Origin of the sequence: Cupriavidus necator (assembly GCF_016127575.1) — a bacterium.
GTDB lineage: Bacteria > Pseudomonadota > Gammaproteobacteria > Burkholderiales > Burkholderiaceae > Cupriavidus > Cupriavidus necator_D.
Genome location: NZ_CP066019.1, coordinates 1,639,240 through 1,754,582, shown reverse-complemented (window position 1 = coordinate 1,754,582; position 115,343 = coordinate 1,639,240). Strand labels below are relative to the sequence as shown.

Below are 115,343 nucleotides of genomic sequence, written 5' to 3'. Positions count from 1 at the left end.
CGTCAAAGCGCGCGACTTCTTCGAGCAGCATCGGCGCACCCATGCTGTTCGCGTGCAAGCCTAGAACGCTAACGCCTTGAAGGACGGCGGCGATCTCTTCCTTGGTGGCGCCCAGCTCGAGCGCGCGGCGGATATGGCGCCGCGTTCCAGGACCGTACATGTGCGTGCAGGATACATCGACGGCAATGGAGATGAACTCCCAGACCTTTGGCTCGATCAGCCCCTTGGTCATCGGATGCATGGCCATGTCGAGGAATTTCTCGGTCCAGATGGGGTCCAGCTCCGTAAAGCTGTTCCACTCCGGATTCCAATAGCCGCTCGCGCGCAAGCTGTCGCTGATGGGTGTGGCTGGCGGGGTGCTTGTACCCGTGTACTTGTCGTCGTGCATGGCGGTCAGTTCAAGGAGGGCTTGTAGTTGATGGCACGCAGTGCCTGACCTGTCCGCTCGTTCTCCCGCTTGAGCGTTTTCTCCAGATCGGCGGAGGTCTGTGTGGGACTCCCTGCGTTCATTCCAAGTGCCGCAAGCTGGCTCTTCACCGAAGGGGATGAGACGGCCTTGATTAGCTCCTGCTGCAGCTTGCTGCGGATGGCAGCTGGCACGTCGGGCGTGGACCAGACGCTGGTGCCCATGATCTGGCTGAGATTTGGGTAGCCCGCTTCCGCCATTGTCGGCACAGCGGGCAGGAACGGCGAACGCTCGGCCGATGTCACCGCCAGCGCCCGGACCTTGCCGGGTTTCACGAGCGCAAGCGCGGTGCCCATGCCGTCAAACATGAACTGAATCTGGCCGCCCATCAGGTCGGTGAGCGCGGGGGGCGAGCCTTTGTAGCCGACGTGCTCCATGTCCAGCCCGGCCGCCTTGTTGAACTGCATGCCTTTGATGTGAGAAAGCGTACCCGGGCTGTAGGACGCATAGGAGACCTTCCCCGGATGTGCCTTCACGTAGGCCACCATCTCGCTGACATTGGTGACCGGCAGACGCGGGTCGGCGACCAGCACCAGCGGCACGCTGGCCACTTCAGCGACCGGTGCCAGATCCTTGAACGGATCGAAGCGGAATTTGTAGCTGTACGGGTTCTCCGTCACAAGCGAGTTGGGAGACAGCACGAATGTGTAGCCATCGCGTGGCGCGGCGAGCATTGCCTCCGTGGCAATGATGCCGCCTGCGCCGGGCTTGTTCTCAACCACCACGGATTGTTTGAGGTTCTGGCGCATGCTTTCCGCAATCGTGCGCGCGATCATGTCGGATGCGCCTCCCGCCGGAGCTGGGACGAGGATGCGAATGGGGCGGTTGGGCCAATCCCCTTCCGCCAGCGCGCCGGACAGGGGCAGGGCGGACAACAGCGTTGCAAGGCAGGTACCGCGTGTGAGTCGGATGATGTTCGAGATCATTTGGCTCTTTGCCTATGTGTTGTTACCGCGTCGTACGCGGTGGCTGTGCGAATGACCGGTGCGTCTGACATGAGCAGGGGCGCTAAGACTTGCTCCTCATGACTGACGCCGGCAGGAGCGAACAAGACAAGACAGATCGATCCAGTTGCTGCAATTCAGGCGCTGGGGTGCACACATCAACTGGACCGATTTGTTGTCTGCGCCGTAGTCGACTCAGGCTACGCGGCGCAGCGGCACGTTCTTGACACCAGGCTTGCGGTTAGGGGTCATGCCATTGCCGGCCAGGGTTTCGTCGACATCGTCGTACCAGGTGCCAATACGGTAGATCTCCCGCGCTTCCTTGCCATCGGCGATCTCGCGGCCCAACTCCTTGGCGATTCGCACAAGCTGCTGAACCTGCTGCACCGAGGTGAAGCGCTTGCCATGCTGATCAATGAGAGTGTCCTCGATGCCGCAGCGCACATGCATCCCCATCGCCAACGCCATCGTGTTCCACGGGAGTACGTTCTTGAACAACGACTCGGCGGTAACGGTGCAGCCATCCGGTGCACGCTGGATGAAGTCGAACAGGTTGTACGGATGCGGACCATGGTGGCCGCCACCGATGCCGATGCAGGTCAGGTTCAGCGGGCCCTTGTAGACCCCCTTGCGCACCATGCGGTCCAGCGTTTCGAGCGCATGCATGCCAACCAACTGAAAATGCGGCTGGATGCCGGCATTCTGCAGGCGGCGCAAGTGTTCTTCCGCCCAGGTCGGGCCTGCCGGAACGATCATTTCACGATAGGCATCGTACGTAGCCGGATTGGCGAGGGACGTGCCTTCGTAGAATTCCGGATAGATCAACTCCATGATGTTCATCTGGATGGTGTTGAGCGCTACCGTCACCTGGTCCGGTTTCGGGTCGAGTTCGGCCAGTGCGTGTCGGGTGTCGTCCGACAGCCACTTTGCAGCCTGGCCATCGTCTTCCGGCGCAAACGAGATCGAGCCGCCGACCTGAATGATCATGTCCGGCACCGCCTTGCGAACGCCGGCGATCAGTTCGTTGAACATGGACAAGCGCTTGGAACCCTTGCCATCCGGCTCGCGCACGTGCAGGTGTAGCACGCTGGCGCCGGCCTCATAGCAATCCACGGCCTTCTGGATTTGCGCTTCCATGGTCACCGGGATGTCTTCGGGGAAATCTTCCGGCATCCACTCCGGACCGTAGGGGGCCACCGTGATCACCACCTTGTCCATATTCTCCGGGTGCAGCGAATCATCCAGAAATTGCATTTCGTTCTCCGTGATAGGGGATTTAGCTATCGGCGCCGCAACGAATTGTTGAGGTCGAACCGGACGCTGCCAGGGGGTTCCGTTCATCGTTGATTTACGGGATTAGTCTATTAATCCCGGGGCGGTCGTTTTCTCTCATTTCATGACATTGATGTCTCCTTTCGTGACAGAATGCTGGGTGCCCGGGTTTCCCCTGAACGAACGGATCCGGGTTACTCCCCGGGTGAATGAGAGAAGATGGGCACATTGATTCGCACTGGCGTGCTAAAGAACTATTTCAAGGTTGCGCAGCACTTGGGTCTGGAACCGCAGCCGTTGTTAAGGAAATTGCGGTTGAGCAGCGAGATGCTTGCGGACCCGGACCATTGGATTCCCGGGAGTGGTGCCGTTACCTTGCTGGAAGAGTCAGCGCGGATCACGCAATGTCCGACATTCGGGCTGCGTATGGCCGATTTGTGGCAACTGTCCGATCTCGGTGTCGTCAGCGTTTTGCTCACGCACCAAAGGACCCTGCGCGACGCTGTCGGAACGTTGATTCAGTTTCGGCACCTGATGAATGAGCTCCTGGTCATCCGGATCGAGGAGGTCGGCAAGAAGGTCATCGTGCGGGAGGACGTCGTCGCGGATGATGTCGGCCCGTCCATACAGTCAGTTGAACTGGCACTGGGCACACTGTCACGCATGTGCAGCACGCTTCTGGGCACTTCCTGGTACCCTCTTAGCGTCAATTTCACCCATGACGCCCCATCTGATCTGCGGCTGCACCGCCGCATCTTCGGGGGGAAGCTGGAGTTCGCAAGCTCGTTCAACGGTCTGGTTTGCCGAGCTGCCGACCTGGAGATTCCCAACCCTATTGCCGACCCCGTCATGGCACGCCATGCCCAACGCTTGCTTGAAGGGTTGCCGGGGGCTAACGAGCCGTCGGTTGTACTCGAGGTGCGCAAGGCGATCTACCTGATGCTTCCGATAGGGCGCGCTACCATCGAGCAAGTTGCTCAAGGCCTGGGAATAAACGTGCGCACGCTGCAACGCCAGCTCGAAAGCGCCGGAGAGGTCTTCTCCGACATGGTCAATGGCGTAAGGCGCGATCTCGTCATCCACTACATGGACAACGGAAGCCTCTCGCTGGGACGCATTGCCGAGTCGCTCGGGTACTCCGCTTATGGCTCGTTTTTCCGTTGGTTCACTGCGCAGTTCGGGATGACGCCGACGCGGTGGCGCGACACTAAACCAGCAGACCGGGGAAGGCGCGGCAATTAGCCGTTGTTAGAGACCGCAAAATCGGGGGCAATGACGAAGTCTGCCGCGGAAACGCTGATGAGCCACCTAGAATGCGCGCATGGATTCCGATCCTCGGTCCGAGCATCCGATCTCCGAAGAAGCTGTTTGAACTTCGTTGTGGGCAGGGGGCGGTGACTGAGTGGTTCTGAGTGTGGGGCACGGCTGCGGCAAAGGGACGGCCGGCTTTCCTCCGCCAGAGCCAGTCCCTGCCTACATCACGCGCCCGAACCACCACAACGACAGCAGCCCCGCACACGTGGCCAGCAACGCCCCCAGCGCGGCGAAGAACGCAGTAATTTCAACCTGTTCGCGCTTGCCAAACGTCAGCCGCATATTGAGCGCCCGGTACACCCTCTTCAGTTGCGCGGCATCCGCAAGCGGGAAATACTCTGCCCCTGTCGCATTGGCGACTTCCTTCAACACCTTCTCATCCAGCCTGACGCGTGCCGACCAGCCATCGACCGAGAGCACCACACCGTCGGTCGTGCCAACCCCGACGGTATAAACGCGCACGCCGTGCGCCGCGGCAAGCTGCGCCGCCTGCGTCGCGGCCGGGCCGGTGTTGCTTTCACCGTCGGAAAACAGGACGATCGCCCCGGAGGGATAAGAGCCGGGCGTCACGGCTTCGCCGCTGTGGGATGCGTCCGGCTTTTGCAGCGGCGTGGTGTCGCCGTTCATGAGGCGCTCGGCGTCACCAGCCGTCTGCGGCAGCAGCGTCGTCAGCGCGATGAGCAGGCCATTGCCCAGCGCGGTGCCGCCTTGCGGCTTGAGGCGGTCGATCGCCGTGGCCGCGGCATCCTTGCTGCGGCTGGGCGCCTGTGCCACGGCGGCGGTGCCGGCCATCGCGACTACTCCCGCGCTGACGCCCGCGGGCAGTGTGTCGAGTAGAACCTTGGCCGCTTGCTGGGCGGCGCGGATGCGGCTGGGCTGGATATCCTGCGCGCGCATGCTGCCGGACAGATCGATGACCACGACCACGGTCTCGATGTGCGAGGGCAGCATCATCACTGCCTGGGGTCGGGCGATGGCGAAGGTCAGCGCGGCCAGGGCCAGCAGGAGCAGCATGGGCGGCACGTGGCGGCGCAAGGTCGCACCGCCCCTGATGGCAACGCCGACGGATTTCAGGGTGGGATAGTGCACCGTGGCGTGGCGCCGGCGCCTGTCGAGCCATACGTAGCCAGCGGACAGCACGAGGGCGAGCGCGAGCAGCCACAGCATGCCTGGCCACAGGAAGCTGAAGACGGGTAGCCGGCTTATGGCATCGGTCATGCTGCCTCCTTGGGTCCGTTCTCCTGCTTTGCTGTTGCGGCGGCACCTTGACGGTGGCGGCGCCGGCGGGTGAAGTGCAGCAGGGCCAGGTCCAGGCGGGCGTAGGTCGACAGCGTCAGGCACGCCACGCCGGCCTGGGTGAAGGCCAGGCGCAATTCGTCCTCGCGCGCCTGGGCGGCGGCGGCGAAGCGTTTGCGGAAGGCCGGGTCGTGCGTGTCGACGAACATCTGCTCGGCGGTTTCGGCATCCTGCAGCACGACCAGGCCCAGGTCGGGCAAGGCCATCTCCAGCGGGTCGACCAGCCGCACGGCGACGACCTCATGGCGCCGGGCCAGCATTTGGAGCGATGCCTGCCAGCCCGGGGCGCTGATGAAGTCGGAGACCACGAACAGCACCGATCGATGTTTCGCGACTGCCCGTGCGCGCTCCAGCAGGTCGCGCAAGCGGGTGTCGCCCGGCGACGCGGCCGGTGTGCCATGCATGCGGTCGAGCAGGTGCAGCAGGTGCCGGCGCCCCGAGCGCGCCGGCACCACCGACGCGCCCGCGTCTGTGGCCCCGCCGTAGAGCAGGGCGCCGACCCGGTTGCCATAGCGCGTCAGCAGCAGCGCCATGACGGTGGTGAAGTCGCTCAGCAGGTCACGCTTGCTTACGCTGCCGGAACCGAAACCGACCGATCCGCTCAGGTCCAGCAGGAACCAGACGGAGACCTCCCGGTCTTCCTGGTACTCACGCACGTGCGGTGTTTGCAGCCGTGCTGTCACGTTCCAGTCGATGTGCCGCACGTCGTCGCCGGGGCGGTATTCGCGCAGGTCGGCAAGATCCAGCCCAAAGCCGCGGAACAGCGTGCGGTAGTCGCCCTGCAGCAGGCCATCGAGGCGGCGCACCACGGTCCATTCCAGGCGGCGCAGCAAGGCCTCGGTCTGCCTTGCGTCGACGCTGGCCAGCGCCGTGCCGGCGGGCATGCTGCCGGGTGCGGCCTCCGGGCCGCTCCGGCGCCGCCTATTGCGCAGGCGCCCGAACATGGGATTCCAATGGGCGCTCCGGGACCGGCAGCGCCTGCAGGATGCGGGTGACGAGCTGGTCGGCAGTCACGCCGTCGGACATGGCCTCGTACGAGAGCACCAGGCGGTGGCGCAAGACATCCGGCACGAGATCGACCACGTCTTCGGGCAGCGCATAGTGCCGGCGGCGCAGGAACGCCAGGGCGCGCGCGCCTTCGATCAGGCCGATGGTGGCGCGGGGGCTGGCACCGAACGCTATGTATCGATCCAGGTCCTCCAGCCCGTAGCCTCCAGGCTTGCGGGTGGCCGCCACCACGCGCACTGCATACTGGAGCAGGCTCGGATCCACATAGATCCTGCCGCATTCGTCCTGCAGGCTTGTCAGGCGCTCCGGCGTCGCGATGGGGCTCACGCTGATGCTGGGGCCGGTGACACGGTTGACGATGACGGCCTCCTCCTCCTCGCTGGGATAGCCCACCAGGACCTTCATCAGGAAACGGTCGACCTGCGCCTCAGGCAAGGGGTAGGTGCCTTCCGTTTCTATCGGGTTCTGCGTGGCCATGACGAGGAAGGGCGTGGGCACCAGATGGGACTCGCCGGCGATGGTGACCTGCTTCTCCTCCATCACTTCCAGCAAGGCGCTCTGCACCTTGGCCGGCGCGCGGTTGATCTCGTCGGCCAGCAGCAGGTTGGCGAAGACCGGGCCCCGCACGGTGGAGAACTCGCCCGTGCCCTGGTTATACATGCGCGTGCCAATCAGGTCGGCCGGCAGCAGGTCAGGCGTGAACTGGATGCGCTTGAAGGAGCCGCTCATGGTCCTGGCCAGCGTCTTGACGGTCAGCGTCTTGGCCAGGCCCGGCACGCCTTCCACCAGCAGGTGGCCACCCGCAAGGATCGCCACCAGCACCCGTTCGAGGAAGTGGTCCTGCCCCACCACCACGCGCTTCACCTCATACAGCAGGCGTTCCATCAATTCGGCGCTGTCCACTGCGCCCCGGGTTTGGTCGTTCATAGGCCCCCGCGATTAGAAAGGAGAGGATCCGATGGAAGCGCCGGCGCTTTCGATCGTGACAGCAAAGCCGATGCCGAGGAAAGTGCCGCTCTGGTTGGGGTTGAGGATGGCGGTGACGATCCCTACCACCTCGCCATCCAGATTCACCAGCGGTCCGCCGGAGTTGCCCGGATTGGCGGCGGCGTCGAACTGGATGAGCTTGTCCAGGTCCCGCTTGCCGTCCGGCAAGACGAACCTGCGGTCGAGCCCCGACACCACGCCGGCAGACACCGACGGGCCGATGCCGAACGGAAAGCCGACCGCGACGACTTCAGTGCCGGGCGCGAGGTTCCGGCTGGAACCGAGCGTCGCCGGCGGCAGGTCGTCGGGGATGGAACTGGGCCGGATCACGGCTAGGTCTTTCTCCGGGAACGCCTGCACAACCGAGGCCTCGGCCGTGTGGCCGTCGTGGAACCTGACCTCCAGGCGCAGGGCGTCGGCGACGACGTGGTAGCTGGTGAGAATGGTGCCGCTTTCGGTCACGACCACCCCCGAACCGATGTGGCGGGCTGTGCGCTTGCCGCCGGACTCGCCCTTGCTGCCCGGTGGGTCGCCTTTTGCGAGTTCATCGCCCGAAGGCGGCGGGGATAGCGGAGCCGATTCGGGGGGTGCCTTGCGGCGTGTGGCAGGGGGATCACGCTTGGCGTGTGGGGCGGATGCCGCTTTCTTCGGCTTGTCCGCAGCCTTTTCGGCTGGCGCATAGCTGCGAACTTCCACCACCGACTCGCGAACCGCCTCTGCCGCCCTGGCTGTGCGCGAAGGCAGGCGCTTGGTTTCCAGCGTGTGCAGCACGGCGGAGTCGATGTCGGCTTGCTTGAGGACGCGCGGCGTCGGCTGCAACAGCCAGGCAGAGCCAACGACCGCCGCGAGCACCAGCGCCACCGCTGCCGAGACCCATCCGTAGATCGTTACCCGTCTCATTGCCGCTCCCGAGGTCCCGTCCCGCCGTGAAAAATACAGTACCATCGTCTTACCCACGCGCCAAGGAGCAGGTGCATGCAGTTTCTCTGGCCGCAAATGCTCTGGCTGTTGCTTGCGCTGCCCCTGCTGGCAGCCGCTTACCTGTACCTGATTGCGCGGCGCAAGAAAATCGCGCTGTTGTATGCCAGCCTTGCGCTGCCGCGCGCCGCCCTGGGTCCCGGCCAACGGCTGCGGCGTCACATTCCGCCACTGCTCTTCCTGCTCGCGCTGGGCGTGGCCCTGCTGGCTTGCGCCCGTCCTACGGCGACGATCACGCTGCCGTCCGACACCATCACCCTGGTGCTGGCCATGGACACCTCCCGCAGCATGGCGGCGACCGACGTTGCACCAACCCGGATCGGCGCATCCAAGCAGGCTGCCCGGGATCTCATCGTCGGGCTGCCGGCCAGCGTGCGCCTGGGCATGGTCTCTTTTGCCGCCACCGCGACCGTGGTGCTGCCCCCCACCGACAACCGGCAGGACATGCTCGACGCAATCGATCGCTTCCAGCTCCAGCTCGGCACGGCGACCGGCAGCGGGCTGATCCAGGCGCTGGCAGTGTTGTTCCCCGACGATGGCATCGACCTGGAAGCCATCCTTTTCAGCGGCGAGTCGCTCGCACCCGGTCCCGGCGGCAGATCGCTGACAGAGGCCGCCGCGGCGGACGCCGTCCGCAAGCGCGAACAGGAACGGCCGGCGGCGCAGCCCGGCTCGTATCGGCACGGTGCGGTAATCCTGCTCAGCGATGGCCGCCGCACCACCGGCCCGGACCCGCTGGACGCTGCGCGCATGGCCGCCCAGCGCGGCGTGCGCGTCTATACGGTGGGCTTCGGTACGCCGCAGGGCGGAGCCGCGGCAGAGTCGGGCCTGTCTTACTACATGCAGCTCGATGAACCCGCCTTGCGGGCGGTAGCGGCGATAACGAACGGCGAGTACTTCCAGGCTGGCTCGGCTGCGGACCTGAGCCAGGTGTATCGCCAGCTCAGCGCGCGCTTCGCGCTCGAGCGCAAGGAAACCGAGATCAGCGCATTGTTCTCGGCAGCAGCGGTCCTGCTGCTGGGGGTGGCGTGCGGGCTCTCGATGCTGTGGTTCCGGCGGTGACCTGAAGCACGGTTGATGAAGCTGCCGGGTTCATTCCCTGAGCCATCCATGGGCGCAGCGGGTGTATTTCCGGCCTGGATCTCACCCGGGAACCGAGACGCCACACGCTAATGGCCGCATGATCCATGCCGTCTTGCGCATGGACTGCGCCAGCTTTCCGCCCCCGGCGGCGCCACAAGGAGCTGGATGGGCGCCCAGACAGTGACGGAAACAAATGTGCCGCATCTACACGAGCCGCACAAGCAGAAGGATAGCCAGTGAACGGATCAATGGAACGGGCCTGCCACTGCGTCAGTCGAAATCCCCCCGATCGGCTGCGAAGCGAACCAGCGCCAGGAAATGGCAAAGTGGCTGCACCGTTCCCAGTGGGAATCGTCCGACTTCTAGCGGCCTTCTTCGACAAGTCCATGCACTTCAACGGTGGCAGAATGGCTTGTGCCCGCTCTCCCGTCACAGCTTTGACGGAGAGGCACGCCACGCGAGGTTGACGACATTGTGCTGACCCTTACAGATGTCTCCAAGACATACAACGGCGCCCGACCGCGCACGGTTCTCCGCGGAGTCAGTCTTGCGCTGGACGCCGGCGAATTTGTCGCCGTCATGGGCGAATCGGGCGTGGGCAAGTCAACGCTGCTCCACCTGATCGCCGGTCTGGATCGGCCCGACAGTGGCCGCATCCAGTTCGACGGACAGGATCTGGGCAAGCTGGACGACGATGCCGCAACCTTGCTCAGGCGTCGCAAGCTGGGGTTCGTGTTCCAGGCCTTCCACGTGCTGCCGAATTTGAGCGCGGCGCAGAACGTGGCGCTGCCGCTGCTGTTGAACGGCCTCGAGCAAAAAGGGGCGTCGGCGCGCGTTGCCGAGATGCTCGCCGCGGTTGGGCTTGAGGGGCGCGAGGACAGTCTGCCGCGCGAGCTTTCCGGCGGGGAGTTGCAGCGGGTGGCGATTGCGCGTGCCCTGGTACACCGTCCAATGCTGCTGCTGGCGGATGAGCCGACTGGCAACCTTGATCACGAGACGGCCGCGCGGGTGCTGAGCCTGCTGCGCAAACTGGTCAACGCAAACGGCACGGCCGCGATTATCGTCACGCATTCGGCAGTGGCTGCGGCGACGGCGGATCGCGTCTTGCAATTGACGCCAGGCGGATTGACGCCGCTGGGGCCACAGCCGCCGATGAGCGCGGCCGCCTAAGCCATGCGAACGCCGCGCTCACTCGGCCTTGCACTACTCCTGGGCGAATTGCGCGCCCATCCCGGACGCGCCATCATCGGCATCCTTGCCGTGGCCATCGGTGTGGCAATGGGCTATGGCGTGCATCTGGTCAACCACGCTGCGTTGGCAGAGTTTTCCCAGGCGGTGCGCTCCTTGATGGGGAATGCCGATCTGGAGATCCGCGGGCCGCGCATGGGCTTCGACGAATCGCTCTATCCGCGCATCGCGGGCCTGCCGGAGGTGGCGTCGGCCAGCCCCGTGGTGGAAGTCAATGCGCTGGTGCCGGGGCGCACCGGTGCGCTGACGCTGTTTGGCATCGATGTGTTCCGGGCGGCGCCTGTAACACCCAATCTGATCGGGCGGCCCGCCGAGGAGCGCGCGGGCAAGCTCGACGTTCTCGATCCCGACGCCGTGTTCCTGTCGCCGGCGGCGCTGAGCTGGCTCGATCTCAAGCCCGGGGACCCGCTCACCGTACAAGTCGGGCTGACCGCGCTTACGCTGCGTATTGCCGGCACGCTGCCGGCGGCGGGCGAGGGCATGCGCCTGGGCGTGATGGATATCGGTGCCGCGCAGTGGCGCCTCGACCGGCTTGGCCTGCTGCAGCGGATCGACGTCAAGCTCAGGCCGGGAGTGGACACCGACAACTTTGCGCAAGCGCTGGCCGCGCTGCTGCCGCCAGGGGTGGTGGCGGGTTCGCCGCAGGACAACGCGCGCCGGACTTCCAACCTGTCGCGCGCCTATCGGGTGAACCTGAACGTGCTTGCTCTGGTGGCGCTGTTCACAGGCGCCTTCCTGGTGTTCACGATGCAGGCAGTCTCGGTGCTGCGGCGGCGCTCGCAGCTTGCACTGTTGCGCGCCCTTGGGGTGACGCGCGCTGGTCTGCTGCGGCTGCTGCTGGCGGAAGGCGCGGTGCAAGGCGCGCTCGGCGCGATGCTCGGCCTGGCGCTTGGCTTCTTCCTCGCCGCCACGGTGCTCGGGTACGCGGGCGGAGATTTGGGCGGCGGCTACTTTGCAGGTGTAAAGCCCAAGGTCCGGTTCGACGCGCTGGCAGCGCTGATCTTCTTCACACTCGGCCTGTCGGCGGCGGTGCTCGGCAGTCTCGCACCGGCATGGGAGGCCGCACGCGCGCGGCCGGCGCAGGCGCTCAAGGCGGGCGATGAGGAGACACCGCTCAAGCGGCTACGCTCGCCGTGGACCGGGCTTGCTGCGATGGCAGCCGGGCTTGTGCTGACGCCACTGCGGCCGGTGGCGGATCTGCCGGTCTTCGGTTATGCGGCGATCGCCCTGTTGTTGGTGGGCGCCATCCTGCTGATGCCACGGCTGGCGCATCTCGTGTTCGGCTTGCTGCCCTCTTGGCGACGGGCTGTGCCGCAGCTTGCCCTGACCCAGCTCGCCGGCGCACCGGGCCGCGCGGCCATCGCGCTGGCCGGCATAGTCGCCAGCTTTAGCCTGATGGCGGCGATGGCGATCATGGTGTCAAGCTTTCGCATCTCGGTGGACGATTGGTTGCACAATGTCCTGCCGGCCGACCTTTATCTGCGTGCTTCGTCAAGCGGCGACAGCGCGTATTTCTCGCTTGACGACCAGGCGGCCATCGCCAGCGTCCGTGGCGTTGCGCGTGCCGAGTTTCTACGTTCGAGCCAGATCCTGCTTGATCCCGAGCGCCCCCCCGTCACGGTCATTGCCCGGCCGATCGATCCGCACAATCCGGGCGCACGGTTGCCGCTGACGGCAGCGCCCGTCGCGGCGCAGCCGGGGGATCCGCCGGCGGTATGGGTCAGCGAGGCGATGGTCGACCTCTATGGCTTCCGCCCGGGGCAACGTATCACGCTGCCGCTGCAGGGCCGGCCCGTCGCCTTCCTGGTGGGCGGCGTGTGGCGCGATTACGCACGCCAGCATGGTACGGTCGTGATCAGCCAGAACGATTATCGACGGCTCACGGACGAGCGGCGTGTCACTGACGTTGCCCTGTGGCTGGAGCAGGGCACCGGCCCGGCGCAGGTCAAGGAGAGGCTGCGCCACCGCGTCGCCGGCGGTGAACACATTACCTTCGCCGAGCCTGGCGAGATACGCGCCGTCACCTTGAGAATCTTCGACCGGAGCTTCGCCGTGACCTACCTGCTGGAGGGCATAGCGGTCGTGATCGGCCTGTTCGGCATCGGCGCCAGCTTCAGCGCGCAGGCCCTGGCGCGTGCGCGCGAATTCGGCATGCTGCGGCATCTCGGCTTCATGCGTTGGCAGATCGGCGCGATGCTGGCACTGGAGGGCGCGTTACTCGCTCTGCTTGGCGTGGTAGCCGGTCTTGCGCTGGGATGGATCATCGCCCTGATCCTGGTTCACGTTGTCAACCCGCAGTCGTTCCACTGGACCATGAGTTTGCATTTGCCCTGGGCATTCCTCGCCCAGTTGGCGAGCGCGGTGGTGGCGGCGGCCTCGCTGGCTGCGCTGGCGAGCGGGCGGCAGGCGATGTCGCGTAGCGCAGTGCGCGCGGTTCAGGAGGATTGGTGAAGAGGCGCTCATTCCTGCTGTTGTTGCCGGGTTCCGGCGTGGCGGCCGCGGCGCTGGGCGCAGCGCCCGCTTATCCGCCGGTCGCCGCGGGACGAACCCTGTCCTTCCCGCGCGACCACGGCGCGCACCCCGACTATCGCACCGAATGGTGGTATGCCACCGGCTGGCTGCAGACGCGGGCAGGAGCGCCGCTCGGCTTCCAGGTTACGTTCTTCCGCTCGCGCCCGCCGTTCGACCAGGCCAACCCAAGCCGCTTCGCGCCGCAGCAACTGCTGTTCGCCAATGTCGCACTGAGCGATCCCGTGGCCGGCAAGCTCCAGCACGACCAACGCGCGGCGCGCAGCGGCTTCGGCCTTGCGCTTGCCGATACTGCCGATACCGATGTGTACATCGACAGCTGGTCGCTGCGCCGAGAGGCGACGGGGCACTACCGAGCCAGATTTCCCGCGCGGGATTTCACGCTCGATCTGACAATGGAACCAACCCAACGGTTGCTGCTACAGGGCGAACGGGGATACAGCCGCAAGGGACCGCTGGCGGCCCAGGCGAGCTATTACTACAGCCAGCCGGGGCTCAAGGTGAGCGGCACCCTGGAACGGCGCAGCCTGCAGGAAACCGTGCACGGTACCGCCTGGCTGGATCACGAATGGTCGTCGACCTTGCTGGCCGACGAGGCCGTCGGCTGGGACTGGCTCGGCCTCAACCTGGATGACGGCAGCGCGTTGATGGCCTTCCAGATCCGGGACAAGCCGGGGCGCAAGTTCTGGGGAGGCGGCACGCTGCGCGGCAGCGACGGTCGCGTCCAGGTACTGGCTCCCGACGAGGTCAACTTCATGCCGGCACGCCGTTGGCGCTCGCCTCGTACCGGCACGAGCTATCCGGTTGCCATGCGGTTGAACGCAGGCGGTCTCACGCTCGAACTGCTACCGCTGATGGATGATCAGGAACTCGATAGCCGCGCGAGTACCGGCGCGGTCTATTGGGAGGGCGCGGTGACGGCGTTGCGGGGAGGCAAGGTGGTCGGACGGGGCTACCTCGAACTGACCGGGTATTTCCAGCGCCTCAATCTTTGACTTGAGGCCCGGCCCGGGTAATTGGGAGCGGCCGGTCGGAGTGCCCGCCCGCCGCTTCGCTCGGCGATCCACACGATTTCCCTCAATCGCAAGATTCTCGCCATACCCCCTCTTTGGTGGGACCTTCTCCAGAGGAAAGCCGATTGCCCTGCTATTTCCGTCACGCTATGATGATTTTCAAACAGCGCGCCGCGTGCTCCCTACTCGTTGGTGATTGCGGGCAGCGTAAAGAAAGGTGCCGCCGGGCAATGGAGGGGTCAATTGGTGAAGGACGACTACAAGCACTGGAGACGCCGGTGGCTGCGGTGGCACTCGCGGTCTCTGCTGGCAAGCGCACTAGTATTGCAGCGAAGTGAGTGTGATGCCTACCTTAACCAGATGCTGAGGGCATACCTTGCCTACGGCGACTTCACCGAAAACGAAGTTGATTTCATTTTTCGGCGAGTCTCCCACGGCGTACGGAAGCTCGGGTCAAACCTGGATGCATCAGTCTTTGCTCGGCGTGCCCAGGAGCGAATCCGAGCCCATGGGCTTAGACTGATGACGGACGCATCCGAGGTCTTCGGCTAGGACCTGGCGGGAAAGGGAGTGACTGCTCGTCGACGTTGGCCGGATGGGACGCGCCAACGCGAGTATAGTCACGGAAGGCGCTCGCGCGGGCTTGGGTGTTGGAGAGTTCCCGCACGAGCGCTAGCGCAGCGCGCACCGCACGCTGCCTACAGGAGCTCCCCATCGCTTTGTGCCGCATTGCGCTCCAGCATGACTTCGCAGGCCCGCTCCTCCGTCCGTTTGTTTGGCGAGTTCCAGCTCGACGGCGCTGGCGCGCCCCTGTTTAACGCAAACTCCCCCCGCTTGCAGGCGCTGCTCGCCTGCCTTGTCCTGCATCGCGACGCACCGCAGACGCGGCAGCAGCTCGCCGTACTGTTCTGGCCTGATTCCTCGCAGGCGCAGGCGCGCAATGCCCTGCGTCAACTGCTGTTTCAGCTGCGCAAGACCTGGCCGGAGGCAGATCAGTTTGTCCATGCCGATGCGCAAACGGTGCGATGGCTGCCCGATTCGCCGCTTGACCTCGATGTAGCGCAGTTCCAGTCCGCGCTTGCGGCTGCGGCCAGGGCCTCGAGGCACGGCGACGCAGGCGCTGAAGAAGAACTGCTGACGCATGCCGCGGATCTCTATCGCGGTGACCTGCTGGCCAACTGCTATGACGAGTGGATCCACCCCGAGCGCGAAAAGTTGCGCGAACAGTGCATCGCGGCGCTCGCGCGCCTCGGTCAACTGAGTGAGGACCGGCGCGACTATGCAAAGGCGTTGAAGTACACACAGCAGTTGCAGCGGCTCGACCCGTGCCGCGAACCCACCTGCCTGGCGCTGATGCGCCTGCACGCGCTGAACCACGATCACGCATCGGCCATGCGCGCCTATCGTAGCTGTGTGGAAACGCTCGCTCGCGAATTGGGCGTCCTGCCCGGCGACCCCATGCGCGAGGCCTATGCGCGGTTGGCTGCGCAGGCTGCGTCAATGCAGCGCCAACGCCCGCGGCGGGATGCGATGCTGCCAATGATTGGCCGGCATGGCGAATGGCGCCGGCTGCTTGAAGTCTGGCAGCGTACCCAGCTGGGCGACAAGCAGTTTGTCCTGATCCTGGGCGAAGCCGGCATCGGCAAATCGCGCCTGGCGGAGGAACTGCTGGTCCATCTGGCCGAGCAAGGCATCACCGTGGCGCATTCGCGCGCCTATGCGGCCGAGGGACAGCTTGCGTTTGCGCCGGTGACCGGCTGGCTGCGCAGCCCTGGCCTGAGTGGTGCGATCGGCAAGCTCGACAGACTGTGGCTGACCGAGGTCACGCGCCTGTTGCCCGAACTCCTCACGCAGCAATCCGGACTGTCGCCGCCGTCGCCTCTTACCGAATACTGGCAACGCCAACGGTTCTTCGAGGCGCTTGCGCGAGCGGTGCTTGCACAAGGCGGGCCGCTTCTGTTGCTGCTCGACGACCTGCAATGGTGCGACGGCGAGACGCTCGAATGGCTGCGCTTCCTGATGCGTTTCGACGTGGCGGCAAGGCTGATGGTGGTCGCAACGGCGCGCCCCGAGGAAATCATGCCGCTGCACGCGGCGAACCGGCTGCTGGACGCACTACGCCGCGACGACCAGTTCATCGAGATCTCATTGGGGACACTCGACGCCGCGGAAACGGCAAAGATAGCGGCCCAGATCCTGGACCGGCCGCTGGCCGACACGGAGGCAACCCGGCTGTTCGAAGAGAGCGAGGGTAACCCGCTGTTTGCCGTCGAAATGATGCGGGCCCGCTCCGACACCATGCCGGTCGGGGACGCACAGGGCGGCATGGCGTCGAAGTTGCCGCCCAAGGTTTACTCCATCATCTCGAACCGGCTGGCACAGCTTCCTCCGGGCGCCCGCGAAATCGTCGGGGTTGCTGCAATCATTGGACGGGCGTTCACGACCGACATCCTCGCCCAGGCAAGCGACCTCGGCGAGGATGCCCTGGCAGGCGCACTGGACGAGCTGTGGCAGCGGCGCATCGTGCGCCAGACCGACGCTCGCGGCCTGGCCTTTGACTTCAGCCATGACAAGATCCGCGACGTGGCATACGCCGACGTGAGTCCGCTACAGCGCCGCCGCCTGCATTTGCGCGTGGCGCGAGCGCTCGAGCAGGCGTCAGGCGATGCGCCCGACGCGGCAAGCGCGCAGATCGCCTCGCACTATGAGCGGGCGGGCCTGCCAGCCCAGGCGGCGGCGTTCTATCGGCGCGCGGCCGTTGTCGCGCAGAGTGTGTATGCCTATGACGATGCCATTGCATTGCTGACGCGCGGGCTGGTGCAAGCGGACCGGATTGCCGATCCGCAGGAGCGCGCCAGTCAATCGCTGGCCCTGCAACTCGACCTTGCGCCACCGATTCGCATCGCCCGAGGCTGGGCGGCACCCGAACTGGAGGCGCCGCTGCGACGCGCGGTGGAACTGAGCCGGCTGGCGGGTGACGCCAGTCAGCAAGCACGCGCCCAGGTCAGCCTTTCATTTTTCCTGGTAGTGAGGGCGGAACTTGCACAGGCACGTAGCCTGAGCGAGGAACTGATTGCGGGATTGGGGCCGCTGGGCTCCGGTACTTACTCGGTGATGGCATGGACCAGCGTCATGGGTAGTCTGGTCCAGCAAGGCGACTGGATGGCTGCCGAGCCCGCGTATCAACGCGCGCACCGCGCTTATGACGAGGCCCAGCACGCCGAGCATGCGTCCCTGATGGGCGGTAACTTCGGCGTGCTGGCCGCCGCGTGGTCGGCGCACGCATTGTGGTTCAGGGGGCTTGCCGATCAGGCCCTTCAGCGTGGACGCGAAGCGCTGGAGGTGGCAAACCGGGTAGCACACCCGTTCTCCCAGGCGCTCGCGCTGTCATATCTCGCGACGCAGCATGCGCTGCGACATGAGCACGGTCTCACGCTGCACTATGCCCGCCTGGCACACGAGATCGCCGAACAGTACCACGTAGGCTACTACCTTGCCTGGGCAGGCATACTGCTCGCCTGGGCGAACGCGAAACAGGCGCCCGGCGCCGACGCCGTGGTGGCGATGCAGGCGGCGATCGAGGGCTTTCACGTAACGGGCGCACGCCTGCGTCTGCCGCTGTATCTGGCCATGCTGGCTGAATGCCTGGGCGACGTAGGAGAGACCGAGGCTGCGTTGGCGGCTTTGGACCAGGCGCTCGAATGCGCCGGGCGCACTGGCGAGCACTGGGTGGACGCCGAGCTGTACCGTCTGCGCGGTGAATTGCTGCTATGCAGCAGCGCCAGCCTCGCCGAAGCCGAGTCATCGCTGATCAAGGCGATCGAGATCGCCACAGCCCAGCACGCGCTACCGCTTGAACTACGTGCCACCCTGTCATTGACAACGCTGCGAACCTCGCAGGGGCGCGTCAATGCGCATGAGGTGGTCGAGGCGCCGCTTGCGCGATTCACCGAGGGCTTCGATCAGCCCGACATCGTCAAGGCGCGGGCGTTACTCGCGCGTTAGCTTCGGCTCGACCACCGCGCCCCGGTCGGGAGGCAGAATCCCCTTGTAACGGTTCACCTAACGCTTTCAAAACGCCGAGGTTGCTAAAACTCCTGCATACCAACCGGACAGGAGGCAACCATGGAAGCTTCATTGAGCGAACCCGTCGCAACCGCACTCAAGGCGCATTTTCGGGGACAACTGATTCAGCCGGGCGACGCGGCTTACGACCAGGCGCGTGCCGTCTACAACGGAATGATCGACAAGCGACCTGCGATCATCGCGCGCTGCGTCGATGTTGCGGACGTCATCGCGGCGGTGAACGCCGCGCGCGACGGCGGGATGCTGCTGGCCGTGCGTGGCGGCGCGCACAATGGCGCCGGGCTCGGCACATGCGATGGTGGACTGGTGATCGACCTGTCGCCCATGAAGGGCGTGTTTGTCAATGCCGGAAGCAAGACACTGCGGGTTGGCGGTGGCTGCACCTGGGGCGATGTGGATCACGCCGCCAGTGCCTACGGGCTGGCGACGCCGAGTGGCTTCATCTCGACCACCGGCGTGGGCGGACTGACGCTCGGCGGCGGCATCGGCTACCTCAGCCGCGCCTACGGCCTGACGATCGACAATCTGCTCAGCGCCGAGGTCGTTCTGGCCGACGGGCGCATCGTCACAGCAAGCGAGGACGAAAACGCGGACCTGTTCTGGGCGTTGCGCGGCGGCGGTGGCAACTTCGGCGTGGTGACGTCGTTCGAGTTCAAGGCTCATCCCGTAGCCACGGTCTATGGCGGCCCGATGCTGTGGCCGATGGAGCAGGCCCGCGAGCTGATGAAATGGTGGCGCGACTTCATCCTGAGCGCGCCGCAGCACATCAATGGCTGGTTCGGTTTCGTCACGGTGCCTCCCGCAGCGCCCTTCCCGGAGGAAGTTCACCTGCAGAAGATGTGCGCAGTGGTGTGGTGCTACACCGGCCCGATCGATCAGGCCGAAACGCACTTCCGTCCGATTCGCGAGGCCATGCCGCCAGCGGTGGACTTTGCCGGACCAGTCCCCTGGCCTGTCCTGCAGAGCCTGTTCGACGGACTGTATCCGGCGGGCTTGCAGTGGTACTGGAAAGCGGACTTCGTCAGCGACCTGAGCGACAAGGCCATCGATCTGCACATCAAGTACGGGCAGCAATTGCCGTCGATGCACTCGACCATGCACCTGTATCCGATCAATGGTGCAGCGCATCGCGCCGGCTGCGACGACACGGCCTTCAGCTACCGCGATGCCAACTTTGCCAGCGTGATTGTCGGCGTGGATCCCGACCCGGCCAACAACGATCGCATCGTGCAGTGGGCGAAGGACTACTGGCTGGCCCTGCATCCGCACTCTGCTGGCGGCGGCTACATCAACATGATGATGGACGAGGGCAATGACAACGTGAAGGCGTCCTATCGCGACAACTATGCGCGGCTGGCGGAGATCAAGCGCAAATACGACCCGGCCAACCTGTTCCGCGTGAATCAGAACATCAGGCCCGCCTGACGCACCACGCTTTCGACATGGGGCGCAGGTACCCCTTATCCAGAAGCCCGGCGCGACACCGCTGCCACGGATGGCAGCCGGTACACGCCAGGCAACGGCTTGCACGGCAGAGGCGATCCCGTGCGGCCTGTACCGTTCCGTAGCTGGTCGCCTGCACGAGGAGTGCCGTCGCGGCAACGCCGCCGACACCCCTGTTGGAGATAGCAATGCATAAGACTCTTGCCAAGACCCTGCTTGCCGCTGCCGCACTTGCCGCCGGGCTCAGCCAGACCGCCCACGCCGGTGCCTATGCCGATGGGCTGATCGTCGCCGCGCCGGGACACAGCGACCAGCGCGACGCCTTTACCGATGGCGCGCACAGTCCGCCCACCGAGGCCACCATGCTGCCCGTGGTCGCGTATCAGGGCAGGTCCGTGTGCGCGGTCCGTGGCTTTGATCCGTACCTGGACGGCATGCGCAAGCCTGACCCTTACACCGATGGCGCCCGCATCAGCTCGCGCGATGGCTTCACCGACGGCGCGCGCAGCGATGCGCGCGACAGCGGGGAATGCTTGTCCTGAGCAGGGCAGGGCAACGGGGCGGTTGGTCTGGGCCTGCTCCGTTGTCCAGGCGCGGGAATATGCGCCATGACTTGGGCATGCCCCGATATGACGCAACCCTGCGGTCAGGCAACCGAGTCCCGATCGACAGGGGTGTAGTCAAATCGCATTGCAATCGCAATGGCCTGTGACAGAACCCGCGTCGATTCGATCGTGGCGATCATGCGTCGTTGATTCTCCGTTTGGCAATAGCGGATCTGCAAAGCAGCAGACCACCTCGGTGAGGAGTCTCCGCGGTGGAATCATCGCGGATGACCCCACCTGCAAGCTGGGACATGACGCAAGCGGTTGCGAGGCATGGCTTCGCCATTCGTACTCTTGCAAGGCCATCACCTGGCGCTTACGAACAACTTGCCAGAGCGTCACCGCTAGTCGATCAGCTTGCCCTGCGCGTCAAAGAACGGATGCGCTGCCCCATAGTCCCCGATCGCTGCCGCATGCGTCACAAGTCCGTGTGCCGGATGCCACCAGTGCAGCAGGTAGCCGGGCGGCTCCATGCGAAAGCACGAGGGCGCCTGCGGGTCCAGGTCCAGCGCCACCTGGTGCGCCGGCCCGGGCGCGGTGATCGCGACCGTGCCACCGAAGCGGCGCGTGATGTGCCGATGCAGATGGCCGCACAGCACGCGTTCCACTTGCGGGTGGCGGCGCACGATGGCTTCGAGCGCGTCGGCGTTGGCCAGGCCCTGCTCGTCCATGTGGCCGATGCCGGTAAAGAACGGCGGATGGTGCAGCAACAGCAGGGTGGGGCGGGCCGGGTCGGCAGACAGTGCGGCTTCCAGCCATGGCAGCGCGCCGGGATCGACGCGCCCGCCGGGCTGGCCCGGCACGGTGCAGTCGAAGGCCACCAGCCGCAGCGGTCCCGAGTCGATGCTGTAGTGCACCGGGTCTTCGCCGCTGCCGGTGGCGAACAGATAGTCGTGATCGGCAAAGACGCGGCGTAGCGCGCCGCGGCTGTCGTGATTCCCCGGCAGCAACCGCACGGGCATGGATAGCCGCTGCAGGATCTGGCGCAGGAACTGGTATTCGCTTTCGGCGCCGAAGTCGACCAGGTCGCCGGTGACAATCACTGCGTCGGGCTGTTGCGGGGCTGCCAGCAGGGTGTCGATGCAGCGGTGCAGTGCACCGGCGGTGTCAACCAGCCGGTACGACAGCTTGCCGCCGGCCTTGATGTGGAGGTCGGTGATGTGGGCGACCAGGTAGGGGGCGGTGTTCATGCTGCCAGGGCTTCGGGAAGTGTGATGAGGTGGCCGGTGTCGATGCGCAGGCCGACGCGGTCTCCGGCGTGCCAGTTGTCGCGGCGCGTGGTGTCGACGATGAGCGGCGCGGAGGCGCCGACTTCCACCAGCAGGCGGGTGCAGTTGCCCAGGAACAGGGCCGTGACCACGCTACCGTGCAGATGGGCGTCGTCCGTGTGCACCAGCGCCACGTCTTCGGGGCGGAACATCAGGTCGGCGCGCTGCGCCGGCGCGGATTCGTGCGTCCGGGGCACGACGCCGCCAGGCACGCGCCAGGCGCCGTTCTCGGCAGCGGCGGACAGGCGGTTCATGGTGCCGATGAAATCCGCCACGAAGGCATTGGCCGGCGCGCGGTAGATATCCTGCGGCGTGCCCGTCTGGGCGATGCGGCCCTTGTCCATAACGATGATGCGGTCGCCCAGCGCCATGGCCTCGGCCTGGTCATGCGTGACATAGACGGCGGTGATGCCCAGGTTGCGCAGCAACTGGTTGATGTCGGCGCGCAGGGCGTCGCGCAGCTTGGCGTCGAGCGCGGTCAGCGGCTCGTCCAGCAGTAGCACGCGCGGCTGCACGGCAATGGCGCGTGCGAGCGCCACGCGCTGGCGCTGGCCGCCCGAGAGCTGGTCCACGCGGCGGTCGGCGAAGGGTTCGAGATGCATCATCGCGAGCATGTCGGCAACCCGCGTGCGGCGCATGGCGGCGTCCACGCGCCGCACGCGCAGCCCGTAGCCGATGTTCTCGGAGACGGTCATATTGGGGAACAGCGCGTAGCTCTGGAACACCATGCCCACGCCGCGCTGCTCGATCGGCAGCGCGGTCACGCAGGTATCGCCGAACCAGACTTCGCCGCCTGCATCGGGATACTCCAGCCCGGCGATGATGCGCAGCGTGGTGGTCTTGCCGCAGCCGGACGGGCCTAGCAGTACCACGGTTTCCGCGGCGCCGATGTCGAGATCCAGCGGCTGCAGCGCCAGCGTGCCGTCGGCAAACGTCTTGCCGCAATCGCGCAGCCTGATGGTGGTGGGTTCATGCATGACGGGTCTCGGTATGAGGGTTGGCCGGCGTGGCGGCAACAGCAGGGGCGGGCACCGCTTCGGGAACATACTTGCGGGAACGCGCGCCCAGCGCGCTGAGCGCTTGCATCAGCACCAGCAGCGGAATGATCATGACGAAGAAGACGATGGTGTAGGCCGAGCCGATCTCCAGCCGCATCGAGGCATAGCTGTCGGCCAGGCCCACCGGCAACGTCTGGGTGGTGGGCGTGTGCAGCATCCAGGTGAGGTTGAATTCGCCCACCGACAGCGTGACCACCATGAGCGCGCCGGCCAGGATGCCCTGGCGGCAATTGGGCAGCACCACGGTAAGGAAGCGCTGCAGGCGGCTCGCGCCAAGGCTGGCCGCTGCGTCCTCCAGCGTGCGGATATCGATGGCGGAAAGGATGGCCAGCACCGAACGCACCATAAAGGGCAGGGTGAACAGCACATGGCCGATCAGGATAAACAGCCAGCTCGTGCGCAGCGCCTGCCAGGTGCCGTAGAGCAGGATCAGGCCAAGCGCGGTCGCGAGGCCCGGAACGGCCACCGGCAGCATCAGCAGTTCCTCGATCAGCCGGGTGATGCGGTTGCGCCGCAGCGCCATGTAGTACGCGGCCGGCACGCCCAGCACCAGCGTGCAGGCAAGGCAGGCCAGCGCGATCAGCAGCGACAGGAAGATGGTATTGCGATAGAGCGACCAGACTTCCGCGAGCCAGCGCGTGGTCAGGCCGCTTTCCAGGCCGATGAAGATATTGTTGGTCAGGCCAGCCAGCACGGAGAGCACGACCGGCACGGTCATGAAGGCGCAGACCGCCAGTGTGAGCGCCAGTTGCAGCCAGTAGCCGGGGCGGCGATGGGTTGGGGTCATGGGATGGCTCCTAGGCGGTCGCGGCCACGGCGTCGCCGGAAAACCAGCGCGCGAGCGCCAGCAAGGCCCAGGTGACGGTGCCCAACAGGATGGACAGCGCAGCGGCCATGCCGAAGTTGGCGTAGTTGGTGAACTCGTTGTAGATGGTGAGCGGCAGCACGTCGAGTTGCGTGGCCAGCGTGAAGGCGGTACCGAACGCGCCCATGCTGGTGGCAAAGCAGATCGCGCCGCTGGAGATCATGGCCGGCATCATCGCGGGCAGCATCACGTCGCGCACCACGCGCCAGGGCCCGGCGCCCAGCGAGCGGGCAGCTTCTTCCAGCGAGGCGTCGAGCTTCTCCACTGCCGCCATCACGGTCAGGATCACGCGCGGGATCGAAAAGTACAGGTAGCCGACGAACAGCCCGGCCAGGCCGTAGGCAAAGGTCCAGCGCTCGCCGGCGAGCTTGTCGCCGACCATGGCCAGCAGGCCGTTGCGGCCGCCGAGCATGATGACCATGAAGCCGATCACCACGCCGGGAAACGCCAGCGGAAAGGTCAGCATGGCCACCAGCACGGACTTGCCAGGCACCGCGTTGCGCTGCAGGAAGGTGCCGGCAATGCCGGCAATCACCAGCGTGACCAGTGTCACGGCTGCCGACAGCAGCACGGTGACCATCAGGCTGTGCAGGTAGCGCGGACTGGAGACCACGGTCCAGTACACGCCCGCGCCTTGCTCGCCGTTGATGCTGACCGCCACGAGCCGCGCCATCGGCAGGCAGAAGAAGGCCAGGAAGACCACCAGTGCCGGCAAGGCAAACAGGAAGAGGGAGGGGGATCGGTTTGTCATGGCAGTGACGGGGTGATGGGCGGTGGGCGATGGCTTGGGTGAGCCGCCCGGCTGTCTCCCCGCTTGCGGGAAGACAGCCATCAGGCGGGAGACACCATCGCCAGTCGTCAGCGCGCTTGTCAGCGCACCTCCTTCAGATACTGCTCGCTGAACGCCTTTTGCACGTCGGCCATCTTGCCGAAGTCCACCGCCTTGGCCCGTGCGTATTCGGTGGCCGGCAGGAAACGCGCCTGTACTTCCTTAGGCACCACGCCGGCGCGCACCGGGCGCAGGTAGGCGTTGGCCCACAGCGCCTGGCCGGCGTCGGACAGCACGTAGTCGAGCACCTTGCGGCCTTCGGCCTCATGCGGCGCCTTGTTGACCAGGCTCATCACGTAGGGAACCACCACCGAGCCCTCTTTGGGGATCACGAAGGCAACGTTGGCGTGGTCCTTGTAGCGGGCGCGATAGGCGTTGAAGTCGTAATCGAGCAGGATAGGGATTTCACCGGACAGCACGCGCGCATATGCGGTCTGCTTGGGCACGATCGGCTGGTTCTTCTGCAGGTCCTTGAAATACTTGAAGGCCGGGCCGAAGTTGTCGAGCGTGCCGCCCATGGCCTGGTTGACGGCCACTGCGCCCACGTAGCCGACGAAGGCGCTGGCGGGGTCGAGATAGCCGACCAGGCCCTTGTACTCGGGCTTGAGCAGGTCGGCCCATGACTGCGGCACCGGCTTGCCGCGCAGCGCGTCGACATTGACCATGAAGCCCAGCGTGCCGGAATGGATGGCGAACCAGTTGCCCTGCGGGTCCTTCAGGCCGTCGGGAATGTCGTTCCAGTGGGCGGGCTTGTAGGCGGCGGTGACGCCGTCCTTCTTGGCCTGGATGCCGAAGGTCACGCCGTAGTAGACCACATCGGCCACCGGGCTGGCCTTCTCGGCGACCAGCTGCGCCAGCGACTGGCCGGAGTTCTTGTTGTCCAGCGGCACGGCAACGCCGGTCTTTTCCTTGATGGCGCGGATCTGTGCCGCCCAGTCGGCCCATTCGGGCGGGCAGTTGTAGCAGATCGCGGTCTGGGCGGCCACGCCCTGGCTGAACGCGGCGGCGCTTAGCGCCAGGGCAATCCAGCGCAGCGGGCGGCGCCAGGAAGGAATAGGTTGCATGAGAGGCTCCTTGGTTGAGGACAGGGGTGGGGGATGCAACATGCGCACGCGGTTACGCGCGGTTACATTGATGGCGGAGCGGCCACGGTGCCGTTGACGCGCAGTGCGTGCGGCAGCAGCGTGACGCGCGGCGGCGCCGCCGAGGCTCGTCCGCCATCGTGCAGCCAGGCAAGCAGCCGGCCGACGGCGCTGGCGCCGATCTCCGAATTGGGTTGCACGACGGTGGCCAGCGGCGGTTCGACCACGCTGCCCAGCGCGATACCGTCATAGCCCAGCACGGAGATGTCGCGCGGCACGCTCAGGCCGAGGCGCCTGAGGTCGGAGATCACGCCGATGGCCAGCAGGTCATTGGTGCAGAAAAAGGCGGTGGGCGCATCGTTTGCCCGGACCAGCGCGCGGATCTGTTCGGCATTGCTGGCGGTGTGCGATGGCAGGCAGACTGGCGCGGCGGGCCTTAGCCCGTGCGCGCGCATGGCGTCCTGATAGCCGGCAAAGCGCTGGCGCGCGCGGTCCGAGGCGACGAAGGCGCCCGATACCACGACGATGCGGCGGTGCCCGGCGGCAATCAGGGCCTCCACGCCGGCGCAGGCGCTGCGCCGGTTGTCCACCGATACCGAATGACGCCGGCTGCGCGGTCCGGCCTGGTTGTACGCCAGCACGTATGGCACGCCCTCGCCGTCGAGTTGATCCAGCACCGTGCTGTGCGCCGCGTCGGCCACGGTCAGCACCATGCCGTCCACGCGATGGCGCAGCAGGTACTCCACACGCTCGCATTCGCGAGCCGGATCGTAGCCGCTGGTGACCAGCATCAGCGAATAGCCGCCCGCCAGCGCCGCTTCCTCGATGCCGTGCCAGCATTCGGCGAACACCGCGTTTTCCAGCGTTGGCACCATCACACCGATCATGCGGGTCTGCTGGGCGCGCAGCTTGCTGCCGAGCAGGTTGGGGCGAAAGCTGAGCCGGCGCGCCGCCTCGCGCACGCGCTGCGCCGTGCTGTCGCGCACCAGGTGCGGGCTGCTGAACACGCGCGATGCGGTGGCGAGCGACACCCGCGCGGCTTGCGCCACGTCGATCAGGGTGGCGCCACCTGTCGTGTCGGGCCTGCCCCCCGCTGGATCTTTGCGATTCACGCTTAGAGCTCCGGATGAAAACGTTTTCATTGAAGGTGGAAAAAACGGGGCGTCAAGACATTCCGTCGCTGCACTGCCGCAGAAGGCGGCTGGCGGACGGGCGCCTGCACCCTGCCTGGATGGCATTTTGTTTGGCGTGGATGACAGGGGAATGACATCCGGGTGCAAAGGCCGGATGCCGGCCGCGTAGGAAAACGCCGCCTACGGAGTGCGCACCGCAGGTCGCGTGTCGCGTACCGTGGTCGGGGCGGGGTACACGTCGTCGCTGGGCGCAATCGGCTGACGCGGCGGTGGCGGTGTCGCCGCGGTATCCCGGGGGACTCCCTCGCATCCCGCCAGGGCCGCGGCCAGAAGGGCGATGAGGGAGCACTCAGCCAAGCCGCAACGGAAGGCGTGACCGGTGCGGGGGAAGAGCGTGCGGTGCTGCATAAGCGGACCCCAGGTGGCAATCCTGCCTCTAGCTTATGCTACTGGCGCACAACAGAGCTCTCCTGGAATGTGTGGTTCAAGCCTGACATCCCCGTATCCACCCGACAGTTGTATATTCTGGGCCGCGACGCATAAAGGCACGTGCCTGACTCACAAGCCTTGCTTCGTGGAAAGAGCTGCCGCCTGTGTATGCACTTCCTTATGCCGGCTCCTGTTGGCCCCTGACTGTTTTGCGCAGCATTTTCATAAGCCAATGCCTGCTGGCTAAGACATGAAGCCATGTGCCTGCAAACTCGCAACAAGCCGGGGCAGTATGTAACGAATCTATATGTAGTGGTGCATATGCCACATTTGAGCGGATGCAAGCAGGTAGAATCGCGCCTTCCGTGCCAATCGCAACATTCCTATAACAATGAGCCCCCGTCCGTCGCGCCTGCCGTGCATTGACGCCCTGAAAGCGGTCAGCTCCCAGTTGATCGTGCTCCATCACCTGGCCTTCTATGGCCCGATGTCCGATACCGCGTATCGGCTGGCCCCGGGGCTGGTGGACTGGCTCTACGACTACGCCCGCATCGCCGTGCAGGTCTTTCTGGTGGTCAGCGGTTTCCTCGCCGCGCGCAGCCTGGCGCCGCATGGCCAGCTGGAAATCAGCCAGCATCCGCTGCTGGTGCTGTGGCGGCGCTACCAGAAGCTGGTGGTGCCCTTTGCTGCGGCGCTGCTGCTCAGCATTGCCGGGGCCGCCCTGGCGCGCCAATGGATGGTGCATGATTCGATCCCTGCGCCGCCCGGCCTGCTGCAGTTCCTTGCGCACGTGACGCTGCTGCATAACGTGCTCGATGTCGACGCGCTCTCGGCCGGGGTCTGGTACGTGGCCATCGACCTGCAGCTGTTTGCGCTGCTGCTGGGTGCGCTGTGGGCCGCGCGCGCCGTGGCGCGCGGGAAAGCGCCGGCGGGTGCCGGGGTCAGCATTGGCATTGTGGTGCTGGTGGCGGTGGCATCGCTGTTCTGGTTCAACCGCGATGCCGCGTGGGATATCTGGGCGCTGTACTTCTTCGGCGCCTATGGCATGGGGGCGCTGGCCTACTGGGCGTCCAACCCCGGTCGCCCGGTGTTGCCGCTGCTGGTCCTCGGCGCGGTAACGTTGGCGGCGCTGGCCTTCGATTTCCGGCTGCGCATCGCGGTGGCGCTGGCGACTGCGCTGCTGCTGGCGGTGGCGCGCCGCGGCGGCTGGCTGGAGCGCTGGCCGCGGGCGCGCGTGATCGGCTTCTTCGGGCGCATTTCCTATTCGGTGTTCCTGGTTCACTTTCCGGTCTGCCTGCTGGTCAACGCGCTGGTGTCGAACCTGGCGCCGGGCCAGCCGGTGCTGAACGCGCTCGGCATGGTTGCCGCATGGGCGCTCAGCAATGTGGCCGGCGCGTTGTTCTATCGCTACATCGAAAGCGCCCGGCCGTTGGCGGCGCTGCGTGCGCTGCTGGGCAACGGCCGCGACCGCGCCAGCCGGCAAAGCGTGTAACGTTTGCAGGCATGGCCGTGCAGCGGTGGTACGGTTTCTCCCGGACGGCGACGTGCCAGCATGGCCGTGCGCGCTTCTTGTTGGTGCTTGTGCACCCGTTATGCCACGTCGCCTGCACGCCATGCGTGCATGCCGCCCGCGCAAACTTGCGTTCGGCGCCACACACATCGGAGCAACACTCGCGTAAATGGCATTGGGCGATGGCACAAAGGTTGCCTAGTATGGAATCGTAAACCTGACCATTTGGTCAGGATTCCATCGGGAACCGAGGGTGCCATGTCCGACCATATCGTCCTGACCTCGCACGCACGCCGCGACAAGCCGGCCGAGCCTATCCACTGGGGCGCCCCCACGGCGGCCGAGCGCGGGCCGGTCATCGCCAGCCTGGCGAATCCGGCGCAGCGCAATGTGATCGGCACTCACGCAGGTGCCTACGCCATCTACCGGGCCCTGGCGGTTGCCGCGGGCGCATTGCAGCGCGACCATCGCACCGACCTGACCGATACCGCGCCGGCGGAGGCGATCGGCCCGCATCCGCAGTGGGGCGACCCGGAGAAGATAGTTTCGCTGGATCCGTGGGGCCACCTGGTGTCCACCGTGTTTGCCGACCGCATCGCGGCCGGCGTGGATATCCGCCCGACCATCGCCGTCACCCGCGCGCATATCAACATGCCGGAGCTGATGTCGGCCATCGCGGCCGGCCGGCTCAAGCCCGACGGCGACATCCTCCATGCCAATGGCGATGTGCGCGTGACCAAGGCTGCGGTCGATCCGGTCTGGTATCTGCCCGGGCTGGCGGCCCGTTTCGGCATCAAGGAAAGCGTGCTGCGCCGCAGCCTGTTCGAGCAGACCGGCGGCATGTTCCCGGAACTGGTGACGCGGCCGGACCTGAAGGTGTTCCTGCCGCCCATCGGCGGCATGACGCTGTATTTCTTCGGCGACGTGAGCCAGCTGGGCAAGCCTGAAACCCGCGTGGCCTGCCGCGTGCACGATGAATGCAACGGATCGGATGTATTCGGGTCAGACATCTGTACCTGCCGGCCGTATCTGGCACATGGCATCGAGGTGTGCATCGAGATGGCGCAGCAGGGCGGTGTCGGGCTGGTGGTCTACAACCGCAAGGAGGGCCGCGCGCTGGGCGAGGTGACCAAGTTCCTGGTCTACAACGCCCGCAAGCGGCAGGTGGGCGGCGACCGTGCCGAGACTTACTTTGCCCGCACCGAATGCGTGGCAGGCGTGCAGGACATGCGTTTCCAGGAGCTGATGCCGGATGTGTTCCACTGGCTGGGCATCCGCCGCATCGACCGCTGGGCGTCGATGAGCAACATGAAGCATGGCGCGCTGGTGGCGCAGGGCATCGAGGTGGTCGAGCAGGTGGCCATCCCCGAGACCCTGATTCCCGCCGACGCCCGTGTCGAGATCGATGCCAAGGTGGCCGCGGGCTACTTTACGCACTACACGCCGCCGGATGCGAACGAACTGGCCCTGGCAAAGGGCAGGGGGTTGAACGAATGACGATGTTTCCCGAGGATGGCAAGCCCGGCATGGACCGCCAGGGCACAGGTAACGAGATGCGGCCTGGTGCCGGCTGGCTGAGCCCGGTACCGGAAGGGCATCCCGCTTCGGCGCTGCTGTGTGCCGAGGCGGTGCGCACGCATTGCGCGGCGGTCACCGAGAACGTGGCCAGCGGCGCGTCCGAACTTTTCACCTGGCATCCGGACCGCGTGCATGCCATTGCCGACTATGTCGCCAGCACCATCCGCCAGCGCTATCCTGACCTGCAGGTGCCGTACCACAGCCGCTGGCGCCATTTTGAAAGCGCCGGTGTCGACCAGCGCGCGGACCGGTGGCAGGTGCTGTGCGAGCGTGCCGCGCTGAGCGGGCCCGAGCACCGCGAGGAGCGCGCCCGCATCGGCATTGACCTGGTGATTCCAAGCGTATTGCTCGATGCCGGCGCCGGCCCTGACTGGCGTTACCGCGATCCGGCCAGCGACCTGGTGCTGACGCGCTCGGAAGGGCTGGGCGTGGCCAGTTTCGACCTGTTCGCGCGCGGCGGCTTCTCGGCCGCGCCGGGCGATCCGCTGCGCGCGGACGCCGAGCGGCTGCAGCGCATCGATGCCGACAGCATCGCCCACGCCTTCCAGGTCGCGCAGCACAACCCGCTGGTGGGGCTGGAAGGCCGCGCCGGCCTGCTGCGCCGCCTCGGCGAGGTGATGGAGGCGACCCCGGCGCTGTTCGGCCGGCCGGCACGGCTGGGCAACCTGTACGACTACCTGAAGGCGCATGCGGTCAACGGGCACCTCGACGCCGGCTTCCTGCTGCGCACGCTGCTGGTCGGCCTGGGGCCGGTATGGCCGGGGCGGATCATTGTCGAAGGCGTGTCGCTGGGCGACTGCTGGCGGCATCCGGCCGCGCCGGGCGGGCTGGTGCCGTTCCACAAGCTCACGCAATGGCTGACGTATTCGCTGCTGGAGCCGCTGGAGGACGCCGGCCTGACCGTGACCGGGCTGGACGCGCTGACGGGCCTGCCCGAATACCGCAACGGCGGCCTGCTCTACGACTTCGAGCTGATGGTGCCGCGCGACCCCGGCTTTGCCGCCGTGCCGCATGCGGTGGATGAGCCCGTGATCGTCGAATGGCGCGCGCTGACCGTGACCGGCCTGGACCTGGTGGCCGACGGCGTGCGCCAGGCGCTTGGCTTGCAGGAAGAAAATTTCCCGCTGGCGCGCGTGCTCGAAGGCGGCACCTGGGCGGCGGGGCGCCGCATTGCCGCCAAGCGGCGCCCGGGTGGCGCGCCGCCGTTCGCCATCATCAGCGACGGCACGGTGTTCTGAGCAAGGTCGGCCGCCAGGCGGCCGACCTTGCCGGCAGGCATTGCGTGTGAAACCTGGCATCTGGAGCGTCACCATGAACGACATGTCCGCTGTTCCCGCTGTTGAACCACTCGATGCCGATCCTGCCGGCCTGGCCGGGGTGCTGGTCGTCGACCACCCGCTGGTGCAGCACAAGGTCACCCTGGTGCGCAGCGAGGACACCACCACCGACAACTTCCGCCGGCTGGTGCGTGAAATCAGCCAGTTGCTGACCTACGAAGCCACGCGCGACCTGGCCATGGAGACGGTCGCCATCCGCACGCCGATCGCGCCGATGCAGTCGCGGGTGCTGTCGGGCAAGAAGCTGTGCCTGGTGTCGATCCTGCGCGCGGGCAACGGCTTTATCGACGGCATGCTGGAGCTGCTGCCGGCGGCGCGCGTCGGGCATATCGGCCTGTACCGCGACCCCGAGACGCTGGAGCCGATCGAGTACTACTTCAAGATGCCGGAAGACATCCAGGAGCGCATGGTGATCGTGGTGGACCCGATGCTGGCCACCGGCAACTCGGCCATTGCCGCGCTGAACCGCCTGAAAGAGGCCGGCGTCACCACCATGAAGTACGTGTGCCTGATCGCCTCGCGCCCGGGGCTGCGCGCGCTGCGCGCGGCGCACCCTGAGGTCGGCATCGTCACCGCGGCCATCGACGAAACGCTCAACGAGCACGGCTATATCGTGCCCGGGCTGGGCGACGCCGGCGACCGCCTCTACGGCACGCGCTGATGGACACGCAGGCCAGCGCCGCGGCGCGGCGCCCGCTGCCCGCGTGCGATGCGCCGGGCGGGCGCATCCGGCAGGAGAACCAGGCCATGATCCTGCGCGCGGCCGAGCATGTCTTTGCGCGCGCGGGCTTTGCCGGCGCCACCATGGCCGAGATCGCGGTGCGCGCCGGCGTGCCCAAGTCCAACCTGCATTACTACTTCCGCACCAAGCAGGCGCTGTACCGCGCCGTGCTGGCGCATACGCTGCAGCTGTGGCTGTCGGAGACTGACATCATCCGCGCCGAGCTGCCGCCGCAGGTGGCGCTGGAACAATACATCCGCGCCAAGATGCGGCTGTCGGCCAGTCATCCGGATGCATCGCGCGTATTTGCCAACGAACTGCTGCACGGCGCGCATGAGATCGGCGAGGTCCTGCGGCAGGTGCTGCGCGAACTGGTGTCGCGCAAGGCCGCGGTGGTGCAGCAGTGGATCGACCGCGGCCAGATGGCGCCGGTCGACCCCCAGCACCTGTTCTTCACGATCTGGGCGGCCACGCAGACCTATGCGGATTTCGAGTCGCAGGTATGCGCGGTGCTCGGCGTCAGCCAGCTGGAGCAGCGGGACTATGCGCAGGCCACCGAGCACCTGGTGGCGCTGCTGCTGCGCGGCTGCGGACTCGACCCCGAGCCCGCGGCGCCCGACCGGCGCGCATGACGCCGTGGCGCCGGAGCCGGCGCCGTGAGAACATCGCCGTATCGCCGTGCCTCCTGCCTGAGAGACCTCCATGCTCGACCTGATCCTGCGGCACTGCAACCTGCCCGACGGGCGCACCGACATCGATATCGGCATTGCCGCGGGCCGCATCGCCGCGGTTGAGCCGGCACTGGCCGCGCACGCCGCCGACGAGATCGATGCGGCCGGCCACCTGGTGACGCCGCCGTTCGTCGATGCGCACTTCCATATGGACGCCACACTGTCGTACGGGCTGCCGCGCGTGAACCAGTCGGGCACGCTGCTCGAAGGCATTGCGCTGTGGGGCGAGCTCAAGCCGATGCTGACGCAGGACGCGCTGGTCGAGCGCGCGCTGGCCTACTGCGACTGGGCGGTGGCGCGCGGGCTGCTGGCGATCCGCTCGCATGTGGACGTGTGCGATCCGCGGCTGCTCGCGGTGGAGGCGCTGCTGCACGTGCGCGAGCGCGTGCGCCCCTACCTGGACCTGCAGCTGGTGGCGTTCCCGCAGGACGGCGTGCTGCGCGCGCCCGGCGCGCTGGACAACCTGAAGCGCGCGCTGGACATGGGCGTCGACGTGGTCGGCGGCATCCCGCATTTCGAGCGCACCATGGCGCAGGGCGCCGAATCTGTGCGGCTGCTGTGCGAGCTGGCGGCGGACCGCGGCCTGCGCGTCGACATGCATTGCGACGAGAGCGACGACCCGCTGTCGCGCCATATCGAGACGCTGGCCAGCGAGACCGTGCGGCTCGGCCTGCAGGGCAGGGTGGCGGGCTCGCACCTGACCTCGATGCATTCAATGGACAACTATTACGTATCCAAGCTGATCCCGCTGATGCGCGACGCCGGCGTGGCGGCGATCGCCAATCCGCTGATCAACATCACGCTGCAGGGGCGGCACGATACCTATCCGCGGCGCCGCGGCATGACGCGGGTGCCGGAGTTGCTGGCGGCCGGCGTGCCGGTGGCGTTCGGCCACGATTGTGTGATGGATCCGTGGTACAGCCTGGGCTCCGGCGACATGCTGGAAGTGGCGCACATGGGGCTGCATGTCGCGCAGATGACCGGGCAGGAAGCCATGCGCGCGTGCTTCGCCGCCGTGACCGCCATGCCCGCGCAGATCCTCGGGCTGGATGGCTACGGCGTGGCGCCTGGCTGCCGCGCCGACCTGGTGCTGCTGCAGGCGCGCGACCCGGTGGAGGCGATCCGCCTGCGCGCCACGCGGCTGCGGGTGCTGCGTGCCGGCAAGACCATCGCCAGCATGCCTCCGGCGATGGCTGCGCTGGACCTGCCTGGCCGGCCGGCGCAGGTGGATTTCCTGCGGCGCGGCGGCGGGCAATAAGGATCACAAATTTTTTGTGTCAGGGTGTTGACAGTCGCTGACGCGCTCGGCATAATTTCTTTCTTCGCATCGCGGCAGCAATGCAGCGAAACGAAGCCCAGATGGCGGAATTGGTAGACGCACTAGGTTCAGGTCCTAGCGGTGGCAACACTGTGGAGGTTCGAGTCCTCTTCTGGGCACCAATATTTAGAAAGGCTCGCGCAAGCGAGCCTTTCTTCGTTTTAGCCCGGCGTGAGTGACCGGGTCACCGCCATTCGATACCGAGGCGGCGGTGCCGGATATGTGGAAGAAGCCCGCAGCGATGCGGGTTTTTTTCGTCCATCGTTTCCGTGCTGGTGCCGGGGCCGGCCTGCTTCAGCCGGCTGCCACCCCTTCCTCGCGCTGTGCCTCGCGCACGCAGTTGCGCCCTTCGGCCTTGGCGCGGTACATGGCAGCGTCGGCCGCGCCGAACAGCCGCTGCCAGTGACGCTCGCCGCCGCGCCCGATGGCCACGCCGAAGCTGGCGGTGACGCACAGCTGGGTGCTGCCCGACAGGAAGACCGGGCGCGACGCGATTTCCGCGCGCAGGGTTTCGGCCAGCGCGGCGGCCTCGCCCGGCCTGCCGTGCGGCAGCAGCAGCGCGAACTCCTCGCCGCCGAAGCGTGCCAGCACGCCTTCGGGCGGCACCAGCGCGCGCATCATCGCAGCGATGTCGCGCAGCACCTGGTCGCCGGCGGCATGGCCATGGCGGTCGTTGATCTGCTTGAAGCGGTCCACGTCGATCAGCACCAGGCTGGCGCTGTCGTGTGCCGCGTACTGCGCGGCCACCAGCTCCAGCGCGCGCCGGTTCAGCAGCCCGGTCAGGCTGTCGGTGCGCGCCTGGTGTTCCAGTTGTTCGGTCAGCGAGGCGCGCTCGCGCAGCTTGCGGCGCAGGATCTCGATGGCATCGAACAGGCGCCGCATCTCCGCCGCGGGCCTGGCGGACGCCGCTGGCGCAGCGTAGTGCGGGTGTTCGCGCGCCTCGGCCAGGCCGATCACTTCGTCGCCGGCGCGCAGCAGCGGCAGGATCACCGAGCGCTGCATGAACACCAGCACGTAGCCCAGCACGGCAAGGATCAGCGCCGACGTGCCGCACGCTGCCGTCAGTTCGCGCAGCGCTTGTGCGCGCGCTGCGGTGAAATGCGCGACCACCTCGTCCAGGAATACCCTGCGCAACCGCTCCAGCGGCTCCAGCGTGCGCACGTAGCGGTTGGTCAGCTCCGTCGGCGTCATCGAGTAATTGCCCGAGACGCGGCCCTGCGCAACCAGGCTGTCGATCATCGACAGGCCCTGGCCGAAGAACTGGTGGCCGGCGTCGGCGTATGCCTGCTCCAGCGCGGGCACGGCGCCGAACATGTTGTACGCCGGCCCCGCCAGCTGCCATAGCTCCAGCAGCCGGCCGCGCGAGCGCGTGGCGTCCACCAGGCTCTGCACCGGCATCGGCTGGCGCGCCGCCACGGGCGCCATGATCTGCGAGGCGATGCGCCCGCCATACTCGCGCAGGTCGCCCAGCATCCTGCCGGTCAGCGCCGGCGCCGCCAGGCCGTCGTCGCAGGCGGACAGTTCGCGCACCTGCCAGGCGATGGCCGGCTGCAGCGCGTCCACGACCTCGAACATGCTTTCGATGGCATGGCGGATCTCGTCCATGTCACGGTCCTGGCGCGGCCGCCCGGCGAGTTCGTCGATCTCGGCCCGCGCCCGCGCCAGGCGTTCGCGCACGCGCTCGACCATCAGCGGCGGCAGGTGGTGGTTGTGCAGGCCGAAGGGTGCCGGCGGCGGCGCGGCCAGGCGCGCCAGCGCGGCGTCGCTGCGGGCGCGGAACGCTTGCAGGCGCTCACGCGCGGAGGTGTTGGGCGAGGGTGGATCTCCCAGCACGCTGTTGGCCGGTCCACGTTCCGCGGACAGCACGTTGGCGGCCTCGAGCAGCTCGCGGTATGCCGAGATGTCGTACAGGTTCTGCCGCGCCGAGGTGAAGTCGCCATACGAGCGGGCCATCACCAGCGCGGCGAGCACCAGGGTGCAGAGCCCGCCGACCGCCGTGGCGATCGCCAGCTTGCGCTTCAGGCTGCGGCTGCGTCCGGCCGGCGGTGCCATGCCCCCGGGTTCGGACTCACGCCGGCGCGCACGTTGCCACAAGGCCATAAGGTTTGCTCCCGGCGGCAGCTTGCCGGGCGATGTCTGCAAGATTTGTCATTACCGCCATTATTGACGAAAAGGCGCAGCGGCCAGGCCGAATTTGCTCACTGACAGGGTCGTACGGGGCGCGCGCGGCCGAACATTCCCGGCTAACGCTGGCAGGGCATTTGACCTATGCTCGAACTCATCGGGCAGGCACATATAACGTCCGAAGGTGGTTGCCATGACTACGGTCTTGTCATCGAGAGAAAGGGAGGCGGGGACTTGCCCCGGGTGGCACGTATGTGCCGCGCATCACGGCATGGTCCTGCATCACCTGCAGTACAGCGTCATCCTGGCCATGCTGATGTGTGCACTGGCCCATGCAGATGACGCCGTTCCGGAAAGCCAGGGCGTCTCCGGCTGGGACCAGCCGCTGCAGGCGCAAGCCGGGCAGCCCGCCATGGCCGACGTGCCCGATCTGCTGGTTGCCGACACCGCTGCTCCTGCCTGGTCCGCCACGCCCGCCGAGCCCGTCACCGTCGAGTATGCCGCGCCGTCGCAGTCATCCCCATCCGCGTTAACGCTTGCCATGGGCCCCGGGCCCGATGACGATGCGCCCGGCCTTGCCGCGGTCGACCGTGAAACCGCCGCCATGGCCGAACGCCCGCGCCGGGTGTCGCTGCACCTGGATGACATCACCAGCGCAGGCGGTTTTGCCGACAGTCGCATGCGCACCATGGCGCTGGCGGTCGATGCCGTGGTGCCGCGCGCAGGCGGGCTGACCATCCAGCCGCGCTTGCAGCTGGCCTACCAGCCTGGCATGTCTCCCGTCTCCGGCATGCCGATGCAAGCCATGCCCGGCGATGCCAGCGCCGCCGGTATCGGCGTGCGCCTGTACGGCGCGCAGCCGACGCGGCTGGCCGGCATTTATCCCTTTGTCGAGGCTGACTGGTGGCAGGACAGCCGCAAACAGGTCATCAACATCAACGGCACCAAGATCGATGCCGACCTGCTGCGCGGGCTGTTCTCCTTCAACATCGGCGCGCATGGCAATACATCGACCGGCATGAAGCTGTGGTTCAAGGTGAGGGCGGGGCGCAACCCGGGCGGAACGGTCGGGGCGCGCTATCGGTGGTAGTGGTGGTAGTGGGGAGGGTGGCGCCAAATGCGAGCGCCGCAATGAAAAAAGGGCTTCCGTTTCCGGAAGCCCTTTTTCTTTCTGCATAGGTGGCGCGGCTGGCAGGATTCGAACCCACGACCCCTTGGTTCGTAGCCAAGTACTCTATCCAACTGAGCTACAGCCGCACACGAGAGGCGCCATTGTAGCGCAATTTCTGGTTTGCGCAAGCCCCCCGCCAAAAATCTTCAACTGGCCCCGATGCCCGCGCCGGTGCTACGCCGTGGCGTTCGACCAGATGCCGTCCGCTTCCTGCGCCTTGCCGTCATCGCGCAGCTTGAGCAGGTGCGCCAGCAGCGATCGCTGCGCAACCGGATGCATGCGCGGCGGCACATCGTCGTAGACGCGCAGCAGCAGCTCGCCGATCGGTGCCGGGCTCAGTTCGCGCAGTGCGGCAACGACCTTGGCCTCGCGCTGCAGCCGGTGCCGGACCAGGATGCGGATGGCGTCCTGCGGGCGCGCGATCAGGAAGCCATGGCCCGGCGCCAGCCAGTCGAGGTCTTCATCCTGCAGTGCTGCGAGCGAGTCCAGGTAGGCGCGCATGTCGCCATCGGGCGGGCCGATGACGACGGTCGAGCCCTGCATCACGTGGTCGCCGGTAAAGAGTGTCTGTTCTTCTTCCAGCAGGTAGCAGAGGTGGTTCGAGGCGTGGCCCGGCGTGTGGCACACGCGCAAGGTGCAGTCCTCGGTGATGGCAAGGCGCTCGCCGTGGTTCAGTTCGCGCTGTGGCTCGAAGCTGAGGTCCTGCCACTGGCCGGCAGGCGCGGCACGCCCGAGCACCGTGGCGCCGGTGGCGGCCTGCAGCGCGGCGGCAGCGGGCGAATGGTCCAGGTGGGTATGCGTGGCGAGGATCCAGCGGATCGGGCCGGGTGCGGCAGCAAGGATGGCGCGCACATGCTCGCCATCGTCCGGGCCCGGATCGATCACGGCCCATTCATTGCGCGCGCCGCCGCCTATCAGGTAGGTGTTGGTGCCCGGGCCCGTCATCACGTTGCCGTTGTTGGCGGTCACGCGCCAGACGCGCTCGGACAGTCGTACCGGCACGCCCGGTACCAGCTCATAACGGCCGTGCGTGTTGCCGTCGGGATCGATGCGGCCGATCTCGGCGTAGCACGGCTCGTTCGGCATCACCGGGCGCACGCCGGCCGCGCCGGTGGCCAGCCGCGGCATGATGCAGGCAATGCCGCGCAGCTGCGAGTAATAAGCGAAGCAGGCCGCGGCGCTTTCAAACTGCGCGATCGAGCTCAGCGTGCGGCGCGTGACGTGCATCAGCGGCAGGCCGCTGGCGGGATCGGCGGCCTCGCCGGGGCGAATCCAGCGGTGCTCCACGATCTCGGTGCCGTCGGGCACGGCCACCTGGCCTTCGGGGGCGATGGCGACAAAGAAGCGGGTATCGAAACGCTTGGGCAGGCCGGGGGGCGTCAGCCAGTAGCTGTGATAGGCGAGCCGGTCGGCCGCCAGGCGCAGGCCCAGTTGCTCGCAAGCGTGGGCCAGGCCGGGGCCGCCGCGCTGCACTGCCTCGCGCAGCAGCGCCTGGCCGGCGGCGTCGAGCTGGTGCGGCGAATGCGGGCGCCCGTCGCGGTCACAGGCAAACAGCAGGCCGGCCTCTTCATAGCATTCTCGCAAGGCGGCCAGGTAGAAGTCCAGGCCGCTGGCCGGCATGCCCAGGCGTTCGCTGGCAAGGGCGTCGTCCAGGCCGTGGGCATGCGCGTGCAGGGCCTTGTCCTGCGCGTCGAGCGTGCCGCCCGGGAAAACGTAGGCGCCGCTGCTGCGGTCGTTGGCGCGTTCGACGCGGCGTACCAGCAGCACTTCCATGCCGGCCGGCGCATCGCGCACGACGAGCAGGCTGGCGGCGGTGCGCAGCAGGGGAGCAGGGGTGGCAGGGCGGTTGCCGCTTGTCTCTGTGGTTGTCATTGTGTCGGCATCGTGGTTGTGCTGGCGGCACGCACCTGGCCGGAACCCGGGGCGCTGCCGCGTGCCATAGTTTAGCCGCGTTCAAGGATTCGCTATCGGCGGGGCATTGCCGGGCTGCCCGGGCGCGCCGGCTTTGGCTTTTCCGGCCAGAGGCAGTAACCTGATAGCTCCGCTTCACTTTTTGGGGTGCCCGTTGCCGGCGCCCTCCTTCTGAGGAGGTCCGCGTGATCCGAGCTTCTTGCCTGTGCCTGCCGCTGGTGTGCCTGCTGGCCGCCTGCGAAACGCCGCCGCAGATGGCACCGCGCCCTGTGCCCCCGGCCACCACCCGCATCACCGTCGATCCACAAGCCGCTTCCAGGGCCGCGTCCACGGCCTGCGAGCCGGCCGTGGCGGAAGCCCTCAAGCGCCGCTACCCGCAGCCCGGCAGCGTGATGCTGATGGCCGACCGCGAGCAGTACTACCTGCGCCCCAATGCGCAAACCTCGGTCAATGGCGAAGGCGTGTTCGAGCCTGACGACAGTTCGTCGGCGATCGGCTTCTACTACGCCTGCCTGTACAACGCGCGTACGGGCAAGGTCGAAGATGTGCAGATGCGCTATTGATCCTGCCGATCGTCCGCATTGCATGGCCTGCGTAGAAAATTCCAGGCCTCATTCAAGAATTGTTGCGCGAAACGAATGTAATCGCGCGTCCCCATTTCCTTGACCAACCGGTCGACCGGCTCTTAGCATAGCCACGCGTATTTTTGAAGTTCGCATATAGAACTGTAGTTCTAGTGGCGTAACTTTGGCCGAAACTGGAGACAAGGAAGCTATGAGCAAGATTGCCGGGTTCTTCACCGAACTCATGCGCCGGTACCTGCCGGATCCCTTTGTATTTGCCATCGGCCTGACCTTGCTGACGATGGCGCTGGCGGTGACGGTGCAAGGGCAGGCAGCGCCGGCCGTGATCGCCAGCTGGGGCAAGGGGTTCTGGAACCTGCTGGCATTTACCACGCAGATGGCGGTGATCCTGGCGATGGGCTACGTGCTGGCCACCGCGCCGTTCACTGACCGCATGCTCGACCGCATCGTCAGTGCCGTGCACTCGCCGCGCACCGCGGTGATCGTCGCCACGCTGGTGGGCGGCATCGGCAGCTACCTGAACTGGGGCTTCGGGCTGGTGATCGGCGGCATCATCGCCAGGAAGCTGGCGCTGAAGGTCCGTGGCGTGCATTACCCGCTCATCATCGCCGCCGCGTACAGCGGCTTCACCCTGTACGGGCTGGGCCTGTCGGCCAGCATCCCGGTGCTGATCTCCACCCCGGGCCACCCGATGGAAAAGCTGATGGGCGTGATCCCGCTGTCTGAAACCATCTTCTCCACGCCGATGCTGCTGACCAGCCTGGCGGTGATCGTCACGCTGCCGCTGCTCAATGCCTGGCTGCATCCGCGCAACCCGGCCGATGTGGTGGAGATCCGCCGCGACCAGGAACCCGCCAAGGCCGAGGCCGGCTCGGCCCACAGCATGGGCGGCGAGAACACCCTGGCCGCGCGCCTGAACAACAGCCGTATCCTGAGCCTGGCCATCGGCCTGTGCGGCATGGCCTACGCGGTCATCTACTTCACGCAGGGCGGCTCGCTCGACCTGAACCTGATCAACTTCCTGATCCTGTTCGCGGGCGTGCTGCTGCTGGGCACGCCGGTCAACTACGTGGCCAAGCTGAACGAAGGCATCAAGACCATTTCCGGCATCATCCTGCAGTATCCGTTCTATGCAGGCATCATGGCGATCATGGCCGGCTCGGGGCTGGTGGATACCATCTCGCGTGTGTTCGTGGAGATCGCCACGCCGCAGACGCTGCCGTTCTGGGGGCTGCTCAGTTCGTTCGTGATCAACTTCTTCGCACCGTCGGGCGGTGGCCACTGGATGATCCAGGGCCCGTTCATGGTCGATGCGGCCAAGGCCATCAACAGCTCGGTCAGCCAGACCTCGATGTCGGTGATGCTCGGCAATGCCTGGAACGACCTGGTGCAGCCGTTCTGGATATTGCCGGCGCTGGCGCTGTCCAGGCTGAACCTGAAGGACGTGATGGGCTACACCGTGATCATGATGTTCTGGGTGGGCCTGATCTACATTGCCGCGCTGCTGCTGTGGGGCGCGCAGATTGCCTGACTTTGACCCGCGGCCAGCGTGCCGCTGACAGGAGGATTGCCATGCCGTACCTGATCGAAACCGTCGACAAGCCCAATCACCAGCATGTGCGCCAGGCCACCCGTGCCAGCCACCTGGATTACCTGGAAGCCAACAAGGACTTGCTGCTGGCTTGCGGCGCCAAGCTCAACGACGATGGCTCGGATGCCGGAGGCGGCATCTATATCGTCGATGTCGACACCCGCGACGCGGCACAGCAATTCATCGACGCCGATCCGTTCACCGAGGCGGGTTTGTTTGCCGAGGTGCGCATCGTGCGCTGGCGCAAGGCCTATCTCGACGGCGTGCGCCATCTTTGACGAGGCAGCCCGCGCTGCCTCCATCCCACCATACCCCCGGACAAGGAGACCCCATGTTGTTCATGGCAGAAATGACCGTCAAGATTCCCGCATCGCTCGATCCACAACTGGTGGAGCAGCTCAAGGCCGACGAGAAGGCCATGTCGCAGCGCCTGCAGCGCGAAGGCAAGTGGCGCCACCTGTGGCGTGTGGTGGGCCAGTACGCCAACGTCAGCATCTTCGATGTCGGCGACAACGACGAACTGCACACGCTGCTGACCATGCTGCCGCTGTACCCGTACATGGAGATCAAGGTCACGCCGCTGGCGCAACACGGTTCGGCCATCGCGCCGAACTGAGCGCCTGCCATCCAGCCACCTGATCCTGAGCCAAACGCCATGCCATACGCCGACCTCGCCAACCTCCGACTGCATTACCGCCTCGATGGCGCCGAGCACCTGCCGGTGCTGGTGCTGTCCAATTCGCTGGGCACCAGCTTCAGCATGTGGGAGCCGCAGGTGGCGGCCTTCAGCCAGCACTTCCGCGTGCTGCGCTATGACACGCGCGGCCATGGCGAGTCGTCGGTGCCGGCGGGTCCGTACAGCATCGCGCAACTCGGCGGCGACGTGATCGCGTTGCTCGATCACCTTGGCATCGGCGAAGCCAGTTTCTGCGGCTTGTCGATGGGTGGCATCACTGGCATGTGGCTGGCCCTGAACCATGGTCCGCGCCTGCGCAAGCTGGTGTTGTGCAATACCGCTGCCTATATCGGCCCGCCGGAGAACTGGACCAACCGCGCCGCTGCGGTCGGGCGCGACGGCGTGGCATCGATCGCTGCCGCGGTAGTCGACAAATGGCTCACCCCGCCGTACGCGGCCGCGCATCCGGGGCTGGTGGCATCGCTGCGCGCCATGCTCGGGGCCACCCCGGCTGCGGGCTACGCGGCCAACTGCCTGGCGGTGCGCGATGCCGACCTGCGCGCGCAAATCGAAAAGATCACCACGCCGACACTGGTGATCGCTGGCTCGGGCGACCTGCCCACGCCGCCGCGCGATGGCGTGTTCCTGGCGCAGACGATCCCGGGCGCCCACTATGTCGAGCTGGAGGCCGCACATATCTCCAACCTGGAGCAGGCCGAGGCGTTCAGCAAGGTGGTGCTGGATTTCCTAACGCGCTGAGGCTCTGAGGCGGAAAGGCCGAGCCATGCGTGCGGCTTTCATCACCCCTGATAGTGCTTCATGATTCACCCGTGACCGATGCCGCCGGCGTTCGGTGCGCTTGCCCTCGCTTCCCGGCTTCAGAGGAATTGACAGGTCACCGGCGCGCGGGACAAGATGCGCACGGAATAGATGCGCCTTCGGGACGACATGCCGGCAGTCATAGCCGCAACACCCGAAAAGCCGCAAAAACATTGGGAAAACGGGGTCATGAAGCCATCCTTGTGTCAACTGGCGAGCGCGGTCACGCTTGCCGTCATGCTGTCCGGCTGTGCGTCCGCGCCGGATCACGGAACCAGCCCGGCAGTCGCCGAGCAACCGCCGTCCGACCAGGCGATGAAGGCCTTGTCCGCCGAGGTCTTCACCTTCGCCTATCCGATGGTGCTGATGGACGTGACGCGCGAGCTGATGACGCTGCGCACGCCGGCCAATACCTTCCACCACAAGCGCACCTTCCCGGACGCCAGCTTCACCGACGTGGTCAGCCCCAACGCCGACACGCTGTATTCGTCGGCCTGGCTCGACCTGTCCAGGGAGCCGGTCATCCTGTCGGTGCCCGATACGTACGGGCGCTACTACCTGATGCCGCTGATGGATGCGTGGACCAATGTGTTCGCGTCGCCGGGCAAGCGCACCACCGGCACCCGCCGCGGCAACTTCGCCATCACCGGGCCTGACTGGCGCGGCACGCTGCCCAAGGGCATGCAGGAGATCCGTTCGCCCACGTCGATGGTCTGGTTGATCGGCCGTACGCAGGCCAATGGCAAGCAGGACTTCCCGGCGGTGCACCGGCTCCAGGACCAGTACCGGCTGACGCCGCTGTCGGCCTGGGGTGGCGGGCGGCGCGTGCCGGAGAGGGCCGCGCCGCGGCCCACGGCCATCGACCCTGAAAGCTCGCCCGTGGAGCTGGTGGCGGCAATGGATGCACAGGCTTTCTTCACGCGCTTTGCCGCCTTGCTGCCGGCCAATCCGCCGGCGCCCGCCGATGCCGCCATGGTGGACAAGCTCCGCCGCATGGGCATCACCCCGGGGGTGCCGTTTAAGACCACGGTGATGGAGCCCTCCACCGCGCGCGCGGTGCAGGAGGGTGCTACCGCTGCGCTGGCCGCGATCGTTCAGGGTGCGCGCAAGGGCAATGCCGATGCCGGCAACGGCTGGGTCATGCATCGCGACCTGGGCACCTATGGCACCAGCTACGGCCGCCGCGCGGTGACCGCGTGGGTGGGCCTGGGTGCCAACCTGCCCGAAGACGCGATCTACGCCTCCACCCGCACGGATGCCAACGGCAAGCCGCTGCAGGGCGGGGCGCGCTATGTGCTGCATTTCGACAAGGACCAGTTGCCGCCGGCGCGCGCGTTCTGGTCGCTGACGCTGTACAACGACCGGCAGGCGTTCATTCCCAACCCGATCCAGCGCTACGCCGTGGGCAGCCGCGACCGCCTGCGCTACAACCGCGACGGCTCGCTCGATATCTATATCCAGCACGAGCGCCCGGCCGGCGCCAAGGCGGCGAACTGGCTGCCGGCGCCGCCCGATGGCCTGAACATGATGCTGCGCGCGTACTGGCCGGAGCAGGTGCTGCTGGACGGCAACTGGATGCCGCCGGCGGTGATGCAGGTGGACTGACGAGGCCGCCATCGAGGACAAAGGCCGCATGCCTGTGAGGGGCATGCGGCCTTTGTCTTTTCCTGCCAGCGCAATTGGCGCTACGCCGTCTCAGTTCGCGTGCGTGGCGCAGGCCGTGCAGGCGTTGCCGGCGTGGGGCACTGCCGCGGCGGTGGCGGCTGCAGGCTTGCTGAGGCGCTTCCAGGTCGTTGCGCCCCGCGCCGACAGCCGCGCGCGCAGCGCGCGGGCCGCGCTGACCATATTGGCCAGCGCTGCTTCGGTCTCTTCCCAGCCGCGCGTCTTCAGGCCGCAGTCCGGGTTGACCCACAGCCGCTGCGGCGGCACCACCTCGCAGGCGCGGTCGAGCAGCCGCTCCATGGCCTGCACCGACGGCACGCGCGGCGAGTGGATGTCGTAGACACCCGGCCCGATCTCGTTCGGGTAGTCGAAGTCGCCGAAGCCTTCCAGCAGTTCCATCGCCGAGCGCGAGGTCTCGATGGTGATCACGTCCGCGTCCATGGCCGCGATGGCGGGCAGGATATCGTTGAACTCGGCATAGCACATATGCGTGTGGATCTGGGTCTGGTCCTGCACGCCGCTGGCCGACAGGCGGAAGGCAGTGACGGCCCAGTCCAGGTAGGCATCCCAGTCGGCACGGCGCAGCGGCAGGCCTTCGCGCAGCGCGGGCTCGTCGATCTGGATCACGCGGATGCCGGCCTGCTCCAGGTCGCACACTTCGTCGCGGATGGCCAGGGCCAGCTGGCGCGCGGTGGTGGCACGCGGCTGGTCGTCGCGCACGAAGGACCACTGCAGCATGGTGATGGGGCCGGTGAGCATGCCCTTCATCGGCCGCTCGGTCAGCGATTGCGCGTAGCGGGCGGTATCGACCGTCATCGGCTCGGGCCGGTACACGTCGCCGTAGATCACCGGCGGCTTGACGCAGCGCGAGCCATAGCTCTGCACCCAGCCGTTCTCGGTAAAGCCGTAGCCGCACAGCTGCTCGCCGAAGTACTCGACCATGTCGTTGCGCTCGGCTTCGCCGTGCACCAGCACGTCCAGGCCCAGTGCTTCCTGCTTGCGCACGGCCACCGCGATCTCGGCACGGATGCGCTCCAGGTATTCGAGCGCGCCGATCTCGCCACGCTTGAACGCGGCGCGGGTCTGGCGGATGGCCGCGGTCTGAGGGAACGAGCCGATCGTGGTGGTCGGCAACAGCGGCAGCTGCAGCGCCTGGCGCTGGCGCTCGATGCGCTCGGCAAAGGGGCTGGCGCGGTCGGCCATGCCGGCGCTCACGGCTGCCAGCCGCTGCTGCACCCGCGGGTTGACCACCCGGCGCGAGGCGCGGCGCGAGGCCTGCGCGGCGTCGGATGCTGCCAGCGCTTCGGCGACCACGGCGTCGCCTTGATTCAACGCGCGGCCCAGCACGGACAGCTCGTCGAGCTTTTCGGTGGCAAAGGCGAGCCACGACTTCAGCTCGACATCGAGACGCACTTCATGCGCGAGCGACACCGGCACATGCAGCAGCGAGCACGACGGTGCCAGCCACAGGCGCTCGCCCAGCGCGGCCTGCACCGGGCGCAGCGTGTCCAGGACTCGGCGCAGGTCGGTGCGCCAGATATTGCGGCCGTCGATCACGCCCAGCGACAGCACGGCGTGCGCGGGCAGCGCGGCCTGCCATGCGGCCAGTTGTTCCGGCGCCCGCACCAGGTCGATATGGAAGCCGTCGACCGGCAGGGCGGCGGCGCGCTGCGCATGGTCGGCGGCGGTGTCGAAATAGGTGGCCAGCAGCAACTTGGGGCCGGCTTCGCGCAAGGCAGCGTAGGCGGTGTCGAATGCGTCGAGCCAGGCCGGCTCCAGGTCCAGGCACAAGGCCGGCTCGTCGATCTGCACCCATTCGATGCCGCGCGCCTTGAGCTGGTCGAGGATGCGGCGATAGCCCTGCAGCAGTTGCGGCAGCAGGGCCAGGCGGTCGAAGCCCGCCACATGGCTCTTGGACAGCCACAGGTAGGTGACCGGCCCGATCAGCACCGGGCGGGCGCGCAGGCCAAGCGCCAGCGCCTCATCGGCTTCCTCGAAGAACCAGGCCGGGCCGCCGTCGAAAGTGGTCTCGGCGTCCAGCTCCGGGACCAGGTAGTGGTAGTTGGTGTCGAACCACTTGGTCATTTCCATGGCCGGCTGCTCGCGGTTGCCGCGTGCCAGCTCGAAGTACTGCGTCAGCGTGAGCCGGGCCGGATCCAAGCCGAAGCGGCGCGGCAGCGCACCCAGCAGCGCGGTCAGGCTCAGCATCTGGTCGTAATAGGCAAAGTCGCCGGTGGCCACGGTGTCCAGGCCGCGGTCGGCCTGCAGCTGCCAGTGGCGGCGGCGCAGTTGCGCGGCCACGTCGCGCAGCTCGGCTTCGGTGCGATCGCCGCGCCAGAACGCTTCTTGCGCAAATTTCAGTTCGCGGCGTTCGCCGATGCGGGGAAAGCCGAGGATATGGGTGCGTGCCATGGAGGTTGCTCCGGAAGATGTCTGGCGCACAGTGTCGGTTTGCCCGTAAAATGAATCAAGCGACAAGTTTTAAACAACATATGAATGAGTTTCATATCAAGACAGACGGGCAACAGGTTGGGGGCGCCGCATGATCGAAGTCCGCCATTTGCGCTCGCTGGTGGCGATTGCCGAGTCCGGCAAGCTGGCCACCGCGGCCGAGCGCGTGCATGTCAGCCAGTCAGCGCTGTCGCACCAGATCAAGGCGATCGAATCGCACTACGGCCTGCCGCTGTTCGACCGCACGCGCCAGGGGCTGCGCTTCACGCCGGCGGGCGAACGCCTGCTGGCGCTGGCGCGCGAGGTGCTGGCCGCGGTCAGCGCCGCCGACCGCGATATCGAACGGCTCAAGGGCGACACCCGTGGCGAGCTGCGCGTGGTGCTGGAATGCCATACCTGCTTCGACTGGCTGATGCCCGTGATGGACGAGTTCCGCCGCCGCTGGCCGGAAGTGGAGGTGGATCTGGTGGCGGGCTTCCACGCCGACCCGATCGCGCTGCTCAGCGACGGCCGCGCCGACATGGTGATAGGCTCGCAGCCGGCGGCCCGACGCGGGCTGGAGGTGGCGCCGCTGTTCCGCTTCGAGATCCTGGCGGTCATCGCCAATGAACACCGGCTGCGCAACAAGCGCCGCATCGAAGCCGGAGACCTGGCCGGCGAAACGCTGATTACCTATCCGGTGCCCGAGCAGCGCATCGACCTGATCCGCGAGGTGCTGGAGCCCGCGGGCATCCACCTGGAACGGCGCACGGCGGAACTGACGGTGGCGGTGCTGCAGCTGGTAGCCAGCCGCCGCGGCGTGGCGGCGCTGCCCAACTGGGGGGTGAAGAACTACGTCGACCACGACTACGTGCTGGCCAAGCGCATCGGTGCCAGAGGCTTGTGGAGCGAGCTCTATGCCACGGTGCCGGCGGCGATGGCGCGCAGGCCCTACGTGGCGGACTTTGTCTCGATCGTGCGCGATACGTGCGCGGCGCAGCTCGATGGGATCGAACTGCTGCCGCAGGCTGCTTAGGCGCGGTTCACGCGGGCAGGGCCAGGGCCGGCTCACTGTTGGTGCGGCGCATGGCGGCGCGCGGTGCCGGCTCGGCCACGGCGTCGCTGTCGGGGTCATCCACGTCGGCAAACAGCAGTTCCACGTCGAAACCATTGTCGAGGCGGCGCAGGAACAGCCACAGCTGGCCGGCATCCTGCGCCGTCAGGGTGGCATGCAGCACGGCCTGCCGGGCCGCGTCGAAGCTGAGTTGCGCGGGCGCCAGGCCGGTACGGCGCGCATTGGCCAGCACCCATTCCATGGCGCCGAACAGGTCGGCGGTTTCGAGTCGCAGCGAGAGGTGCAAGGTGGGGAGGGTGGTGGCTGGCATGTGTTGTTTCCGGCAGGTCGTTCGATAAGGTAAATTTACCAGCCGTTACGCAAAATTGGCTTCTAAATTTTCTTCGATATGGCTTCTATTGGAGAATAAACATCCATTCATGGCAGAATATAAGGATGTTTCTTTTCTTGTAGATATTGCGATGGCACAGCCGCCCAAACTCGACGACACCGACCGGCGCATCCTGCGTGAACTGCGGCGCGATGGCCGCCTGTCCAATGCGCGGCTGGCCGAGCAAGTCGGCCTGTCGGCCACGCCCTGCTGGAACCGTGTGCGCGCGCTGGAAGAAAGCGGGGTGATCGAAGGCTACGCCGCGCTGCTGAACCAGAAGGCGCTGGGATTGCCGGATACCGTGCTGATCGAGGTCACGCTGGAGCGGCACGACGACGACATGCTGTACCGCTTCGGCAAGGCCCTGGCGGAATTGCCTGAGGTGATGGAGGCCCACTTGCTGACGGGCGAATATGACTACCTGATCAAGGTCGCCGTGGCGGGGACCCTGGGTTATGAGGAGTTCCTGCGGCACAAGCTATACAAGCTGCCTGGCCTGCGCCACAGCCGCTCGACCTTTGTGCTGCGCACGCTCAAGCGCGAGCCTTCGGTCGAGCCCTGAGCAGCTAGTCAGGCTGTCCTGAGCACCTCGGCGGTGGTATTGCGCAGCGCGCGCATAGCCTCGTTGCATTGCTGCGGCGTGGTCGGGTGTACCAGTAGCGCCCAGCGGCCATGCTGCACGGCCTCACGCACCGGCGTTATTACCAGTTGATGGTCCGGTCGTGCGGTCACCAGCCCCGCCAACAGCATGCCGAACACCATGCCCAGAAAGAGGGCCGCCCCGATTGCGAATCCCGGGCTGTCCATGACGGCCTCGACTCCCTGCCGGTGCAGGATGCCGACAATGGCCAGCCCGACCACCGCGCCCAGCGTACCCATCATCAGGTGCGAGCGCACCGCGGTGCGCGCGATGGCGTCGTTCTCGGGCTCCAGCTTGCGGCCGAAGTGCGCTTCGTATGGATGCACCAGCCGCACCTGCCCGCGCCGGAGATGGGCCTCATGGCAGACCCGTTCGGCGGCGTCGTTGGCTGCCGACCTGGTATCGAACAGTGCTGCGATCTTGGTACTGGCTTGCTCAGCGTTCAAGGGATTACCGGTCATGGCCTGCTCCTGCTGGGGCCGGGGGCCGCCGTCAGGTGATGCGCACTGCGCTTTTTGTCGCCTGGAACGGCTCCGGCGATGTCCTGTAAACCGAGTCTACCGACCCGCTTGAAGCGGCTGCATAAGGGGATTGCGCGTACTGCTGTAGGACTTCGCCGACGGCCGTCCCGCCCCGCCACGGCGGGGAATCCGAGCGCGAAGGTGCAATTCCGCTCATAATGTCGGCGGTGCCGGGCCGCGCCCCCGCCTTTTGACCAAGAATTCCGGTATGAATGACACAGAAATTGAGCTGATCGACTCGGCGCGCCTGCCGACGCGATTCGGCGACTTTACGGCGCACGCCTTCAAGGGCGCCGATTCAGGCATCGAACACCTGGCCCTCAGCGTGGGCGATGTGACGGGCGATGGCGTCCTGATCCGCATGCATTCCGAATGCCTGACCGGCGACGTCTTCGGTTCCTGCCGGTGCGACTGCGGTCCGCAGCTCGAGCTCGCCATGGAAAAGATTGCCGCCGAAGGTCGCGGCATCCTGCTGTACCTGCGCGGGCATGAAGGCCGCGGCATTGGCCTGGCCGAGAAGATCCGCGCCTACCGCCTGCAAGACGGCGGGCTCGACACGGTCGACGCCAACCTGGCCCTGGGCCAGGCGATCGACGCACGCAACTACGCCTTCGCCGCCGACCTGCTGCACCAGTGGGGCGTCAAGTCCGTGCGCCTGATGAGCAACAATCCGCTCAAGGCCGCAGCGCTCGAGAAGGCCGGCATCACGGTTACCGAGCAGTTGCGCCACATCGTGCCGTCCAACGCCGAGAACGAGAAGTACCTGGCTACGAAGCGCACGCGCATGGGGCACCTGCTCGATTGATCGCGCTTGAGCGCTGCAGGCAGCCGCCGCGCTGCCTGGACCGGCCCGCTGCCAGGAATCCTGGGGCGGGCCTTTTCTTTTGCCCGGCGATCGCGCGAAGAACCGTACTTACCCTTGGTTAGTTGCTCATGGAAACTATTGCCCATAGAATCTATCGGCCGCCTGATCACCCGTTCCCATGTCCAACACTGCCAGCACCACCGATTCCATCCTGGAATTCATGTCGTTTCGCCTGAACCGCCTTTGCGAAATGACCAAGAGTTCCGCCTCCGGCTTTTACGAGCGCGAGTTCGGCATCGGCCTGCGGGAGTTGCGTGTGCTGCGTTTTGCCGGGCTGGAGCCGGGCCTGACGCTGACGCGCCTGATCGAACTGGTGTTGCTGGAGAAAACGGTGACTTCCAAGCTGGTCACCGCGCTGGCAAAGCGGGGCCTGCTGCGCCGTGAAGTCGGCGAGGCCGACGCCAGGCAGCTGAACCTTTACCTGACCGCGGCGGGCGAAGCACTGGTCGCACGGACGTACCAGCGCGGCGACATGCTGGAGAAGATGTTCCTCTCGGTGCTGACGGAAGCGGAAGTGCAGACGCTGGACCGCTGCATCGACAAGCTGACCGCGGCCTTGATCGAGCACCAGCAGGGCGCGGATGCGCAGGCTGGCTAGCCCCGCGCGCGGCAATCCCTCAAACAAAACAAAGCAAGGAGACAGCATGTCGTTGAAGACCTATCCGGAATCCTCGCGCCCCTGGCGCCGCCTGGCATGCATGGCGCTGTGCGCGGCCAGCCTGCCGGCCTGGAGCCAGAGCGCCGGCAGCGCTGCCGGGAGTGTGGCCGCCCCGGCAGCCGCGGCGCCGACCCTGGTCGCAGCGCTGGACAGCGACCCGAACCGCCTGGGCTGGATGCAGGGCTTCCCGCCGCCGCCGGACAAGCTGATCACGCATACGCCGGGCGCCGACAGGTTTCCGCGCAATCGCTGGCTGTTCTCGCATATCCGAGAACTGGTGCCGACCGCGTCCGTCTGGCGCGGCGCCGGCCCGGCCAGCGCGCTGCCGCGTGCGGAACGGGATGTCGGCTCGGTGCAGTTCACCGATGCGGACGGCACCCGCCGCACCTTCGACGAGATGCTGGCGCTGACCTACACCGACGGCATCCTGGTGATGCACAAGGGCAAGGTCATCTATGAGCGCTATTTCGGCGCGCTCGACGGGCACACGCCCCATATCGCCATGTCGGTCACGAAGTCATTTGTCGGCACGCTGGCCGCGATGCTCGCGGCCGACGGCAAGCTCGACCCGGCGGCATCGGTGACGCGCTACCTGCCCGAACTGGCTGGCACGGCCTACGGTGACGCCACGGTGCGGCAGGTCATGGACATGACCATCGGCGTGCGCTACTCCGAGGACTATGCCAATCCCAAGGCAGAGGTGTGGGACTACGCGCGTGCGGGCGGCATGCTGGCCCGCCCGGCGGGCTACAGCGGCCCGGGGACGTTCTACGACTTCCTGAAGACCCTGCAGAAGGAAGGCGACCACAATGCGGTGTTTGCCTACAAGACGGTCAATGCCGAGGTGCTGGCGTGGATCGTGCGCAGGGCCTCGGGTCAGTCGCTGGCCAAGCTGCTCTCGGAGCGGATCTGGCAACCGATGGGCGCGGAGCAGGATGCGTACTTCACCGTGGACAGCATCGGCACGGAGTCGGGCGGCGGCGGGCTGAACACCACGCTGCGCGACCTTGCGCGCTTTGGCGAGACCATCCGCGGCAACGGGCGCTTCAATGGCAAGCAGATCATTCCGGCCTCGGTCGTGGCGGATATCCGCAGCGGCGGCGACCGGGACCAGTTTGCCAGGTCGGCCAGCGCGCCGGTGCTGCCGGGCTGGAGCTATCGCGACATGTGGTGGGTCTCGCACGACAGCCACGGCATGTTCCAGGCCGCCGGCATCCATGGCCAGCGCATCTATATCGACCCCAAGGCCGAGCTGACCATCGTGCGATACGCGTCGCACCCCGTGGCCGGCAACGCGGCCAACAATCCGATCACGTTCCGTGCTTTCCGGGCGCTGGCGGAAACGCTGATGCGATAGGGAGATGGCCCCGGGGCGGCGTGGGCAGCGCCGCCCCGGCAATACCGTTTTCTACTTTTCAGCGGCCGGTTGACCGGCCGCCGCGGCATCGCGCGGCGCCACTTCCGCCATGATGCGCTCGCCGTGGTCGCGCTGCGCGACCTTCAGGTCATAGTCCAGCTGCAGGTTCAGCCACGACTGCGCATCGCCGCCAAAATAGCGCGCCAGGCGCAGGGCGGTGTCCGGCGTGATGCCACGTTGCTCGCGGACGATGTCGTTGATGCGCGCCGCGGTCACGCGCAGCGCGAGGGCCAGGGCGTTGGCGCTCATGTTGAGCGGTACCAGGAAATCCTCGCGCAGGATTTCGCCCGGGTGGATGGGACGCATGCCGTCCTTGAAGCGAACCATGTCTGTCTTCCTCAGTGGTAGTCGATGATCTCAACGACCGCGGGGCCGTCGTGGGTCCAGATGAAGCAGATTCGCCATTGCTCGTTGATGCGGATGCTGTAGCGGCCTTTGCGGTCGCCGGTCAGCAACTGCAGGCGATTGCCCGGCGGGGAGCGCAGGAACTCCAGCGTCGACGCTCTCTGCAGCAGCCGCAGCTTGCGTTCGGCCACGGCGCGGATATTGCCGAAGCGCGGTACACAGCGGCCCGCGAACAGTTCAGCGGTGTCGGAACATCTGAATGACTGAATCATATCGTATATCGGTAATCGATAAATAGCAATGCAGCGAAAGTCAGGCTTTGGCCTGGCGCGAACGGTCATGAAAGCCGCTCGCCTCTCGCACCGCACCGTCACTTGTCTGATTCCGTGCGACGTGATCGATACCAATTCTTTTCCAACCTGATAGACTGTATGGATGTACAGTGGTCGGACCGTCCCCGGTCTCCTCCTTAACGTCCTGATTCGAAAAGAGAAATCGTGTCGAGCAAGCAGCTAATCCGCATTCGCGGCGCCCGCCAGCACAACCTCAAGAATGTCGATCTCGACCTGCGCCCCGGCGAGATGACCGTGGTGACCGGGCCGTCCGGCTCGGGCAAGTCCAGCCTGGTGTTCGACACGCTCTATGCCGAAGGCCAGCGCCGCTACGTCGAGACCTTCAGCGCCTACGCCCGCCAGTTCCTGGACCGGATGGACCGGCCCCAGGTGGAGCGCGTGGACGGGGTGCCGCCCGCCATCGCCATCGACCAGACCAACCCGGTGCGCAGCTCGCGTTCGACGGTGGGCACGATGACGGAGCTGAATGACCACCTGAAGCTGCTCTATGCGCGCGCGGCGGAGCTGTTCGACAAGCAGACCGCGCTGCCGGTGCGCCATGACTCGCCCGAAACCATCTACGCCGAGCTGCTGGCGCGCACGGCCGAGGGCCAGCCGCATCACGACGCGCGCCTCGTGGTGACCTTCCCGGTCGAACTGCCCGAGTCCGCCACCGACGATGAGGTCCAGCAGTGGCTGTCGGTCAGCGGCTATACGCGCGTGCAGGCGCAGCGCGTGGTGCAGTCGCCCACCGGCGCACGCAAGCTGCTCGATGTGGTGGCGGACCGCTTCCGCATCGGCAATGCGGAGAAGGTGCGCGTGGTGGAGGCGATCGAAGCTTCGCTCAAGCGCGGCGGCGGCCGCGTCAACATCTATGTGCTGGCTGACGGCGACGAGGGCCCCGTATGGCGCTTTTCCACCGGCCTGCACAGCCCCGACAGCGACCTGCGCTATGCGGACCCGCAGCCGGCGCTGTTCTCGTTCAACTCCGCCTACGGCGCGTGCGAGACCTGCCGCGGCTTCGGCCGCGTGATCGGCGTCGATCTTGGCCTGGTGATCCCCGACGCGCGCAAGACGCTGCGCGGGGGCGCGATCAAGCCGATGCAGACCCCGGCCTGGAAGGAGTGCCAGGACGACCTGATGCGCTACGCGGGCAAGGCCGGCATTCCGCGCGACACCCCCTGGGCGGAGATGACCGAGGCCGAGCGCCACTGGGTCATCCATGGCTCGCCGGACTGGACCGGCCAGTGGAACAAGCACTGGTACGGCGTGATGCGGTTCTTCAACTACCTGGAGTCGAAGGCGTACAAGATGCACATCCGCGTGCTGCTGTCGAAGTACCGCAGCTACACGCCGTGCGAAACCTGCGGCGGCGCACGCCTGAAGACCGAGTCGCTGCTGTGGCGCCTGGGCTCGAAGGACAATGCCGACGCCGTGCTGGCGCCGCCACGCCGCTTCCTGCCGCGCGGGGTGGACTGGGACCGCACCCGGCTGGAGGCTTTGCCCGGCCTGACCGTGCATGACCTGATGCTGCTGCCGATCGAGCGCATCCGCCGTTTCTTCGACGAGCTGACCCTGCCCAGCGCGATGCTGGACGATGCCCTCAAGCTGCTGCTGGCCGAGGTGCGCACGCGCCTGAAATACCTGTGCGACGTGGGTTTGGGCTACCTGACGCTGGACCGCCAGAGCCGCACGCTGTCCGGCGGCGAGGTGCAGCGTATCAACCTGACCACGGCGCTGGGTACCTCGCTGGTCAACACCTTGTTCGTGCTGGACGAGCCCAGCATTGGCCTGCACCCGCGCGACCTGAACCGCATTGTCGAGGCCATGCACCGGCTGCGCGATGCGGGCAACACGCTGGTGGTGGTTGAGCACGATCCGTCCGTGATGCTGGCTGCCGACCGACTGATCGACATGGGCCCGGGCCCCGGCGAGCGCGGCGGCAATATCATCTTCGACGGCACGCCGGCGGACATCCGCAATGCCGGCACGCTGACCGGCGAGTACCTGGGCGGGCGCCGCCGCGTGGCCGATGCCTCGCACTGGCAGCGCCGACCGGTGGATGCCAAGCTGCCGCGCATCGTGCTGGAAGGCGCCACCGAGCACAATCTGCAGGACGTCACGGTCGAGATCCCGCTGCAGCGGCTGGTGTGCGTGACCGGCGTGTCGGGTTCGGGCAAGTCCACGCTGCTGCAGGACGTGCTGCATCCGGCCATGGCGCGGCACTTCGGCAAGGCCACCGAGTCGCCGGGCGCGTTCCGCCAGCTGACCGGCGCGGACCTGGTCGACGATGTGGTCTTTGTCGACCAGTCGCCGATCGGCAAGACCGCGCGTTCCAACCCGGCCAGCTACGTGGGCGCGTTCGACGAGATCCGCAAGATCTTCGCCAAGGCGCCGATGGCGCTGCAGCGCAGCTACACCGCGGGCACCTTCAGCTTCAACTCGGGCGACGGGCGTTGCCCGACCTGCGGCGGCTCGGGCTTCGAGCATGTCGAGATGCAGTTCCTGAGCGATGTCTACCTGCGCTGCCCGGATTGCGACGGCACCCGCTATCGCCCCGAAGTGCTGGAAGTGAAGATCGAGCGTGCCGCCCCCGGCCAGCCGCCGCGCTTGCTGAGCATTGCCGACGTGCTGGAGCTGACCGTCAGCGAAGCGGCCGCCTGCTTTGCCGCCGACCCCGCGGTGCTGCGCGTGCTGCAGCCCATCGTCGATGTCGGCCTGGAATACATGAAGCTGGGCCAGCCGGTGCCGACGCTGTCGGGCGGCGAGGCGCAGCGCCTGAAGCTGGCCGGCTTCCTCGCCGAAGCGGTGCAGGCCACGCCGTCGCGGACCCGGCCCAGCGCCATCCCGCGCCGGCTGTTCATGTTCGACGAGCCGACCACGGGCCTGCACTTCGACGATATCGCCAAGCTGATGCGCGCCTTCGGCAAGCTGCTGGACGGCGGCCATTCGCTGATCGTGATCGAGCACAACCTGGACGTGATCCGCGCCGCGGACTGGCTGATCGACCTTGGCCCCGAGGGCGGCGACGCCGGCGGGCGCGTGGTCTGCACCGGCACCCCGGAAGACGTGAAGCGCTGCGCCGAATCGCATACCGGCCAGGCGCTGATCCACTATGACGCGGCGCTCGGCGAAGCCGGCACGCTGGCCGCCGAGCGCGCCGAGATCGAAGGCGTGCCGCTGCAGGCCGCGCTGCAGGCACGGCGCGCGCGCCGCGAGGTCGAGGGCGAGGACGTGGTGCGCATCGTCAATGCGCATGAGCACAACCTGAAGGCGCTCAACGTCGATATTCCGCACGGCAAGTTCAACGTGGTCACCGGTGTGTCCGGATCGGGCAAGTCGACGCTGGCCTTCGACATCCTGTTCCACGAAGGCCAGCGCCGCTACCTGGAGTCGCTCAATGCCTATGCGCGTTCCATCGTGCAGCCGGCGGGCCGGCCCGAGGTGGATGCGGTCTACGGCATCCCGCCGACGGTGGCGATCGAGCAGCGCCTGTCGCGCGGCGGCCGCAAGAGCACGGTGGCGACCACCTCCGAGGTCTGGCACTTCCTGCGCCTGCTGTACGTCAAGCTGGGCATCCAGCATTGCGTGCATGACGGCGCGCCGGTGACCTCGCAGAGCCCGGAGTCGATTGCCGCCCAGCTGCTGCGCGACCATCGCGGCCAGCACGTGGGGCTGCTGGCGCCGCTGGTGGTCAACCGCAAGGGGGTCTATACCGACCTGGCCAAGTGGGCCAAGGCGCGCGGCAATACTCACCTGCGTGTCGATGGCGAATTCCTGCCGGTCGACCCGTGGCCGCGGCTGGACCGCTTCCGCGAGCACACCATCGAGCTGCCGGTGGGCGACCTGGTGGTCTCGCCTGAGAACGAGGCCGAGCTGCGCGCGCTGCTGGCGCAGACGCTTGAGGCCGGCAAGGGCGTGATGCACCTGCTGGCGCCGCTGGACGGCCTGCACCACGCCATGCACAACGGCGGCACCGCGCACGTGGGCGAGGTCAAGGTGTTCTCGACCAAGCGCGCCTGCCCGGTGTGCGGCACCAGCTACCCTGAGCTGGACCCGCGCATGTTCTCGTACAACAGCAAGCACGGCTGGTGCACCACCTGCGTGGGCACCGGGCTGGCACTGACGCGTGAGCAGCGCGCGGCGTTCGACGATACCGTGCTGGTGGAAGACAACCGCGGCCGCGAGCAGAGCCTGCCGTCGGAAGAGCAGGAGCCCGAAGGCGTGGTCGACACGCCGTGCCCGGATTGCCACGGCACGCGCCTGAACCTGGTCGCGCGCGCGGTGACCTTCGACGAGAATGCAATCGTCGACGTAGCGCAGTGGACCGTGTCCGATACCCGCCGCTGGGTCGATGGCCTGCGCCTCACGGGGCGCGATGCCGAGATCGCCCGCGATGTCATCAGCGAGATCGGCAGCCGCCTGCAGTTCCTGGAGGAAGTGGGGCTGGGCTACCTGAGCCTGGACCGTGCCGCGCCCAGCCTGTCTGGCGGCGAGGCCCAGCGCATCCGCCTGGCCGCGCAGCTGGGCAGCAACCTGCAGGGCGTCTGCTACGTGCTGGACGAGCCCACCATCGGCCTGCATCCGCGCGACAACCAGATCCTGCTGGACGCGCTGCGCAAGCTCGGCGACAAGGGCAATACGCTGGTGGTGGTCGAGCATGATGAAGACACCATCCGCCGTGCCGACCACATCATCGATATCGGCCCCGGTGCGGGCAAGCGCGGCGGCACGCTGGTGGCACAGGGCGGCGTGGCCGACCTGTCGGCGGCGCCGGACTCCACCACCGGGCAGTTCCTGGCGCACCCGATCATCCATCCGCTGCAGGCCAGGCGCAAGGTGAAGCCCGGCGCCGCCGGCAAGCCCGCCGATCCGCCGGAATGGCTGACCGTGCACGGCGCGTCGCTGCATAACCTGCGCAAGGTGACGGCGCGCATTCCGCTGTCGCGGCTGGTGGCCATTACCGGCGTGTCCGGTTCGGGCAAGTCCACGCTGGCGCGCGATGTGCTGATGACCAACCTGCTCGATGCGGTGGGCCGCTCGGTGCTGTCGTCGCCGGCGACCCGGCGCGCGCGCAACGCTGCGAAGGATGAGGCCAAGGCAGCCAAGTCGAGCGCCAGGAAGCCGCTCAATGTCGAGCACAACTGGCATGGCTGCGACGCCGTCACCGGCTGGGAATCGATCGACCGCGTGCTGGAGGTGGACCAGACCCCGATCGGCAAGACGCCGCGCTCATGCCCGGCCACCTATATCGGCGTGTGGGACACCATTCGCCGGCTCTTTGCCGATACGCTGGAAGCGCGCGCACGCGGCTACACGGCGTCGCGTTTCTCGTTCAACACCGGCGACGGGCGTTGCCCGGCATGCGAAGGGCAGGGCGTGCGCACCATCGGCATGAGCTTCCTGCCGGATGTGAAGGTGCCGTGCGATGTCTGCCACGGTCAGCGCTTCAACCCCGAGACCCTGGCGGTCACCTGGCGCGGCAAGAATATCGGCGACGTGCTGACGATGGAGATCGACGAGGCGGTGGAGTTCTTCTCGGCCATGTCGAACATCGCCCATCCGCTGCAGCTGATGAAGGACGTGGGCCTGGGCTACCTGACGCTGGGCCAGCCGTCGCCAACGCTGTCCGGCGGCGAGGCGCAGCGCATCAAGCTGGTGACTGAACTGAGCAAGGTGCGCGACGACATCACGCGACGTGGCCAGAAGGCGCCGCATACGCTGTACGTGCTGGACGAGCCCACCGTGGGCCTGCATATGGCCGACGTGGCGCGCCTGATCCGCGTGCTGCATCGGCTCACGGACGGCGGGCACAGCGTGGTGGTGATCGAGCATGACCTCGACGTGATTGCCGAGGCCGACTGGATCATCGACCTTGGCCCCGAAGGCGGTGCGGGCGGGGGCGCCATTGTCGGCGCGGCCGATCCGGAGGCCTTGTCGCGCAACGCGGCCAGCCATACCGGTGCAGCGCTGGTGCCGGTGCTGGCACGGGGCAATGCCGTGGCAGGCAAGGTGAGCATCGCCTGAGGGATTGGCGCAGCGAAGGGCGTACGGGCACGCCTTTCGCTTGACCATGGCTACTGGCGTGCACATCGCGCGCAACCGGAGGTAACCATGAAGCATATCCGTCCCAGCCGAATCCTTGCGGCCGTGGCCCTGGCCGCTGCCGCAATCCCCGCCCTGGCGCAGGCGCCGGGCACGCCGCGCGGCACCTATGACCCGTATTCGCAAGGCGCGCGCAGCACCGACAAGTTCGACCCGTACACCCAGGGCGCCAACGCCCCCACCCGAACCGACCTGGCACCCGCGCCAGAGGCCCAGCCTTCGACCGTGCCGGCGCAGCCTGGCGTGCCTGGCACGACCATGCAGCGCGCCCCGGATCCATACACGGAGGGCGCACGTTGGGAAAGCCCAGACCTCGGCCGCCGCATCGGCAAGCCGAACCCGTTCCTGGATGGCGCCTGAGCATAGCGGCCAGCGCTGCCGGCCATGCGAATGCAACCGGACTTACCGCCTCTTGTAAATCCTGCCCAGGCGCGTGACCCTGGCGACACGCCTGCGGTCGCCAGCGCGCGGGCAGGGCTGCACTGCGCGGCGGACGCGGCCGGCATCGCCAGCATGACGGTGGTCAGCTACAACATCCACCGCGCCGTGGGCACGGACCGCCGCTATCGGCCTGACCGCATCGCAACGGTGCTGGAGGAACTGGACGCCGATATCGTCGCGCTGCAGGAAGTGGAATCCGGCAGCAGCAACGACCATACCCTGGAATACCTGGCCGGCCATACCGGCATGCACGTGGTCTCTGGATTTACGCGCGTGCGCGGCAATGCCGACTATGGCAATGCGCTGCTGGCGCGCTTTGCGCCGCAGGCGGTGAACCAGATCGACCTGACGGTGAAGGGCTGCGAGCCGCGCGGTGCCATCGATGTCACGCTGGCGTGCACGGCCTCGGGCTGGGAGAGCGCGCTGCGCGTGATTGCCACCCACCTGGGCCTGCGCCCCGGTGAGCGCCGGCGCCAGGTGCAGCAGTTGCTCAACTACGTGGCCGCCGCACCGCCGTTGCCGACCATCCTGCTCGGTGACGTCAATGAATGGTTCCTGTGGGGCCGGCCATTGCGCTGGCTGCATGCGTATTTCGAGCATGCGCCGCACACCGCCACCTTCCCGTCGCGCTGGCCGGTGTTTGCCCTCGATCGCATCTGGGTGTCGCCGCGCGCGCACCTGGTGTCGGTGGCCAGCCACCGTTCGCCGCTGGCGCGCGTCGCCTCCGACCACCTGCCGCTGCTGGCTCGCTTTGAGGTGCCCGCAGCGCCGCAGTATGACGGTGGAGACCTCAGTGCGACATAGCGGTGGCTTTGATGAGCGTCCCGGCCGGATCAAGACGGGGATTCCGGGCGCACCGGGGCCCCCGTTCGTCTTGCCGCACGGATACGTCCTTGCCGGGCGCTAGCTAACGCGGTGCGCGGGGTGGGCGTTCCTCGCGCTCATCGGTGTGGTCGGCCTTGTCGACCGGCACTTCGGCCGGCAGGTCTTCGGCGGCATGCATCACTTCATCGGCGATCTCTTCCTCCGGGCTTTCCTCATCCTGCGCGGTGTGGGCCTCGTTCTCGCGCTGCTCGATTTCTTCGTCGATATCGTCGGTTTCCTGTTCGAGATCGGGGTCGAGCGTGCTCGGGATATGGCCCGCGTCGGCGCGCGCGGCACCGGACGCGGTGTTCTCGCGCGAACGGCGGCCGGCGGAAGCCTGCGCGCCTTCGCGCGGCGCGGGCGCGGTGCCGCCCACACGGTCACCGTGGCGTGGGCCGATACGGTGGGTACGTACGGTCTTGCTCATCGTGCCTCCTGTTCGGTTGGCTCGGCGGATTCAGTGGTTCTCCACTGGCGCTTCGCTGTCATCGGGCCTGTCGCCGCGGCGCCTGACTGAAGGCGGCTCGGTGTTCTCATCCGGGATGTCATGCTCGCGCTCGACATCGTGGCGGCGGTCGCGCCCGGGCTTGCCCCGTTCATGTTCGGTGTCGGGGCCGCCCTTGTGCGGGTCGGGACGCTCGCTGCGGCGTCGCGTGGTGTCATGGTCGGGCTGGCGATGGGTGCTCATGGCGTCTCCACGGAGGTTGGCATGGCGCTGCCGGTCAGTCGGTGCCGGCGCGCAGCTCGTCGGATACGGCGCTCACACCGCGCACCGAACGAGCCAGTTCCATTGCCATCGTACGCTGTTTATCGTCGCGCACGGTGCCTTCCAGCTTGACCACGCCGTCAGTGGTGGATACGCGGATCCTGGCGGGGTCCAGCGTGCGCGCGTTGGCCAGGCGGGCCTGGACTTCGGCAGTGATGGCGCGGTCGCTGGCGGCTGCGGTGTCGCGCGGCGCGGCCGTGCGGCCCGTTGATGACGGCGCCGCCGGCGCATCGGTCGGGGCGGCCGCAACGGCCTGGGAGGCGGCCATCGCCAGCACCGCCAGAGGCAGCGCCAGGCGGGCGATGCGGAAGCGTGGTGTCATGACGATCCTCCTGTACTTGGCAGCGGGCAGGGCGATTCCTGCTCCGCATCTGCCTTTGACCTGCAAGCTCCGTTCCCGGCGCCGGCGTCGGCGCAGCCGGTGCGGAGCTGGGTCCTGTGCGGCTTGCGACGCTGCCGGTTCGGCGCACACGGCGTAGTTTTTACAGCCGCGGCAGAAACTGCATGTGCAGCCTGCCAGCGCCCGCGCGGCATGACCGGCGCGATGCTTGCGCCGTCGTGTGATTGCGTGCCGTCGTGTCTATAGTGGAGGAAATGCTGGCAAAAACTGGCGAGCGGCAAGTGCCGGCGAGCACAGCCCGCAACGCCGGCCCCATGCCGCGGCGGCCCCCTGTGCGCCGCGTGCCGCCGGGCCCGACAGCGCAGCCGGGGGGGAGCGGCTCATCCGTTGCGAGGTAGTCATGAACCTAGCCAGCATCCTGTCCACCGTCGTCCTGGCCTCGTCCGTCTCGGTGTCTTCGGCGCCGGTGGAGCGCCAGCTGCTTGCGATGACGCCCACGGACTTCGCCCAGCGCTTCAATGCCGTGGCCCACGACACCGGCTCCGGCCTGGCCCTGCCCAGCTTCAAGGTCAAGCCGGGCTGGCACCGCGCCGCGCCCAGCTCGGGGGTGTCGGTGCTGGTGCGCGCCAGCCGCTCGGGCTACGCCATCGATGAGGTGGTGGTGGTGTGCCGCGAGGTCGAGCGCTGCTTCCTGACCATCTGCACGGCCGCGCTTGCGATTGACGACAGCGTCAACCCGCTGCTGCTGCAGCGCTTTATCGTGGCTCGCATCGCGACCGAGCTCGGTGAGGTCGGCCTGGTGATGTCGGGCCTGGCGTATATCGTTGTCACGCCCAAGGAGGACGATTACGTTGCCGTCGTGATCCGGCCCTACCTGCCGCAGGAACGCGGCGCTTCGCCCGGCCAGGCGAGGCGCGGGCCGCACGACGGCGCGCAGCCGCCGCAGCACGGCCAGGCGGCGCCGCATGGCACGCCACGCCATCACCATGGCCCGCTGACGCCGATCGTGTTGCACACGGCGGTGCAGAAGTCCTGAGGCCGCGAGCGTTCGCGCTGCCCCTGGGCCGCTTACGGCTGGCGCAGCAGCAGCGCCACCGGCAAGCCGCCCAGCACCTCGCGCAGGCGCAGCCGGCCCATGGGTGCGTCCAGCACGTGGCCGGTCAGCGCATCGGTCCAGCGGCTCGGCTGCGGCGCGCCCACGTTCAGGGCGGTGTCGCCCCAGCCCGCGGGCGGGATGCGCGGCATGGTCGGGTCGACCTGCGTGGCCACCAGCCGCGTCACCACGGTGATGGCCTGGTGCGCATCCGCGGTGCGGGCAAAGGCCAGCACCTGCGGCACCAGCGCGCCTTGCGCCGCCAGCATGCTGTATTGCCCGTCGGCAAAGAGCCGGGGATGGGCGTGGCGTACTGCCAGCACCTGGCGTATCAGCTGCTGCTTGATGCGCCCGTCGCGCCAGTGCGCCAGCCAGTGGGCCCAGCCAGCGCTGCAGCCCAGGCGCGCGCGCAGTTGCGCAAAATCGGGCGGGCGCCGGTTGTCGGGGTCTACCAGGCTCAGGTCCCAGCCTTCGCATCCCTGGTAGCGGTCGGGGATGCCTGGTGCGGTCAGCTGGACCAGCACCTGTGCCAGGCTGTTGACGGCGCCTGCCACGGCAATGTGCTGCGCAAACTGGCCGATATGCGCCAGCACACCCGATGGCCAGTCCGCCGCGATGGCGCGCAGGAAGCCCTCGCACGCGGCTTCGTAGGCTGCGTCGGGGCAGGTCCAGTTGCCGTGGCGCTTGGCTTCGCGGATGGCCTTGAGCTGCCACGCGGACACGCGCTCCAGGAAGGCCTCGACGGTGTTGCTGCCTGCAGGCTTGCCGATGTCCTCCATCGGCCACGCGCCGACCAGGGTCTGGTACAGCATCAGGCGGTCGCCGGGGTCCGGGGCCTGCGGCAGCGTCGACAGCAGCGGTGCGCAGGCGCGTTCCCATGCCGCCACGGCCTCGGCCCAGGCAGCGGGCATCTCGCTCAGCACGGCCAGGCGCATGCGTGTGTCCTCGCCGCGCTTGTGGTCGTGGGTCGCAGTGGCCAGCATGGCATGAGGACAGGCCATGCGCCGCGCCGCCATGCGCGCGTGGAACTGCGCCGGCGGCAGCGCCAGCGTGCCGGGGTCGCTGCCTACCTCGTTGCGCGACAGCAGCCGCCCGTAGCGGTAGAACGCGGTGTCTTCGCCGGCCTTGGCTGCCAGGGCGGGCATCAGTTGCTGCAGGCGGCGGCGCAGTACGCCGGTTTCGCTGTCGGGCGGGGCTGGCGTGCGCAGGCAGCCGCCGATAAAGGCCAGTGCCACGGCCTCGTCCGGGGCGAGGTCGGCACGCGCCGCCTGCATGGCCTGGTCCAGCATGGCATGGTCGGCCTGTGCGGCAGTGGCGTCGCGTGCGCCGGGTTGCGCGTCAAAGTAGCTGCGGTAGACGGGCACCGCCGCCATCAGCGCGGCCAGCGCGCGCCGCAGCGCCGCGCGTGTCAGGTCACGCGTGCCGGGCTCCTGCTTCGCGCAGTCGTGCAGGCAGGCGGCGGCGCCTTCGTACTCGGTTACCAGGTGCCGCTCCAGCACCTGGCGCCGTGCCGCCGCGACATGGGCGGCATACGGGCGCGCATCGCCGCTGGCCGAAGTCCACAGCGCGCCCAGCGGCGCCTCGCCGTTGCCGTCGTGCAGCACGGCGGCAACCTCGTCCATGAAGTCGTAGCCCGTGGTGCCATCCACCTGCCAGTCCGGCGCCAGCCGTTCGCGCGGGCCCAGGATCTTCTCGACCACCAGCCACGGGTGCGCCAGCCGCAGCAACGGCGGGCGCGCGGCTGCGTGCCGGTCCAGTTCGGCGCGCAGCCGGCGGCAGTAGCCGGCAGGATCGGCCAGGCCGTCGACATGATCGACACGCACGCCGTCGATCCAGCCTTCGCGCAGCAGGCGGAAGACCAGCGCGTGGACGGCGTCGAATACCTGCGGGTCTTCCTCGCGCACGCCGACGAGATCGCTGATCTCGAAAAAGCGCCGCCAGTTCAGTGCCGCGGCGGCGGTGCGCCACCAGGTCAGCCGGTAGTGCTGGCGCTCCAGCAGTGCGTGCAGCCGGGTGCGGCCTTCGGCCTGCGTGGGGTCGTACCAGCCGGGCTGGGTTGCGGCGGCGGCATCCACGCTGCCCGGCGCCAGCGGCAGCGAGTGCTCGAAGTAGCGCAGGTGGGCGGCATCGTCTGCGCTTGCAGGCACCCATTGCAGCTCGCCCGCCACCAGCGTGTCCCAGTAGGACTGGCCCAGTATCGGCAGCAGCACCTTGCCATGCAGGGCGGGGTCGCGCGGGGTCCAGTCGATGTCGAAGCTGGCGGCGCAGCGGCTGGCGCGTCCGTGGGTCAGCACGTCGCGCCACCAGTGGTTGTGGGTGGGGTCGGCCGCCATGTGGTTGGGCACGATGTCCAGCACCAGGCCGAGGCCGGCGGCGCGGGCGCGCCCGGCCAGCGCTTTCAGGCCGGGCTCGCCGCCCAGCTCGTCGCGCACGCGGGTGAAGTCGGTGACATCGTAGCCATGGGTGGAGGCGGGGCGCGCGCTGCACACAGGCGACAGGTACAGGTGGCTGACGCCGAGCGCGGCGTAGTAGTCGACCACGGCAGCAGCATCGGCAAAGGTAAAGCCCGGGTGCAGCTGCAGCCGCGCGGTGGCGCGGGGCAGGTCATGGTCGCCGCCATCGCCATCGCCATGGCTGCCTGGCAGGGATTCCGGCAAGCCGGCGGGCATTATCTGGCGCGCGCCGCTGCGGGCTCGCACATGGTGGCGACGCAGGCCAGCGGCGGCAGCATGCCCGCGGACAGCTCGGCCGCGGCGCCGGGCAGGCTTTCATGCAGCGCCGCGCTCATGTCGTGGCATGGCCGCATGCATGGCACGGCTTCGCTGCCCAGGTTCAGCCACAGGCTCAGCTCCATGCCGTCCATCAGCCGCCAGCGTGCGCACAGCGCGGCCGGCCCCAGGATATCGACGCCGGCCGACTGGCAGCCGGCCAGCCGGTCCAGCAGTTCACGGCGGCGCACCGCGAGCAGCTCGTGGTAGTACGGGGTCCAGTCGCCGTCGTCTTCCAGCTCGGGGCGCGACGCCTCGAAGGTGGCCGGGTCGTTGGGATCGGGGATGGCCGCGGCGCGCGCATCGTCGCGGAATGCCGTGGAAGCCGCAAACTCGCGGCGCCGGCCGTCGCGCACGGCCTGCGCCAGTTCGGGCGGGTGGCTGGTGAAGTAGAGGAAGGGCCGCTGCGTGCCGGTTTCCTCGCCCATGAACACCAGCGGCACCTGCGGGCACAGCAACTGCAGCGCCACCGCCGCGCGCAGCGCATTGCGGTCCGCCAGGCCGGCCAGCCGGTCGCCCAGTGCGCGGTTGCCGGTCTGGTCGTGGTTCTGCAGGAAGCAGACGAAGGCCGTGGGCGGCAGGTGCGCGCTGGGCTGTCCGCGGCGCACGCTGTCCGCGCTTGACGACACGTCCGGCGCGGCGGCAGAGCGGTGCGCCGACAGCTCGCCCTGGTAGGCAAAGCCTTCGCCCAGCACGCGCGCAAGATGCCGCAGCGCGGGCTCGCCGCGCCCCGCGGGCGCATCCTCGCCCTCATCGGCGCAGCGGGTGTAGTCGCAGTAATAGCCGTCGCCCTCGCCGGTCAGCAGCACGTGCAGGGCATGGTGGGCGTCATCGTTCCACTGTGCGTCGTAGCCCTTGGCCAGCAGTTCGGCATCGTTGTTGTCGTTTTCCAGCACCAGGTGGAGATGGCGGCTGGCGCCGTCGCCTTCGGCCAGCATGGTGCGCAGCTCGCCGGGCAGCGCCGCCAGCCAGCCTTCGTCCTCGATCGCGTGCACGGCGTCCAGGCGCAGGCCGTCGAAGCGGAACTGCTCCAGCCAGTAGCGCGCGTTCTCGGTGAAAAAGCGCCGCACCTGCGGCCGGCGGAAATCGATGGCTGGCCCCCACGGGGTCTGCCGGTCCGCGCGGAAGAACGCGCTGGCGTAGCGGTGCAGGTAGTTGCCCTCCGGCCCGAAGTGGTTGTAGACCACGTCCAGCAGCACCATCATGCCGAGCTGGTGGGCGCGGTCCACCAGCGCGCGCAGTTCGTCCGGGGTGCCGTAGGCGGACTCCGGCGCGAACGGCAGCACGCCGTCATAGCCCCAGTTGCGCGTGCCGGGGAACTCCGCCACCGGCATCAGCTCGACCGCGGTGAAGCCCAGCGCCGCCAGCCGCGGCAGCTGCTGCGCCGCGCCGGCAAAGCCGCCGCACAGGCCCACGTGCAACTCATAGACGATGGCTTCATGCCAGGGGCGCCCGCGCCAGTCCGAACACGCCCACGCAAAGGCGCCGGCGGCGTCGGGCGCGGGCACGATGCTGGGCCCGTGCACATCGTCGGCCTGGCAGCGCGAGGCCGGGTCGGGCACGGTGGTGCCGTCGTCAAGCCGGAACCAGTAGCGTGCCCCATTGCAGCACGGAACGATGGCCTCGAACCAGCCGTTGGCGCCGGCCGCCATGCGCACCGGACCGAGCCCGGCGATCTCCAGCCGTACCGCCTGGCCTTGCTCGGCTGCGTCCGGGGCCCACAGGCGGAACCGCACGCGGCCGTCCGGCAACCAAGCCGGCCCGAACAGGTAGTCGTGCGCATTGTCGTCGTTGCCGGGCAGGCCCAGCGGCCCGGCGGCAGTGGGCGCTGCAAAGCAGTCGTGCGGGGCCAGGCTGGGCATGGCGGAGCGGGCGCCGGGGGCGAGCAGAAACGGGTTGGCGTGCAAATTCGGCTCCTGGCTTTGGGACGGCCGTGGGGAATGCCAAGGGAGAGCCGGCCGGATGGCCGGTCTTGGCACAATGCGAACTCCATGCCCGCAGGACAACGCTTGGCGAGGCCGCGGGCTGGCGGGGGCAAGCGCCAGCGCGGGCTTTGTTACATGGGCCATTGTAGAAACTACCTGCGCGATGCGGACGTGCGCTAGCCCACGCCCGCAGTGCCGCCTTAGGCGGCGCGCGGGGCGTGCGCCGGAGATTCAACCTGCCAGGGCGCACCGCTGGCGCGGTGCAGCAGCCGCACCGGCACCGGCTCGATGTGCCAGATGCGCTCGCAATACTCGCGGATCGCCCGGTCCGATGAAAAGCGCCCGGAGCGCGCGCACGACAGCACCGACATGCGTTGCCAGCGCGCCGGTTCGGCAAAGGCCTGGGAGACTTTCTCCTGGCACTCGATGTAGGAGGCGAAGTCGGCCATCAGCAGGTAGGGGTCGTGCCTCTGCTGCGGGTCAAACAGAGGACGGAACAGCCCCGGGTCCCCGCGCGAGAAGAAGCCCTGCTGGACCAGGTCGATCACTGCGCGCAGCTGCGGGTTGCTGTGGTAGTAGGCGGCAGGGTCGTAGCCGCTTGCACGCAGCCCATAGACCTCCGGCGCGGTCAGTCCGAACGGGAAGAAGTTGTCGTTGCCCACGGCTTCGCGCAGCTCGATATTGGCGCCGTCCATGGTGCCGATATTGAGCGCGCCATTCATCGCGAACTTCATGTTGCCGGTGCCGGACGCTTCCTTGCCCGCCAGCGAGATCTGCTCGGCCAGGTCGGCCGCCGGGTAGATGCGCTGCCCGTAGGTGACATTGAAGTTGGGCAGGAACACAACCTTGAGCCGGTCGCGCACCTGCGGGTCGCGGTTGACCACGTCGGCCACCGAGGTGATGAAGCGGATCATCAGCTTGGCATAGGCGTAGCCCGGCGCCGCCTTGCCGCCGAACAGGAAGGTGCGCGGCTGGATCTCGGTGCCGGGGTCGGACTTGATGCGGTGGTACAGCGCGATCACATGCAGCACCGCCAGGTGCTGGCGCTTGTATTCGTGGATGCGCTTGACCATCACATCGAACATGGAGGACGGGTCCACCACTACGCCGGTGGTTTCGCGGACCAGCTCGGCCAGCGCCACCTTGTTCTGGTGCCGCGCGGCCTGCCATTGTTCGCGAAAGCCCGCGTCCTCGGCATACGGCTCGAGCGCGCGGAGCTGCGCCAGGTCGGAGATCCAGCCGTCGCCGATCGCCTCCGACACCAGCCGCGTCAGGCGCGGGTTGGACAGCGCCAGCCAGCGCCGCGGCGTCACGCCATTGGTGATGCTGGTGAACTTCTCCGGCCACATCTCGTAGAAATCCTTGAGCACGTCCTCGCGCATCAGCCGTGAGTGCAGCTCGGCCACACCGTTGATGGCGTGGCTGCCCACACACGCCAGGTTGGCCATGCGCACCTGCTTTTCGCCGTACTCACTGATCAGCGACAGCCGTGCCAGGCGCGATTCGTCGCCGTAGAAGCGGATCCGCACCTCGTCCAGCAAGCGCGCGTTGATTTCCAGGATGATCTCGAGATGGCGCGGCAGCACCCGGGCAAACAGCGGCAGCGGCCACTGCTCCAGCGCCTCGGGCAGCAGCGTGTGGTTGGTGTAGGCAAAGGCATTCTGCGTGATGTGCCAGGCCTCGTTCCAGGGCAGGTCATGGTCGTCGACCAGCAGCCGCATCAGCTCGGCAATGCCCACGGCCGGGTGGGTGTCGTTCAGCTGCACCGCGAACTTCTCGTGGAAGCGCGTCACCGGGATGCCGTCGACGGCGAGCAGCCGCAGCATGTCTTGCAGCGAACAGGCGACGAAGAAGTATTGCTGCTCCAGCCGCAGCTCCTTGCCCTGGCTGGTCTCGTCGTTGGGGTAGAGGACCTTGGTCAGGTTCTCGGAAGTGACCTTCTTGCTGACCGCGCCCAGGTAGTCGCCGCGGTTGAAGGTATGGAAGTCGAACGCCTCGGTGGCGTCCGCGCGCCACAGCCGCAGGGTGTTCACGGTATTGACGCGGTAGCCCAGGATCGGCGAGTCAAACGGCACACCCACCACGGTCTTGGCCGGCACCCAGCGTACGCGGTAGTGGCCGCGGTCGTCGGTGTAGTGCTCGGTGTGCCCGCCCAGGCGCACCTGCACGGCCCACTCTGAGCGCTGGATCTCCCAGGGGTTGCCGTTGCGCAGCCAGGTATCGGTGGATTCCACCTGCATGCCGTCGATGATGGTCTGCTGGAAGATGCCGTACTCGTAGCGGATGCCATAGCCGAGCGCGGGGATTTCCAGCGTCGCCAGCGAATCCATGAAGCAGGCCGCGAGCCGGCCCAGGCCGCCATTTCCCAGCCCCGGCTCGACCTCTTGCTCCAGGATGCGGTCTAGATCCAGCCCGGCAGCGGCCATGGCCTCGCGCACCTCGTCGAAGATGCCCAGGTTGATCAGGTTGTTGCCCAGGTGCGGGCCCATCAGGAATTCCGCCGACAGGTAGGCGACGGTGCGCGAGGGCTGGCCCAGGTAGGCCTCGGCGGTGCTGATCCAGCGCTGCACCAGGCGGTCGCGCACGGTATGCGCCGCTGCCTGGTAGAGATCGTTCTGGCTGGCGTGGCCGGGCAGCTTGCCCTGGGTATGGAAGACGTGGTCGAGGAAGGCCCGGCGCAGGCTGGCGCCGGACAGGGCGGTACGGGTGTCATCGGCATGCTCGGGCCGGACAGATTCCTTCATGGCGAGGCTCCTGCGCATGTACGTGGGTCAAGCTTAGTGGATGGAGCAATCCCTGCAGGGAGATCGCGGAGCTGGTCTTGCAAGCGGCACTTTTTGCGGGCGAGCCGTGGCTACGCGCGTGGCGGCGGATGGCGTGCGCCGTGGCGGCCGCCGCGCAGGGCGTTGGCGCGCGCCCGCACCATCGGGGTATCGAACAGCGCACGTACATCGGCGTCGAGCCGGCGCTGCCAGTTGGGGTGGACGCTGGTGGTGCCGGGCAGGTTGGGTTGCTCGGCCTCGCCCAGCAGGTCTTCCAGTGGCACCAGGCGCATGGCGGTGCGCGCGGTGCCCAGCCACGCCAGCACGGCATCGAGCGGGGCATCGGCGGGGTCCGGCACGGCGCCGCTGCACAGCCCCGCTGCGCACAGCGCCTGCCAGAGCGCGCCGCGCTCGCGCGCACGGCCGGCCTGCATCGCCGCGAGGGTTTCGCCCGGCGCCAGCAGGTGCAGCCGGTCGCGCCACGCAAGGTCGCGGCCGGCCCACCAGCCGGTGACTGTGGGGAGGTCGTGGGTCGAGGTGGTGGCGATGGCATCGGGCGGCCAGGCTGCGGGAGGCAGGAAGGCCGGCACGGTGTCGGGCGCCGGGGCGGGCACCCGCTGAGCTGCCTCGGCCGCATCCACTGGCGCGCTCTCTTCGCGCTGGAACCACAGCACATCGATGCCCAGCACGCCACGGGCCGACAGCGCCGCATTCAGCTCCGGCGGCACCGTGCCCAGGTTTTCGCCGATGATGATGGCGCGGTGCCGCCATGATTCCAGCGCCACCAGCCGCAACATGTCCTGCAGCGGATAGCGCAGGTAGGCGCCTTCACTGGCCGGGGCACCGGCAGGCACCAGCCACATGCGTGCCAGGCCCAGCACATGGTCGATGCGCAGCCCGCCGGCATGGGCCAGGTTGGCGCGCAGCATCTCCAGGAAGGCCGCGTAGCCGCGGCGGCGCAGCCCGCGCGGCGAGAACACCGCCACGCCCCAGTCCTGCCCGAGCGGGTTGTACAGGTCCGGCGGTGCGCCGGCATGGAAGCCCGCCAGGATTTCCTGTTGCCGCGTCCAGGCCTGACTGCCGCCAGGGTCGGCCCCCACCGCCAGGTCGGAGACGATGCCGACCGCCATGCCCGCGCCGCGCGCCGCACGCTGCGCGCGTGCCATGCCGTCGGCCGTAATCCATTGCAGGAAAGCGTGGTAGGCGACCTCATTGGCATGGGCCTGTGCAAAGGCCGCCACGGCGGCATCGCCGGGCGCGCGCAGCGTGACCGGCCAGCAGCGCCAGTCAGGCGCGGGGTTGTGGTTCATGCCGTTGGCGCTGTCGGCCAGGCGCCGGGCCTGGATCGCCTCGTAGCATGCGTGCGCGTGCAGCGCGGTGCCGCCGCGCGCGCGAAAGGCGGCGCAGTCATCGAGCGCCGCGCGCGGCAGCAGCGCATCGCTGCGCTCCCATAGCCACCGCAGGATGGCGTAGCGCAGCGGCGTCAGCTTGACCCAGTCGATCTCGCTGCGGGCTTCCAGCGCTTGCAGCGACTCGCCCGCGCCGAGCGCGGCGACGGCCCAGTCTACCGCGGCCTGCCCGAATTGCACGGCGGGGTCGGCATAGAGCGGATTCAGGAACAGGCGGCTGGACGGCGCATACGGGCTATAGCGCTCGGGCAGGGCGGCAAAGCCGGCGTGCAGCGGGTTGATGGCGACGGCGTCGGCGCTGGCGCCGGCTGCGCTGATGCAGCACTGGGTCAGCGCGCTCAGGTCGCCCAGGCCGCAGGGCGCGCCGCGGCGCAGGCCGTAGAGCTGCACTGCCAGGCCCCAGGGCCGGGTCAGTTCGCCCGCGCGGCCGGCGTGCCGCAGCGCATCGGCAACGCCGTAGCAGCGCGGCGGAGCGATTGCCAGCACGGTGTGCGCATCGCCGAGTTCCAGGCGGTGGTAGCCGCATACGTCGATGGCGGGCAGCAGCATGGTGCCGTCGCTGTCGCGCGCGCTGCCATCGTTGCCACGCTCCGCGGTGCCGGTGACGATGGCGCCGTCTTCCAGCGTCAGCCGGTAGGACCGCTGCGGCAGGGTATGTGGCCACGGCACCGCCACCGGCTTGCCGCGCTCGGCGGTGACCAGCGGCGGCAGTGCATGCGCGGCGTCATCGGAGGCAAGCCATGCGCGCGACGCTTCGCACTGGCCAGTGGTGGCGCAAGGCAGGCCCAGGCCGTCCAGGACGCGCCGCAGTGCGGCGTCCGACACGGTCTGGGGCTGGTTCCAGGCATCCGTCCACCGGGGCAGCAGGCCCGCGCGCAGTGCCAGCGCATGCAGCGCCGTGGGCGTGTCGTGGCGGGTGGCGCGCCGGCTCATGCCTGTGCCTCCTGCGGCGCGCCCAGCGGCGGGCTTTCCTGGGGCGCGCTCTGGCGGCTGCGGGCCTGGGCCGCCAGCAGCACCAGCGAGTGGCCCGCCACCGCCTGGCTGTCGGCGACCGCCTCGCTCGCGAGTTCGGCCTCGGTGGCGTCGGGCCGGCTGCTGTCGAACAGCAGTTTCCAGGCCAGCGTGGGCCCGGGCAGCAGGAAGGAGGCCTCGGCATCGCCGGCGTTGAGCAGCAGCAAGGTTACCTGCACGGCGCCGGCATCGTTCTCTTCGTCCTGCGCCAGCGAGCCCAGCTGCGCGCGCTCCGGTTGGGGCGGCGCGGCCGCGCGGCGCAGCGCGAGCGTGCGGATCTCCGGGTCGGCCCATTCCTCGGGGGTGGGCGGTTTGCCGTCGGTATCGAACCAGGCAATATCGGCAATGCCCTGCGCCGGTTCCTCGCGCCCGTGCGCGAAGCGGTCGCCGGCCAGGGAGTGCAGCCGCCGGCGCAGGTCCAGCAGGCGGCGCACCATGTGCTGCAGCGGCTGGGCGCCGGGCGTCTGGGCCTGCTTCCAGTCCAGCCACGAGATCTCGTCGTCCTGGCAGTAGGCGTTGTTGTTGCCTTGCTGGCTGCGGCCCCATTCATCGCCGGCGGTCAGCATCGGCGTGCCCTGCGACAGCAGCAGCGTGGCCATCAGTGCCTGTGCCACGCGCGCGCGGCAGGCCAGGATAGCGGGGTCGTCGGTGGGGCCTTCGATGCTGCCGTCGGGGCTCCAGTTGGCGCTGGCGTTGTCGTCGGTGCCGTCGCGGTTGTCTTCGCCGTTGGCCTCGTTGTGCTTGCTGCTGTAGCTGACCAGGTCGGCCAGCGTGAAGCCGTCGTGTGCGGTGATGAAGTTGATGCTGGCCCACGGGCGCCGGTGGCGGCGGTCGAAGAGGTCGGCCGAGGCCGCCAGCCGCGCCGCCAGTTCGCCGCGGTGGCCGGCGTCGCCGCGCCAGAAGCGGCGCGCCACGTCGCGGAACTTGTCGTTCCACTCGGCAAAGCCGGGCGGGTGGTTGCCAAGCTGGTAGCCGCCCGGGCCCAGGTCCCACGGCTCGGAGATCAGCTTGACGCGGCTCAGCACCGGATCCTGCATCAGTGCATCGAAAAAGCCCGAGCCCGCATCGAAGCCGTTGCCCTCGCGCCCGAGGGTGGTGCCCAGGTCGAAGCGGAAGCCATCGACGTGGTAGCAGTGCACCCAGTAGCGCAACGAGTCCATCACCATCTGCAGCACGCGCGGATGCGACAGGTTGAGCGTATTGCCGCAGCCGGTGTCGTTGATGTAGTGGCGCTCGTCGCCGGGCACCAGCCGGTAGTAGCTGGCGTTGTCCAGCCCGCGCCACGACACCGTTGGCCCCAGCTCGTTGCCCTCGCAGGTATGGTTGTAGACCACGTCCAGGATCACTTCGATGCCGGCCGCGTGCAGGCGCCGCATCGCCACCTTGAACTCCTGCAGTTGCCCGGTGCCCAGGTAAGCGGGCTCCGGCGCGAAGTACGCCATGGTGTTGTAGCCCCAGTAGTTGCGCAGTCCGCGCTCCAGCAGGAAGCGGTCCTGCAGGATGGCGTGGACCGGCAGCAGCTCGACGGTGGTGATGCCGAGCTGCACCAGGTGGTCGATAAAGCGCGGGTCGCACAGCGCGGCGAAGGAGCCGCGCAGGTTGGGCAGCAGATCGCCGCGCAGCATCGACAGGCCCCGCAGGTGGGCTTCATAGATGACGGTGGACGGCCACGGCACCGCGGGCGGGCGGTCGTCGCCCCAGTGGAAGCTCTCGTCGACCACCACCGCCTTGGGCATGGTGGGGGCGCTGTCGCGGCGGTCCGGTGTCAGGTCGCCGCGCGCGCTTTGCAGGCGGTAGCCGAACAGCGCATCGGACCAGCGCACCGGGCCGCTCAACTGGCGCGCATACGGGTCGAGCAGCAGCTTGTGCGGGTTGAAGCGGTGGCCGTGCGCGGGATCGTAGGGGCCGTGCGCGCGGTAGCCGTACAGCGTGCCGAGCGCCGCATCGGGCAGGTAGCCGTGCCAGATCTCGTCGGTGCGTTCCGGCAGCTGCAGGCGCGCCAGCTCCTTGCGCCCGTTGTCGGAGAACAGGCACAGGTCGATGCGCGAGGCATGGGCCGAGAACACCGCGAAATTGACACCCAGGCCGTCCCAGTGGGCCCCGAGGGGATACGGCTTGCCCGGCAGCAGCCGGTCCGCGAACTGTCGGCTCATGTCGATGCGCCCTGGATGCCGCCACCAGGATCGAAGCGCAGCACCAGCGTGGCCAGCGGCGGCAGCGTCAGCGCGAGCGAAGCCGGCTGCCCGTGCGAAGGCACGTCCACTGCCGCTACCGCGCCGCTGTTGCCGACATTGGTGCCGCCATACACGGCGGCATCGGTATTCAGGCATTCCTGCCAGGCGCCGGCATACGGCACCCCGAGCCGGTAGCCATAGCGCGGCACCGGGGTCATGTTGACCACCACCAGCACCACTTCGCGGCTGTATGGGCCCGCGCGGCGCAGCCACGCAAACACGCTGTTATGGTTGTCGTCGCCCACCACCCACTGGAAGCCTTCCGGGCGGTGGTCCAGCGCATGCAGCGCGGGCAGCTCCCGGTAGAGGCGGTTCAGATCCCGCACCAGCGTGTGCATGCCGCGGTGCATGGGGTGGTCCAGCAAGGCCCAGTCAAGCTCGGCATCGTGGTTCCATTCCTGCCACTGCGCCAGTTCGCCGCCCATGAACAGCAGCTTCTTGCCCGGGTGCGCCCACATGAAGCCGTAGTAGGCGCGCAGGCCGGCAAAGCGCTGCCACTCGTCGCCGGGCACCTTGCCGATCATCGAGGCCTTGCCGTGCACCACCTCGTCATGCGACAGCGGCAGCACGAAGGCCTCGGACCACGCATAGACCAGCCCGAAGGTCATGTCCTGGTGGTGCCAGGCGCGATGGACGGGCTCGTGACCGAGATAATGCAGCGTGTCGTGCATCCAGCCCATGTTCCACTTGAAGTCGAAGCCAAGCCCGCCGCTGGCGACGCTGGCGGTCACGCCGGGCCAGGCGGTGGATTCTTCGGCGATGGTCAGCGCACCGGGGCAGCGTTCGTGGACCACGGCGTTCAGTTCGCGCAGGAAGTCGATGGCTTCCAGGTTTTCCCGGCCGCCGAAGCGGTTCGGCACCCACTGGCCGGGCTCGCGGCTGTAGTCGCGGTAGAGCATGGATGCCACCGCGTCCACGCGCAGGCCGTCGGCGTGGAAGTGCTCCAGCCAGTGCAGCGCGCCGGCCAGCAGGAAGCCGCGCACCTCGTTGCGGCCGAGGTTGTAGATCAGGGTGTTCCAGTCCTGGTGGAAGCCTTCGCGCGGGTCCTCGTGCTCATACAGGGCGGTGCCGTCGAAGCGCGCCAGCCCGTGCGGATCGGTCGGGAAGTGCGCGGGCACCCAGTCCAGGAGCACGCCGATGCCGGCCTGGTGGCAGCGGTCGATAAAGGCGGCGAAGGCCTGCGGCGGCCCCAGCCGCGCGGTGGGCGCATACAGCGACAGCGGCTGGTAGCCCCACGAGCCGCCGAACGGATGCTCGGTGATCGGCAGCAGTTCGATATGCGTAAAGCCCAGTTCCTGCACGTATGGCACCAGCCGCTCGGCCAGGATCTCCCAGCCGCGCTGCGTGTCGTTGGCCGCGCGCAGCCACGACAGAGCGTGGACCTCGTAGACCGACATCGGCGCTGCGTAGGGATCGGCGCCGCCGCGGCGCGCCATCCAGTCGGCGTCATGCCAGGCGAAGGGGGGCGCGCCCTGGCCCGGTCCGGCCACCACCGAGGCGGTGGCGGGGGGCGCCTCGGTGGCCAGCGCGAGCGGGTCGGCCTTGTCCGGCAGCTCGGTGCCGTGCGGGTCGAGCAGGTCGTACTTGTAGCGGCTGCCGGGCTGCGCGCCCAGTGCGGCGGGGATGAACAGCTCCCAGATGCCGCTGGGGTGGCGCAGCCGCATCGGGTGCCGCGCCGGATGCCAGCCGTTGAAGTCAGCGATCACAGAGACCCGCCGCGCGTTCGGCGCCCATACGGCAAAGCGCACGCCGTCGATGCCGTCCACGCGCTGCCACTGCGCGCCCAGGCAGGCGCCGAGCTCGAAGTGGCGGCCCTCGGCGATCAGGTGCAGGTCCAGCTCACCCAGCAGCAGGCCAAAGGCGTAAGGGTCGGCGCCGCACTGCCCGCTGCCGTCGGACCATTGCACGCGCAGCCGGTAATCGGGCGCACCGCCCTTGTATTCGCGCGGCAGCCGCGCGGCGAAGACGCCGCCGCCATGCAGCCGTGCCATCTCCGCCAGTGGCGTGCCGCCCGCATCGGTCAGCTGCACCGACGCCGCCCCTGGCAGGCAGGCGCGCACCAGCGTGCCGTCGCCGTCAGGGTGCGGGCCCAGCACGGCAAACGGATCATGGTGGCGCGCACCAAGCAAGGCCTCGAACTCGTGGCCCGGCAGCATGCCGGGCTGCGTGCCATGGGCGGGGGTCATGGCTGGTCTCCCGGCGCCAGCAGCTTGCGCACCAGGCGCGCCAGGCCGCTGACCGGCAGGTCGATCCAAGCCACGCGGTTGGCGGCTTCGTAGTCGACCTCATAGGCTGCCCGTTCCAGCAGGAACAGGTCCAGCAATGGCTGCAGCTGGCCGGGCGCGGCCCAGGGTGTGCCCGAGTCCTGCATGTGCAGGTGGTAGCAGTTCAGGAGGGCTTCGCTGGCGGTGCTGCGGAAGCGCTCCAGCAGCACCGCGCGGCGTTCGGCCAGCTGCGGCGGCAGTTCGCTGTGGGTGCGCTCCTGGCGGTCGGTGCCGACCGTGGCCGCGGCGTAGTCAAGCGAGCGCAGCAGCCCGGCCACATCGCGCAGCGGCGAGGTCTTGCGCCGGCGCCAGTCCAGCGGCAGGCCGGGCTCGCCTTCGAAGTCGACCAGGTAGGTGTCGTTCTGCGCAATCAGCACCTGGCCCAGGTGGAAGTCGCCGTGGATGCGTGTCTGCAGGCTGCCCGGCGCGGCAGCGGCGAGCTGTTCGACCAGCGCGGGCAGCGCGTCGCGCGCGGCCAGCAGGGTCTGCACGTCGGCCTCGAAGCCCTGGCGCACCGGTCCCGGCACGGTGGCGGGCGCGGACTCCAGCCGCGTCAGGGCGCGCTGCAGCGCACGCAAGGCTTGCTCGGCCCACGCGCGCGCATCGCCTTCGGTGGCCGGCAACGGCGCGAACGCGTCGTCGCCGCTGGGCCGTGCCAGCACCGCATGGAGTTCGGCGAGCCGGCGGCCGAGCGTGCCAGCCAGCGCGGCATAGCCGTTCATGGCCTCGGCAAACTCGTCCTCGCTCTCCTGCGAGGGCAGCGCGTCATCGATGGCGCGGCCCAGGTAGTCCAGGGTCCAGTCCCAGCCATTGCCCTGGTTCAGGACATAGCCCTGCAGCAGCATCAGCGTATGCGGCACGCCATCCGGCCCGGTGCGCACCACCTCGCCCAGCAGCGGCGCCGCGTGCGCATAGCCCTGCACGGTCAGGTAGCGCGTCATCTCGGCCTCGGGGTGGATGCCGCCAGAGACCCGGCGCACCATCTTGAGCACGGCGGTGTTGTTATAGGACAGCGAGCTGTTGGACTGCTCTGCCGACATGTATTCGATCGGGTCGCGCTCCAGTTCCAGCGCGGCCAGGCCGGCTTCGGCGCGGAAGTGGATGATGTCGTTGCCGGCGTGCACCTGCACGTCATTGCGCAGCGCGCGCACCACCTCGCGCGCAAAGGGCTCGACCACGAAACCGTCGGTGGCCAGCCCCACGCGGCTGCCCTGGCGCACGCGCGCCATCGACAGTCCATGTGCCAGCTGCGACACGCTGTCGGCGCTCTCGCGGTCCCACAGGATGCCCAGCGGCAGCTGGTAGCGTTCGGTGCGGCCAGGCAGGGTCACCTCCACCTCGCCCAGGTAGACATCTTCGCCGCTGCTGCCGCGCGCAAATGGCAGCAGGTACGCCAGGTCGATGCGCTCGATGCGCTCGTGCTTGGCGCCGAACCAGCGGCGCCGGCTGATGTAGTGCGGCAGCACGTCGCTGGCCATGATGCGGCGCGAGGCGTCGGTCAGCTCCGGCCGGCTCGTGTTCTGCATCACCAGGGTGATCTGGTCCGGCATCTGCTCGGGTGCTTCCACGTGCCATGACGGGGGCTGCGCCTCGTCACTGAGTACGAACCAGTAGAAGCCGTAAGGCGGCAGCGTGAGCAGGTAGGTCAGCGTGCCGATGGCCGGGAACGGCGTGGCGCCCATCATCTCCACCGGCACGCGGCCGTTGAAGGCGGACAGGTCCAGTTCGACGGCCTGCGGCGCGCGCGACAGGTTGGCCACGCACATGATGTGCTCGTCCTCGTATTCGCGCAGGTAGGCCAGGATCTTGCGGTTGCCCGGAAACAGGAAGCGCAGCGTGCCGCGGCCGAAGGCGCGGTGCTTGCGCCGCAGCGCCAGCATGCGCCGCATCCAGTTCAGCAGCGAATGCGGGTCGCGCGCCTGCGCCTCGACGTTGACGGCTTCGTAGCCATACAGCGGGCCTTGCAGCGGCGGCAGCACCAGGCGCTCGGGGTCGGCGTGCGAGAAGCCGCCGTTGCGGTCGGGTGACCACTGCATCGGCGTGCGCACGCCGTCGCGGTCGCCCAGGTGGATGTTGTCGCCCATGCCGATCTCGTCGCCGTAGTAGATCACCGGCGTGCCCGGCATCGAGAACAGCAGGCTGTTCATCAGCTCGATGCGGCGGCGGTCGCGCTCCATCAGGGGTGCCAGCCGGCGGCGGATGCCCAGGTTGATGCGGGCGCGCCGGTCGGTGGCGTAGACCTCCCACAGGTAGTCGCGCTCGCTGCTGGTCACCATCTCCAGCGTCAGTTCGTCATGGTTGCGCAGGAAGATGGCCCACTGGCAGTTGGGCGGCACCTCCGGCGTCTGGCGCATGATGTCGGTGATCGGGAAGCGGTCTTCGCGCGCGATCGCCATGTACATGCGCGGCATCAGCGGGAAGTGGAAGGCCATGTGGCATTCGTCGCCTTCCGGCTCCGGCCCGGTCAGGCCAAAGTACTGCTGCGCGTCCTCCGGCCACATATTGGCTTCTGCCAGCAGCATGCGGCCGGGGAAGCGCGCGTCCAGGTGGGCACGGATATGGCGGATGACGGCATGGGTCTCGGGCAGGTTCTCGTTGCTGGTGCCTTCGCGCTCGACCAGGTAGGGCACCGCGTCCAGGCGCAGCCCGTCGACGCCCATGTCGAGCCAGTAGCGCATCACCGACAGCACCTCGTTGAGCACCTGCGGGTTGTCGAAGTTCAGGTCCGGCTGGTGCGAGTAGAAGCGGTGCCAGAAGTAGGCGCCCGCCACCGGGTCCCAGCTCCAGTTGGACTTCTCGGTGTCGCAGAAGATGATGCGGGTGCCGGCGTAGGCCTGGTCATGGTCCGACCACACGTAGTAGCGCCGTGCCGCCGAGCCGGGCTTGGCGGCGCGCGCGCGCTGGAACCACGGATGCTGGTCGGAGGTGTGGTTGATCACCAGCTCGGTGATCACGCGCAGTCCGCGCGCGTGCGCCGCGGCGATAAAGCGGCGCGCCTCGGCCAGCGTGCCGTAGTCGGGGTGGACGTTGCGGTAGTCGGCGATGTCGTAGCCATCGTCGCGGCGCGGCGACGGATAGAACGGCAGCAGCCAGACCGTGTCCACACCCAGGTTGACCAGGTAGTCGAGCTTGGCCAGCAACCCGGCAAAATCGCCCACGCCGTCGCCGTTGGCGTCGTAGAAGGACTTGATGTGGAGCTGGTAGATGATCGCGTCCTTGTACCAGAGCGGATCGGCGTTGAGCAGGGCGGCACTGCCGGTTTCGGTAAGGCGTTTCATCCGTGTCTCCACGTATGCCTGTCAGGCGCCGTGCGGGTCGGTCGAGGCCGGCGCCGAGGGTGGGCGGGGAGCGGGGCGCTCCAGCGGGCGCACATGCCAGACCGTGAACGGCAGTTGCGCCGGATCGAGCCGGATGCGCTGGTGCTTGCCGCGCAGCTCGAAGCGCCGGCCGTGCATCAGGTCGTGCACCGCCAGGCCGGCCTGGTCGGGCAGCCCCCATTCCCACAACGGGATTTCGATGTCGGTCTCGTGCGCCGTGCGCGGATCCAGGTTGATCGCGGCCAGCAGCACGTCGTCGCCGAACAGGTAGTCGGTGCCCGGCATGAAGCGCGCGAACCACAGCACGGCGTCGCTGCCGGCATGGTAGAAGCGCAGCCCCAGGTGGTTCTGCAGCGCCGGGTGCCCGGCGCGGATCTCGTTGAGCCGTGAGATCTCCGCGACGATATTGCCGGGCTGCTGCCAGTCGCGCACGCGCAGCTGGTATTTCTCGGAATCGAGATATTCCTCGCGCACCTTGCCGTTCAGCACAAAGGGCGCGCTCTCGCACAACTCGAAGCCGCTGTACATGCCCCACAGCCCCGACAGCAGCGTGGCCAGCGCCGCGCGGATCAGGAACGCGGGGCGCCCGCCCTGGTGCAGGAAGTAGGGGTTGATGTCAGGGGTGTTGACGAAGAAGTGAGGCCGGAAGAAGTCGCGCAGCGGGCTTTGCGTCAGCTCGGTCAGGTATTCGGTCAGCTCCCACTTGGCATTGCGCCAGGTGAAGTACGTGTATGACTGGCTGAAGCCCAGCTTGGCCAGCCGCGCCATCATCTTGGGCCGGGTGAAGGCCTCGGCCAGGAAGATGGTGTCGGGGTGGCGCGCGCGCACGTCGGCGATCATCCACTCCCAGAACGGCAGCGGCTTGGTGTGCGGGTTGTCGACGCGGAAGATGCGCACGCCCTGGTCGGCCCAGAACATCACCACGTCGCGCAGGGCCTGCCATAGCGCGGCGCCCGCGGGCGCTGCGGCGTAGAAATCGACGTTGACGATGTCCTCGTACTTCTTGGGCGGGTTCTCGGCATAGCGCAGCGAACCGTCCGGGCGGTGTGCGAACCATTCCGGGTGGTCGCGCAGCCACGGATGGTCGGGCGAGCACTGGATGGCGAAGTCCAGTGCCAGCTCCAGGCCATGTCTGGCCGCCGCGTCGCGCAGGCGGCGGAAGTCTTCAAAGGTGCCGAGCTCGGGATGCAGCGCATCGTGGCCGCCTTCCTTGCCGCCGATGGCGTAGGGGCTGCCGTGATCGCCCGGCTCGGCGCGCAGGCTGTTGTTGCGGCCCTTGCGGTGGGTGCGGCCGATCGGGTGGATCGGCGTGAAGTAGAGCACGTCGAAGCCCATCGCGCGAATCGCGGGCAGCCTGGCGATGACATCGTCGAAGGTGCCGTGGCGGGTCTCGTCGTTGCTTTGCGAGCGCGGGAACAGCTCGTACCAGCTGGCGTAGCGCGCGGCCAGGCGATCGGCCTCGACCGGCATGGCCACCGGATGACGCGAGGCAAACGGGCGACCCGCCGGGGTTGCCATCACTGCCTGCATCGCGGCCTCGGTGCGTGGCGACAGCAGGATCTCCTGCCGGCGAGCGTCATCGCCGGCAGCGGTGATCAGTTCGTCGACGATGGCTGAGAGCTCGGTGTCCGCGGTTGCCGTCCGGGTGTTCTTCCCGCCATTGCCCTGCTTCCCGTTCCTGGCAGGCTGCAGCAGCGCATCGGCCACCAGCCGCGCGCCTTCCTCGATCTCCAGCGCCACGTTGAGGCCGGCCGCGCGCTTCTTGCCGATCTCGTCGAGCCAGCTGGCGAAGGTGTCGCGCCAGGCCTCGACCGTGAATTCATGCCGGCCCAGCGCCACCAGCGGGAAACTGCCTTCCCAGCGGTCGTTGATCACGGGCTGCATCGGCGCCTGGTGCCAGCCAGTCTCGCCCGGCGCACGCCACAACACCATGGCGGCAAGCTTGTCGTGGCCATCCATCCAGATATCGGCACTGACGGTCACGCGCTCGCCCACCACGCGCCGCACCGCGAAGCGGCCTTCGTTGCAGGCGGGCTCGACGTGCTCGATGGCGATCCGCGGGGCCTCCATTGCCGCCACCACGCTGCCCAGGCCGGTGGCGGCCAGCGTTTCATGGCCGTGCGGCGCGCGCGCGTCGGCTGCCGGCATGCCGGGCCGCGTCAGGGGCACCGGGGGCACTTCGTAGAGGCGGATATCGGCCGGTGCCAGCGTGATGCTGGCCAGCGCATCGAGCCGGTGGTTGGCATCGACCGTCCCGCCCGGGCCGCCCAGTGACGATTCCAGGTGCGCGCTGGCGTGCGGCAGCGCGCTCAGCACGCGGTCGGCGCCCAGCGTGCCGGGCGCCGCGGGGTCTGGATTGAGCACCACTGCCAGGGCGGGGGCACCGTCCGGTACCTCAGGGTCGCTACGGGTGCCGGCGGCGTCGGGAGCGGGGCAGGCGCCGTCCGGCACAGGCAGCCGTGCCAGCACCGTCAGCGGCGCGTCGGGTCCGCTCAGCAGGCGCACGGCCAGTGCCGGCGCCGGATCGCGCGCAGCCAGCCAGGTATTGGTTTCCAGCAGCTCGTGGGTGATGTCGTACGGCGCGCCCTGATGCGGGGCACCATCCGTGGCCAGCGGGTCGCGTGCCAGCGCGCCGCCGGTCTCGAAGCCGGCCGGCACCAGGATGCCGTCGCCGATCGCCGCGGCGGTCCACAGCGCACGCCGCGCGCTGAGTGCGTCATGGCTTGCCGGCGTCAGCGCTGGGGCGGCCAGCACCCGGCCGAAGGGGCGCAGCCGCGCGATTTCCTCGGTCAGCCAGGGGCTGCGAAAATCCCACCACGGCAGCGAGCAGAATGCGCCGTCGAAGCCGGCGGGCGCGAGATCGTCCAGTTGCGCCGGCGTCAGCCCGGGCGTCCATGCCAGGAAGCATGGCGCACCGCGCGCCTGTGCCGGCACAGCATCGCTGCGCAGCGTGCCGGTCACCGCGGCCCAATGCCTGCCGTGCACGCGTGCCGGCGCACGGCAGCAGAAGCCCGCCGCGCCTGCCACCCAGGCCTGGCGCAGCCGGGCCGCCCACCACTGCACCAGCGCCTCGGCCGCTTGCTGGTCATGCCAGCGCAGGCGCGCGCCGGGGATGTGGCTGTCGGTCTCGTGTGGGGCGAAGGCTGGGAGCGCACTGTCGATCCAGCCAGGGTCGGGTGCTGGCCCGGTGCCATCGGCGGGGTCGACCGCATAGCGGTCCAGTGAGATGTCGAGCAGCGGGGCCAGCCCGTGCCGGGCGCAAGCCGCGAAAGCGTCTTCGCCGGGCAGGTGCGGCCAGCCGCCGATCAGTACGTGGTCGAAGCCCAGTGCCGCCACGCGCTGGAGCGCGTGTTCATCGGCATCGGGCGTTCCGGTCAGGTCGATCTGGCAGATCCGCACAAAATCCTCCCGGTGTTTCGCTCCGACGGAGCAACAAAATCCCGCTCCGGCGCCTTGCGGCCAGCCGGCGGGATGGCACAGCCATGCGAAGTGCGTGCCAGCGCGCCCGGCCAGTCTCCAATTGCGCGCCCAGCCAAGGCACCTCAAGGGCAAGCGCCGCGGCATCTTATGTGCGCGATGCCTTACTGCTTGTAAAAACTACCGGCGCGCGCCGTGCCGATGGAAAGAACGCGCAGGGCAATGGGGCCGATGCGGGCGCGGTGTCCAGCCGGTACGCTTCTTGCCGCTGTCTGGCAGCGCGTGTTGTTCCCGGCACGGTGGGAAGGCCGCGGAAGGAGACGCATGGACTGGTGGCTGGAGGCAGCGCAATGGCCGGCGATGGTGGTGACGGTGGTGGCCACCTGGCTGGTCGGCTCACGCCGGAGCGCGCGCCGGCGCGCCGGCTTCTGGGTCTTTCTTGCCAGCAACGTGCTGTGGATTGCCTGGGGCTGGCACGGCGGCGCCAATGCGCTGGTGGTCCTGCAGCTGGCGCTGATCGCGATGAACCTGCGCGGCATGCGCGAGGCCCGCAAGGCGTGGCCGCCCGCCTCGCAGCGCGCGCTTGCGGCCACTGGCGGCGCGCGGGACGAGCCGCTATCCTTGCACGAGCCCGGCGTGCGGCGCACGTCCGGCGCGAGCGAGCAACCGCCGGCGGCAGCCGGCCCCGATCGGTGACTTCACGGGTCCGCGCGCGGACCAGGGCAGGTGTGTCATGGCGAAGAAGAAGATCCTGTTGCTCAATGCGCTGATTGCGGCATCGCGCGAAGGCGAGCTTGGCTGCCGCGTCGCAGCGCTGGCCGCGGCCAATCCCCACCTGAAATCGCTGCTCACCAGCCGCGCCAATGCGTTTGCGCAAGCGGCGCAGGAGCTGCAGGCGTGCCTGCTTGACCTGGGGCAGCTGCCCGACATGACGGCAGCCCCGGCTGCGTCGGCCGGAAGCGCGATCGGCAAGCACGGCTCGGACCGGTCCATCCTGCAGGCGGTCAGCAAGCGTGAACACGCCGTGCAGCGACGCTATGCGCGGGCGCTGCGCACGCAGGTGCTGGGCCCGCGCCTGCGCGCCCTGGTGCGCCGCCAGTACCGTGGGGTGCAGGTCAGCCACGAGTTGTTTCGCGTGCTGCAGCAGCAGTACCGGACGCCGCAGGCAAGCCCGTAGCCGCCGGCCGAGACCGCATTTCTTACAAGGCAACGAACGAATTGCACGCGCGGCCGGCCGCCACGCAGGGCGCGGCGCGCAATGCATGCCCGCGGGGGATGGCGCTCATCTTGCATGTCTGCGGGACATGCGTCCCGTACGGAGACCGTCATGCCCGAGCACCCGCCCAAGCCAGCCCGGCCATCGCAGGATGCGCCGCGTGCGCCGCGCCATCCCGGCAACCCGGAGGATGTGCGCAAGGGCCAGGTGACCACTCCCCTGGCGCGCGACACGTTCCGCCAGCGCTTTCTTGCGCGCTTCGCGGATCCCGCATACCGGCAGGAGGATGAGGCGCTGGACCGCCTCGAACACATTGCCTGGGATGCCTATCAGGAAGGCCGCAAGGCACCCCGCACGCATAAGGCCGGGCCAGGCTATGCCGATCCGGACTACGAGCTCTCCGACGAGTGGCGCGCCGCCAGCGAGGCCGTGCGCAGCGCACAGCAGCGCCAGGCAGATCCCGCCACACCGTCGCGCGTGTTGCTGGTGTGCGCCGCGGCGCGCAACGACTACACCTGCCCGGGCGAGGTGTCGAAATCCTGGCGCCTGGCCGGGCGCGCACGGGAACGGCTGGAGGCGGACGGCATCGAGGTCGACCTGCTCGACCTGAGCCACCTCGCCTCAGATGCCGACCTGCGCATCCATCCGTGCAAGGCGTGCGTGTCGACCGCAATGCCGTTGTGCCACTGGCCGTGCAGCTGCTATCCCAACCATGCGCTGGGCCAGGTCAACGACTGGATGAACGAAATCTATCCGCGCTGGGCGGCCTGCCACGGCGTGCTGATCGTGACGCCGGTGTACTGGTACCAGGCCGCCAGCCCGCTGAAGCTGATGATGGACCGGCTGGTCTGCGCCGACGGCGGCAATCCCGACCCCACCACCACGCATGGCAAGGACGTGGTGCGCGCCAAGGCGATGGAGCTGTCCGGCTGGGACTATCCCAAGCATCTGTCCGGGCGCGCCTACGGGCTGGTGGTGCACGGCGACGTGGCCGGCATCGAGGGCGTGCGCCGCGCGCTGGCCGACTGGCTCGACTGGATGGGCCTGATCGACGCGGGCCCGCAGGCGCGGCTGGACCGGTATATCGGCTACTACGAGCCCTATGCCACCAGCCACGTGGCACTGGACCAAGACACTGGCGTGCAGGGCGAAGTGGACAACGTGGCGCGCGCGCTGGCGTGCGCGGTGCGGCAGTTGCGCAAGGGCGAACTGCGCGCGCCGGACCGCGGGCTGGTGCCGCCGCGGCAGAAGTAGCGGCACGCTGACTGACTGACGAATCGGGGCAAGCGGAGACGACGATGGATCGCAGAGACAACTGGCGCGGCCAGCCATGGCACGAGAGCGCGGTGCCTGAAGCCGATATGCGCAGTCACTACGTGGGCGCCTACGGGGTCTACGATTATGACGAGCCGGTGGACCCGGACGAGTCTGGCGGGCGCCGCGGGGCGTGGGAATGGCGGCCGGAGCGCTTGCCGCCGGACGCGCCGGCGCCGCGCGCCCGGGGCCAGACCGATCCTTACCGCCAGTTCACCGGCTACAACGAGCGCATGGATCTCTACCGGGGCGGGCCGCAGCGGGCGCGTCCGGTGGGGCCGCGCAATTACCAGCGCACGGACGAGCGCATTCTCGAAGACCTGTGCGAGCAGCTCTCGCGCAGCGCGCGGCTGGACCTCAACGATGTCGAAGTCCGGGTCGAGCAGGGCGTGGTGACGCTGGAGGGCAGTGTGCCGGACCGGCTGCAGAAGTACCGGATCGAGGATATTGCCGACGAGGTTTTCGGCGTGAAGGATCTGGTCAACCACTTGCACGTGGCGCGCACTGGCGCAGCGCAAGCGCATCCGGGCCACGGCATGCGTACCTACTGAGGCGTTGTTCCCACGGACGGGAGAGTGCGCGCATGACCGGTTCCCCGAACCCAGCCAATCACCGTGGCAATGCCGCGACGGCAGCGGATATGGCGCTGCAGGCGGCCCTGTGCTCGCGCCTGTGGGACGCCGGCCTCGACGTGAGCGAGGTTGCCGTGGACGTGGCGCAAGGCCGCGTGACGCTGCGCGGCGCGATCGGCGCGCAGGCCGACTGCGATGCAGTCGAAGCCTGCGTCCGCGGCTGTGACGGTGTGCGCGAGATCGTCAATCGCATCCAGGTTGCGCCGGACCGCACCGGCGGATGAGCGTCCGTGCAAGCGACAAGGCGGCCACTTCAGAGCCCGTAAGGCCAGGTCTCCGGCGCGCCCGGCGCGGGCTCCGCCGGCAGCGCCGGAACCGCGCGCGTACGGTCGAACCACAACAGCAGATCGAATTGCCGCGGCAGCGTGGCGCGCGCATAGTGGCTCTGCAGTTCGGTCTCGGGGCGGTAGATCACCCCGATAAAGCGCTCTTGCCGTGCCGGCATCAGCAGCTGACGCACTTCGGCCTGCACGCCGCCGTTGGCGCCGCCGGACGGACCCCGCAGGTCGATCCAGGCTTGCGCATGGCCGGCCGCATGGAACAGATGCTCGTAGCTGTCGGCACGGGCAGGGCGCACTTGCTTGATTTCCATCGGGCCGTCCCACGATGTCGCCGCGGCGACGGTGCCGTCGTAAGTGCTCAAGCCAACCAGCGCGGCGTCGTCGCCGAAGGACTCGCGGCACAGCTGGCCGATACTCAGCTGCCCCTGGCTGGCGCCCATCTCGGTCTGCGAAGCATCCCCGATATGCGAGTTGTGCGCCCATACCACCGCGCGCGCTTGCGGGCCATGCGCCTGCAGCAGATGCGCCAGGGTTTCAAACATATGTGTGTCGCGCAGGTTCCAGCTGTCGTCGCTGCCGTGATACATCACGCGGTAGTAGCGCTCGGCTGAAGCGACCAGGCGCGCGTTCTGCGCGGCATCGAGAAAGTCCTCGTGACCCGCCCGGGCATAGGCCAGCCGTTTGTCCAGCAGCGCCTGCAGCTGTGCGACGACGGCATCCTCGCAGTCGGCATGCGTGCCGTGCAGCACGGCACGCCCATAGCGCGCCGGATCCCGGCCCCACGGTTCCAGGCAGCCATAGCGCTCGCGCGCCGCTCGGGCGGCCTGTGGATCTACGCCCTCCAGGTAGGCCAGCACTGCAGCCATGGAAGCGCGCAGGCTGTAGATATCGAGGCCGAAGAATCCAGTGCGCTGCGCAGGCGCCAGGGTTTCATTGTGCGTGTGCAGCCAGCGGATAAAGCGCGCCACCTCCAGGTTGCGCCACATCCAGACCGGGAAGCGTGTAAAGGCTGCGCCGGGCGATTCGGCCGGCTGTGGCGGGCGGCCGCGCACGTGGCGGTCGACTGCCGCGGCATCTGGCCAGTCTGCCTCGACCGCGATGATGCGGAAGCCGTGCCGGGCCACCAGGTGCGCTGTCAGGGCAGCGCGGGCATGATAGAACTCGGCGGTGCCGTGCGTACTTTCGCCCAGGAGCACCACGCGGTGTCGGGCCAGCAAATCGGCCAGCACGCCGGTGGCATTGGCAAACGGACCGCGGAACGGGCTTGCCGCCGGGTCGTCGATGGGCGGCAATGGAACCGCCGCGGCCGCAATCGCGGCGGCGGCGCGGGGGGCAGCCCGGTGGTGTGGCATCTCGCATCGGTATCCGGGATTAGCAGCGCCGGAGTCTTCAGCGGGGCCTGACGAGTGGCCGGCGATCAGCCCGGAATGGTGCGCGGGTCGTGGCCGAAGCTGCTGCGCGAGCGGATCTGCCCGTCGCGGCCGTGGATCAGCAACTCGACGTGCTCGCTTTGCGCCTTCGTGGTGCCGGCCGCAACCGCTTCTTCCTGGGTGGCGTGGTGCGATTCCGCATAGCGCGCACCCTCGTGGATCACATCCCAGCCTTCGTCGTGCGGTACGACGTGTATGTTGCTGCCCATGTCGGGTCTCCTCGATGATCGGTGCTTTCATTGTGGCGCATCTGCGCGCGCTGTCTATCCGGCGCCGTCTGACAGCCGCAAAGGGCACCGGGTTCCACTTTTCGATGGAAATCCCTGGTTATTTGTCGGGCCTCTTGTAAGCTGGACTTGGATCGCAAAAAGAGGAGCGGACCATGCGTGCAAGATTTGCCAGGGGGCTGACGCAGTCGCCGGTGACCGTGGTGGCCCGGGCGTTCGACGGAGAAGCGGTGCGCACTCCCCAGGTGGGCGACCTGGTGACGGTGTATAGCCAGGATCAGGACACCGAATTCAATATCCGCCTGTGCGAGGCCGTCGAGCCCGGCCGCTGGCGCGGCGTGGTCTACGCGATCGGCCGCGGACAGGACGTGCTGGTCACCGCCGAAGGGCTGGAGATCGACGACGTGGTCGAGGTGATGCGCGAGGAAATCGCCTCCGTCATCCCCTGCGGCCGATCCCACTGAACGCTGCACCCCGTGGGTGCGGACATTCCGGTTTTGAAGACGCCTGCGGCCCGGTTCAGGCCGGCCGCGCGGGCTGCCTTGGCACACCCAGCCACATGGCCAGGCCGCTGGCCAGCAGCAGCGCCGCCAGCAGGTAGAGGGCATGGTCCAGGCTGCCGGTCCGGGTCTTGATCTGTCCAATCACCCACGGGCTGACGATGCCGCTGGTGATGCCGATGCTGCTGATGAAGGCGATGCCGGCGGCCGTGCCCGCGCCCGGCAGGTAGCTGGGCGGCAGCGACCAGAACACCGGCAGCGCGGCAAAGATCAGCACCGCGGCCACCGACAGGATGGCCAGCATCAGCGCCAGGCTGGGCAGGTGCAGGGTCAGCGCCGCCAGGGCCAGCGCGCCGCCTGCCGTGCACAGCAGGAAGTGGCGGTGGCGCTCGCCGGTGCGGTCGGAGTGGCGCGCGATCAGGAGCAGGCCGACCGCGCCCACGGCATTGGGTACCACCGAATACAGGCTGACCGACATCACGTCGGTGATGCCGAAGTCGCGGATCATCAGCGGCATCCAGAAGCTCAGCGCCAGCGAACCACAGGTCAGCGAAAAATAGATAAACGCGAACAGGTACACGCGCGGGTTGCGCAGAACCTGCCGCAACGCGTGCAGCGAATGGCCGCCGGCATGTGCTTGCGCGGCCGTGTCGCGCGCCAGGTGGGCACGTTCGCCGTCGGTCAGCCAGCTGGCCTGCTGCGGGCCATCAACCAGGCAGCGCGCGGCCAGCAGGCCCAGCAGCACCGCGGGCGCGCCCTCGATCGCAAACATCCACTTCCAGCCCTGCAGCCCGAGCACGCCGGCCATGTCGCGCATGATCCAGCCGGACACCAGCCCGCCCAGCACACCCGCCACCGCCACGCCGGCAAAGAAGATCGCCATCACCGCGGCGCGGCGGCGCGCCGGGAACCAGTAGGTCAGGTAGAGCACGATGCCGGGGAAGAAGCCGGCTTCGAACACGCCCAGCAGGAAGCGCAGCGTATAGAACTGCGCCGGGGTGGAGACGCCCATCATCGCCACCGAGGCCAGGCCCCACAGCACCATGATGCGCGTGAACGTGCGCCGTGCGCCAAAGCGCGCCAGCAGCATGTTGCTGGGCACTTCGCACAGCACGTAGCCGACGTAGAAGACCGCGGCGCCCAGGCCGTACATGGCGTCGCTGAAGCCCAGGTCCTGCTTCATCTGCAACTGGGCGAAGCCGATGTTGATGCGGTCCAGGAACGACACCACGTAGCAGACGAACAGGAACGGGATGATGCGCAGCCAGACCTTGCGGTAGAGCGCATCCTCATCGTGCGCAGCCAGTGCTGCGGGAGGCAGGGTGGGGGACGTCAGGCTGGATAGGGACGAAAGATCCCCTGAGACCGGATGGCTCATGAACGTTGTCTCCGTACGGTGGTGGCTGCGGCGGCGGGCAGCCGGAGGGTTCCGCCAGTGGGCAGCGTCTTGCGCGCGTTGGCCCGCGATGGTGCCGGGAAAAGAACAGGACAGGCGCGGCGGTACCGCGCCTGTGTCAGGTCAGGCTGGCGTGGTGGCCGGCATTTCGGTCACGCCTTCGCGCGCGGCGGCCATGGCGGCCAGGAGCACATCGTGGTCGCCGATATGGTTGGCCAGCAGCAGGATCAGCTGCGCATTGGCGGCCTGGCTTTTTGCCTCGTCGAGGTCGCGGTGCATCTCGATCAGCGCTTCGTAGAAGTCGTCGGGCCGCGCCAGGTTGGGTTGGGTGTTGAGCGTATTGGGCATGGGAGTCTCCGCGGTGCAGGTCTGGCCGGTCTCAGGCGGCCATGCGGCCGGGCTGCGGGGCGCGCAGGTCGGCACCGGTGGCACGCGCCAGCGCGGCGCGGATCGCGGCCGGGTCGGGGTGGTGCCAGCGGGCGCAGACATGCTGGTCCGGGCGGACCAGGTAGCAGGTGCCGGGCGTGGCACCGTAGCGCGCGGCGGCCAGGCCCTCGTCGTCGCGCAGCACGGTGGCATTGGTGCAGGTCACCGCCGGCTGCGCGGCGTCGGTCACGTAGACCAGCCGCAGCGGCACGCCGCTGTCTTTCAGCGCGGCGAGGCCGGCGAGCGTGGCTGCATCGATGGTGTCAGGGCTGCCGAACACCAGCACCGTGAAGTCCCCGCCCAGGTGCGACAGCAGCCAGCCCGCGCCCTGCGCGCCGGATACCGGCGCGTCGCAGCAGACCGCGCCAGGCACCAGCTTGCAGGCATAGTCCTGGGCATCGTCAGCGGTGTTCAGCGGCGAATCCTGCAGCACCGCGGGCACCGACAGCCGCCCGCTGTTGACCAGGGTGCGCGCAAACGCATGGCGCCTGGACAGGGTCAGCACCGCATCGCGGAACACGCGGCTGACCGCGCTCTTGGGCGTGATGAAGTCGGTGGAACGTGTGGAGTTGCGCAGGTTCTCGTCGGCGGCGTATTCGCGCTCGCTGGCGTAGGTGTCCAGCAGCTTGTCGCAGGCATGGCCCTGCAGCACATAGGCCAGCTTCCAGGCCAGGTTCTCGGCGTCCTGGATGCCGCTGTTGGCGCCACGCGCGCCGAACGGCGACACGCCATGCGCGGCATCGCCGGCGAACAGGATATTGCCGTGGCGGAAACTGTCCATGCGAAGGCAGGAGAACGTATAGACGCTGACCCATTCCAGCTCGAACTTCACGTCCTTGCCCAGCAGCGCCTGCACCCGCGGGATCACGCGCTCCGGCGTTTTCTCCAGCTCCGGGTCGGCGTCCCAGCCGAGCTGGAAGTCGATGCGCCAGACGTTGTCCGGCTGGCGGTGCAGCAGCACCGACTGGTTCGGGTGGAAGGGCGGGTCGAACCAGAACCAGCGCTCGCTCGGGAAATCCGCTTCCATCTTCACGTCGGCAATCAGGAAGCGGTCGTGGAAGGTGCGGCCCTTGCTGTCCAGGCCCAGCAGCTTGCGCATCGGGCTGCGCGAACCGTCGGCGGCCACCACGTAGCGTGCCGCCAGCGGGTAGCTGCCGTCAGGCGTCTCGATGGTCAGTATCACGCCGTCCTCGGACGTGCCGCGCTGTTCCAGCCCGACCACCCTGTTGCGCCAGCGGATCTCGATATTGGGCAGCGCCTGCGCGCGCTCCAGCAGGTAGCCTTCGAGGTAGTACTGCTGCAGGTTGATGAAGGCAGGGCGGCGGTGGCCGCTCTCGGGCAGCAGGTCGAAGCTGTAGACCTGCTGGTCGCGCAGGAACACCTTGCCGACGTGCCAGCGCACGCCCTTGTCGACCATGCGCTCGCCGCAGCCAAGCCGGTCGAAGATATCCAGCGTGCGCTTGGAAAAACAGATTGCTCGCGATCCGGTGGACAGCGTGCAGTCGTCATCCACCAGCACCACGGCCACGCCGCGCTGCGCCAGGTCGATGGCGGTGGCCAGGCCGACCGGCCCGGCGCCGACCACGACGACCGGGTGGACGGCCGGATCGGCCCCTTTCTGTTGCTCGGCGCAGGGCTGGTACTCGAACGACAGCCGCTGGTAATCGATGCTGCTCATGCCTGTGTCTCCATCCATAGCTTGTTGCCCGACTTATTCTTTTTGGAGGTCAGTCCTGCAGTGCGGCCCACATTTCCTTGTCGCGCTGGGCCGTCCAGATGCGCGGGTGGCGGACGCCGCTGGCCTCGTCATAGGCGCGCGAGACGTCGAAGGGCAGGCAGTGCTCGTAGATAAAGACCTGGCCAAACTTGGGGTCCATCGCGCGCCGGGTGTGCGCCATCGCGGCCTTCAGGTCGAGCTTCTCGGCCACGGCTTCCTTGCCGGCCTGGAACAGCGTGGTGACGAAGTCCTTGGTGTAGGCGATACCCTTGTCCACTTCCTCCGGCGTGGTCAGCGCGGGGCCGCGGCCGGGCACCAGCTTTTCCGGCTTGAGTGCCTGCAGCGCGTCCAGCGTGGCCGGCCAGTCTTCCAGCTGGGCGTCGCCGCAGTAGCAGGCGGCGTCGTACTCGACCAGGTCGCCGGAGAACAGCACCTTCTGCTGCGGCAGCCAGACCACGGTGTCGCCCTTGGTATGGCCCGAGCCCAGGTGGGCGATGCGCACTTCCAGCTTGCCCAGGAACAGCGTGATTTCCTTCTCGAACACCAGCGTCGGCCAGGTCAGGCCGGGCACGGTCTCGACGCCGGCGAACAGGCGCGGGAAGCGCTCGATCTCGGACTTCATGTCGGCCTCGCCGCGCTCGACGATCATCTCGTAGGTGCCGCGGCTGGCGATGACCTGCTGCGCGCCTTCCGCGAAGTAGGCCGACGCGCCCAGCACGCGCACCGCGTGGTAGTGCGACAGCACCACGTACTTGATGGGCTTGTCGGTGATGGTGCGGATGCGGGCGATCAGGTCCTGCGCCATGGCCGGCGTGGCGGTGGTGTCGACGATCAGTACGCCGTCGTCGCCGATGACCACGCCCGAATTGGGATCGCCTTCGGCGGTGTAGGCCCAGGCGTTCTCTGACAGTTGGGTGAAGGTGACCTGCTTGGCTTCCAGGTCGGCCTGCGATGCGAATGCCTTGGACATGGCGTCTTTCCTTTGTGTGGGGAGGCGAGACGGCACCGGCACGATGGCTGCGTTGCGCTGGCCGCGGGCTGTCTCGCCCCGTTTCTATGGATGCCTGACGGCGTGGGTCGCCGTGTTCGGACGGGGTAGTGCAATCTTAGGAAACGTTAAAAAATTAATCAATAGCGAAATGATTAGCCTATGACAAATAATTGAGGCATGCCGCGAACGCCATCGGAGGCAGGTGGAGTTTGTTCGGGTAAACCCCCGTGCACACGGCAACGGGAGGCGTTCGATTAATATCCGGGTTTTCCGATCACACAGGATGGCAATGGCCAGGCGCAAGGCTGGGGAAGCAGGAACGCAGGCGGACGAGCCCGCTGCGCGTGCCGACAAGGCGCAGCGCGGCATCCAGAGCGTGGAGGTGGGCGGGCGCCTGCTGGTGGCGCTGGCGGTCGCGCGCGCGCCAATGCCGCTGGCCGCGCTGGCCGAGGCGGCGCAGCTGGCGCCGGCCCAGGCGCATGCCTACCTGGTCAGCCTGACGCGGCTGGGTCTGATCAAGCGCGACCACCTCTCCGGCCGCTACGAGCCCGGGCCGCTGTCGCTGCAGCTGGGCATGCTGCACCTGGAGCAGGACGCCGCCTGGCGCGCCGCGCAGCCCCGGGTGGATGCGCTGGCGCAGTCGTCCGGATTCAGCGTGGCAATCAGCATTGCCGGGCCGCAGGGCCCGACCATCGTGCGCTATGTGCCGGCCAGCGCGCCGCTGCATGTCAACCTGCACGTGGGCACGGTGATGGCACTGGCCGCCACGGCCACCGGGCGCGTGTTCTGTGCCTTCCAGCCGCCGGCACTGTGGCAGCCGCTGTGGCGCGCACAGCAGCCGGGCGCGGCCGAGTCCGACCTGGCCGCCTTCAGCGCCAGCCTGGGAGAAATCCGAGCGCGCGGCATCGAGCGCAGCATCGACACGCCCAGCCCGGCTGTCAGCAGCCTCAGCGTGCCGGTGCTGGACGCCGCTGGCGTGCTGCGGCTGGTGCTGACGCTGGTGGGATCGACCGGTGCCATCGAGGTGGACTGGCGCGGCGCTGCGGCGCAGGCCCTGCTGGCCGCGGCGGCGGACATCGGCGCCGCGCTGCGCGATGAAGAGGGGCGCCTGGCATGAGCAGCGCGACCGAAGCCCAGCAAGACCTGGAAGGCGGCAAGCCGCAGCGCGGCATCCAGTCGCTGGACAGCACCGGCCAGCTGCTGGTGGCGCTGGTGGCTGCCGGCCGGCCGCTGGCGCTGCGCGACCTGGCGCTGGCCGCGGGCATGCCGCCGGCCAAGGCGTTCCCGCATCTGGTCAGCCTGCAGAAGACCGGCCTGCTGGCGCGCGATGCCGCGGGCAACTACCTGTGCGGACCGCTGGGACTGGAACTGGGGCTGATCGCGCTGCAGCGGCTGTCGCCGACGCGTGAGGCGGAACCGGAGGTGATCGAGCTGGCCGGCGCCACCGGCCTGAGCGTGGCCATGGCAGTGCTGGGGCCGCTGGGGCCCACGGTGGTCCGGCTGGAGGAATCGGCGCGGCCCCAGCACGTAAGCCTGCGCGTGGGCACGGTGCTGTCGCTGGTCCATACCGCGATTGGCCGCACCGCCGCTGCGTACCTGCCAGCCAACGTGCTGGCGGGCTTGCTGGAAAAGGACGATTTGCGCATGGCCGGCGCTGCCGCGGCCGAAGTGCTTGAACCCGGCGGCAAGCTGGCGCCGGCCTACGCCGGGCGCCTGGCGCAGGTGCGCGCGGCCCGGCTCGACAATGCGCTGAGCCACCCGGTGCCGGGCATCGACACGCTGGCGGCGCCGGTATTCGACCACACCGGCAGCCTGGCGCTGGTGATCGCCGTGATGGGCTCGAGCGGCAGCTTTGACAGCAGCACCGCGGGCGCCACTGCCGCGCTGGTGCGGCAGGCGGCGCGCCGGCTGTCGTGGCGCTTCGGCGCGCCGGACACGGCCTGGGCTCAGGCTATCAGTTGTCCAGCTTGATGTTGGCCGACTTGATCAGGCTGTCCCACTTCTCGAACTGCGCGCGGATATAGCTGCCGAACTGCGCCGGCGTGGCGGGGAAGGGCACGGTGCCCTGGCTGGCCAGCCTGGCGGCCAGGTCAGGCTGCTTCAGCGCCGCCACGATCTCGCCGTTGAGGCGGTCGATCACTGCCTTGGGCGTGCCGGCCGGCGCGGCCACGCCAAACCACGCGGTCAGCTCGTAGCCGGGCACGCCGGCGGCGGCCAGCGTGGGCACGCCTGGGAGCTGGTCAGAGGGTTTCTGCGTCGTCACCGCCAGCGCGCGCACGCGGTTGTCGCGGATATACGGCAGCGCGGTCGAGACGCTGTCGAACATCATGGTGATGCGCCCGCCGATCAGGTCGGTCATCGACGCGGCGCTGCCCTTGTACGGAATGTGCGTGATATTGACAGCCGCCAGGTGGGTGAAGAGCTCGCCCGCCAGGTGCGACGACGAGCCGTTGCCGAACGAGCCATAGGTCAGCTTGCCCGGCTCCTTGCGCGCCAGCGCCAGCAGCTCCTGCACGGTGCGCGCCGGCACGCTGGGATGCACCACCAGCACGTTGGGCAGGTAGGCGACCGAAGCCACCGGCGCGAAGTCCTTCAGCGGATCGTAGCCAGGCTTGTCATAGAGGCTTTTGTTGACCGCCAGCGAGCCGAAGGTGCCGAACAGCAGCGTATAGCCGTCGGCCGGGGCCCGCGCCACCGCGATGGCCGCCAGGTTGCCGCCGGCGCCGGGCCGGTTGTCGATCACCACCGGCTGGTGCAGCCGCGCCGACAGTGCGTTGCCGATCTCGCGCGCCAGCAGGTCGGTGGCGCCGCCGGGCGGAAAGGGCACCACCAGCCGCACCGGCTTGTCGGGATAGTCCGCCAGCGCGGTACCGGCGGCCGTGGCCGCGAACGCAAATACCAGCCCCGCGGCTGCACGCCTGATCCAACCCTGCATCGCTGTCTCCTTTCTGTGATCTGTTGCGATGGAATGGCCGTCAGTGTGTCGCAGCGCCGGCAGGCGCGTGTTTGGAATTGGCGAAGGTCGGGTTCGGTGCCGGAACGGGTCATTCCGGCGGGCGCAGCCGGGCGATGGTGCCGAACAGCGTTTCCAGCTCCACCGGCTTGACCAGGTGTGCGTCGAAGCCGGCGGCCTCGGTACGCTGCCGGTCCGCCGGCTGGGCGAAGCCGGTCAGCGCCACGAAGCGCGTCAGCTCGGTGCCGGCCACGAGGCGCATGGCGCGCACCACTTCGAAGCCGTCCATGCCGGGCATGGCCAGGTCGATCAGCGCGATATGCGGGCGGCAGCGGGGCGCCACATGCAGGGCCTCGGCGCCGTCGTAGGCAATGGTCACCTCGTGGCCGCATATCTCGAGCAGCATGGCCAGGCTGTCGGCGGCGTCGCGGTTGTCGTCGACCAGCAGGATGCGCTGCGCCTGCAACTCGGGTGCGACCGGACCCTGGGCCGGCAGTGCGGCTCCTGGCCGGGGGTCCTCCTTGTGCGAGGCCGTCAGCGGCAGCCGCAGCGTGAAGGTGCTGCCTTGTCCCGCCCCGGCACTGGCGGCAGAGATGGTGCCGCCATGCAGCTCAACCAGTGACCGGCACAGCGACAGGCCGATGCCCAGCCCGCCATGCAAGTCGGTGCCCGGACGGCTTTCCTGCATGAACAGGTTGAAGATCTCGTCGATGGCCTGGGGCCCGATGCCACAGCCCTGGTCCATTACCTGGACCTGCAGTGTGCGGTTCTGGATGGTGGTGGCGATCGTCACCGACGAGCCGGGCGGCGAGAATTTCGATGCATTGAGCACCAGGTTCTGCATGACCTGCACCAGCCGCGTCTTGTCGGCACGCATTGGGATCGAGCCGGCATGGGTCCGCACTTCGACGCACTGCGACTTGGCATCCAGCGCCGGCTGCGCTGCCTCGACGCCGAGCGCGATGATCTCGTTGAACTCGACCGGCTCCATGCGCAGCTCGATCCGGCCGGAGGTGATGCGCCCGATGTCGAGCAGGTCGTCCACCAACCGGCTCAGGTGGGTCACCTGGCGCTCGATCATGGCCAGGCTCCGGTTTGCCAGCACCGCATCCTCCGGCGCCAGCCGCATCGCCGCGAGCGCGCTGTGCACCGGCGCCAGCGGATTGCGCAGTTCATGCGAAAGGGTGGCCAGGAACTCATTCATGCGCTGGCTGGAGCGTTCCAGCTCTTCGCGGCGGCGGCGCTCGCTCATGTCCCGCGTCACCTTGGCAAAGCCGCGCAGCGTGCGTGACTCGTCGTATACCGCTGTCAGGGTGACATTGGCCCAGAACAGCGACCCATCCTTGCGCACGCGCCAGCCTTCGTCTTCCACGCGCCCGACGCGCTGCGCCAGTGCCAGGTGCCGTGACGGCTTGCCAGCGGCAACATCCTCCTGCGGATAGAACACCGAGAAATGACGGCCGATGATCTCGTCGCGGCGGTAGCCCTTGATATAAGAGGCACCGGAATTCCAGCTGACGATATGGCCGCCGGGATCGAGCATGAAGATCGCGTAATCCTTGACCCCCTCCACCAGCAGCCGCAGGGTTTCTTCGCTCTGGTGCAGGGCCTCGGCGGCGCGGCGCCGCTCGGTCATGTCCCGCGTGACCTTGGCGAAGCCGATCAGCCGGCCCTCGGCGTCCTTCAGGGCGGTGATGACGACATTGGCCCAGAAGCGGCTGCCGTCCTTGCGCACGCGCCACCCCTCGTCCTCGAACCGGCCCTGTTCGGCCGCGGCCTTCAGTTCGGCTTGCGGCCAACTCCGGGCGATCGCATCCGGCGTGTAGAACTGCGAGAAATGCTTGCCCAGGATCTCCTCGCGGGCATAGCCCTTGATGCGCGCCGCGCCCTTGTTCCAGCTGGAGACATGGCCGCCGACGTCGAGCGTGAAGATGGCGTAGTCCTGCACGGAGTCCACCAGGGTCTGGTAAGGCACATCGGGCAGGTCGGCCCGGATCTCTTGCGAACGCCCGCCCGATGGCTCGCCAGCGTCGGGACGAGGTACGCTTCCGGCGGGTTGCTGCGGGTCCTCGGGGGGTCTTGTCATGGCATGTCCTGAACGGCGTCCTGCCGGCGTGGCCCGCCAGCGCATCCGGTGCTGGTCTTGTAGCAAGGATACCCCGCAAGCAGCCTGGCAGGGCCAATGGCCGGGGATGCCGGTGGCCCCGGCAGCGCAGGTCCGGATCAGAAGCTTCTGTACTGCAAATCAGAATGTGCGGATTGTCTGGGGAAACTGGCTCCATAGAATGGTTGCACAAGGGCTTTCAGCTCTTCCATCCAGAGGCGCCAATGACACAGTTAGACGAATGCCACCTGCCGTGCGACGGCATGCCGTGCAGCGCAGATTGCCAACTGGCCCGCTTCTGCCTGGGAGGCGCCCGGGGCTTGCCGGGCGGCGCCCGGGGCTTCCACCGCACGGTGCGCCTGCGCAAGGGCCAGTGCCTGTACCTGCTGGGCGACCCCGTGACCTCGCTCTACGCAATCCGCGTCGGCACAGTCAAGACCCACGTGACCACGGAAGACGGCCGCACGCAAGTGGTCGGCTTCCACTTCCCCGGCGACCTGGTCGGGCTGGACAGCCTGGCGCATCCGCACTATGCGTCCTACGCCACCGCGCTGGAGGACACCAAGCTGTGCATGCTCGGCATGGACGCGCTGCGCGGCGCCGCCGCCGGCATGCCGGAGCTTGCCAACCAGCTGTTCCTGGCGCTCGGCGGACAGGCGCAGCGCGCACGCGCGCTGCAGACCATGCTGGCGCTGATGACCGCCGAAGAGCGGCTGGTGACCTTCCTGCTGTGGATGGCTGAAGGCTTTGCGGCGCGCGGCTTCTCGTCCTCGGAGTTCGTGCTGCGCATGAGCCGGGAGGAAATCGGCAGCTATATCGGCCTGACGCTGGAAACAGTCAGCCGGCAGTTCTCGCGGCTGGCGGACTGCGGGCTGATCCGGGTGAGGCACCGCACCATCTCGCTGCTCGACAAGCCCGCCTTGCGGGCCATCGCCGAGCGCCCGATGATCTCCGCGCACGCGCCTGCGTGCGATCGGCAGGTGCCCCGGCGCGGCCCGCACGATGCCCGCCGGCTTGCACCGCGCACGGCCGGTGGCCAGGCTGTGGCAGCCGAATGACCAAGCCCGGCCAGCGCGAGGACCGAATGGAACATGCAACACCGGCCGGCACCGCGGCTGAAGAGACGGCCAGCGACCTGGTCGGCGAGAGCCTGCGGGAAATCACGGACCTGAACCTCTCCTACCTGCTGCTGGTGCAGCGGCTGATGCGCGAGAACGAGCCCGAGGCCCTGTTCCGGCTTGGCATCGAGCGCAAAGTGGGCCGTGTGCTGGCCGCGCTCACGCCGCAGCAGATGGTGGCACTGGCGCGCTCCAACCTGGTGCTGTGCCGTTTCAGGCTGGAAGACAGCATGCTGGTGGCCGCGCTGACCGGCGCCGAGCCGCTGCATGCCCTGCAGAACATGCACGCGGCCATCGTGATGGCCGCGCAGCGCGGGTAGTGGAACCAAAATCGGAGGCTGTATGACGGGCAATGCGATGACGCAAGTCGAATGGAAGCGGATGGCGCTCGACCGCGGCCGCAGGGGGGACCACCCGCCCGGGCCAACCCGCATGGAACTCTCTGGCACGCTGCAGATGCAGGATATTGTCCAGGCACTGGGGGCGGAGCCCGATGAGCAGCGCTGTGTCGAGGCCGGCCTCGAGGTGCTTGCGATGGCCGGGCACCCGCCTGCGCGCGCCGTGGTGTCGATGGACCACGGGCGGCCGCCGGCGCTGGAATTCTATGTCGATGCCGCTGTGCCGACCTGCTGCGAACTGGACTGCACCGTGCAGCACGCGATCGCCAGCCGTTTCACCAGCGTGCTGCCGCCGGGCCTGGCAGTCACGGTGCTGCCGCTGGCCGCCTATGCACAGGAAGCCACCGACGAAGTCAACGCGTTTGACGCGGATACCTTGCGCACCTGCGCCCGCGAACTGCTGGGCCGCGGCGGGGAGATGAACCAGCGCCTGGCGGTGGTGTGCGCCTACCTGTCGGCGCTGCATGGCGCGCAGGCCGTTGCCGAGCAGCTTGGCTACCTTGAGCAGAGCCTGCTTGCGCAGGGCCAGGAGGCCTTGTCCTGGCGCCTGCGCCGGCACCGCAGCGTGGAAGGGCGGGAGCTGGCGCAGGCATTGGAAGGACTATCCCGCGCCGCGGCTGGCGCCCTGTATGAGTTCGGCGCCAGTTACAGCGCTGCGCGCGCCAGCTATCAGCTGGAGCAGATGCAGCGTGTCCATGACCGGATCGCGCGCTTTCGCGACACCTGCCGGCACGGCGGGCGCTGCCCCGAGCCCCGGCACGCCGTGTGCGCGGACACGGCGTACTGAGTCGCGGCAATCAGATGCCGGCCATGCAGGTGTACTTGATGACCAGGTAATCCTCGATGCCGTAGTGCGAGCCCTCGCGGCCCACGCCAGACTGCTTGACGCCGCCGAACGGCGCCACCTCGTTGGAGATCAGGCCGGTATTGACGCCCACCATGCCGTATTCCAGGCGTTCGGAGACGCGCCAGACCCGGCCCAGGTCGCGGGCATAGAAGTAGCTGGCGAGGCCAAACTCGGTGTCGTTGGCCATGGCGACGACGTCATCCTCGGTTTCGAAGCGGAACAGCGGTGCCAGCGGGCCGAAGGTTTCCTCGCGCGCGACCAGCATGCCGGCGCCGACGTCGGCCAGTACGGTCGGCTGGAAGAAAGAATGCCCCAGCGCATGGCGCTGGCCGCCCTGCAGCAGGCGCGCGCCCTTGCCGAGCGCGTCGGCGATATGCTCTTCCACCTTGGCCACGGCCTTGTCGTCGATCAGCGGGCCGATGCGCACGCCATCTTCCATGCCGTTGCCGACCTTCAGGGCCGCTACTGCCGCCACCAGCTTCTGCGCAAACGCCTCGTACACGCCCGTCTGCACGTAGATGCGGTTGGCGCAGACGCAGGTCTGCCCGGCATTGCGGTACTTGGACACGATCGCGCCTTCAACCGCCGCGTCCAGGTCGGCATCGTCGAACACGATAAAGGGCGCATTGCCGCCCAGCTCCATCGACACCTTCTTGATCGTCGACGCGGTCTGGGCCATCAGCACGCGGCCAACCTCGGTCGATCCGGTGAAGGTGAGCTTGCGCACCAGCGGGTTGCTGCTCATCTCGCCGCCGATGGCGCCGGCCGAGCCGGTCACCACCGACAACACCCCGGCCGGAATGCCCGCGCGCTCGGCCAGGGCCACCAGCGCCAGCGCTGTCAGCGGGGTTTGCGATGCCGGCTTGAGCACCATGGTGCAACCTACCGCCAGGGCCGGGCCGGCCTTGCGCGTGATCATGGCGGCGGGGAAGTTCCACGGCGTGATGGCTGCGCATACCCCCACCGGCTCCTTGGTCACGACTATGCGCTGGTTGCTGACCGGCGCCGGGATGGTGTCGCCATAGACGCGCTTGCCTTCCTCGGCAAACCATTCGATAAACGAGGCCGCGTAGGCGATTTCGCCGCGCGCTTCGGCGATCGGCTTGCCCTGTTCGGCGGTCATGATGCGCGCCAGATCTTCCTGGTTGGCCATGATCAGTTCGAACCATTTGCGCAGCAGCGCCGAGCGCTCCTTGGCGGTGCGGGCGCGCCATGCCGGCAGCGCGCGGTTGGCGGCTTCGATGGCCTGGCGGGTTTCATCGGCGCCCAGTTGCGGGACCTGTCCCACGCGCTCGCCGGTGGCCGGGTTGGTGACGTCGATGCGGCGCTCGCCGTCGACCCAGCGGCCGTCGATATAGCACTGCTGCCGCAGCAGCGAGGAGTCCTGGAGGTTCAGCATGGTTGTCTCGGTGGATGCCGGCGGTGCCGGACGTCTTGTGGAAGCCTGAGACAACGATTGTAATCCGGCGGTCTAGGTTGAGGTCTCTGGCGGACCGGCAGGTGCTTCGATACCCCAGTCGCCGTACTCCAGCCAGTCGTCGCCGAGCAGTTCAATCGGGTGCTGCGTGCGGCTGGAGCCGTTGCCGCAGCCCATGTCGTCTACGGAGCAGTACTTGTCGCAGCCCCAGCAGATGCGCTCGGGGTGGCGGGGATGAAGGGGAAATTTCTTGGCCATGGCTTGCGGTTGGGAACTGCTGAGACGATTATGCCCACACCCGCAAGCCGTCGATTTGCGCAACCGCAAGCACAAGTCAGCCGGGAGCCATCCCGCTCAGTCCCATCCGTCGGCATCCAGCCGGGTCCAGCGGTCGGGCGCCTCGCCATCGGGCGAGGCCAGCAGCAGTGTCTGGCCGCAGTGCGCGCAACGGTACACAAACGCATTCTGGCCGCTGGCGGTGCGCAAGGTCGCCGACATCACCAGCCTGGGATGCGGCGGCACGTGGCCCGGCCGGTCCAGCTGCGACTCGCACAGGTCGCATATAGACATCATTGTTTTCCTCCGCACGATCCCGGCGTAGCAAGAATGCTGTGGTGCAGCATTCGCTTTTCCAGTATAGCGGCGGATCGATAGTGCCGTTGGGCGATGGCGGGCGGCTATTCGCCAAGGAACTCTGCCACCACTTCGAGCCCTTCAATGTGATCGGCAACCACCTTGGCGATGGTGATCAGCGGGATGGCGAGCAACATGCCCCATACGCCCCAGAGCCAGGTGAACAGGAGCAGTGCAACAAATACGGCCACCGCGTTCATGCGCGCCATGCGGCCGGTCATCCAGGTGGTGACGACCGACCCGATCAGCGTGGCGATCAGCAGCGATCCGACCGTTGCCGCGGCTGCCATGCCGAGCGTGCCGAACTGCATGAAGGTCACCACCCCCAGGCAGACCGCGATTGCCAGGGCGCCGAAGTAGGGCACCAGGTGCAGCGCCGCGGCCGCGATTGCCCAGCTGCCGGCGTTGTGCACGCCCAGCCACTTGAGCAGCAGCCAGGTACAGGCGCCCAGGGCCGTATTGGTCACCAGCAGCATGCCCATGTAACGGCGGATGGAGCGGTTGACCTCGTCCAGCATGTGCACGCTGATCTTCTTCTCGGAAATGGTATGCCCGACCATCTTGATGAACTTGCGCTTGAAGGTATCGCCGGCCAGCAGCAGGAAGTACAGCAGGAAGACCACTACCACTGCCTGTCCGGCCATGGTGAAGATGCTGACCGAGCCGGCCAGCAGCATGTTGTGGATCTGGGCGGGCGCTTGCTCCACCACCACCTGCGTGCCGCGTGCGGGCGGGGGCTGGCCGGTGCCGCTGAGGACGGTGGCGGCGCGACGTACCTTCTGCCACATGGAATCGTCGCCGCTCATCAGCGCGCCGACCGAGCGCGACAGCTTGCTGGCCGTCTCGGGCAGGCTGTTGACGATTGATTCCACCTGCCCCTGCAGCAGGTAGGCGCCGCTGAGCAGGGCGCTCAGCACGGCCAGCAACACCACGGTGCCCGCCAGCGCGCGCGGCAGGCCCAGCCGCTGCAACGCGCAGACCAGCGGGTCCAGCAGGTAGGCCAGGACGATCGCGAGCACCACCGGAATGAGGAATTCGCGTGCGATATGCACGGCGTACAGCGAAAAGAGCGTCGCCAGCACCACCAGTGCCACGCTGGCACGGTGCAGCGAGGCGGTGACGGCATCGGCCGGCACGACTGAGTCAGCCATCTCCGCCATCGTGCGGGACCCGGCGGCGCCCTCGGTGTCGGCGCCGGCATGCGGGCTGCCGTCGGCGGGCAACGGAACGGGCGAAGCAGGGGGCAGCGAAGAAGGCGCGGAATCGGGAATGGTCGACATAGTCGGGCGCCCTGGCAAAAGGCCTGGCGCTGCTATGAAGATAGCTGGCCGGCAGGCTGCGGCTGTCGGACGCCGCCGCCTGCGCATGTCAGACAAGCTCGGCAGCGAGGCGCCTTACAAGCGACACCGCCCGGCCGGCAGCATGGCGCTGCACGACCGGGCGGTACGGTGACTGCGGGCGGGAGCGCGCAGGCTCAACCTGTCACCGTCTTGGTTTCAAGGAACTCGGCAATGCCTTCGGGGCCGTATTCACGCCCGTTGCCGGACGTCTTGTAGCCGCCGAACGGTGCGGTGAGGTCCATTGTCGCGCCGTTGATGCGCACGCTGCCGGCGCGCAGGCGGGCGGCCAGCTTGCGTGCCCGCGCCGCGTCGGACGACGCGATGTAGGCGGCCAGGCCGAACTCGGTGTCATTGGCGATTGCCACCGCCTCTTCTTCTGAGTCGTACGGCAGCAGGCATATCACCGGCCCGAAGATCTCTTCGCGCGCGATGGTCATGTCATTGCGCACGTCGGCAAAGATGGTCGGGCGCGCATAGAAGCCGCGCTGCAGCCCGTCGGGGCGGCCGGGGCCGCCTGCGGCCACGCGCGCGCCTTCCTCGATGCCCACCCCGATGAGGCGCTGCACCTTGTCGTACTGGCCGCGGTTGGAGATCGGGCCCATCTTGGTTTCGGGGTCGGACGGGTCGCCCACCTTGACCGCGTTGGCGACGGCGGCGGCAATCTGCACGGCCTGCTCATAGCGCGAGCGCGGCACCAGCATGCGCGTCGGCGCGATGCAGGTCTGTCCGGTGTTGACCGTGCACTGCGCCACGCCGCTGGTCACCGCCGCCTGCAGGTCGGCATCGTCCAGGATGATCATCGGCGACTTGCCGCCCAGCTCCTGCGCCACGCGCTTGACCGTGGGCGCGGCGCTGATGGCCACTTCCACGCCGGCGCGGGTCGAGCCGGTGATCGACACCATGTCGACGTCGCGATGCGACGACAGCGCGGCCCCCACCGCGCGGCCCTCGCCATAGATCATGTTGAAGATACCCGGCGGCGTACCCGCGGCATCCATGATCTCGGCGAAGATCCGGGCGTCCAGCGGCGCGATCTCGGATGGCTTGAGCACCACGGTGCAACCCGCCGCCAGCGCCGGCGCCACCTTGGCCGCGATCTGGTTCAGCGGCCAGTTCCACGGCGTGATCAGCGCCGCCACGCCGATGGCCTCGCGCAGGATGCAGCTGTTGCCGCGGGTGGTTTCGAACTCGAAGTCGCGCAGCGCCTGCAGCGTTGCCTGCAGCTGTGCCAGGCCGATCGCGGCCTGCAGATTGGTGGCCAGCGTAATCGGTGCGCCGATCTCCTGGCGCACCGCCTGCGCCAGGTCGCCCATGCGCGCCTGGTAGGCGGCGATGATGCGCTCAAGCAGGGCGATGCGTGTTTCACGCGTGGACACCGACCAGGCCGGGAAGGCTGCGCGCGCCGCGCCCACGGCCTGGTCCACGTCCGCCGCGGTGCCCATGGCGAGCGTGCCCGCGACCGCTTCGGTGGCAGGATCGATGATGTCGGCCTGGGTCGCGCCCGCTGCGGGCTGCACCCACTTGCCATTGATATAGAACTTGTCGACGATGTTCATGCCGGTTGCCTCGGATTGGCTTTGGGTGGGGACGGTCAGACCGGGCGGTCGCCGATGATGGTGGCGCGGTTCATATGGCGCACGGCCGGGAAGTAATCCTGCACCGCGTAGTGTTGCGTGGAGCGGTTGTCCCAGAGCGCGATGGTGTCCGGCTGCCAGCGCAGGCGCACCTGGTACTCTGGCGCGGCGGCCTGGCGGTACAGGTACTGCAGCAGGTCCAGTTCGGCCGGGCGGTAGTCGGAGCCGATGCGATATGGCGCTTCCTTGACGAAGTTGGCGAAATGCGTGGTGAAGGCTTCGTTGACGAACAGGATCTTTTCGCCGGTTTCCGGGTGCGTGCGTACCACCGGGTGCACCATCGGCGGATACTTGGCGCGCATCTCCGCGTATTTTTCTTCGTTCAGCGCCGAGCCGAAGGTCGGCATGGCGTCGTGCACGGCCTTCAGGTTGGCGATGCGGGCCTTCATGTCCTGCGGCAGGTTTTCATAGGCCGCGGCCATATTGATCCACATGGTATCGCCGCCGACCTCCGGGCACTCCACGCAGCGCAGCATCGAACCCATCGACGGGATCTCACGCCAACTAACGTCCGAGTGGTAAAGGTTCTCGCGCCCGCGCGTCGTGCCATCGCGCCCGAATACAACCAGTTCGGGATGTTCCGGGTGGTTGGTAAACATCGGATGCACTTCCAGCTCGCCGAAGCGGCGCGCCACGGCCACGTGCTGGGCCGGCGTGATTGCCTGCTTGCGGAAGAACAGCACCTTGTACTTCAGCAGTGCGCGGCGCAGTGAGAGATAGGTGTCGTCGTCCAGCGGCTCGCGGAAATCGATGCCTTCGACATCGGCGCCGATCGTCGGCGTGCAGCGGCGCACGGCAAAGGGAAAGGCTTCATTGTCCAGCGCGCGGTAGGCTTCCGGGCTGATGGTGGTTGCGGCAGTGGCTTGCATGGGGTGTCTCCTCGGTGTAGTGGTTGCCAATGCAGGGGGATAGCCGGCTTAGCGGTGCGAGGCCTTGACCAGGTCCGCAGCCTTTTCGCCGATCATGATGGCGGGGGCGTTGGTGTTGCCGCCGATCAGCGTCGGCATGATCGATGCGTCAGCGACGCGCAGGCCCTCCACACCTTGCACGCGTAGTTCCGGGTCGACTACCGCCATGTTGTCGACGCCCATCTTGCAGGTGCCGACCGGGTGGTAGACCGTGTCCGCGTGCGTGCGCACGAAGTCGCGGATGGCGGCTTCATTGCTGCTGTCGGGGCCGAAAGCGTCGGTCAGGATTTCGCGCCCGCCGTGCTGCGCCAGCGCAGGCTGCGCAAAGATGCGGCGGATTGCCCGCACGCCTGCGACCATGCCGGCCATGTCTTCCTCAGCCGACAGGAAGCGCGGATCGATCACCGGCGTCTCGCGCATGTCGGCGCTGCGCAGGCGCACATGGCCGCGGCTCTTCGGACGCAGCACGCAGGCGTGGCAGGAGTAGCCGTGGCCCAGTTTGCCCAGGTTGCGGTTGCCGAGCAGCGCCACGGCAAAGTGCAGCTGCACATCCGGGATGTCCAGCTCGGGGCGGCTGCGCAGGAACGCACCGGCCTCGGCGATATTGGACGACACCATGCCGGTGCGGTTGCGCCGGTAGCGCATCACCTCGCGCGCCAGCCGCAACATGCCGCGGCCGGTCTTGCCGAACAGCTCGGTCGTTTGCAGCTGCTTGTTGACGATGATGTCGAGGTGGTCCTGCAGGTTCTCGCCCACGCCCGGAAGGTCATGGACCACGTCGATGCCGAAGTTGCGCAAGTGCGCGGCCGGGCCGATGCCGGATGCCAGCAGCAACTGCGGCGAGTTGAAGGTGCCGCCGCTGACCACGATCTCGCGCCGTGCGCGCAGGGTCTGCACCGCCCCGCCGCGCACGACTTCCACGCCGACAGCGCGCCTGCCTTCGAACACGATGCGCAGCGCTTGCGTATCGGTCAGCACCGCCAGGCCGCGACGGCCGCCATTGAGCGCCGTGTCCGCGGCATTGCCGTTGTGCAGGTAGGCCCGCGCCGAGTTCCAGCGCTCGCCGTTGCGCTGCGTCACCTGGTACAGGCCGACGCCTTCCTGGCTGTGGCCATTGAAGTCGTCGTTGTGAGGCAGGCCGGCCTGGATCGCTGCCTGGACAAAGCGCTGTGCAAACGGATTGGGCGAGCGCAGGTCGCTCACGTGCAGCGGCCCGTCATTGCCGTGCAGCGGATGTTCCTGGCCGGCCAGGCTAGGATTGCGCTCGCTGCGGCGGAAGTAGGGCAGGACGTCGTCGAAGCCCCAGCCCCGGCAACCGAGCGCGGCCCAGTCGTCGTAGTCGCGCCGATGGCCGCGGATATAGACCATGCCGTTGATCGAGGAGCTGCCGCCCAGGCCGCGCCCGCGCGGCTGGTAGGAGCGGCGGCCGTTCAGGCCCGGTTGCGGTACCGTGTAGTAGGCGTAGTTGCGCGGGCCGGCCTTGGGCACCACCGCGGCAATGCCCACCGGCGCCCAGATCGAGAAGTGATGATCATGCGGCCCGGCCTCGAGCAGCGCCACGGTCGCACTCGGATCTTCTGCCAGGCGCCCCGCCACGGCGCACCCCGCCGATCCCGCGCCGATCACGATGTAGTCGAACTCTGCCGCCGCGCTGGCGGTGTCTTGTGATGTCTTGGTATTCAATTTGCGTGTCTCCTGAGTTGCCAGCATGCGGTGATCTGCGGGGGCGCGCGCATATCTGGTGACGACGGATACTGCCATTACCTGTTATAACAGGTCAATAGGGTTACGCCGCAGGCTGTCATGATAGGTATAATCCCTTCCACCCAGTTCGGAGCCGCCGCCAAGGCGGAACATAAGTGGCGCTGCCCAGGTTCAAAGAGATCGAAAACGAGATTCGCCAGCGAATCGCCAGCAACACATGGGGGCCGGGCGCCAAGCTTCCGTCCGAGGCGGAGTTGGTGGCGGAATTCGCGGTCAGCCGGATCACCGTGCGCCAGGCCCTGTCCGGGCTGCACAACGCCGGCCTGATCGAGAAGGTCAACGGCAAGGGCAGTTTCGTGACTCGTCCCTCAGACACGCCCAGCCTTGGCGCGCTGACCGGTTTCTATGAAACCGCACGCGCCCGTGGCCAACTCGCCTACGGCAAGCTGGCGTCGGTACGGCTGGTGCGCGCGCCGGCCCATGTGGCGGCGGCGCTGCGTCTTCAACCTGGCGAGAAAGTGCTGAGCGTGGCCACCGTGCGGTACTGGGATGACGCGGCCGTCGCGCATTTCACCCTGATGGGTCCTGAGCCGCTGATGCGCCGCCTGGTGCAGGAGGACCTGGAAACCAACGACGCCATGTCGCTGTTTGAAAGCCGGCTCGGGTACCGGTTCAAGGAAGTGGCGATGGAAGCTACCGCCGTTGCCGCGCCCGCGGACGTGGCGCGCCGGCTCGGTGTTGCCGAGGGCGAACCGCTGTTGCGCCTGCGCAGCACGCCGCATGATATCGATGACACACCGTTGTTCTGCGGCGAACTGCTGTTCCGCCCGGACCGCTATGCCTACAAGTGGACACTGACGCGCTAGCACGGATGCCTGCCATCTTCAGTCGATACTGAACTGCGCCGGCGCGGTAACTTTTACCCGCGGCGCGCACTTCTTACTGTGGCCGGACCGCAGTCATGTCACTTTCCCGCATTGCCGGCCGCCGCGTTGCCAAGCCGGCCCGCGCCGCTCGTCGTATGGCGCCGCTGGTACGTCAGTTGCGTCTTCCGCAGCAGAGCTGCGTTCCAGCGCGCTCACCGGCAGCCTGCGCCGTGTAGCAAGGCTTGCCGCCAACCATGCTAGATGGAGGACGACATGAAAACAACACTACGCATCGGCACAGCCCTGCTCGCAATTGGCTTCCTGGCGGGTTGCACCGCCACCGGCAGCACCACCGGCTCTGGCTCGCTGTCCGGCGCCGGTTCGGTCACCGAACAGAGCCGCAGCCGCAGCAGCACCCCTAGCTCAAGCACTTCTACCGGCACGTCCGGCGCCACCAGCACGACCAGCCCGAGCGGCACCTCCAGCGGCAGCAGCGGTGCAGCCAGCGGCTCGGGCACTGCCCGCTGACGCCGGCGCACAGCCGCCGGTGGCCTGGCACCGGCGGCTGCGCGGCTTCGCTATCGGTCCCGGCCGGTAACGACGCGCGCGTCGCGGCGCGCGGGAATGATGTCTTCGTCCGCGAGCCGTTGTTGCAGGTCGTTGTTGGGCATGTGGGTGAAGTCCTTGCCAATTTCCTTCGTGATGAGGTCGGTGACGCCGGCGGAAAGGGCTTTGCGCAGCAGGCCCAGGAAACGCGGCGCCGCGATCAGCGCCAGTGAGTCAAAGCGCTGCTTGTTGCGCGCATCGGCAAGGTAGTCCGCCACGCGGCGGGCAAACAGCTGCGCTTCCTGGTGCAGTTCATCCTCGCCGGCCGACGATGTGACGGTGGACGGCCCGGCCTGGTGGGCACCGGGGTGCCCGGCGTCGCCCTGTACGGCGGCGTGGCCGCGCCGGCCGTAGGCGTCGCGACGCAGGTTGGCGCGGTCGCCATGTGCTGCCGCGTCAGTGATTTCCTCAACCAGAGCCATTGGCGCGGTTGAGGCGTGCGAGGCAAAAATGCGGGCGAGGGATTCGTCCGCCACAAGAATCCAGGTGTGTTTCATGATCGCTCCGGTTGCCGGTGCGAACACCGGTCCCCCATCCCTCGCTTCAAAGGATACGCCATCCGGGCAGGGGGACGTCACCGGACCGCAGATGACGCCGGGCGTAGTCACCACACGCCAAAGAACACGCCGGCCTGCTTGTACACATTGGTCTTGGCCGCTACCTCTTGGCTGGTTACCGTCACGCGCGGCTTGAGCGTGCAGAACCACTCCAGCAACCGCAACCGCATGGTGCTGCGCACGGCTTCGTGGCCGGGGTCGCTGCCCAGGTCGAAATACTCCTGCGGATCGTTCTGGAGGTCGAACAGCTGTGGCCGGAACCCTTGCCAGTGCACATATTTCCAGCGCGCGTCACGCACCATCCAGGCGCGGCACTCGCCGGGATGGCGGCCCAGCGCCACGCGAGCGCCGCGATAGGCATAGTCCAGCTCGGATACGACGAAATCGCGCCAGCTGCCGGCATAGGCACGCTCGCCCGCGCGCGTCAGGCCCAGCAACGAGCGGCCCTCGACGCGGTGGTCGGCCGGCGGCAGGCCCAGTGCGTCCAGCACCGTCGGCACCACGTCGACCGCGCTGACCATGCTGGCCTGCGCGCTGCCGCGCGTGGCATCCGCTGCCGGCGAGGGGTCGTAGACGATCAGCGGGATGTTCTGCACAGTGTCGTAGAACTGCTCCTTCTCGCCCAGCCAGTGGTCGCCCAGGAAATCGCCGTGGTCGGCGGTGAAGACGATCAGAGTGTCCTGCCAGCGGCCCAGGCGTTCGAGCTGTTCCCAGAGCTGGCCGAGCCGGTCGTCGATCTGCTGGATCAGGCCCTGGTAGGCGGGGCGCACCGTGTCCGAGACTTCCTGGCGCATGAAGTTGGCGCATTCTTCCTGCGTGCGGTAGGCCGACAGCACCGGGTGCGGGTCTTCCAGCTCGGCGTCGTGGCGCTGCAGCGGCATGCAGTCATCGAGCGAATACGCGGCGTGGTAGGGCGCGGGCGCCAGGTAGGGCCAGTGCGGCTTGACCAGCGACAGGTGCAGCACCCACGGATCGTCGCCGCGCGTGGCGATGTACCGCATCGCCTGGTCCACCGTGTACGCGGTCTCGGAATGCGGCTCGGCCACGCGCGCGGGCAGGCCGGCGTTGCGCATGTGCCAGCCGGAGACGATCTCGCCGCGTTCGTTCTCGGCGCTGATCACGTAGTCGGTCCACGGATCCGCGCTGTCGTAGCCTTGCTGGCGCAGCCAGTCGGCGTAGGCGCTGTGCGGCTCGGCGTGGTGGCCGTCATGGCGGTCGACTTCGGTGAAGTGGCCGCTGCGCAGCAGCGTTTCCAGCTCAGTGCCGCCATCCAGGTGCAGCCGCTTCAGGTTGGCGTTGTCGGGCATCACATGGGTCTTGCCCGCCAGCGCCAGCGCGCGGCCGCTGTGCTTCAGGTATTCGCCCAGCGTGACTTCGCCGACCGACAGCGGCACGCGGTTCCAGGTGGCGCCGTGGCTGCTGACATGGCGGCCGGTATAGAAGCTCATGCGGCTGGGGCCGCAGACCCCGGAGGTGACGAAGGCGCGGTCGAAGCGCACGCCGCGCGCGGCCAGCGCATCGATATTGCGCGTGCGCAGCGCCGGATGCCCGTAGCAGCCCAGGTGGTCGCGCCGCAGCTGGTCGCACATGATGAAGAGGGTATTGCGGATCGTCATGGTCGGTTTGCCGGGTTTCAGTCGCCGGTATAGCCGGACGCCTTGACCACCGGTGCCCACTTGCCGGCGTCGGCCTTGAGCACGCCGGCAAAGGCGTCGGCCGGGCCGGTTGCGGGTTCCAGCCCCAGCTTGAGGAACTTGTCGCGCACGTCCGGCGACTGCACGGCCCTGACGATGGCGGCGTTGAGCTTGTCGAGCACCGGGCGCGGCGTGCCCGCGGGTGCCAGCAGGCCGTAGCGGCCTTCGCCTTCGATGCCCTTGTAGCCAAGCTCGGTGAAGGTCGGCACATCGGGCAGCGCCACCGAGCGGTGGGTGCCGGAAGTCGCCAGCACGCGGATCTTGCCGGCGCGGTGCATTTCGGTCAGGTCGGCAAGGGTGTCGACCGAAGCCGGCACCTGCCCGCCGACCAGCGCGCTCATCAGCGGCGCAGAGCCGTTGAAGGGGACGTGCAGCATGTCGATGCCAACCTGCTTGCCGATCATCAGCCCGAAGAAATGCGGGATGCTGCCCAGCGCCGGCGAGGCGTAGGAGTTGTTCTGCGCACCGGCCTTGAGCCATGCCACATAGTCCTTCAGCGTGCGCGCCGGGCTGGCCGGCCCGGTAGCGAGCGCCAGCTGGAAGTTGGCGGCCTCCGCCACGGGCGTGAAATCGCGCTGGATATCGTAGTTGAGCTTGCGGTAGACCAGCGGCGCAATGGTCATGACCGCCGAGTTGGCCACCACCAGGGTATTTCCGTCGGCCGGCTGCGTGCGCGCGTAGTCCATCACCAGCCGCCCGCCGGCGCCGGGCTTGTTCTCGATGACCACGGTCTGGTTCAGGGTCTCGCGCAGCTTGTCGCCGACCAGGCGTGCGGCGAGGTCGGCGGTGCCGCCGGCCGGGTAGCCCACCAGGATGCGCAGCGGACGGTCCGACTGCGCGCTGGCGGGCGCGGACCATGCAGCGGCAACCGCCAGCAGGCACGCGGCGAAGCGGGGAAGGAAGGTGCGAGGGCTCACGATGTCTCCAGTTTGTTGTCCGCCGGCGAGCGGCGTCGATGCAAGCTAACACCCGTCGATATAATTGACAAAGTCAACTAATTGGCAGGTGTGGCATGGCACACGACAACAGCGGCAACCGCCTGCAGCGGCCGCAGCGGCTGGCGGATTTCATCAACTACCGGATCTACCACCTGAACCGCGTCGCGCTGGGCGCCACGGCGCTGCACCTGCGCGCCAGGGCGGGCGTCACGCGGCGCGAATGGCGCATGATCTCCTTCCTTGGCGAGCAGCCAGGCACCCGGCTGACCGAACTGGCCGAAAGCGCCGGCCTGGACAAGGTGCTGGCCAGCCGCGCCGTCCACGCCCTGGTGAAACGCGGTCTGGTCCGCCGCGAAACGCGTACCCAGGACCGGCGCGCAGCAGCCTTCACGCTGACCGAGCAAGGCGAAGCCGTCTACCGTGCAGCGTTCGCACAGGCGCGGGACTTCAATACGCGGCTGGCTGCCTGCCTGACGGCGGAAGAGGCACGCGTGCTGTCGCGCTGCCTGGACAAGCTGCAGGCGCAGGCCGGCGCGATGCTGGTCAAGGCGCAAGCGTTGCCACAGCCGGAAGGGGAAGCGCCGGCGTGGGATCTGCTGCAGGTGTGGCGGGGAGGGAAGGGCTAGCGGCTGGGCGGTGCCGGTCACGCCTGCACCGCAGCGTCGCGCAGCCACAGCGCGAAGCGCCGGATCAGCGCCTGCTTGGGATTGTCCCCACGCCAGACGATGTAGCAGTTGTGGCTCGCGGGAAAGCTGGCGGCCAACGGCTGCACCAGCCTGCCCGCGGCGATAGCCTCCCGTGCCAGCAAGGCGCGCGTCAGCGCCAGCCCCAGGCCGCTGGCGGCGGCTTCGATCAGCAGTGCGCGGCAGTCGAAGACGATGCCGTCTTCCGGCTCGTCCAGCACCACCCCCGCCGCCGCGCCCCATTGCGCCCAGCGAAAGCGCGCGTGCCGCAGCCGCGGCAGGTGCGCGGCGTCTGCGGCCGTCATGCCCGCGTGCCGCTGCGCGAAGTCGGGGCTGCATACCGCGATGATGTCGTCGTCCAGCAGCTTCACGCACTGGTAGCCGGTGAAGGGCGCGGGACCGTAGCGCAGGCTGACGTCGAGGTCGGAGCGGGCGAAGTTCGGGTCGTCGGTGCTGGCTGCGATAGACAGGTCCAGGCCGGGCAGGGCTTCGCGCAACCGCGGCAGCTTGGGTACCAGCCAGGCGCCGGCCAGCTCGGGGCTGACATTGACGCTCAGCGACTGGCGTTCACGCGCGCGGCGCTCGGTGGCACCGGCCAGCGACAGTTCGACCGCGCGCAAGGCATTTTCCAGTTCATCGGCAAGCTCGCGCCCGGTGGCGGTCAGTTCCAGTTGCCGGCCGGCGCGCAGGAACAGGGTGCAGCCCAGCTGTGCCTCCAGCGCACGGATATGGCGGCTGATGGCGCCGTGCGTCACGCACAGCGCATCGCCGGCGC

Annotated in this window: 94 protein-coding genes and 2 tRNA genes (2 of these 96 only partly in view); 44 read left to right on the top strand and 52 right to left on the bottom strand. The window is 68.0% G+C overall.

The annotated features are described in order from the left end of the window. The 3 genes from I6H87_RS26950 to I6H87_RS26940 form a co-directional block, all read right to left on the bottom strand. Positions 1–388: the 5' portion of a carboxymuconolactone decarboxylase family protein gene (locus I6H87_RS26950; protein WP_011617345.1), read on the bottom strand. Its footprint begins 23 nt before the window's first position; 388 of the gene's 411 nt are visible here — the first part of the coding sequence; the start codon lies at positions 386–388; its stop codon lies off the left edge, out of view. A gap of 5 nt (positions 389–393) precedes the next feature. After that, positions 394–1,392 (bottom strand): Bug family tripartite tricarboxylate transporter substrate binding protein, encoded by a 999-nt coding sequence (locus tag I6H87_RS26945; protein WP_011617344.1) that lies wholly within the window; start codon positions 1,390–1,392, stop codon positions 394–396. 213 nt (positions 1,393–1,605) lie between these two features. Next, complete coding sequence (locus I6H87_RS26940) at positions 1,606–2,664, bottom strand: beta-keto acid cleavage family enzyme (protein WP_011617343.1); 1,059 nt, start codon at positions 2,662–2,664, stop codon at positions 1,606–1,608. A gap of 237 nt (positions 2,665–2,901) precedes the next feature. Between I6H87_RS26940 and I6H87_RS26935 the strand changes: the two genes are divergently transcribed. After that, positions 2,902–3,924, top strand: coding sequence for an AraC family transcriptional regulator (locus I6H87_RS26935; protein WP_011617342.1), 1,023 nt, complete (start codon positions 2,902–2,904; stop codon positions 3,922–3,924). A 231-nt stretch (positions 3,925–4,155) separates the two neighbouring features. On the opposite strand, the gene I6H87_RS26930 is transcribed toward I6H87_RS26935, so the two are convergent. From I6H87_RS26930 to I6H87_RS26915, 4 genes are read right to left on the bottom strand one after another with little or no spacing between them, the layout of a single operon-like run. After that, a complete protein-coding gene (locus I6H87_RS26930; protein WP_011617341.1) occupies positions 4,156–5,214 on the bottom strand; it encodes a VWA domain-containing protein in 1,059 nt (352 codons plus the stop codon). Beyond that, the gene (locus I6H87_RS26925; protein ID WP_010814599.1) at positions 5,211–6,236 is read right to left on the bottom strand and encodes a DUF58 domain-containing protein; all 1,026 of its coding nucleotides are present in this window, start codon (positions 6,234–6,236) and stop codon (positions 5,211–5,213) included. The genes I6H87_RS26930 and I6H87_RS26925 overlap by 4 nt, the downstream gene beginning before the upstream one ends. Beyond that, positions 6,214–7,227: an AAA family ATPase gene (locus tag I6H87_RS26920; RefSeq protein ID WP_011617339.1), complete on the bottom strand. Its 1,014-nt coding sequence runs from the start codon at positions 7,225–7,227 to the stop codon at positions 6,214–6,216. Before I6H87_RS26920 ends, I6H87_RS26925 begins: the two co-directional genes overlap by 23 nt. Before the next feature lie 12 nt (positions 7,228–7,239). Next, positions 7,240–8,187: a S1C family serine protease gene (locus I6H87_RS26915; RefSeq protein WP_011617338.1), complete on the bottom strand. Its 948-nt coding sequence runs from the start codon at positions 8,185–8,187 to the stop codon at positions 7,240–7,242. 75 nt (positions 8,188–8,262) lie between these two features. Here I6H87_RS26915 and I6H87_RS26910 point away from each other — a divergent pair, with 75 nt between their 5' ends. From I6H87_RS26910 to I6H87_RS26880, 7 genes are all read left to right on the top strand, one after another. After that, positions 8,263–9,327, top strand: coding sequence for a VWA domain-containing protein (locus I6H87_RS26910; protein ID WP_010814596.1), 1,065 nt, complete (start codon positions 8,263–8,265; stop codon positions 9,325–9,327). A gap of 495 nt (positions 9,328–9,822) precedes the next feature. Further along, a complete protein-coding gene (locus I6H87_RS26905; RefSeq protein WP_011617337.1) occupies positions 9,823–10,518 on the top strand; it encodes an ABC transporter ATP-binding protein in 696 nt (231 codons plus the stop codon). 3 nt (positions 10,519–10,521) lie between these two features. Then, complete coding sequence (locus I6H87_RS26900; RefSeq protein ID WP_011617336.1) at positions 10,522–13,047, top strand: FtsX-like permease family protein; 2,526 nt, start codon at positions 10,522–10,524, stop codon at positions 13,045–13,047. Beyond that, entirely contained in the window at positions 13,044–14,120 is a 1,077-nt protein-coding gene (locus I6H87_RS26895; RefSeq protein WP_011617335.1) for a lipocalin-like domain-containing protein, read from the top strand. The genes I6H87_RS26900 and I6H87_RS26895 overlap by 4 nt, the downstream gene beginning before the upstream one ends. A gap of 759 nt (positions 14,121–14,879) precedes the next feature. Next, entirely contained in the window at positions 14,880–18,143 is a 3,264-nt protein-coding gene (locus tag I6H87_RS26890) for an AfsR/SARP family transcriptional regulator (protein WP_011617334.1), read from the top strand. A 120-nt stretch (positions 18,144–18,263) separates the two neighbouring features. Next, the gene (locus I6H87_RS26885) at positions 18,264–19,649 is read left to right on the top strand and encodes an FAD-binding oxidoreductase (RefSeq protein WP_010814590.1); all 1,386 of its coding nucleotides are present in this window, start codon (positions 18,264–18,266) and stop codon (positions 19,647–19,649) included. Positions 19,650–19,855: 206 nt separating this feature from the next. Further along, on the top strand, positions 19,856–20,209 hold the full coding sequence (locus tag I6H87_RS26880; protein WP_011617333.1) for a hypothetical protein: 354 nt from the start codon (positions 19,856–19,858) through the stop codon (positions 20,207–20,209). Between the two features lie 407 nt (positions 20,210–20,616). On the opposite strand, the gene I6H87_RS26875 is transcribed toward I6H87_RS26880, so the two are convergent. The 6 genes from I6H87_RS26875 to I6H87_RS26850 form a co-directional block, all read right to left on the bottom strand. Next, a complete protein-coding gene (locus I6H87_RS26875) occupies positions 20,617–21,462 on the bottom strand; it encodes a phosphodiesterase (protein WP_010814588.1) in 846 nt (281 codons plus the stop codon). Then, complete coding sequence (locus I6H87_RS26870; RefSeq protein ID WP_011617332.1) at positions 21,459–22,517, bottom strand: ABC transporter ATP-binding protein; 1,059 nt, start codon at positions 22,515–22,517, stop codon at positions 21,459–21,461. Before I6H87_RS26870 ends, I6H87_RS26875 begins: the two co-directional genes overlap by 4 nt. Beyond that, a complete protein-coding gene (locus I6H87_RS26865) occupies positions 22,510–23,385 on the bottom strand; it encodes an ABC transporter permease (RefSeq protein ID WP_011617331.1) in 876 nt (291 codons plus the stop codon). Before I6H87_RS26865 ends, I6H87_RS26870 begins: the two co-directional genes overlap by 8 nt. A 10-nt stretch (positions 23,386–23,395) precedes the next feature. Next, positions 23,396–24,214 carry an ABC transporter permease gene (locus I6H87_RS26860; protein WP_037024235.1) on the bottom strand — a complete coding sequence of 273 codons (819 nt, stop codon included), beginning with the start codon at positions 24,212–24,214 and terminating at the stop codon, positions 23,396–23,398. A 119-nt stretch (positions 24,215–24,333) separates the two neighbouring features. After that, positions 24,334–25,356, bottom strand: a complete 1,023-nt coding sequence (locus I6H87_RS26855; protein ID WP_010814584.1) for an ABC transporter substrate-binding protein — start codon at positions 25,354–25,356, stop codon at positions 24,334–24,336. A 62-nt stretch (positions 25,357–25,418) separates the two neighbouring features. After that, positions 25,419–26,516: a substrate-binding domain-containing protein gene (locus tag I6H87_RS26850; RefSeq protein ID WP_011617329.1), complete on the bottom strand. Its 1,098-nt coding sequence runs from the start codon at positions 26,514–26,516 to the stop codon at positions 25,419–25,421. Positions 26,517–27,327: 811 nt separating this feature from the next. Here I6H87_RS26850 and I6H87_RS26845 point away from each other — a divergent pair. The 7 genes from I6H87_RS26845 to I6H87_RS26815 all read left to right on the top strand — a co-directional run bounded on the left by I6H87_RS26845 (position 27,328) and on the right by I6H87_RS26815 (position 34,253). Then, positions 27,328–28,428 carry an acyltransferase family protein gene (locus I6H87_RS26845; RefSeq protein WP_011617328.1) on the top strand — a complete coding sequence of 367 codons (1,101 nt, stop codon included), beginning with the start codon at positions 27,328–27,330 and terminating at the stop codon, positions 28,426–28,428. A 276-nt stretch (positions 28,429–28,704) separates the two neighbouring features. After that, the gene (locus I6H87_RS26840; RefSeq protein WP_010814581.1) at positions 28,705–29,943 is read left to right on the top strand and encodes a GTP cyclohydrolase II; all 1,239 of its coding nucleotides are present in this window, start codon (positions 28,705–28,707) and stop codon (positions 29,941–29,943) included. After that, complete coding sequence (locus tag I6H87_RS26835) at positions 29,940–31,262, top strand: URC4/urg3 family protein (RefSeq protein WP_010814580.1); 1,323 nt, start codon at positions 29,940–29,942, stop codon at positions 31,260–31,262. Before I6H87_RS26840 ends, I6H87_RS26835 begins: the two co-directional genes overlap by 4 nt. 73 nt (positions 31,263–31,335) lie before the next feature. Then, positions 31,336–32,022 (top strand): uracil phosphoribosyltransferase, encoded by a 687-nt coding sequence (gene upp / locus I6H87_RS26830; RefSeq protein ID WP_010814579.1) that lies wholly within the window; start codon positions 31,336–31,338, stop codon positions 32,020–32,022. After that, entirely contained in the window at positions 32,022–32,714 is a 693-nt protein-coding gene (locus I6H87_RS26825) for a TetR/AcrR family transcriptional regulator (protein ID WP_010814578.1), read from the top strand. The genes upp and I6H87_RS26825 overlap by 1 nt, the downstream gene beginning before the upstream one ends. 70 nt (positions 32,715–32,784) lie before the next feature. Beyond that, entirely contained in the window at positions 32,785–34,071 is a 1,287-nt protein-coding gene (locus tag I6H87_RS26820; protein ID WP_011617326.1) for an amidohydrolase family protein, read from the top strand. A 95-nt stretch (positions 34,072–34,166) separates the two neighbouring features. Continuing rightward, positions 34,167–34,253 (top strand) — tRNA-Leu (locus I6H87_RS26815). Positions 34,254–34,425: 172 nt separating this feature from the next. On the opposite strand, the gene I6H87_RS26810 is transcribed toward I6H87_RS26815, so the two are convergent. Next, positions 34,426–36,231 carry a GGDEF domain-containing protein gene (locus tag I6H87_RS26810; protein WP_011617325.1) on the bottom strand — a complete coding sequence of 602 codons (1,806 nt, stop codon included), beginning with the start codon at positions 36,229–36,231 and terminating at the stop codon, positions 34,426–34,428. 217 nt (positions 36,232–36,448) lie between these two features. On the opposite strand from I6H87_RS26810, the gene I6H87_RS26805 reads away from it, so the two are divergent. Then, on the top strand, positions 36,449–37,345 hold the full coding sequence (locus tag I6H87_RS26805) for a hydrolase (protein ID WP_011617324.1): 897 nt from the start codon (positions 36,449–36,451) through the stop codon (positions 37,343–37,345). Between the two features lie 90 nt (positions 37,346–37,435). On the opposite strand, the gene I6H87_RS26800 is transcribed toward I6H87_RS26805, so the two are convergent. Next, positions 37,436–37,512: transfer RNA gene (locus I6H87_RS26800), tRNA-Arg, on the bottom strand. 88 nt (positions 37,513–37,600) lie between these two features. Continuing rightward, positions 37,601–39,298 carry an MBL fold metallo-hydrolase gene (locus tag I6H87_RS26795; protein ID WP_011617323.1) on the bottom strand — a complete coding sequence of 566 codons (1,698 nt, stop codon included), beginning with the start codon at positions 39,296–39,298 and terminating at the stop codon, positions 37,601–37,603. Between the two features lie 224 nt (positions 39,299–39,522). On the opposite strand from I6H87_RS26795, the gene I6H87_RS26790 reads away from it, so the two are divergent. From I6H87_RS26790 to I6H87_RS26765, 6 genes are all read left to right on the top strand, one after another. Next, positions 39,523–39,900 carry a hypothetical protein gene (locus I6H87_RS26790; protein ID WP_011617322.1) on the top strand — a complete coding sequence of 126 codons (378 nt, stop codon included), beginning with the start codon at positions 39,523–39,525 and terminating at the stop codon, positions 39,898–39,900. Between the two features lie 211 nt (positions 39,901–40,111). Next, entirely contained in the window at positions 40,112–41,452 is a 1,341-nt protein-coding gene (locus I6H87_RS26785; RefSeq protein WP_011617321.1) for a short-chain fatty acid transporter, read from the top strand. 41 nt (positions 41,453–41,493) lie between these two features. After that, positions 41,494–41,790: a YciI family protein gene (locus I6H87_RS26780; protein ID WP_010814571.1), complete on the top strand. Its 297-nt coding sequence runs from the start codon at positions 41,494–41,496 to the stop codon at positions 41,788–41,790. A gap of 53 nt (positions 41,791–41,843) precedes the next feature. Beyond that, positions 41,844–42,128 carry a muconolactone Delta-isomerase gene (gene catC / locus I6H87_RS26775; RefSeq protein WP_010814570.1) on the top strand — a complete coding sequence of 95 codons (285 nt, stop codon included), beginning with the start codon at positions 41,844–41,846 and terminating at the stop codon, positions 42,126–42,128. A gap of 39 nt (positions 42,129–42,167) precedes the next feature. Continuing rightward, positions 42,168–42,947 carry a 3-oxoadipate enol-lactonase gene (gene pcaD / locus I6H87_RS26770; protein WP_011617320.1) on the top strand — a complete coding sequence of 260 codons (780 nt, stop codon included), beginning with the start codon at positions 42,168–42,170 and terminating at the stop codon, positions 42,945–42,947. A gap of 249 nt (positions 42,948–43,196) precedes the next feature. Next, positions 43,197–44,612 carry a DUF1254 domain-containing protein gene (locus I6H87_RS26765; protein WP_011617319.1) on the top strand — a complete coding sequence of 472 codons (1,416 nt, stop codon included), beginning with the start codon at positions 43,197–43,199 and terminating at the stop codon, positions 44,610–44,612. 90 nt (positions 44,613–44,702) lie between these two features. Here I6H87_RS26765 and metE read toward each other — a convergent pair whose 3' ends face one another. Next, entirely contained in the window at positions 44,703–47,081 is a 2,379-nt protein-coding gene (metE, locus tag I6H87_RS26760) for a 5-methyltetrahydropteroyltriglutamate--homocysteine S-methyltransferase (RefSeq protein ID WP_011617318.1), read from the bottom strand. Positions 47,082–47,211: 130 nt separating this feature from the next. Here metE and I6H87_RS26755 point away from each other — a divergent pair, with 130 nt between their 5' ends. Next, entirely contained in the window at positions 47,212–48,135 is a 924-nt protein-coding gene (locus I6H87_RS26755) for a LysR family transcriptional regulator (protein WP_010814566.1), read from the top strand. 7 nt (positions 48,136–48,142) lie between these two features. On the opposite strand, the gene I6H87_RS26750 is transcribed toward I6H87_RS26755, so the two are convergent. Continuing rightward, positions 48,143–48,484 (bottom strand): hypothetical protein, encoded by a 342-nt coding sequence (locus I6H87_RS26750; RefSeq protein WP_010814565.1) that lies wholly within the window; start codon positions 48,482–48,484, stop codon positions 48,143–48,145. Between the two features lie 151 nt (positions 48,485–48,635). Here I6H87_RS26750 and I6H87_RS26745 point away from each other — a divergent pair, with 151 nt between their 5' ends. Beyond that, positions 48,636–49,106, top strand: a complete 471-nt coding sequence (locus tag I6H87_RS26745; RefSeq protein ID WP_010814564.1) for an Lrp/AsnC family transcriptional regulator — start codon at positions 48,636–48,638, stop codon at positions 49,104–49,106. A gap of 8 nt (positions 49,107–49,114) precedes the next feature. On the opposite strand, the gene I6H87_RS26740 is transcribed toward I6H87_RS26745, so the two are convergent. After that, positions 49,115–49,645 (bottom strand): hypothetical protein, encoded by a 531-nt coding sequence (locus I6H87_RS26740; protein WP_010814563.1) that lies wholly within the window; start codon positions 49,643–49,645, stop codon positions 49,115–49,117. Between the two features lie 268 nt (positions 49,646–49,913). Here I6H87_RS26740 and ribA point away from each other — a divergent pair, with 268 nt between their 5' ends. The 3 genes from ribA (at position 49,914) to I6H87_RS26725 (ending at position 52,585) form a co-directional block, all read left to right on the top strand. Continuing rightward, complete coding sequence (gene ribA, locus I6H87_RS26735; RefSeq protein ID WP_010814562.1) at positions 49,914–50,510, top strand: GTP cyclohydrolase II; 597 nt, start codon at positions 49,914–49,916, stop codon at positions 50,508–50,510. Positions 50,511–50,688: 178 nt separating this feature from the next. Beyond that, the gene (locus I6H87_RS26730; RefSeq protein ID WP_010814561.1) at positions 50,689–51,168 is read left to right on the top strand and encodes a MarR family winged helix-turn-helix transcriptional regulator; all 480 of its coding nucleotides are present in this window, start codon (positions 50,689–50,691) and stop codon (positions 51,166–51,168) included. A 46-nt stretch (positions 51,169–51,214) separates the two neighbouring features. Then, positions 51,215–52,585 carry a serine hydrolase domain-containing protein gene (locus I6H87_RS26725; protein WP_011617316.1) on the top strand — a complete coding sequence of 457 codons (1,371 nt, stop codon included), beginning with the start codon at positions 51,215–51,217 and terminating at the stop codon, positions 52,583–52,585. Positions 52,586–52,636: 51 nt separating this feature from the next. Here the strand turns inward: I6H87_RS26725 and I6H87_RS26720 are convergent, their stop codons facing one another. Both I6H87_RS26720 and I6H87_RS26715 read right to left on the bottom strand, forming a co-directional pair. Continuing rightward, positions 52,637–52,972 carry a HigA family addiction module antitoxin gene (locus I6H87_RS26720; RefSeq protein WP_010814559.1) on the bottom strand — a complete coding sequence of 112 codons (336 nt, stop codon included), beginning with the start codon at positions 52,970–52,972 and terminating at the stop codon, positions 52,637–52,639. A gap of 11 nt (positions 52,973–52,983) precedes the next feature. Next, positions 52,984–53,262 carry a type II toxin-antitoxin system RelE/ParE family toxin gene (locus I6H87_RS26715; RefSeq protein WP_010814558.1) on the bottom strand — a complete coding sequence of 93 codons (279 nt, stop codon included), beginning with the start codon at positions 53,260–53,262 and terminating at the stop codon, positions 52,984–52,986. A gap of 225 nt (positions 53,263–53,487) precedes the next feature. Between I6H87_RS26715 and uvrA the strand changes: the two genes are divergently transcribed. From uvrA to I6H87_RS26700, 3 genes are all read left to right on the top strand, one after another. Further along, positions 53,488–59,349 carry an excinuclease ABC subunit UvrA gene (uvrA, locus tag I6H87_RS26710; RefSeq protein WP_011617314.1) on the top strand — a complete coding sequence of 1,954 codons (5,862 nt, stop codon included), beginning with the start codon at positions 53,488–53,490 and terminating at the stop codon, positions 59,347–59,349. 87 nt (positions 59,350–59,436) lie between these two features. Continuing rightward, complete coding sequence (locus tag I6H87_RS26705; protein WP_010814556.1) at positions 59,437–59,787, top strand: hypothetical protein; 351 nt, start codon at positions 59,437–59,439, stop codon at positions 59,785–59,787. A gap of 24 nt (positions 59,788–59,811) precedes the next feature. Next, positions 59,812–60,672: an endonuclease/exonuclease/phosphatase family protein gene (locus tag I6H87_RS26700; protein ID WP_041688123.1), complete on the top strand. Its 861-nt coding sequence runs from the start codon at positions 59,812–59,814 to the stop codon at positions 60,670–60,672. 103 nt (positions 60,673–60,775) lie between these two features. Here I6H87_RS26700 and I6H87_RS26695 read toward each other — a convergent pair whose 3' ends face one another. The 3 genes from I6H87_RS26695 to I6H87_RS26685 are packed head-to-tail and all read right to left on the bottom strand — an operon-like array spanning position 60,776 to position 61,820. Next, entirely contained in the window at positions 60,776–61,159 is a 384-nt protein-coding gene (locus tag I6H87_RS26695) for a hypothetical protein (RefSeq protein WP_010814554.1), read from the bottom strand. Between the two features lie 30 nt (positions 61,160–61,189). After that, a complete protein-coding gene (locus tag I6H87_RS26690) occupies positions 61,190–61,420 on the bottom strand; it encodes a hypothetical protein (protein ID WP_010814553.1) in 231 nt (76 codons plus the stop codon). A gap of 34 nt (positions 61,421–61,454) precedes the next feature. Continuing rightward, the gene (locus I6H87_RS26685; RefSeq protein ID WP_010814552.1) at positions 61,455–61,820 is read right to left on the bottom strand and encodes a BON domain-containing protein; all 366 of its coding nucleotides are present in this window, start codon (positions 61,818–61,820) and stop codon (positions 61,455–61,457) included. A gap of 418 nt (positions 61,821–62,238) precedes the next feature. On the opposite strand from I6H87_RS26685, the gene I6H87_RS26680 reads away from it, so the two are divergent. Next, entirely contained in the window at positions 62,239–62,874 is a 636-nt protein-coding gene (locus tag I6H87_RS26680; RefSeq protein WP_010814551.1) for a hypothetical protein, read from the top strand. A gap of 32 nt (positions 62,875–62,906) precedes the next feature. Here the strand turns inward: I6H87_RS26680 and treY are convergent, their stop codons facing one another. From treY to I6H87_RS26640, 8 genes are all read right to left on the bottom strand, one after another. After that, a complete protein-coding gene (treY, locus tag I6H87_RS26675; protein WP_011617312.1) occupies positions 62,907–65,600 on the bottom strand; it encodes a malto-oligosyltrehalose synthase in 2,694 nt (897 codons plus the stop codon). Beyond that, positions 65,600–67,606 carry a malto-oligosyltrehalose trehalohydrolase gene (gene treZ, locus I6H87_RS26670; RefSeq protein WP_011617311.1) on the bottom strand — a complete coding sequence of 669 codons (2,007 nt, stop codon included), beginning with the start codon at positions 67,604–67,606 and terminating at the stop codon, positions 65,600–65,602. Before treZ ends, treY begins: the two co-directional genes overlap by 1 nt. A gap of 218 nt (positions 67,607–67,824) precedes the next feature. Continuing rightward, positions 67,825–70,368 carry a glycogen/starch/alpha-glucan phosphorylase gene (locus I6H87_RS26665; RefSeq protein WP_011617310.1) on the bottom strand — a complete coding sequence of 848 codons (2,544 nt, stop codon included), beginning with the start codon at positions 70,366–70,368 and terminating at the stop codon, positions 67,825–67,827. 110 nt (positions 70,369–70,478) lie between these two features. After that, a complete protein-coding gene (gene malQ / locus I6H87_RS26660) occupies positions 70,479–72,728 on the bottom strand; it encodes a 4-alpha-glucanotransferase (RefSeq protein ID WP_011617309.1) in 2,250 nt (749 codons plus the stop codon). Continuing rightward, on the bottom strand, positions 72,725–74,959 hold the full coding sequence (glgX, locus tag I6H87_RS26655; RefSeq protein WP_011617308.1) for a glycogen debranching protein GlgX: 2,235 nt from the start codon (positions 74,957–74,959) through the stop codon (positions 72,725–72,727). The genes malQ and glgX overlap by 4 nt, the downstream gene beginning before the upstream one ends. Further along, the gene (gene glgB / locus I6H87_RS26650) at positions 74,956–77,226 is read right to left on the bottom strand and encodes a 1,4-alpha-glucan branching protein GlgB (RefSeq protein ID WP_010814545.1); all 2,271 of its coding nucleotides are present in this window, start codon (positions 77,224–77,226) and stop codon (positions 74,956–74,958) included. The genes glgX and glgB overlap by 4 nt, the downstream gene beginning before the upstream one ends. Next, positions 77,223–80,582, bottom strand: a complete 3,360-nt coding sequence (gene treS / locus I6H87_RS26645) for a maltose alpha-D-glucosyltransferase (protein WP_010814544.1) — start codon at positions 80,580–80,582, stop codon at positions 77,223–77,225. The genes glgB and treS overlap by 4 nt, the downstream gene beginning before the upstream one ends. Before the next feature lie 21 nt (positions 80,583–80,603). Further along, positions 80,604–84,020 carry a maltotransferase domain-containing protein gene (locus tag I6H87_RS26640; protein ID WP_011617307.1) on the bottom strand — a complete coding sequence of 1,139 codons (3,417 nt, stop codon included), beginning with the start codon at positions 84,018–84,020 and terminating at the stop codon, positions 80,604–80,606. A 342-nt stretch (positions 84,021–84,362) separates the two neighbouring features. On the opposite strand from I6H87_RS26640, the gene I6H87_RS26635 reads away from it, so the two are divergent. The 5 genes from I6H87_RS26635 to I6H87_RS26615 all read left to right on the top strand — a co-directional run bounded on the left by I6H87_RS26635 (position 84,363) and on the right by I6H87_RS26615 (position 87,424). Further along, complete coding sequence (locus I6H87_RS26635; protein ID WP_010814542.1) at positions 84,363–84,734, top strand: hypothetical protein; 372 nt, start codon at positions 84,363–84,365, stop codon at positions 84,732–84,734. 37 nt (positions 84,735–84,771) lie between these two features. Continuing rightward, entirely contained in the window at positions 84,772–85,215 is a 444-nt protein-coding gene (locus I6H87_RS26630; protein WP_011617306.1) for a PA2169 family four-helix-bundle protein, read from the top strand. Between the two features lie 150 nt (positions 85,216–85,365). Then, positions 85,366–86,508: a flavodoxin family protein gene (locus I6H87_RS26625; protein WP_011617305.1), complete on the top strand. Its 1,143-nt coding sequence runs from the start codon at positions 85,366–85,368 to the stop codon at positions 86,506–86,508. A gap of 44 nt (positions 86,509–86,552) precedes the next feature. Then, positions 86,553–87,119, top strand: coding sequence for a BON domain-containing protein (locus tag I6H87_RS26620; protein ID WP_011617304.1), 567 nt, complete (start codon positions 86,553–86,555; stop codon positions 87,117–87,119). 32 nt (positions 87,120–87,151) lie between these two features. Next, the gene (locus I6H87_RS26615) at positions 87,152–87,424 is read left to right on the top strand and encodes a BON domain-containing protein (protein ID WP_010814538.1); all 273 of its coding nucleotides are present in this window, start codon (positions 87,152–87,154) and stop codon (positions 87,422–87,424) included. A 29-nt stretch (positions 87,425–87,453) separates the two neighbouring features. Here the strand turns inward: I6H87_RS26615 and I6H87_RS26610 are convergent, their stop codons facing one another. Continuing rightward, complete coding sequence (locus tag I6H87_RS26610; RefSeq protein ID WP_011617303.1) at positions 87,454–88,833, bottom strand: erythromycin esterase family protein; 1,380 nt, start codon at positions 88,831–88,833, stop codon at positions 87,454–87,456. A gap of 65 nt (positions 88,834–88,898) precedes the next feature. Continuing rightward, positions 88,899–89,120 carry a DUF2188 domain-containing protein gene (locus I6H87_RS26605; RefSeq protein ID WP_010814536.1) on the bottom strand — a complete coding sequence of 74 codons (222 nt, stop codon included), beginning with the start codon at positions 89,118–89,120 and terminating at the stop codon, positions 88,899–88,901. Positions 89,121–89,293: 173 nt separating this feature from the next. Between I6H87_RS26605 and I6H87_RS26600 the strand changes: the two genes are divergently transcribed. Continuing rightward, positions 89,294–89,602, top strand: coding sequence for a hypothetical protein (locus tag I6H87_RS26600; protein ID WP_010814535.1), 309 nt, complete (start codon positions 89,294–89,296; stop codon positions 89,600–89,602). Positions 89,603–89,657: 55 nt separating this feature from the next. On the opposite strand, the gene I6H87_RS26595 is transcribed toward I6H87_RS26600, so the two are convergent. The 4 genes from I6H87_RS26595 to I6H87_RS26580 form a co-directional block, all read right to left on the bottom strand. Continuing rightward, complete coding sequence (locus I6H87_RS26595) at positions 89,658–91,016, bottom strand: MFS transporter (RefSeq protein WP_010814534.1); 1,359 nt, start codon at positions 91,014–91,016, stop codon at positions 89,658–89,660. Between the two features lie 141 nt (positions 91,017–91,157). Continuing rightward, the gene (locus tag I6H87_RS26590) at positions 91,158–91,382 is read right to left on the bottom strand and encodes a DUF2783 domain-containing protein (protein ID WP_010814533.1); all 225 of its coding nucleotides are present in this window, start codon (positions 91,380–91,382) and stop codon (positions 91,158–91,160) included. Between the two features lie 31 nt (positions 91,383–91,413). Then, positions 91,414–93,138 (bottom strand): FAD-dependent oxidoreductase, encoded by a 1,725-nt coding sequence (locus I6H87_RS26585; protein ID WP_041688121.1) that lies wholly within the window; start codon positions 93,136–93,138, stop codon positions 91,414–91,416. A gap of 49 nt (positions 93,139–93,187) precedes the next feature. After that, positions 93,188–94,147 carry an MBL fold metallo-hydrolase gene (locus I6H87_RS26580; RefSeq protein ID WP_010814531.1) on the bottom strand — a complete coding sequence of 320 codons (960 nt, stop codon included), beginning with the start codon at positions 94,145–94,147 and terminating at the stop codon, positions 93,188–93,190. Between the two features lie 310 nt (positions 94,148–94,457). On the opposite strand from I6H87_RS26580, the gene I6H87_RS26575 reads away from it, so the two are divergent. Both I6H87_RS26575 and I6H87_RS26570 read left to right on the top strand, forming a co-directional pair. Next, a complete protein-coding gene (locus tag I6H87_RS26575; RefSeq protein ID WP_011617301.1) occupies positions 94,458–95,285 on the top strand; it encodes an IclR family transcriptional regulator in 828 nt (275 codons plus the stop codon). Then, positions 95,282–96,139, top strand: coding sequence for an IclR family transcriptional regulator (locus I6H87_RS26570; RefSeq protein WP_011617300.1), 858 nt, complete (start codon positions 95,282–95,284; stop codon positions 96,137–96,139). Before I6H87_RS26575 ends, I6H87_RS26570 begins: the two co-directional genes overlap by 4 nt. Here I6H87_RS26570 and I6H87_RS26565 read toward each other — a convergent pair. Together I6H87_RS26565 and I6H87_RS26560 are read right to left on the bottom strand one after the other, a co-directional pair. After that, positions 96,123–97,103 carry a Bug family tripartite tricarboxylate transporter substrate binding protein gene (locus I6H87_RS26565; protein WP_010814528.1) on the bottom strand — a complete coding sequence of 327 codons (981 nt, stop codon included), beginning with the start codon at positions 97,101–97,103 and terminating at the stop codon, positions 96,123–96,125. The two genes, I6H87_RS26570 and I6H87_RS26565, sit on opposite strands and share 17 nt — an antisense overlap. A gap of 109 nt (positions 97,104–97,212) precedes the next feature. Further along, the gene (locus I6H87_RS26560; RefSeq protein WP_011617299.1) at positions 97,213–99,207 is read right to left on the bottom strand and encodes a PAS domain-containing hybrid sensor histidine kinase/response regulator; all 1,995 of its coding nucleotides are present in this window, start codon (positions 99,205–99,207) and stop codon (positions 97,213–97,215) included. 242 nt (positions 99,208–99,449) lie between these two features. Here I6H87_RS26560 and I6H87_RS26555 point away from each other — a divergent pair, with 242 nt between their 5' ends. From I6H87_RS26555 to I6H87_RS26545, 3 genes are read left to right on the top strand one after another with little or no spacing between them, the layout of a single operon-like run. Further along, a complete protein-coding gene (locus I6H87_RS26555; protein WP_136227868.1) occupies positions 99,450–100,283 on the top strand; it encodes a helix-turn-helix domain-containing protein in 834 nt (277 codons plus the stop codon). Between the two features lie 26 nt (positions 100,284–100,309). Next, entirely contained in the window at positions 100,310–100,663 is a 354-nt protein-coding gene (flhD, locus tag I6H87_RS26550; protein WP_051398604.1) for a flagellar transcriptional regulator FlhD, read from the top strand. A gap of 37 nt (positions 100,664–100,700) precedes the next feature. Continuing rightward, entirely contained in the window at positions 100,701–101,528 is an 828-nt protein-coding gene (locus tag I6H87_RS26545) for a hypothetical protein (RefSeq protein WP_231881445.1), read from the top strand. Positions 101,529–101,538: 10 nt separating this feature from the next. Here the strand turns inward: I6H87_RS26545 and gabD are convergent, their stop codons facing one another. The 7 genes from gabD to I6H87_RS26510 form a co-directional block, all read right to left on the bottom strand. Further along, a complete protein-coding gene (gene gabD, locus I6H87_RS26540; protein ID WP_011617296.1) occupies positions 101,539–102,987 on the bottom strand; it encodes an NADP-dependent succinate-semialdehyde dehydrogenase in 1,449 nt (482 codons plus the stop codon). Between the two features lie 72 nt (positions 102,988–103,059). Continuing rightward, entirely contained in the window at positions 103,060–103,263 is a 204-nt protein-coding gene (locus I6H87_RS26535; protein WP_041688119.1) for a DUF3079 domain-containing protein, read from the bottom strand. A 96-nt stretch (positions 103,264–103,359) separates the two neighbouring features. Next, complete coding sequence (locus I6H87_RS26530; protein ID WP_010814521.1) at positions 103,360–103,575, bottom strand: hypothetical protein; 216 nt, start codon at positions 103,573–103,575, stop codon at positions 103,360–103,362. Positions 103,576–103,682: 107 nt separating this feature from the next. Further along, positions 103,683–104,918, bottom strand: a complete 1,236-nt coding sequence (locus I6H87_RS26525) for an AI-2E family transporter (protein WP_010814520.1) — start codon at positions 104,916–104,918, stop codon at positions 103,683–103,685. Between the two features lie 194 nt (positions 104,919–105,112). After that, positions 105,113–106,534 carry an aldehyde dehydrogenase family protein gene (locus I6H87_RS26520; protein ID WP_011617295.1) on the bottom strand — a complete coding sequence of 474 codons (1,422 nt, stop codon included), beginning with the start codon at positions 106,532–106,534 and terminating at the stop codon, positions 105,113–105,115. 35 nt (positions 106,535–106,569) lie between these two features. After that, positions 106,570–107,481: a TauD/TfdA dioxygenase family protein gene (locus tag I6H87_RS26515; protein ID WP_010814518.1), complete on the bottom strand. Its 912-nt coding sequence runs from the start codon at positions 107,479–107,481 to the stop codon at positions 106,570–106,572. 48 nt (positions 107,482–107,529) lie between these two features. Then, a complete protein-coding gene (locus I6H87_RS26510; protein WP_011617294.1) occupies positions 107,530–109,230 on the bottom strand; it encodes a GMC family oxidoreductase in 1,701 nt (566 codons plus the stop codon). 149 nt (positions 109,231–109,379) lie between these two features. On the opposite strand from I6H87_RS26510, the gene I6H87_RS26505 reads away from it, so the two are divergent. Then, positions 109,380–110,090: a GntR family transcriptional regulator gene (locus I6H87_RS26505; protein ID WP_010814516.1), complete on the top strand. Its 711-nt coding sequence runs from the start codon at positions 109,380–109,382 to the stop codon at positions 110,088–110,090. Positions 110,091–110,347: 257 nt separating this feature from the next. On the opposite strand, the gene I6H87_RS26500 is transcribed toward I6H87_RS26505, so the two are convergent. From I6H87_RS26500 to I6H87_RS26485, 4 genes are all read right to left on the bottom strand, one after another. Next, positions 110,348–110,629 (bottom strand): hypothetical protein, encoded by a 282-nt coding sequence (locus I6H87_RS26500; protein WP_011617293.1) that lies wholly within the window; start codon positions 110,627–110,629, stop codon positions 110,348–110,350. Positions 110,630–110,668: 39 nt separating this feature from the next. After that, entirely contained in the window at positions 110,669–111,193 is a 525-nt protein-coding gene (locus I6H87_RS26495; protein WP_011617292.1) for a host attachment protein, read from the bottom strand. 107 nt (positions 111,194–111,300) lie between these two features. Next, positions 111,301–112,869: a sulfatase-like hydrolase/transferase gene (locus I6H87_RS26490; RefSeq protein ID WP_011617291.1), complete on the bottom strand. Its 1,569-nt coding sequence runs from the start codon at positions 112,867–112,869 to the stop codon at positions 111,301–111,303. Between the two features lie 17 nt (positions 112,870–112,886). Beyond that, positions 112,887–113,864: a Bug family tripartite tricarboxylate transporter substrate binding protein gene (locus tag I6H87_RS26485; RefSeq protein WP_011617290.1), complete on the bottom strand. Its 978-nt coding sequence runs from the start codon at positions 113,862–113,864 to the stop codon at positions 112,887–112,889. Positions 113,865–113,959: 95 nt separating this feature from the next. Between I6H87_RS26485 and I6H87_RS26480 the strand changes: the two genes are divergently transcribed. After that, a complete protein-coding gene (locus I6H87_RS26480; RefSeq protein ID WP_011617289.1) occupies positions 113,960–114,511 on the top strand; it encodes a MarR family winged helix-turn-helix transcriptional regulator in 552 nt (183 codons plus the stop codon). A gap of 17 nt (positions 114,512–114,528) precedes the next feature. On the opposite strand, the gene I6H87_RS26475 is transcribed toward I6H87_RS26480, so the two are convergent. Next, positions 114,529–115,343: the 3' portion of a LysR substrate-binding domain-containing protein gene (locus tag I6H87_RS26475; protein ID WP_231881444.1), read on the bottom strand. The gene runs 52 nt beyond the window's last position; only the last 815 of its 867 coding nucleotides appear in the window; its start codon lies beyond the right edge, outside the window; its stop codon occupies positions 114,529–114,531.

Coding starts and splice junctions, on each gene's coding strand:
- I6H87_RS26945 (WP_011617344.1), bottom strand. CDS start 1,392: ATGATCTCGAACATCATCCGACTCACACGCGGTACCTGCCTTGCAACG.
- I6H87_RS26940 (WP_011617343.1), bottom strand. CDS start 2,664: ATGCAATTTCTGGATGATTCGCTGCACCCGGAGAATATGGACAAGGTG.
- I6H87_RS26935 (WP_011617342.1), top strand. CDS start 2,902: ATGGGCACATTGATTCGCACTGGCGTGCTAAAGAACTATTTCAAGGTT.
- I6H87_RS26930 (WP_011617341.1), bottom strand. CDS start 5,214: ATGACCGATGCCATAAGCCGGCTACCCGTCTTCAGCTTCCTGTGGCCA.
- I6H87_RS26925 (WP_010814599.1), bottom strand. CDS start 6,236: ATGTTCGGGCGCCTGCGCAATAGGCGGCGCCGGAGCGGCCCGGAGGCC.
- I6H87_RS26920 (WP_011617339.1), bottom strand. CDS start 7,227: ATGAACGACCAAACCCGGGGCGCAGTGGACAGCGCCGAATTGATGGAA.
- I6H87_RS26915 (WP_011617338.1), bottom strand. CDS start 8,187: ATGAGACGGGTAACGATCTACGGATGGGTCTCGGCAGCGGTGGCGCTG.
- I6H87_RS26910 (WP_010814596.1), top strand. CDS start 8,263: ATGCAGTTTCTCTGGCCGCAAATGCTCTGGCTGTTGCTTGCGCTGCCC.
- I6H87_RS26900 (WP_011617336.1), top strand. CDS start 10,522: ATGCGAACGCCGCGCTCACTCGGCCTTGCACTACTCCTGGGCGAATTG.
- I6H87_RS26890 (WP_011617334.1), top strand. CDS start 14,880: ATGACTTCGCAGGCCCGCTCCTCCGTCCGTTTGTTTGGCGAGTTCCAG.
- I6H87_RS26885 (WP_010814590.1), top strand. CDS start 18,264: ATGGAAGCTTCATTGAGCGAACCCGTCGCAACCGCACTCAAGGCGCAT.
- I6H87_RS26880 (WP_011617333.1), top strand. CDS start 19,856: ATGCATAAGACTCTTGCCAAGACCCTGCTTGCCGCTGCCGCACTTGCC.
- I6H87_RS26875 (WP_010814588.1), bottom strand. CDS start 21,462: ATGAACACCGCCCCCTACCTGGTCGCCCACATCACCGACCTCCACATC.
- I6H87_RS26870 (WP_011617332.1), bottom strand. CDS start 22,517: ATGCATGAACCCACCACCATCAGGCTGCGCGATTGCGGCAAGACGTTT.
- I6H87_RS26865 (WP_011617331.1), bottom strand. CDS start 23,385: ATGACCCCAACCCATCGCCGCCCCGGCTACTGGCTGCAACTGGCGCTC.
- I6H87_RS26860 (WP_037024235.1), bottom strand. CDS start 24,214: ATGACAAACCGATCCCCCTCCCTCTTCCTGTTTGCCTTGCCGGCACTG.
- I6H87_RS26855 (WP_010814584.1), bottom strand. CDS start 25,356: ATGCAACCTATTCCTTCCTGGCGCCGCCCGCTGCGCTGGATTGCCCTG.
- I6H87_RS26850 (WP_011617329.1), bottom strand. CDS start 26,516: ATGAAAACGTTTTCATCCGGAGCTCTAAGCGTGAATCGCAAAGATCCA.
- I6H87_RS26845 (WP_011617328.1), top strand. CDS start 27,328: ATGAGCCCCCGTCCGTCGCGCCTGCCGTGCATTGACGCCCTGAAAGCG.
- I6H87_RS26840 (WP_010814581.1), top strand. CDS start 28,705: ATGTCCGACCATATCGTCCTGACCTCGCACGCACGCCGCGACAAGCCG.
- I6H87_RS26835 (WP_010814580.1), top strand. CDS start 29,940: ATGACGATGTTTCCCGAGGATGGCAAGCCCGGCATGGACCGCCAGGGC.
- upp (WP_010814579.1), top strand. CDS start 31,336: ATGAACGACATGTCCGCTGTTCCCGCTGTTGAACCACTCGATGCCGAT.
- I6H87_RS26825 (WP_010814578.1), top strand. CDS start 32,022: ATGGACACGCAGGCCAGCGCCGCGGCGCGGCGCCCGCTGCCCGCGTGC.
- I6H87_RS26820 (WP_011617326.1), top strand. CDS start 32,785: ATGCTCGACCTGATCCTGCGGCACTGCAACCTGCCCGACGGGCGCACC.
- I6H87_RS26810 (WP_011617325.1), bottom strand. CDS start 36,231: ATGGCCTTGTGGCAACGTGCGCGCCGGCGTGAGTCCGAACCCGGGGGC.
- I6H87_RS26805 (WP_011617324.1), top strand. CDS start 36,449: ATGACTACGGTCTTGTCATCGAGAGAAAGGGAGGCGGGGACTTGCCCC.
- I6H87_RS26795 (WP_011617323.1), bottom strand. CDS start 39,298: ATGACAACCACAGAGACAAGCGGCAACCGCCCTGCCACCCCTGCTCCC.
- I6H87_RS26785 (WP_011617321.1), top strand. CDS start 40,112: ATGAGCAAGATTGCCGGGTTCTTCACCGAACTCATGCGCCGGTACCTG.
- I6H87_RS26780 (WP_010814571.1), top strand. CDS start 41,494: ATGCCGTACCTGATCGAAACCGTCGACAAGCCCAATCACCAGCATGTG.
- catC (WP_010814570.1), top strand. CDS start 41,844: ATGTTGTTCATGGCAGAAATGACCGTCAAGATTCCCGCATCGCTCGAT.
- pcaD (WP_011617320.1), top strand. CDS start 42,168: ATGCCATACGCCGACCTCGCCAACCTCCGACTGCATTACCGCCTCGAT.
- I6H87_RS26765 (WP_011617319.1), top strand. CDS start 43,197: ATGAAGCCATCCTTGTGTCAACTGGCGAGCGCGGTCACGCTTGCCGTC.
- metE (WP_011617318.1), bottom strand. CDS start 47,081: ATGGCACGCACCCATATCCTCGGCTTTCCCCGCATCGGCGAACGCCGC.
- I6H87_RS26755 (WP_010814566.1), top strand. CDS start 47,212: ATGATCGAAGTCCGCCATTTGCGCTCGCTGGTGGCGATTGCCGAGTCC.
- I6H87_RS26750 (WP_010814565.1), bottom strand. CDS start 48,484: ATGCCAGCCACCACCCTCCCCACCTTGCACCTCTCGCTGCGACTCGAA.
- I6H87_RS26745 (WP_010814564.1), top strand. CDS start 48,636: ATGGCACAGCCGCCCAAACTCGACGACACCGACCGGCGCATCCTGCGT.
- I6H87_RS26740 (WP_010814563.1), bottom strand. CDS start 49,645: ATGACCGGTAATCCCTTGAACGCTGAGCAAGCCAGTACCAAGATCGCA.
- ribA (WP_010814562.1), top strand. CDS start 49,914: ATGAATGACACAGAAATTGAGCTGATCGACTCGGCGCGCCTGCCGACG.
- I6H87_RS26730 (WP_010814561.1), top strand. CDS start 50,689: ATGTCCAACACTGCCAGCACCACCGATTCCATCCTGGAATTCATGTCG.
- I6H87_RS26725 (WP_011617316.1), top strand. CDS start 51,215: ATGTCGTTGAAGACCTATCCGGAATCCTCGCGCCCCTGGCGCCGCCTG.
- I6H87_RS26720 (WP_010814559.1), bottom strand. CDS start 52,972: ATGGTTCGCTTCAAGGACGGCATGCGTCCCATCCACCCGGGCGAAATC.
- I6H87_RS26715 (WP_010814558.1), bottom strand. CDS start 53,262: ATGATTCAGTCATTCAGATGTTCCGACACCGCTGAACTGTTCGCGGGC.
- I6H87_RS26705 (WP_010814556.1), top strand. CDS start 59,437: ATGAAGCATATCCGTCCCAGCCGAATCCTTGCGGCCGTGGCCCTGGCC.
- I6H87_RS26700 (WP_041688123.1), top strand. CDS start 59,812: ATGCGAATGCAACCGGACTTACCGCCTCTTGTAAATCCTGCCCAGGCG.
- I6H87_RS26695 (WP_010814554.1), bottom strand. CDS start 61,159: ATGAGCAAGACCGTACGTACCCACCGTATCGGCCCACGCCACGGTGAC.
- I6H87_RS26690 (WP_010814553.1), bottom strand. CDS start 61,420: ATGAGCACCCATCGCCAGCCCGACCATGACACCACGCGACGCCGCAGC.
- I6H87_RS26685 (WP_010814552.1), bottom strand. CDS start 61,820: ATGACACCACGCTTCCGCATCGCCCGCCTGGCGCTGCCTCTGGCGGTG.
- I6H87_RS26680 (WP_010814551.1), top strand. CDS start 62,239: ATGAACCTAGCCAGCATCCTGTCCACCGTCGTCCTGGCCTCGTCCGTC.
- treY (WP_011617312.1), bottom strand. CDS start 65,600: ATGCCCGCCGGCTTGCCGGAATCCCTGCCAGGCAGCCATGGCGATGGC.
- I6H87_RS26665 (WP_011617310.1), bottom strand. CDS start 70,368: ATGAAGGAATCTGTCCGGCCCGAGCATGCCGATGACACCCGTACCGCC.
- malQ (WP_011617309.1), bottom strand. CDS start 72,728: ATGAGCCGGCGCGCCACCCGCCACGACACGCCCACGGCGCTGCATGCG.
- glgX (WP_011617308.1), bottom strand. CDS start 74,959: ATGAGCCGACAGTTCGCGGACCGGCTGCTGCCGGGCAAGCCGTATCCC.
- glgB (WP_010814545.1), bottom strand. CDS start 77,226: ATGACCCCCGCCCATGGCACGCAGCCCGGCATGCTGCCGGGCCACGAG.
- treS (WP_010814544.1), bottom strand. CDS start 80,582: ATGAAACGCCTTACCGAAACCGGCAGTGCCGCCCTGCTCAACGCCGAT.
- I6H87_RS26635 (WP_010814542.1), top strand. CDS start 84,363: ATGGACTGGTGGCTGGAGGCAGCGCAATGGCCGGCGATGGTGGTGACG.
- I6H87_RS26630 (WP_011617306.1), top strand. CDS start 84,772: ATGGCGAAGAAGAAGATCCTGTTGCTCAATGCGCTGATTGCGGCATCG.
- I6H87_RS26625 (WP_011617305.1), top strand. CDS start 85,366: ATGCCCGAGCACCCGCCCAAGCCAGCCCGGCCATCGCAGGATGCGCCG.
- I6H87_RS26620 (WP_011617304.1), top strand. CDS start 86,553: ATGGATCGCAGAGACAACTGGCGCGGCCAGCCATGGCACGAGAGCGCG.
- I6H87_RS26615 (WP_010814538.1), top strand. CDS start 87,152: ATGACCGGTTCCCCGAACCCAGCCAATCACCGTGGCAATGCCGCGACG.
- I6H87_RS26610 (WP_011617303.1), bottom strand. CDS start 88,833: ATGCCACACCACCGGGCTGCCCCCCGCGCCGCCGCCGCGATTGCGGCC.
- I6H87_RS26605 (WP_010814536.1), bottom strand. CDS start 89,120: ATGGGCAGCAACATACACGTCGTACCGCACGACGAAGGCTGGGATGTG.
- I6H87_RS26600 (WP_010814535.1), top strand. CDS start 89,294: ATGCGTGCAAGATTTGCCAGGGGGCTGACGCAGTCGCCGGTGACCGTG.
- I6H87_RS26595 (WP_010814534.1), bottom strand. CDS start 91,016: ATGAGCCATCCGGTCTCAGGGGATCTTTCGTCCCTATCCAGCCTGACG.
- I6H87_RS26590 (WP_010814533.1), bottom strand. CDS start 91,382: ATGCCCAATACGCTCAACACCCAACCCAACCTGGCGCGGCCCGACGAC.
- I6H87_RS26585 (WP_041688121.1), bottom strand. CDS start 93,138: ATGAGCAGCATCGATTACCAGCGGCTGTCGTTCGAGTACCAGCCCTGC.
- I6H87_RS26580 (WP_010814531.1), bottom strand. CDS start 94,147: ATGTCCAAGGCATTCGCATCGCAGGCCGACCTGGAAGCCAAGCAGGTC.
- I6H87_RS26575 (WP_011617301.1), top strand. CDS start 94,458: ATGGCCAGGCGCAAGGCTGGGGAAGCAGGAACGCAGGCGGACGAGCCC.
- I6H87_RS26570 (WP_011617300.1), top strand. CDS start 95,282: ATGAGCAGCGCGACCGAAGCCCAGCAAGACCTGGAAGGCGGCAAGCCG.
- I6H87_RS26565 (WP_010814528.1), bottom strand. CDS start 97,103: ATGCAGGGTTGGATCAGGCGTGCAGCCGCGGGGCTGGTATTTGCGTTC.
- I6H87_RS26560 (WP_011617299.1), bottom strand. CDS start 99,207: ATGACAAGACCCCCCGAGGACCCGCAGCAACCCGCCGGAAGCGTACCT.
- I6H87_RS26555 (WP_136227868.1), top strand. CDS start 99,450: ATGACACAGTTAGACGAATGCCACCTGCCGTGCGACGGCATGCCGTGC.
- flhD (WP_051398604.1), top strand. CDS start 100,310: ATGGAACATGCAACACCGGCCGGCACCGCGGCTGAAGAGACGGCCAGC.
- I6H87_RS26545 (WP_231881445.1), top strand. CDS start 100,701: ATGACGCAAGTCGAATGGAAGCGGATGGCGCTCGACCGCGGCCGCAGG.
- gabD (WP_011617296.1), bottom strand. CDS start 102,987: ATGCTGAACCTCCAGGACTCCTCGCTGCTGCGGCAGCAGTGCTATATC.
- I6H87_RS26535 (WP_041688119.1), bottom strand. CDS start 103,263: ATGGCCAAGAAATTTCCCCTTCATCCCCGCCACCCCGAGCGCATCTGC.
- I6H87_RS26530 (WP_010814521.1), bottom strand. CDS start 103,575: ATGTCTATATGCGACCTGTGCGAGTCGCAGCTGGACCGGCCGGGCCAC.
- I6H87_RS26525 (WP_010814520.1), bottom strand. CDS start 104,918: ATGTCGACCATTCCCGATTCCGCGCCTTCTTCGCTGCCCCCTGCTTCG.
- I6H87_RS26520 (WP_011617295.1), bottom strand. CDS start 106,534: ATGAACATCGTCGACAAGTTCTATATCAATGGCAAGTGGGTGCAGCCC.
- I6H87_RS26515 (WP_010814518.1), bottom strand. CDS start 107,481: ATGCAAGCCACTGCCGCAACCACCATCAGCCCGGAAGCCTACCGCGCG.
- I6H87_RS26510 (WP_011617294.1), bottom strand. CDS start 109,230: ATGCTGGCAACTCAGGAGACACGCAAATTGAATACCAAGACATCACAA.
- I6H87_RS26495 (WP_011617292.1), bottom strand. CDS start 111,193: ATGAAACACACCTGGATTCTTGTGGCGGACGAATCCCTCGCCCGCATT.
- I6H87_RS26490 (WP_011617291.1), bottom strand. CDS start 112,869: ATGACGATCCGCAATACCCTCTTCATCATGTGCGACCAGCTGCGGCGC.
- I6H87_RS26480 (WP_011617289.1), top strand. CDS start 113,960: ATGGCACACGACAACAGCGGCAACCGCCTGCAGCGGCCGCAGCGGCTG.